A 108,269-nucleotide genomic window follows, 5' to 3' on the forward strand; every position below is an offset into this window, starting at 1 on the left:
TGAGGCCTTCGCTGACCTCACCAAATCGATTGCCGGTACCGACCGGTTGCTGGCAATCACTCTGGATGATCAGCTGATCAGTGCCGCCAGCGTTGGCCCCCAGTTCAAAAGTGCTGGAATCTCTGGTGGTGCAGCCACTATCAGTGGCAATTTCAGTGCGGAAACGGCCCGTGAGCTCGAGGTGAAGCTCCGCGGCGGCTCCCTGCCCCTCCCCGTTGAAGTGATCGAGGTCCGCACCATCGGGCCCACGCTCGGAGCAGAGAACATCCGCCGCAGCCTTGTGGCCGCCCTCTCGGGCCTGGCTCTGGTGGCGGTGTTCATGGTGGTGGCCTATCGGCTGCCAGGGGCGGTGGCTGTAATGGCCCTCAGCCTCTATGCCCTGTTCAACCTGGCGGTTTACGCCTTGATTCCGGTCACCCTCACCCTGCCGGGAATCGCTGGTTTCATCCTCTCGATCGGCATGGCCGTGGATGCGAATGTGCTGATCTTTGAACGGATCAAGGACGAATTGCGGCGGGGCAACACCTTGATCCGCTCGATCGATACAGGCTTCTCCGAGGCCTTTTCATCGATCGTCGATGGTCACCTGACCACGCTGATCAGTTGTGCAGCTCTCTTCTTCCTTGGCACCGGCCTGGTCAAGGGCTTTGCCGCGACCCTGGGCATTGGTGTTCTGCTGAGTTTGTTCACGGCCCTGACCTGCACCCGCACCCTGCTTCGTTTCCTGATGGGCTACGCCGGTCTGCGTCGTGCCAGCAACTTTCTGCCCACCGGGCAACTTCCTTCCACCACCGGGCAACTTCCTTCCCCCACCGCCTGAACCATGACTGAAGCATCGTCATCGGCACAAGCGGCCACGGTCCTCAGATTGCGCTGGTCCCTCAGCAGCATGCGCCGCAAGGTGTGGCTCGTTTCTGGTCTGGTGGTTCTGATCAGCCTGTTGGGCCTGGTGCTCAGCTGGTTGGATCCTGCGATTCGTGCTCCTCTCCGTCCCGGCCTGGATTTCACCGGTGGCACGCAGATTCAACTGGAGCGTCGCTGTGATGACGCCTGCGCCGAGCTCAAGGCGATTCAGGTCTCGGATGTGATCCGCAGCCTGGAGCTGCCCCAGGAGGAGGGTCAACCTCTCCCCAACTTGGGCGCTCCCCGGGTTCAGCTTCTGGATGGCGGTCAGTCGTTGTTGCTGCGCCTGCCAACGTTGTCGGCTGCCCAGGGCCAAGCGGTGATTGAGGCGGTTGAACCCGTTGCAGGGCCATTCCTCTCCGGTGGTCAATCGGTCGACACGATCGGGCCGAGCCTGGGCAAACAATTGCTGCGCAGCAGTCTGATTTCTCTGTTGGTGGCCTTCAGTGGTATTGCGGCCTACATCAGCTTCCGCTACGACCGCCGCTACGCGTTTCTCGCTCTGGTGGCGCTGGCCCATGACGTGGCGATCGTCTGTGGAGTTTTTGCCTGGCTCGGGGTTGTGCTTCAGCTGGAGGTGGACAGCCTCTTTGCGGTTTCATTGCTGACCATTGCTGGTTATTCGGTCAACGACACGGTGGTGGTCTTTGATCGCATCCGTGAACGCAGCAAGGATGCTGCCGACCTGCCGCTTTCAGTGCAGGTGGATCAAGCGGTGTCCGCCACCCTGACCCGCACGCTCAACACCAGCGGAACCACCCTGCTGCCTCTCTTGGCGCTCGTTTTTTTCGGTGGAGCAACCCTGTATTGGTTTGCCATCGCCCTCGCCCTCGGGGTTGTTGTTGGCTCCTGGTCGAGCATCGCCCTGGCGCCCTCATTGCTCACGCTGTGGGACCGCTCCCTTGAGTAAATCTAGCGGTAATTCAGAGCGGAGACGCCGTGCTGTTTCGGCCCGTTGGTTTCCAATTCTGTTGATCCTGCTGGCTCTGGCTGATCTGCGCACCGAAGTTCTGCTGCTCAGTGATCAGTTCACGATCACAGGGCTTGGTTATGCCATTCGGCATCATCAGCTTGCTGTGGTGGTCTTGCTGGGTTCCGGCTCTCTCTGGCGTCGTTTCGGTTAGCGCTTGGGGCCGTTGCCGAATTCCCGCCAGATCGAATCCCAGGTGCGTTGTTTCACCTCGGCGTTCCACTGCCCCTGGCTGTGGGTTGAGGCCCACCACGATTCGAACAGATCGTGGGCTTCCTCTTGCAGCAAATCGGGGTCAAGATTCTCGCGAACCAGCTGCATCACGGCCTGCCTCAGTTCCTCGTAACGGGAGAAATTGAAGATGACGTCCAAGCCCGTTCGTCTCAAGACCTCTTGGACACACTATTGGATTGAAGGGCGTGGAGGTGGCTGTTTCGGTATCGCTATGAACGTCAGTTCTTGGGAAGCCTGAGCTACGACACATTTGGTTGCTCAGGTTCCATGGAGTTGAATCCTGGTCTCAGCGAGGTGGTCTTCGGCTTGCGTGCTGAGGTTGAGGCTCTGAAGACGCGCTTGAACAAGATTGAGCGTGGTCAAGAGGTGGCGGTCTCTGCGGCCTATTGGCAGGCGGTTGAGCGTGAGCGTGATTCGAGCGAAAAAAAGAAACGTCACCTGCTCTGATGTGGCCGAAAAAAATGGGACCCTCTCCCAAGAGTCCCAAGGCTCGACGCGTCGTTCTCACGACTACGTAAAAATACGCATGCAGGTCGTGTCTCAGGTGTGACCCTTGCTACCGGATGTACGTGCGGATACAGGCCTCATGGCTGGGTTTATGCCCAGCGGTCCACGAGCTGCCTAGTGTTAATAATGACTCTTGGCGAAAGTGTGGCCAATAGTGTGGCCACAGCCTAGGTTTTCGGCCTTAGCCGCACTCGCGTCTGAGTCTTCTCGCATTCTTCCTGTGACCGTTCGCGACGCCTTTCATGCGCATGGCGTTCGTTACCTCTCCGTTTTCCTCCTGCAAGACCGCAATGGCGTCGTATTGCGCAGCAGCCATTTCCAAGCCCGCGTTAATCGTCTCGGCTTTGGCGCATACATCCCCAGAAGCAGCTGCGTTTATCAACAACGCTTCCGCTTCGCATACTAGTTCCAAGGCTTGCTGAGCGAGCACGTCGCCCACCTGCTGTGGTGTTGGCTCTGCTGGCTCAGCTGGCTTACAGGCAGCCAGCAACAGCAGCGGTAGCAGTAGGAGTTGTCTCATTGCCCTTTCCTAAACGTCATAAACCTTCCGTCCTTTGCTGTTGATCCGATAGCGACCTACCCTGGGGACAGTGAAGACCTGGTCTGGGTTGTAGCCCTGTTTTGGCTTTGCTCTCGGATACCAAGACCATCCGTTTTTCCTTCGGTTGTAGCTCTGAACGTTGAGCTTTCCGGCTTTCCAAAGCTCAGCACGCTTTTCTGGCGTGAGCCTTGAGATATCTTCCCACTCCTGCTCAGCCTCCTTTATGCGCTGACTCTGCTCTTCCGCAGATTTCCAAAATTCCGCTCTTATCTCGCTGGCTCTTCCACGCGCTTTTTTTCCGAGCTGCTTGAGGCCCAGCAACCGCAAGACGAAGCTGGCTATCGCGTACAGCTCAGCCAGAAAGAGCAAGGTTCCTGATCAGAGGAGTCTGTTTTAACCCGCCTCAAGAGCCCGGCCCATTTCATAACACTATCTAGCAGTAAATAAGGGCCACCTATGTGACCCCTACTCGCTGCGCTGAGCAACCAGCCCACCGTAAGAACAGGTTGTTTTTAGTTTACTCAAAAGAGCTATGCTATCTACAACAAAAAAGAAAGCTTTTCGTGCCTAAACGTCAGCTAACTATTCAGGCTGACCTGATCATCAACTGCCTTCGATGGGAAGCGTTGGTTGATCGTCAGCTTGATGCCTTTGATGTTGATAACGATGCACCTCATGTGCCGTCTACAGAACCCCTGAGCAACCCCCAAAGCCGGCGGAAGCCAGTCCATGTCAGCTGATTACAATCGATTGATGAGGCCATAAATCCACCAATTCGGCAATATTTCGCTAGACAAATACAAGGTTATAAGCTTAAGCCCCTCGCAGTTAATATTGCGTTGTTCCAGTAATTGTCTGGCCACAATTAATCTCTTTCGAAGAAAAAACCCCAAAGTAGAAAGTCAATAGGATATTTGAGATAAAAGTCCATTACAAGAGCAGGCTCCACATGGTCACATTCACTTCTAGAACCCTTATTTACTATTTTGTTTTGGCCTGCAATTAAACTTCGTTTGGAAATAATATCTGAGGATGCTAAAGACTCAAGATATGTTCCGAATCGTTCCTGGACTCCTACAACTGCAAATTCAGGGGCGCTGATGTAATTAAAAAACTGTTGACGCAAGTCGTCTCCGTGTAGAACTGTGCTTCTTACTATTTCCTGAAGCTTTTTATTTAAGCTGCATACCTCTTGAAATTTTCCGAAGGACAGGCGGTAAGTCTGACCAATTGAAAACTCTTCATTGACAACAGTGTTATCTGTTGTACATCTTACGATAAAATCAATAATAGAAGATACACTCGGATTTGCATACCGAAATGGTATGTCTTTATTTGCACTTTCAATCAAATCATCATATGCAAAATTAGTGTACGGACCTCTTATATGACGAACGTAGTGATGAAATCCATAATTAGGCCCCATTTTGCGAGCGTATCTAACACTAGAAATAATTCTAGATACTGGATGTCTCAGGCAAGTGAAGTTTTTAACCTCATCAAATAATGAGATCTCTTGATTCAATCGTTTATAGAAATCGCTGTGGTACGAATAGGGATCAAGCTCAAGGCATACAAGATCTGATGAAAAATCAACCTTATCAAAACCTGCAGTATCGTTAACTAAAGAAAATTTATCTTTGTATTCATTTTTTAATAGATGGCTAATAAATGATCCTGCATTTTTGGGTAGATGATGGTGAATTAAAAGAGTTCTCAATGATTGAGTAAAATAGTTCTAAAATGATTATACATTTCTGCTGCTTTGCCTGCTAGTACCCGCATAGACGCCCCCTGGGAGTTGGCGGGAAACGTTATATTTTGACCATCTGATCAACAAAAAGATTTATCATGTCTGTGCTCATGCTTTTCAAGTTTAACAAACTAAGTTGAGTTGCTTCAGTACTATGGATACATGACACAGTTACTCATTTGCAGGTTAGGTGGTATTTGTTTCTGCCAAAATTAACTCCATATTTTACCAAGTTTTAGATTAATTGATGATCTATATACGGTCGATTTCTTAGGTCTGTCTTCCTTCCGGATTCATATTTTACGACCTATTAATTAAAAGATTATTTGCCATTTTAAATTGCTGGATTACATGTAAGATTTTGCCACTTATTGTGTCAGTATATCACTAATCAATTGTATTTCAATGATCGAGTGTTAAGCCGGATAGAGATTTGATCTAGCCTTTCTTGCTGATCTAGAAGATTGCTAGACCCTGTATTGCTAGTCAACTCTAAATAATATAGCGATAATACACTGAAAGCCAACCCCAGGCAGTCACTTGCTTGTAATGGAGATCGTAGGCTACTAATATGTCTCTGCCTAGACAAATAATACCCAGGCTTCAAGTCAATCTCAACCAATAAAGAATATAAAATGCCATTGACAGTAACGTTAATGGCCGTCACTTGAGATGCTTGAAAAGGCTCAAGAGTGCTACCCTCTAAATTTTGACTTGATTCATTCGTAATGGAATATTCAACAAAAAATTGCGCTTCATAAGCTTATTGTGCTATCGTAAAAAAATCATTTTGCTTTAAAAATCAATTTTATTCTTTGATTCGATTTTGACTCGAGGTAATCTCAGTCATAAGCAAAATTATCTTGATTCATGATTTTGCTTTTATTTTTATTTCAGAGGGTGAGTAGTGATGAAATCATTTCACAATGTCTTGATTGACAATGCTGGCAGAATTTTTGATCAGGACTTGTTTGAACTTGATTTTCAAAATAGCAGGTCTAAGAATCTAAAAGCTGTAAATATGTCGAATGAAATTAAAATATCGCGGTCTAACAAGTCAGGTGCGTCCTTTATTTCGCATGTTGAATCATACTATGGTGGCATACTGTATCCTCATTATGGTCATTTCTTGCTTGAATCACTTTCAAGATTGTCAACTTATAATGGGGTCAATGAAATTATATGGTCCTCGGTAATGCAGGACAAGTTTACAAAGTATCAGTGGGACATCTTATCTTTTCTTCTGCCGAAAGGAACTTCCGTAAGGCTGATAACAAATCTTGCTTTTTTTGGTAAGATTAATATTGCTGATAGAGGTTTTATTATTACTAATAGATGTACGAAGACCCATCTTGAGTTTCTTCATAGGGTTGGGGAGAAAGTAGGCCTTAATAACGACTTCATGAATCAAAAGATTTGGATTACGCGGAGGGGTATTCGTAGCATCGAAAATGAACAACTTTTAGAAAGTGCACTTGTTAAACTTGGTTGGATAGTGGTAGATACCTCTCGGTTGCCTGTGGCCAAGCAGGTAGGAATTTTCACTAGCGCAAAGGTAATTGCCGGTGTAAGAGGAAGCGGTCTGCATACTGTTATATTTTCAAAACGAACTGATCTTAAGATGATCATTGTTGGAAGGCAAGAAGACCCAGCTTACGAAGCGAATCGAGATAACTACGATTTAATTAACTCTGCCATGAGGCTTTGCGTGACACGGATTAATGGTAATACAAATATTAGAGATGTTTCTCGAGCCAAATTTATTGCAGACCTGATAAATGCTTGTGTCGAGCGGGAGACAAGTCATGCCATGGACATCTAGTTGTATAGAGTAAATAGCTTTGGTAGTCCAATTTTATCTCTTGCTGCCAAATGAAAGTAAGGTGACGTGCACTTCGTTTGATATTCAGCCAATCTTCAATCCCTATGCGCTTGCAACCATATGAAATAGATTGATTCATTGTTTTGCTCTCCACCCCACCTCAATTATTGATATTGATTACTAGCTGTTATCAAGAATGATTGTGCTCTGACAATGGGTGGCTACAAGCTCGGATGCTGGGTTTCGTAGATTCTGGACACCCGTTGGAGAGATCTTGCGTCTATATGTCACAGCCTTTTTGTGTGCCTGGGTGTGATTGCCCGCTGCATCGCGTTCACTAAACTTCCCTTGTGGTGTTCTCCACCCTTCTGGAACATCAATTCCGTAACGGCTAACCCAGTCGTCCTCAAGCATCTCCGAGGCGACTGTTCTTAGGAACGCAACCAAATCAGCACCCTTGCCGACGGTGTACGGCTGGTTTGCAGCATTCTCAATTTCCTGAGCCATCACTGCCCGGATGAACTTGGTTGCCTCGGTGATTCCTTTGGCCATCTCAAGCCACTGCTTGCTTCATCTGCTGGAGCATTTCCGCCTCATCAGAGAATTTAGCAGCTGACTATTTGTTTAGACTTAATTAATGCTCAAAACATATATTGTCGCCAAAAAAACTTACATTGCACTCTGCCAGGTTCATTAGCTCTCCTCTATTAATTACTGCAAAGTCAAAAATTTCATTAGTTTCTTCCGTTCTGAACTTGTAAACACTATCCATGAAAGCGTTAACATCTTTGTCCTCCTTAAATCTTCGAAGAAGTCTTACGAAATTCATAAAAGATTGCTGCTCTCCCTCTTTTAAGTCTAAATCTTCTATGACGTAGCAAATAGACCAGGAGTGCATTATTGACAATGCAAGGAATGTGCCTATTTGGTGAGAAAGTAAATGAGATGCGTCATCAATAATCATGTCAAATGGAGCATCGCTAGTGACCTTAAGCAAATCCTTCATGTTAATTGCCGACCCTATCGTAAATTTTGACTTACATCTTTCTAAGTTAAAACGATCCTGGTGAGGATGATTTATGTCCATAGAGTATAACTTACACTTAGGCAGTCTCAGGCGCCATGCATGTGTAGAACCACCTAAAAATACACCTATTTCCAATATGCTCGATATTGCATTTCTTTTAAGTATATTTTCATACATGCAGCAGTGAATTTCGTATTTTAGGACGTATGTTTCTCTGGCAAGCATTGGGTTCAGCATATTTGTTATTTGGCTGTAATCCAATTGGGTTTCGTTGAATCTGTTAAGGTGCTCGGGCTTCAAGCTAAAAAGTTTCGCCATTTCGGAAAAAAGACGAGTGGAATTACTTTCTTGGTAGCAAGGCGGCAAGGACTCAATTGGAAATTTTATCTTGGAAACCTCTTTGTATAATTCAACAAGGTCTCGAGTTTTAACATATTCATCAATTATTCTATAAAGACTTGCATCGGATTTTTTAATTTCTGCTCTAAATTTGGGGTCACCGTAAAAATTAATGATACGGATGGGAAGCCCTTCTACTAATGAATTGAATATATAAGAGTAGACCAAGCTCATTTAGCTTTTGCGTTGCTACACGTAATTATAGCATTAAGATATTTAGCGCGGCAATTGCTAAATCTCAGCAACTTTTTTGTGCTTTATCATTAAATTGCTTTAAATGGTCGAGGACCTCTGCTTCCCAATTCTCATGTGGCCGCCAGCCGAAGACATAACAAAATCTGGAGATCCCAACGCCACTCGGGCTTGATTTTGCCGATGTCTATAAGGATCTAAGCATTGCTAAAGATATCGCCAGGGTTGTGCGACTTTTTGCAGTATTCACGGCGAAGTGCCTTGATTTCTTCGACCACATTGAAATGTTCACGCATTTACATCATCAACTGAACGCAGGCGGGAGATAGCCGCTTTCTGGGACTGCTGTTCTTGGGCAAGCCCTCGATGGTCTCGCGCATATGCCCAACCGAGTAAGGAAGGGACTGATCCAACTTGCGGAAAGGCGTCGCTCGGTCGGTCTGCCAGTAGCGATCTTTTTGCTGCCTTGGCTCGTCCTTGTTCTCTTCGAAGAACTGCGTTTTCAGCCGTTCGATGACGGAAGCGAAGGACTCCAGCTCATCGCTGCGTTGCCTTTTTTTGGGCTTATTCCATTTGCCCCAGTCGAAGTTTCTCCCCTGTCTCCATTGCTCAATGTCGGTGTTTAGGTCGATCGCCAGTGCCTCGGCTTCTCCAATGCCTTGCGCGGTGTATGCCACCTCGAGCTTTATGTATCTCTTCCTCGGTGGACCCTGAACCTCTTCCGGCATCGCAGGGACTGTGGCTCGAAGGTGCAGCGTCCGGTGTCGAGCACTTGTAACGACTACCCGAACACGGCGCTTTGCTTCCTTCAGCCTGTCATTCACTGTTGCGAGCTGCTGCTCAAGAGCTAGTTCGTGTCGGGTGAGGCTCGCCAAAAAGTGTGGCCATTTCTGTGGCCATTTCTGTGGCCATTATGGACACAATCGAGCGTTCCGCAACGCTACCTAGTTCAGTAGCCATTGCTAGAAACGTTTTGAGGGACTGGCTTTGACCGAATTTCTAGTCAGGGGCTGAATTCTCGATTTACGCCCAGCGGTCCATGATTTGCTGCACCACCACCCGCTGCATCAGCACCTGAAGCACTACCACCAAAGGAAGGGCCAGCAGCACGCCCGGAAGTCCGAGAAGAGCACCAAGGCTGAGCTGAGCCGTTAGGGCCACCGTTGGTAGCAGATTCACGGTTTTGCGCAGCAGTAGTGGTGTGAGCAGAAATGCCTCCAGGTTCTGCAGCACCAGCCGGAACACCAGAACCGACAGCATCAATTGCGGCGAATGCAGCAGGGCCAATCCCGTGGGCAGCAGCGTTGCCGCCGTAGGCCCGATGGTCGGCACGAACGTGAGCAGGCCACAAATCAGAGCACTCAACAGGGCCAGGGGGGCCTTCAGCAGTAACAAGCCCCCCCAGGTGAGCAGGAACACGGTGGTGGCGGAGAGGGTCATGCCACTAAGCCACCCCCCCAGCGCTTGCCTGCATTCATCGAGCAGGTGTTCCATCCGCTCCCGGGCTGGTCGGGGCGTCATGGCCACCACCATGCGCCGGTGGGCGCTTGGATCCAAGGCCAGCAGGATCGCGAGCAGCACCATCAAGAACGGTTGAATCAGCGAGTTCGCTGCACCTCCTGCGAACCCAAGCAATGGCTGAAGTCCTTTCAAATTGAGGCCCTCCCCAAAAGCGTCATTCAGCTGCGCAAGGCGTGGCTCACTGCTCAGCAGGTCGGACACCTTGCTGACCAACTGCGGCAGATCCCGTCCCAGTTGCTGAAACTGGCTGATCAGTTCCGGCACCAGCAGTTGCCCTAGCAGCCCCCCGGCCAAGAGCGAAATCCCCAGTACGGCCGCCAAAGCCTGGGGACGCTCCAGTGGGGTTCGCTTCTGAACCTGAACAATCAGCACATCCAGGGCTACGGCTACCACCACGGCGCCAAAGAGCACCAGCAGCACCCAACGCAGGTGCCAGAGCAACAGCACCAGCACCACCAAGGTGAGTGCAATGAGAAACGTGCCGGCGGTCATCGAACCGGCTCCAGGCGTTTCCAGCGATCCAACACATCGTGGATCACGACTTCACGGATGATCACCTGCAGCACCACCGCCAAAGGCAGCGCCATCAGCAGGCCGAGGGGGCCAAACAGGAGTGTGAACAGGAACTGAGCCGCCAGAGTCAATCCGGGCAGCAGCTTCACCTGGTGGTGCATCACCGATGGTGTGATCACGTAACTCTCGATGTTCTGGATCACCACGTAGGCACCCAGCACCGCAGCGGCCTTCCAGGGGGCATCCAACAGAGCCACCGCCATCGGGAAGATCGTGCTCATGGTTGGCCCCACATTGGGGATCACGTTCAATAGCCCTGCAAGAAGTGCATTGGCCAGAACGAGCTTCACGCCCAACAGCGTTAACGCAATGCTGCAAAGCACAAACACGGCCAGGGAGCTGATCAGCACACCCACCATCCAGCTGCTCAAGGCAGCACCGCACTGATCCAGGATGCGACGCCCCCGGCGTCGGTAGAAGGAGGGAATCAACTGCAGGCCAACATTCCGATAGGCCTGGGGCTGAATGCTGATCATCAGAGCCACCGCCACCACGAACAACAGCCGCAGGACGCCGTTGCCGAGGTTGCCTGCCAAACCGAGCAGACCCAGCACGCCACTGCCCACACCAGCGGCGAGGGATGAACTGTCGGGCACAAGTTGGCGTGGACCGTTCAGGCCCAGTTGATCCAGGTCGGGGAATGCATCGGCCCCATAGATGGCCTCACTGATGCTGTCGATCCAACCGAGTCCCAGCCGCACCAGGGTCTGACCCGCTTCGGGCAGCTTCTGCAACAGCAGTGCGAATTCCTCGAGAAATGGGGGGACAACAACACCTGCCGCACCGGCGACCAACAACAACAATCCAACGATGCAGAGCAGCAGGGCCAGGGGCCTTTGCATCGGCCGCCGCTCGCGAAGAATGCCCACCAAGGTGCACAAAGCCATGGCCAGAACCACTGCCGCAAAGATCAGCAGCAGCAGCTCACGCAGCGACCACAGCAGGACGATGGCTGCGATGAAGGCTGTCAGTAACAGCCACTGGGGCAGTCTCAAGCTTGTTGGTCGTCGGCCCCTTCAGTCTGATTGGAATCCTGGCTTTGTGAATAACCCAAGCCATTGGCATCGGCGTAGCGCTGGGCGAAGCGCATGAACCGCTCGAAGTCCTGTTCGGACTTCCACGAGTAAACGGCTTCAAGGGCACTGGCGGTGCCATTCACGAATTTGCCATTCACTTCGCGGGTGACCATTTCGCCTTCTTCATCCACCATCCACATTCCGGTGATGTCACCCATGGTTTCGGGAGCAATCGCAGCAGGCTGCTCGAAACGGAAGGTGGCTTGACCGGTGCGGCCGTCGCGGCTGCGGGTCAGACGGATGTCGGGCACCACCGGCTCGTTGACTCCCCGAAAGAACTGAATCGCCGCTTTGCTCATGCCGTTCTCGAACCGTCGATGGGGAGGGATCCTAATCGGGGATTTCAACAAACCCGCCGACGATCAAGGTCTCGGCGGCTTGATCAGCGCTGAGCCCTGAGAGATCGATCGTGTCGCGTTTGGGCGATCGCGCCAGTTCATGGTCGTAACAGCGGTCGTAGTAATCGAGCGTGGCGCGGCAGGCGGTGGCCCAGTCTTCCCTGGCAATCGCTTCCAGGGCTTCCTTGGTGCGCTGGGGCCCCAGGCGACGGCTGATCCGTTCGGTCGCCTCAGCCAGAGCGGCTCCCCCCTGGTGGCCGTACACCTGCACCAATTGGTTCACCCGTTCCCCGAGGTCGCGCTGAATCTCCAGCACAGGGGCCTCTTGCATCTGATCGAAAAGGGCCTTGGGAATTCGGCAGCGGCCCACCTGGATGCTTTCCGCTTCCAACCAGATGGCTGAGGCCCCACGGCGTTGGTGTTGATCCAGGGCCTCAGCCAATTGGTTTTCGTAGTGCTCGGTGCTGGGTTGATCCGGCAGACCCAGACCGCCGAAACTGCTGCCGCGGTGGTTGGCCAGCCCTTCCAGATCAACCACGGCTGCACCGCGCGCGGCCATGGCCAACAGCAGATCGGTTTTCCCTGTTCCCGTTCGGCCTCCCATCACGCGAAGGGGCCAGATCTGCTCAAAGCGGCTTTGGGCCCAGCGCCGATAGCTCTTGTAGCCCCCCTGAAGGAGCCTTGGCTTGAGATCGATCTGCTGGGCAAGCCAGGCCACGCTGGCCGATCGCATTCCGCCCCGCCAGCAGTAGATCCGTGGTTCCCCCTGCTGCCGCAGGTTGTCCAATTGGTGGGCCAGGCTGCTGAGCTTGGGGCCGGTGAGTTCAAGCCCCAGGTGAATCGCTGGTGTGCGTCCCTGCTGCTTGTAAGCGGTGCCCACTGCGGCACGTTCCTCATCGTTGAACAGCGGCACGTTGATGGCGCCAGGCCAGTGCCCCTTTTCAAATTCGCTGGGGCTGCGAACGTCCACCAGTGGACCTTTCAGCTCGCGAAGCTGCTGGATCTCGATTGAACCTGTTTCGCCCATGCCTGACATAGTGGCCAACACCGAGCCAGTTGGGGCCGGTTGCCACTCATGCTCTCCGGTTCCACACCCGCCACCAAACTCAGCGTTGATCAGCTGCTGGATCGTTTCGCGAAGGGAACACCTCGCCAGCGACGTCCGCTGATCAAGCAGATCGAAACCCGCGCCGACGAGTTGGCTGCGGTGGGTCCAGACCTTCTGTCTGGCTTTGACCCCGCCGGTGATGACTGGGCTGCAGGTTGGATCTTGCAGGTGTTGCAGCGCCACCATCCCGATGCAGTCACCGCTCTCATCGCGTCGTCCGATCGAGGCTGGTTGACCACTGATTCCGGGGTTGGCCTGGATTATGGACCGCTGCAGCAGGAGCTGCTCGATCAGAACTTTGAAGAGGCGGATCGCGTCACCAGCCAGTGCCTGCGTGAATTGGCCGGTGATGCCGCCGTGAAACGGGGCTACGTCTATTTCACAGAAGTTGCGCCGATGTCAGGCGTTGATCTGGTCAGTCTTGATCGCCTCTGGACGGTCTATTCCCAAGGTCGCTTCGGCTTCACAGCCCAGTCCCAGTTGCTGTCAGCCCTCGATGGGCGTTACGAACGCCTTTGGCCCCGGATTGGCTGGAAATGTGATGGCGTCTGGACGCGTTATCCCGGTGCCTTCACCTGGTCGATCGATGCTCCAGAAGGGCACATGCCGTTGATCAATCAGCTCCGTGGCGTTCGCCTGATGGATTCCCTCTTGAATCATCCGGCACTTGTGGCCCGCAGATCCTGACGGGGCTTCCCATCAACGGTAAGTTCGAAACACCGACGTCAACGGGCCAAACTGTGCCGTCCAAGAGGTTTCGCTGGGCTGAGTTCACCTTGCAGTCGACCTTGCAGCTGGCTCCTCTGCTGGAGCTGCTGACCGAGCCCGTCGGTTGTGTTCTCACCAGTCAGCGGATTGAGCTGGGGTTGCATGAAGCCCTGGTCAATGCCGTTCGCCATGGCAATGCCGAGAACCCCGCCAAGAAGCTCCGTGTTCGCCGCATCCTCACGCCCAACTGGATGGTCTGGCAGGTTCAGGATGAGGGTTGCGGTCTCCCACAACAGTCCCGCACAGCCACCCTGCCGCCGGCTCTCGATGCTCCCAGCGGACGTGGGTTGTTCCTGATCCATCAATGTTTTGATGATGTGCGCTGGAGCCGCCGGGGGAATCGCCTGCAGCTGGCCTGCCGTCGGCCCGTCAGTGACGCGGACAGCCCGGATCCTTCAGCTCTCCTTTGAACCACCCCAGTGCCTGCTGGGTCAGGTTCTCCACGTCGGCGCTGTCCCCTTGGCGGAGCAGTTGCACCATCGCTGCTGCTAGTAACTCAGCTCCACGCCGCTGTCGGTTGCTCTTCAGCTGATGCCAGTCGCGATCGCCGATGCGGAGCAACTGGTGCAGTTCTTCCGCCTTGGCTGTAGCGGAGTCGGGCCATGGGGCGTCAGGTGAAGTCATACCTGAATCATCAGATCGATCTAGTTTCGGTTGATGTGGGTGCAATGGCGTGGAACAGCGCAAAGGTCAACTACGCGTTCGTGAACTGCGTTGGTTGCACCATGCCTCACTGCTGGTGTTGCAAGGGCAATGTCAGGCCCATGCCCGGTCGGGTGTTGCGGCGCGGCGATGGCTGCAGCGCCGCAAACTTGCTGCGAATCTGATCACGCAACGGCCTGTGGGCTGGGACTTCTCCCCCGTGTCTGGTGAGCGCTCTTGAGATCCTTACGCTTCGGTGGAGCCGGCTTTGCCTTGGCCTGGCTGCTGGCGCAGCTTTGAACGCATCAGAAGATCAGGCCACCCGTTGGCGATGGGCCTGGTCAACCACTACCAGCGAATTCGAGGCCGGTGCCGATTCCTTCGTGGGTGTAACCCCCGCGGGCAGTGCCATGTCCTGACCGCGAAGCCAGGCATTGTGCAGGGCTCGCCTGCGGCGATCTTCAGACAACACCAAACGATCGGCTGCAGCCTGAGGACTTTCCCCAGGCATCACGGCCGTGCGCAGGCAGATACCGAACCCATCGGCTTCGACCTGCACATGGCCTTCCATAAGCACCACCTGGAATGTCCAGCCCTGAAGCCAACGCAGCCGGAAGGGATTGGTCATGACGTTCCCTTCGGGAATCAGCACACCCTATGGCTCGCAGCCGTTCGTGCAAGGGACGCTGTCAGGGAATCCAAGGGAATCCCCTCAGCTGGCCTCTGGGATGGGTTTGCGTGCCGACCAGACCCGCGTCATGAAGTGGGTTTCCGCGGTGATGCCTTCGAACCCTGCAGCTGAGAGGCGGGCGTCGATGTCGTCGCCGATGTAGTCGCGGTAGTAAGGCTCATGGAAGACGCGCCTGAAGTTCTCCATCACGGAGGCGAACTTGGCTGAATCAGCCATCTGCACAGAGTCGGCAAGCACGAACACACCACCGGGTTCAAGCACCCGCCAGGCCTCGTTGAGAACGTTCTGGCGGGCATCCGCCGGAAGTTCGTGCAGCAGGAACACACTGGTGACGGCCTGAACCGATTCATCAGCCAAGGGCAGTGATTCCCCGTTGGCACGGATCAGCTGAACCAGCGATGCATCGCCGTCATTTAGCCAGCGGTTGGCTTGACGCAGGTACGACTCGGAGAGATCGGTTCCGATCAGTTGCGCGTGGGGAACGGCGGCGCGGATCTGCTGCAGGGTCCGGCCGGTGCCGGTAGCCACATCGAGAATCTTGAGGGAACCCGGAGCACGGTCTGCGAAGTGCTTCAAGCCGCGTTTCAGGGGGGCCAAAACCCTGCGTCGCATGGCATCGGCGGTGCCATTGAAGAGGATCTCCACCTGCAGGTCGTAAAGACCAGCCGAATGGTCACTCAGGTAGCCATCGGTTTGATGGTGAAAATTCTGGAGGTAGTACTCGGGGTAGAGCGCTTTTTCGGTTTCCTTGGGCAGATCCCGCACATTGCGTTCGCGGCGTCGATCCCAGGTGGAGGGAAGATCCATCCAAACCTGCGGGTAGCGGCTGACCCAGTCGAGCCAGGGTGCATCAAACAACAACTGCTCGGGGTAGATCCCCTGTTCGGCGTCCTGCCAGTCCTGTTCCTGGAGTTTCCTCATATCCAGCTGCAGCTCTCCAAGAACTTCGGCGGACACGGGCTCGGTTTTCGGCACCGCATCCGGCGCCAACAGCTCCATCAGCTTGGTGCTCAGCTCCTTGTGGGCCAGGCCCGCGATGCTTTTGCCTTGCTGAAGCGTTTGGTACGCAAGCTTGCTCAGGGGCGTTGACGCCATCGCGGATTCAGACAACGACCCCATTCCAACGAATGAGGCGCACAATCGCGTGGCCAGCAGTCCACAAAAAAACCCGCCTCCTTGGAGGCGGGTCGTGGGATGCACGGGCGCTGATCAAGCGTCGTAGTACATGGTGAATTCGTGGGGGTGAGGCCGCTGGCGCAGCTGCTGCACCTCCTCGTACTTCAGGTCGATCCAGTTGTCGATGAAGTCGTCGCTGAACACACCGCCAGCGGTGAGGAAGCCGCGATCGGCATTCAACGCTTCCAGTGCACCGTTGAGGGATGCGGGGACCGTAGCGATCTTGGACAGCTCCTCAGCTGCCAGTTCGAACAGGTCGCGATCTTCACCATCGCCGGGATCGATCTGGTTCTTGATGCCGTCCAGACCAGCCATCATCATGGCGCTGAAGGCCAGATAGGGGTTGGCGAGGGCATCGCCGGAACGGAACTCGAGGCGCTTGGCCTTAGGGCTCGGGCCGGTGAGCGGGATCCGCACGGCGGCAGAGCGGTTGCCCTCGGAGTAGACGAGGTTCACCGGGGCTTCGAAACCGGGCACCAGACGCTTGTAGCTGTTGGTGGTGGGGTTGGTGAAGGCCAGGAAGGCGGGGGCGTGCTTGAGGATGCCGCCGATGTACCAGCGGGCCGTCTGCGAGAGGTTGGCGTAGGTGCCTTCGCCGAAGAACAGGGGCTGACCGCCTTTCCAGAGGCTTTGGTGCACGTGCATGCCGGAGCCGTTGTCGTTGAAGACCGGCTTGGGCATGAAGGTGGCCGTTTTGCCGTACTTCTTGGCAACGTTGCGCACGACGTACTTGTAAGTCATCACGTTGTCGGCGGCCTGGATCAGCTCAGCAAATTTCATGCCGAGTTCGTGCTGACCCGCGCCTGCCACCTCGTGGTGGTGCTTCTCGGTGGGAATGCCCAGCTGACCCATCAGCAGGAGCATTTCAGAGCGAATGTCCTGGGCGGTGTCGTTGGGAGCGACAGGGAAGTAGCCCTCCTTCTCCTGAATCTTGTAGGCGAGGTTGCCGCCTTCTTCGATCCGTCCGGTGTTCCAGCCCGCTTCGATCGTGTCGACGCTGTAGAAGGAGCCCCCTTCAGCCGAGTTGTAGCGGACGTCGTCGAAGAGGAAGAACTCCGGCTCAGGACCGAAGAAGGCCATGTCGGCCAGGCCGGTGCTGGCCAGATGATTCAGTGCCCGCTGGGCCAGGGCACGGGGGCAGCGCTCGTAGGGCTGGCCGGTGCGTGGCTCCTGAATCGAGCAGATCATGCTCAGGGTTTTGTGCCGGTAGAAGGGGTCCACCCAGGCCGTGTTGGCGTCCGGCACCATGGCCATGTCAGAGGCCTGGATGCCTTTCCAGCCGCGGATGGATGAACCGTCAAAAGCCAGGCCCTCCGTGAAGGATGCTTCCTCCAGCAGATCGGTGCACACCGTCAGGTGCTGCCACTTGCCGTGCAGATCGGTGAATTTGAGGTCGATCAGTTCGATGCCTTCGTCCTTGATCTGGCGCAGGACGTCCTGGGGGGATTTCGACATAAGAAGGGACTGCTCGACTGAATTGTGCAGTGATGTGACCGTATACAGCCACAAGTCACCATTTTGTATCAAGAGGTACGTTTCAGCTGCTGGAAGGCGACTGCGTAACCGTTTCTGTCAACTTGGCTGAAATGCAGGCATGCCAAAGGATCTGCCCGCCTCAACGGTGTTAGCTTCTGCTGGGGATCCTCTGGAGATTCAGGGACATGCGCGATGCAATCAGCGGTCTGATCGGTCGTTACGACCAGCTGGGTCGCTATTTCGACCGCCCGGCGATCGACAGCATCAATGTGTATCTGGATGAATCCGCGCTGCGGATTCAGGCCGTAGAGCTGATCAATGGATCCTCGGCCGATATTGTGCGTGAGGCCAGCCAGCGCCTGTTCCGGGATGAACCCGACCTGTTGCTGCCTGGCGGCAACGCCTACACCACCCGTCGGCTCGCCGCCTGCCTGCGGGATATGGACTATTTCCTGCGTTACGCCAGCTACGCCCTGGTGGCAGGTGACTCCACGATCCTCAATGAGCGTGTGCTGAACGGACTCGACGACACCTACAAGAGTCTCGGCGTTCCCACCGGCCCAACGGTCCGCAGCATCGTTCTGCTGGGAGAGGTTGTTTCCGAGATGCTTCTGGCCAACGGTGCTGCATCCGATCAGCTCGCCACCGTTCTTCAGCCGTTTGATCACCTGGCCAAGGGCCTGGGTGAAACCAATGTGCGCCAGCGCTGATCCAGCACGCTCAACGCAAGATCTGAACAGATTGCAATCAAGCCTCCCTCACCCCTTCCAAGGGGCGTGACTGCGTAGGCTCAACGCTTGAACAAATGAACAGGGCTTTGGCGACGACGAACTCACTCCTATCTGTTGACGATCGTCACCGCAAAGCCTTTGCACCGATCGGCACACCCGACCGCCTCCTGCTTGGACCAGGCCCCTCCAACGCCCATCCAACAGTTCTGAAGGCTCTGTCGCGAACCCCGATTGGTCACCTTGATCCTCTCTATGTGGATCTGATGGGCGAAGTGCAGGAACTGCTGCGTTACGCCTGGCAAACGGATAACCGCCTCACGCTTCCGATGAGCGGCACCGGCAGTGCTGCCATGGAGGCAACCATTGCCAACACCGTCGAGCCTGGAGACACCGTTCTGGTGGCGGTGAAGGGATATTTCGGCCTGCGACTGGCTGACATGGCCGGCCGCTATCGCGCTGAGGTGAAGACCATTGAAAAGCCCTGGGGTGAGTGGTTTTCCCTCGATGAGCTGGAAGCTGCCCTGATTGAGCACAAGCCTGTCATCCTGGCGATGGTCCATGCAGAAACCTCAACGGGTGTCTGCCAACCCATGGAGGGCATCGGCGACCTCTGCCGGAAGCATGATTGCCTTCTGCTGCTCGACACCGTCACCTCTCTGGGGGGCGTTCCGCTCTACATCGATGAGTGGAAAGTCGATCTCGCCTACAGCTGCAGCCAGAAGGGCCTGAGCTGCCCTCCCGGGCTCGGACCCTTCACCATGGGCCCCCGTGCCGAGGCCAAGATGACAGCCCGTCAGGGCAAGGTGCCCAACTGGTATCTGGACGTTTCCTTGTTGAACCAGTACTGGGGCAGCGACCGCGTCTACCACCACACCGCGCCGGTCAACATGAACTTCGGCATGCGTGAGGCCCTGCGTCTCCTGGCTGAAGAAGGTCTTGACCAAGCCTGGGCACGCCATCGCAGCAATGCGGAGATGCTCTGGAACGGGCTGGAAAGTCTCGGCCTTTCGATGCATGTGCCGGCCGAGCGGCGACTGCCCACCCTCACCACAGTTCGCATCCCTGAAGGTGTGGATGGCAAGGCCTTCAGTCAGCACCTGCTCAACAACCACGGCATTGAAGTTGGTGGTGGACTCGGCAGCCTGGCCGGCAAAATCTGGCGCATCGGCCTGATGGGGTACAACTCCACCCCTGAAAACGTGAACCGTCTGCTCAACCTGTTTGAGACAGAGCTGCCTCGCTTCAGCGGTTCCGTCGCCGCCGCCGCCTGAACCAGCGTTCCAGCTGCTCCCTCGCGTCGGGTTCGCGCACGCCCTGAATCACCTTCATGTGGTGATGGGCACTGGCATGAGTGGAGAGGTCAAGGCTTCCCCCCAGGCCACCGCGCTTGGGATCTGATGCCGCAAAAATCACGGTTCCCATGCGGGCCTGCACCAAGGCTCCCGCACACATGGGGCAGGGTTCGAGGGTCACGATCAGGGTGCAGTTGTTGAATCTCCAGTCGTCCTGAACGATCGCTGCCTGTTGCAAGGCCACCAGTTCGGCATGCCCGAGGGGATCCCTGTCGTTCTGTCGCCTGTTCCGTCCATGGCCGATGGCCCGGCCCTGTCCATCCAGGATCACTGCGGCCACCGGAACTTCTCCTTCTGCTCCAGCTTCCTCCGCGCGCTGGAGCAGAACATCCATCCAGCGAGTGAACTCATCCCGCTGATCCACTGCTGTTCCACGTTGTCCTTTGAGCACCATCCCACGAGACGCGAAGATCGGTGCAGTTCACGGGTCTCCGTTGCAAGCCTGTTCCGAGTCTCAGCACCCACCGGATCGGCTTGCTCCGTTCGCCATCCCCTCGGCCGAAGACCCGGTGCTGAAGAACTTCCTGCATCGCAGTTCGGATCTGCTCTGCCGTTGGATCGGCTCCGCTGATCGATCAAGCCCGGTCCCCGTCATGCGGCCCTTGCCTGACGTGGCACCAGGGCTTGATGGGGCCAGCATTGAATCGCTGCTCAGTGATCTTCAGCAGGTGATGGATGGGGCGTATCAGCCGTCCCATCCCGGTGCTCTGGCCCATCTCGATCCGCCCCCGCTGACCGCGTCCATTGCGGCGGAAATGGTCTGTGCAGGTCTCAACAACAACCTCCTGGCCGAGGAGCTTTCGCCTGGTCTGACCGGCCTGGAACATGACCTCTGCCGCTGGTTCTGCCACAGGATTGGCCTGCCCGCCGGTTCCGGGGGGGTACTGGCCAGCGGCGGGACCCTGAGCAATCTCATGGCCCTGGTGGCCGCACGGGCGGCGTTGAAGACCAGCCATCGGGATCCTGTGCTGCTGTGCAGCCAAGACGCTCACGTCTCGATCAACAAGGCGGCAAAGGTGATGGGGCTGGCGGATGATGCCCTTCAGACGCTGCCCGTGGCCGCGGATGGTGGCCTTTGTCTCGAGGCTTTGGCTAAGCGTTTGAGAGCTCTGCAAGCGGCGGGGCGGCCTTGTCTGGCGGTGGTGGCCACGGCCGGCACCACGGTGCGTGGAGCCATTGATCCTCTCTCGGATCTGGCAACCCTCTGCCGTGATGCTGGGGTCTGGTTGCACGTTGATGCGGCCATCGGCGGTGTGTTCGCCCTCACGGCCCGCCATGCCTCTCTGATGGATGGCATGGAATCTGCCGATTCGATCACGCTGAATCCCCAGAAATTGCTGGGCATCACCAAGGCGTCATCCCTGCTGTTGCTTCGGGATCGAACCCATCTGCGTCAGGCCTTTTCAACAGGATTGCCCTACATGGAGGCGCCCAGGGGGATGGATCACGGAGGTGAGATCGGCTTGCAGGGCACCCGACCTGCAGAGATCCTCAAGCTTTGGCTGGGCCTGCGCCAGTTGGGCGAGGCGGGCATCGAAGCAACGCTCAGCGGAGCTTTGCAACGGCGAACCGCCTTCGCAGCCCAATTGGACCCGGAGAAGTTCACGTTGCTGGCGGGTGAACTGCACCTGCTGGCCTTTCATTACAAACATGGAGACGCTGCTGCAGCAGGCCGTTGGAGTGAAGACACCCGGCAAATGCTGCTGTCTCACGGCTACATGCTGTCGCGACCGTTCTACGGCGACCGTTTCTGCCTCAAGGCGGTTTTTGGAAACCCCCACACCACGGCTCAGCACCTCAGCGACCTGTCGGGACGACTGAATAAATCGCTGGCTCCAGCCTGATCGTTCACAATCGCCATCGTTCGAGATGCTCCGATGCCGGAACAGCAGCAGGGTTCACGCTGGGTTGCCATCGTCACCGGGGCGATCTCCGTGGCGATTGGTGTGCTCTATCTGCTTCTGATCACCGTTCTGGATGCCCGGGGGCCGATGCTTCCCCCTCCTGCTGAGGCCCTGGCCGGGGGGGAAGACGTCCCGCCGCAGACTGCTGAAGCGGTTCAACCACTTGCCGCATGGCACTGGCCAGAAAGCGCTGCAGTGAGAGTTCCCGTCGGTTGAGCTCAAAGGCCTGTTGAACCACGGTCTGCATGCCACCGTCACCCCAGTCCTGGTCCTGTTCGAAGTAGCGCATGAAACTGCTTCCGGCGATTCGGGTGAGCCATGCGGTCACCACCCCCTGGAGCACCTGCCCCAGCACCAGAGTGGGCAAGCTCAGGCTCAGGCTGGTTCCCAGCAAGCTCATGGCACCTTTGACGATGCCCAACTTGCCCAGGGTCTGTCCAAGGGACAGGGCCAGATCCTTGGCGCGATCACGGGACATCTCGACCCCGTAGATCTTGGCCATCTCCAGGATCATCTGGGCATTCACCGCTGCGGTGCTCAACAGATCCACCCCTGGCACCGGATTGGCAGCGACAATCCCCGCTCCCATCCAGCTGTAGCGGTCAATGCAGCGTTTGGCTTCCCGAGACCGCTGGTCGTTCAGCAGGTCACGCCCGCGGCTGTCGAGGGATCGGCACTGCAGAAGGATGTTGTCGGCAATCAATTCCTCCCCCTCGGCGTGCAGCACAACGGCGAGGCGCTGCAGCAGATCGCTGACGTCAGGCAGCGGCTGCAGCGGGCGACGGCCGGGTTGAGGAATCGATTGAGGAGAGGCGCTGCAGGCCACCACATCAGCAGCGTTGAGCTGTCCCTGGCAACGGGAGCGAAGCACCTGCAGGAGCCTTTTCTCCTCGTCAACTCCGCGTAAATCCCGCTTGTTCAGCACCAGGAGCAGCCGCTTGCCGAGCCCGGCGAGCGAGGTCACGACGGCGTATTCCGAGGCTCTGAGGTCCCCATCCACCACCACGATCAAAAGATCGGCACGAACCGCCCGACGACGGGCTGTTTCCTCCCGGCTGAGTCCTTCGTCTCCGGCTTCCAGGATTCCTGGGGTGTCCACGAGCTGAAGACCACGCTCCAGGCCTTTCAAACGCAGCCGGTAGGCGCGGCTGGTTTTGGTCACGCCCATGGGCGCTCCCACTTCGCCGACCATTTCATTGAGCAGTGCACGGATCAGCGATGTCTTGCCACTGGATCCAGTGCCGAACACCACAACCACCAGATCGCCTCGCTTCAGTTCCTCGGCGACCCGGTCGCGTTCGTTCTGAAGGCTGCGGCGACTGATGTCGTCCTGAATGCGTTCGATCAGACGATCCACATGGCCGAGGCTGGTGGTCGCGGCATCCCGCCGGTTCTGTGGAGCCGGGGTGGCTTGGCGTGGTTGTTGGCTTGGGCGTGATTTCAGGCGTTTCCACATCGGCCAACCCACCTGCACCGCCAGGGCGGCCATCAGCGCGAACCCCAGCAGCAGCACCGGCGTGAGCAACCAGGGAGGCAGGAAGTAACTCAGATCCCACAGCAGGCTGCGGATGGTCTGAACGGCAGCGCCGATCAGCACGAGTGCCACAAAGGCAACGGCGAGACCGATCAGCAACCGGGTTTGGCGTTTCATGCCTGCGTCACACCAGCCTCAGGGCAAGTTTGGGTCAGCCACGGCTGTTGTCACGGAGGCTGTTGTCACGGAGGCTGCTGTCCCCCCGGCGGGTCCAGAGGTCGATGGCAAAGCAGAGAACGGCGAGATTGATGGCGACATCCGCCCCGTTGAAGATCGGGAAATCGATCGGTTCGAGGGCCAGAAAATCCACCACGTGGCCCAGACGCCAACGGTCGATCCCATTGCCCACGGTTCCACCTAGAAGCGCCGCTGCGGCGAGGGCCTGCCAGAACGGCAGCACCCGTTCATGCCAGATCCAGAGGATCAGCCCGATGCCCACCCCCAAGCTGAGCAGCCCAAGCAGGGCAGTGGAGCCCTGCAGAACACTGAAGGCCGCGCCGGTGTTGTGCACCAATTGCAGCGAGAGCAGATGTGGCAGCAGGGGTAGGGATTGACCCTCTCGCAAAACGCTCGAGGCCGCCGCCTTGCTCAGCTGATCCACCACCACGATCACTAGGGCAATCACCAGGGTTGAGCGACGTGGAAGTGGTCTCGTCATGGCTCGATGATCAGCAACCGACGCAGCACAATTGAAAGGAATCCTGCACCGATGCAGAGCAGCATCTGAGCCGGTAGCGGACCGATTGAAAACTGCATCAGCAGCTCGGGAAAATCAAGGCTCCATCGCCCAAGCAGTGCCCCGAGGGCGAGATTCAGCATCCCGCAGATCTGGAGAACGAGCAGCCCTGCCAGGGCACAGAGCGACTGTCTGGGCAGGTCATCCATGCCGTCCTGCTGCGCCAGTCGACCGGTGAGCCAGGCTGCGGGCACGAAGCCCGCGAGGTAGCCGAAACCCGGTTCAAGCACGTAGTTCAGCCCTCCACCGCCATGGAACACCGGCAGACTGAACAATCCCAGGCTCAGATAGCCAACAGCGGCCATCACGCCGGCACGCGGGCCACTGACCATGGCGCAGAGAAGCAGCGCTGGCACCTGCCACGTGACCGGCAGGGGGAGAAGGATCGGCTCGGGAGCAGGCAGGAACAACGCGGCCGGCACAAGACCACCGATGAGGATGGCCAGCAGACCCGCCAGGGCACCACACCAGGAGGCGAGAGCCCTCACATCACTCACTCAACTCGGCCCATCCTGCTCGACAATGCAGATCCTGCCCAGTCCAGATGTCGGTATCGATTGGTGATCAGCTGCGCCTGTCGCAGCAGCTTCCGTACCTCAAGTCGGCGGATCCGATGCCGATGCTGCGGCCGCCGGATCTGGTGGCCGCCGGTGAAGTAGGCGAAGTGGTTGCACTTCATCCGATGGACACGGTTGCTGTGCGTTTTCGCCGGGGCACGTTTCTGATCCCCCTCGATCGGCTGGATCCGGTGGATGCAGCTGAGGTGGACTAAGCAGCGTCCCGCCGATCCCAGCGTCGTTCGAGCTGCTTCAGTGCAGCGGAGGTTCCGCACAGGCTGAGTCGTGGTTCCCTCAGCCAACGTTGGGCGGCATGGAGCACATCCGTCGGTGTCAGTTCCGCAAGAGCCCGCACACAGCGCTGGTCATGATCGTCGGGGAGCCCTTGGGCCTTCAGCTGAACCCGTCGCTCTGCCCGTTGGGAGCAGGTCTGCAGGCCCTGGGCGAGCTGACCGATGTACTTGGCCCGTGCGAGCTCGAGTGCGGCTTCACTGAGGGGTTGCTCACTCAGCTCGTCCCAGATGTTCAGCAGCAAGTCCAGCGCGAGCTCTGAGCGCTCCTCCACGCTCGAGGCCATCAGCACAAAGGGCGCCGGTCCTGCCAGGGCAGGGAAGTGGGCGGCCACGTCGTAGGCCACGCCATGGTCTTCCCGCAGGCGCTGGAACAGCAGGCTAGACATCCCCACGCCCAGATGGCACTGCAACAGTCGCAACGCCAGTTCATCCGGGTGTCCATGCCCCAGCGTCGCCTGCCCAAGCATCAGAACCACCTGTTCGGTGTCCATCGCTTCGAGCTGGATCGTTTCGGTTCCTACCGCTTCGGCGTAGGGACGGCGGCCTGAGCGATCGTTGCCGCTCCCTTCTGGCCAGTCGCGAAAGTCATCAAGGGAGCCAATCGTGTCGATGATTTGCGGTGGGACGCTGCCCGCCAGGGCGAGAACGCTCGATGCCCTCGGTAGCCGCTCGGCCAGGGGGAGAAGTGCTTCCCGATCCAGATCATCCAGCTCTTCAGCGATGCCCATCGGGTCGTGGCCGTAGCCCCCGTTGCCATAGGTCAGCTGCCGCCATCCGGTCGTGGCGCAATGGAAGGGATCCTCCCGCTGCCGTTGCAAGGCCTGAATTGTGAGCGAAAGTTCAAGGGCCACCTGGCCAGGCTCAAGCCGGGGGGAACGAACCATCTGGGCCAGCAGGGGCAGGAGCTGTTCCGCGTCTTCCACCGTGCAGCGCAGGCTCAGCACGAGCGCATCTTCCTGGGCATCGCAGCGCAGATCTGCTCCGCATCCCTCAACAAGGTCCGCCAGGTCAACGTGGTTGTGTCGTCCACAGCCGCGGCTGAGCAGAGATGCCAGCAGGTCATGGGCACCCCGTGTTTCTGCAGGGTCGTCGGCGCTGCCGAAAGGAAGCAGCAGTTTCGCGGCCAGAATCCCCGGGCTTGAGACCGGTTCGATCAGCAGTTCGGGGTTGCTCATCCGTCTTTCGTCTTTGCCTGGGCGGTCAGCACAAACGCCTGTTCGGGTTGAAGCCTTGGGAACAGGTCTGAGCGAAGCCGCTCGGCCGTCCATGGCGGCAGGAAAGCAAGAGGATGGAGCAGATCCTGCTGCCGGTCCCAGAGGGTCTGGCTGGCGCTGAGCCCAGACACCTGGCCCGTCGATTCCAAGGCATAGCGCAGTCCGTTGCTCACCAGCTGCTGGCCCCGTTTCAGCTCCTGATCGCTGACGAGCTCTTCCGCCATGGCGCGCAGCTGCAGGTTCACCTCGTCTTCCACAGCCTCCAGATGCTCGTCTGGACAGATCACCTCCAGCGTGATCAGGCTTCCCTGCTCCAGAACCGAGAGGTCCATCGACACGCTTTCAACGATCTGCAGTTCCTCCCTCAAGCGGTTCACGAGACGACTGCGTCGTCCTTCCCCCAGCAGGGTTGTGGCGAGATCAGCGGCCATCACGCCTGTTTGATCCTGGGCCCGTGGAGCTTCCCAGAGCATCAGCAGTCGGGCGGATTCGAGCCGGTCCACAACAACGCTTTCGCGTCCAGGACGCACGCTCAGTGGCGATGACGGTGATGAGGGCTCAGGCGCATCCAGGAGGTCCGCCAGAGCCGAGGAACCCAGGGCACTGCGCAGCTCCGCTGACGAAGGCCCGGCCATCGCCAGACAGCAGTTGGAACCGCGGTACTGCCGCTGATGAAACGCCCGCATGGCCTCGGGCGTCATGGCCTCCAGGCTGCGGGGGGTACCCAGGATGGGTCGGCCGTAGGGGTGCTGGTCACAGCCCTTGCTCAACAGCAGTTGCAGCACCTGCTCATTGGGTTGATCGGCGTATTGAGCGATCTCTTCAAGCACCACCCCCCGTTCCGTGTTGAACCCGTCAGGCTCGAGGCTTGGCTGCAACACCAGTTCCAACAACAGATCCAACGCTTCGCGGGCTCGATCCGGGGGTGTCAGCACGTGGAAGTGAACGTCATCAAAGCCTGTGGCGGCATTGCTGCTGCCCCCCAGAGCTTCGATGGCTTCATCGAATTCCCCTGCGGCCAGCCGCTCATTTCCCTTGAACACCATGTGCTCCAGGAAATGGGCCATGCCCTCTTCCCCTGGCTGCTCACTGGCACTGCCGGCACGGCACCAGAGATCGAGACAGGTCAGGGGTGCATCCGGCATGTCCGCCGTCACGCAGCGCACTCCGTTGGGAAGGGTCCAATGGTCCAGTGGGGGACCGGAGAACGGAAGGTTCAGAACTGCGTGGCAAAGTTCCATTCTGTGCCTGCCCCTTTGATGCAGCCCAAGCCGCTGGCTCCACCGCCAGGACAGCATCCCCTCGTGCAGGCCTTGGCGGCGTCGATCCGTAGTGCCTGGGCGGGATTGCCCGGATTGCAGATCCTCCCCTGCGATGAGGATTTGCGCTTCATCCAGGGGCAACTCGATGGCGAGGGCCTATCGATCGGCAACGAGCTTTTTCGCTGCATCGGCCTTCGCAAACTTCATCTGGAGGTTGCGCGACTCGGCAACGGCCTGCAGATCCTCCACAGCGTCTGGTTCCCCGATCCCCACTACGACCTGCCGATCTTCGGGGCCGACATCGTGGCCGGCCCTGCAGGCATCTCTGCCGCGATCGTCGATCTGTCCCCCACCTCCGATGCCTTGCCGGAGCAGCTGATCCAGCGGCTTGATGCCAGGCCATGGCCGGCGTTCCGTCAGGTTCGGGAGCTGCCGGCCTGGGGATCAGCCATCTTCTCGAACAAGGTGTGCTTCATCCGCCCCGATGGTGCTGACGAGGAAGCAGCCTTTCAGGAACTGGTGAGCCATTACCTGCAGGTGATGGCCACCAGCGTGATCGAGGCGACTCCCGAACCGTCCACGGCTCTCACTACAGTCCGCCGGTACGAGGGTCAGTTGAACTATTGCCTTCAGCAGAAACGCAACGACAAGACCCGCCGCGTGCTCGAGAAGGCCTTCGATTCAGCCTGGGCCGATCGCTACATCGACATGCTTCTGTTCGACAACCCTCCGGAACTCTGATGACCCCCAAGCGCTGGTCTGTTCTGGCTGGAAGTTTGGTCATCGCGGTCATCGGCGGCTGGTTGCTGCGGCCGACGCCCGAACCCAAGCCGGTTGAACCGACGGCTGCACCCACGGTTCGTCCCGAAGCGGTAGCGGCCCTGGGGCAGCTGGAGCCCGCCGGGGACATCCGCAATCTGGCGGCTCCCAATGCGGGGATGGCGGGGACACCCCGGGTGGCAGCCCTCAATGTGAATGAGGGTGATCTGATCAAGACCGGCCAGGTGTTGGCGTCCTTCGATCACCGGGATGGACTGCTCGCTGATCTGGAGCGCGTCGATGCGCAGCTGCGCAGCCTCGATCAGGAGATACAGCTTCAGGCCCTTGAGGTAGAGCGCTTCAGCAGAGCCGCCGATTGGGGTGCGGCCGAATTGACTCTGGTGGACAACAAGTTTGAAGAGCTGGTTCGTCTTCAGGGACAGCGGGATCAGGCCCTGGCGGAGCGCAAAGGGCTTCAGGCCGACCTTGTGCTCAGTCAGCTGATCTCGCCCCTTGATGGTGTTGTGCTCAAGCTGCATGCCCGTGCAGGCGAGCGCCCTGGTGCAGAGGGGGTGATGGATGTGGGGGCCAATCAGGCGATGCAGGCCAGCATCGAGGTCTACGAATCCGACATCTCCCTGATCCGTCTCGACCAGTCCGTGCGCCTCATCAGCGAGAACGGTGGTTTCCGAGGTGAACTCGTCGGGCGCGTCCTGCGCATCAGCCCGCAGGTGGAACAACGGTCTGTTCTCTCCACCGATCCCACCGGCGATGCCGACGCCCGCGTTGTGATGGTTGATGTGGTGCTGAACCCTGAAGATGCCGCCAAGGTCAGTCGTCTGGCGGGTTTGAAGGTGATCGCCCGCTTCGATCCATGAACCGGTTCTGGCGGGGGCGTCGGATTCCCCTCTCCTGGCTGTTGCTGACGCGCCAGCCCGTTCGCTTGCTGGTGGCGCTTGCTGGCATCAGTTTCGCGGGAATTCTGATGTTCATGCAGCTTGGATTCCGTGATGGCCTCTTTGACGCCAGCGTCACAGCGCACCGGCTGTTCGATGCTGATGTTGTTCTGATCAGTCCCCGCTCTGCCAGCTCCGTGAGCATGGAGGCCTTTCCAAGGCGGCGGCTGGTTCAGACCCTGGCTGATCCAGACGTCGATGGGGTGACCCCGGTGCATTGGGGGCTGATGCTGTGGCGGAACCCGGAAACGCGGCGCAACCGGTCGATCCTGGCCTTGGGTTTCAATCCCGACGACCCCTTTTTTGTCGATCCCTCCCTGGCTGAGAAAACTGACGCTCTCAAGCAGAAGGGGCGGATCCTCTTCGATCAGCTGTCACGTCCTGAATTCGGACCCATTGCCGATTGGTATCGCGATGGCCATGTGGTGGAAACAGAGATCGCTGGCAACCGCGTCCGGGTGGCGGGTCTGGTGAGCCTGGGCACCAGCTTCGGTGCCGACGGCAACCTGCTCACGAGCACGGAGACGTTCCTCGATCTGATGCCTCAGAAGCCGCCTGGGGCGATCGAAGTGGGTCTGGTGCGGTTGAAGCCTGGCGCGGATCCTGAGCAGGTGGTGTCCCGATTGAGACAGCGACTGCCCAAGGATGTTTCGGTGCTGACCAAGCAGGGCTTCATCGATTTCGAGCAGAACTATTGGAAGAGCAGCACCTCCATCGGTTTCATCTTCACGCTCGGCGCCGCCATGGGCTTCGTGGTGGGCTGCGTGATCGTTTATCAGGTGCTGTACACCGATGTGAGTGATCACCTGCCGGAGTACGCCACTTTGATGGCCATGGGCTATCGCCTCAGCCATCTGTTGGGAGTGGTGGTTCGTGAGGGTTTCTATCTGGCGGCGATGGGGTACGTCCCTGCCTACATGGCCGGTCAGGGGCTGTACTGGTTCGTTCGTGACGCCACCAAGCTGCCCGTCGGCATGGATCTGTCCCGGGCGTTGACCGTTCTGGTGATGATCCTGGTGATGTGCATGTTGTCGTCGTTCCTGGCCATGCGTCGTCTCATCGATGCAGACCCTGCGGAGATCTTCTGATGGCAGCTGTTGTTGTCGACAACCTCTCCCACGCTTTCGGCCAAGGGCAGATGCGCCGCGCGGTTCTTCAGAACATCAGCTTCAGTATCGAGCCGGGCGAAGTGGTGTTGCTGACCGGTCCTTCGGGCTGTGGCAAGACGACACTGCTCACCTTGATCGGCGCCTTGCGGACGGTTCAGCAGGGTGAGGTGTCGGTGCTTGGTGAGTCCCTACATGGTGCAGGCCGTCGGCGCCGCCAGGAGGTGCGCCGGCGCATTGGAATGATTTTTCAGGGGCACAACCTTCTGCGCTGCCTCACGGCTGAACAGAACGTGCAGATGGGAGCCGATCTTCTGCCTGATCTCAGTTACAGGGCGCGCCGGGATGAGGCTCGTCAGTGGCTCCGTGCCGTTGGCCTGGAGGACCACATGGCCAAAGTCCCCCATGACTTGTCCGGTGGACAGAAGCAGCGGGTCGCCATTGCCCGTGCCCTTGCCGCAAACCCCCGCCTTCTCCTGGCTGACGAACCCACCGCTGCCCTGGACAGCCGTACGGGCCGGGAGGTGGTGGAGCTGCTTCGCCGACTCGCCCGTGAACAATCCTGCGCGGTGCTGATGGTGACCCATGACCCGCGCATCGTTGATGTGGCCGATCGCCTGCTTCAGATGGAGGACGGGCGATTAAAGAATGCTGTTTAGTACGATGAAAGTTGACATCAGTGCCCGCAGTCCCGCATGGCCAAGCGCAGAAACCTGAAGAAAGAAAAGCAGGAGCGGAACCGCGCCTACGCCCGCAAGTTCAAGAAGCGCAAGATGCGGAACGATGGCCGTGGTGAAGGCGCTGGTAACGGTGTGACCGGAACCGCCAACAACGGTGGTGCCGCCGACTGATCAACGGATCAGACCATGCATCAAAAAGGGGGCCTGCGGGCCCCTTTTTTGTTGTTCGTAGGGTGGGTGGGCATTTGCATCGGCCGTCGCGATGTTCGTCAGCGTCGTTATTCCGACCTACAACCGACGCCCGATCCTCGAGAAATGCCTCTCGGCACTGGAAGATCAGCAGCTTGCTGGAGCTCTTCAGGACTACGAGGTTGTTGTGGTTGACGACGGTTCCACCGATGGAACGCCGTCATGGCTGAGCGAGCAGTCCCAGCGTTTTCCCCATGTGCGCCTGATCGAGCAGGAGCACGGTGGTCCTGCCGAGGGCCGAAACCGCGGTGTGGATCACGCCCGTGGCGATGTGATCGTCTTCATCGACAGCGATCTGGTGGTCACAGAAACCTTTCTGGCCACCCATGCACGGGCGTTGCAGCAGTGCTGGCAACGGCGCGGTGATCGGCTCTGCTTCACCTACGGCGCTGTCATTAACACCGCCAACTTCGAAGCACCCTGCTCGGAGCGCCACAAATTACGAGACTTGTCCTGGGCTTATTTCGCCACTGGAAATGTGGCCATCGATCGGCAGGTGCTGGAGCGCTCAGGCTTGTTTGACACCGGTTTCCGCCTCTACGGCTGGGAGGACCTGGAACTGGGTGAGCGTCTGCGGCGGATGGGGGTTGAGTTGGTGAAGTGCCCGGACGCTGTCGGCTATCACTGGCACCCCGCCCTGAGTCTCGACCAGATCCCCCGACTTGTGGAAGTGGAGGGTGAACGGGCCCGTATGGGGCTTGTTTTTTACCGCAAACATCCCACCAGGCGGGTGCGGTTGATCATCCAGTTCACCTGGTTCCATCGCATCCTTTGGGAAGTTCTCACCCTCGCTGGGCTGATCAACCCCTCAAGCCTTCGCCCGCTGCTCCGTTGGCTGATCCGGCATGGCTATCCCGGAATGGCGATGGAGTTGCTTCGTTTGCCCCTCAATCGCATCGGTGTGCGTGCCCTGTTCCGTGAAGCCAGAGCGGCAGGGCTTCGCTGATCAACGTTTTGATACCTTCTTTAGGTCCTTTCACTCCGCACACCTGCCCGTTTCGGGTGCACCGTGAGACCAGCTCCTGCTGGTTGTTCAGGTCCCTGGCAGGTGGAGGCGAACCCGAAACCCTCAAACCATGGCTGTTGTCACCCTCGCCGAGATGATGGAGGCAGGTGCCCACTTTGGGCACCAGACTCGTCGTTGGAACCCCAAGATGTCGCGCTACATCTATTGCGCGCGCAACGGCGTTCACATCATCGACCTCGTGCAGACCGCCGTCTGCATGAACAACGCCTACAAGTGGACCCGTTCTGCGGCACGCAGCGGCAAGCGTTTCCTCTTCGTTGGCACCAAGAAGCAAGCCTCTGAAGTTGTGGCGCTGGAAGCCGCCCGCTGCGGAGCCTCTTACGTGAACCAGCGCTGGTTGGGCGGCATGCTCACCAACTGGACCACCATGAAGGCCCGGATCGACCGTCTCAAGGATCTGGAGCGGATGGAGTCCAGCGGCGCCATCGCCATGCGCCCCAAGAAGGAAGGTGCGGTGCTGCGTCGCGAACTCGAGCGTCTTCAGAAGTATCTGGGTGGCCTCAAGAACATGCGTCGCCTTCCCGATGTTGTGGTCCTGGTGGACCAGCGTCGTGAGTCGAATGCGGTGCTCGAAGCCCGCAAGCTCGACATCCCCCTGGTTTCCATGCTGGACACCAACTGTGATCCGGACCTCTGTGAGGTGCCGATTCCCTGCAACGACGACGCCGTTCGTTCTGTGCAACTGATCCTGGGCCGTCTGGCCGATGCGATCAATGAGGGCCGCCACGGTTCCAACGATCAGCGTGGTGGCGACAGCGAAGGCTGATCTCCTCTCACCGCTAAGTTCACGCCGCTGATTCCAATCAGGGAATCGGCGGCGATTCAATTTCCCTTCTCACTGCTCCGACCGATGGCTGCTGCCGTATCCGCCAAGCTTGTCAAAGAACTGCGCGATAAGACCGGCGCGGGGATGATGGATTGCAAAAAGGCCCTGGCCGCCACGGAAGGCGATGCCAACAAGGCTGTTGAGTGGCTTCGCCAGAAAGGCATCGCCAGCGCTGAAAAGAAATCCGGCCGCACCGCCGCAGAGGGTGCCATCGGCAGCTACATCCACACCGGTGCCCGCGTGGGTGTGCTGGTTGAGGTGAACTGCGAAACCGACTTCGTGGCCCGGGGCGACATGTTCCAGTCGCTGCTGCGTGATGTCTCCATGCAGGTGGCGGCATGCCCCAACGTTGAGTACGTCACCACCGACGAGATTCCCGACGAGATCCGTGAGCGGGAAAAGGCGATCGAGATGGGCCGTGACGATCTCGAGGGCAAGCCTGAGCAGATGAAGGAAAAAATCGTTGAGGGCCGCATCGGCAAGCGCCTCAAGGAACTCGCCCTCATGGAGCAGCCCTTCATCAAGGACAGCTCCATCACCGTTGCTGACCTCGTCAAGCAAACCGCTGGCAAGATCGGCGAGAACGTGAAAGTTCGTCGCTTCACCCGTTACACCCTGGGCGAGGGCATCGAGGTGGAAGAGAACGATTTCGCTGCTGAAGTGGCGTCCATGCAGAACGCCGGCTGATTCCCTTGTCCGACCCGGACGTCAGGCCTGCTTACGACCCGTCAGAACAGCTGGCACGCCTTCAACGGTTGTGCCGGCTGCGGGCCGTCGCCCTGTACAGGGAGCAGGCTCTATATCTTCAGGTGCTGAGGGAACTGCTGGAAGGAGCCACACGTCAGGCCCTATTCAATCTTCTCGGTGAGGTTGATCCCTCCCGTTTTGGTCGGCTGCCGGAGTCGACCCGTCAGAATTTCCATGCAGCGGTCACAGACCTGATCGACCGCTGCAGCGTTCTGCTCACAGTTGAGCAGCTGATGCAGCTGGTGCGGCAGATGCAGCAGGAGCAACGGCGCCAACAGGCCCATGCCAGCAGATACATGCTGCAGAAGCTCAGTCGCCAGTCCCAGGAGAGTGCGCCTGAACCCGAGCCACCCACGTCTGAGCTCCCACGGGACGAACCGAGCGGATCCATTCAGTTGAGCTTGGCTTCACCGCTTGAATCCCCCCCGAGGACGGCTTCCCCGGATCCCGTTAAAGAACCCGTCCCTGAAGCCGCAGACAACAAATCCTCGGGTGATTTGGATGTGCTCCGCTCACTGTTCGAGCTGGCCGGTGATGCGATGCAGCAGGCCCAACAGCCCCGTGATCCCGGTGCTGTTCTTGATCCTTCGCTGGACGGCAACGAACACTTTCTCCCGGATGAACCGGATGCGCTGTTGCACTGGATCCAGGCCATGGATCAGGCGCTTGAGCGACGCCTTCGCAACCTGTCCCATGCGGTGAATGTGCAGATGCTGCGGTCAGGACTGGCCCAGACCCTCCTTCCCATCAGCCTTCTGGATGCTGTCCTGAAGGGGCAGGTCGAAACGCAGCCAACCGCCACGAACGTGCTTCGCCTGCGCCTCCCTCTGGCCGTCGGTGAGCTCGACCAGGGCATGGATGTGCTCTGTGTGCTCTTACGCAGCAACGATCTGGAGTTCGACAGCCCACGTCTGCGTCAGTGCCGCAAACGATTGCGCGCTCACCACCATGCTCTGCTCACAATGGTGCGGCAGCAGCGTCATTGGCAGCGTCGCTCCCTGGATCGTGAGGCCCGGACCCATTGGCAGACCCCATCGGATTCAACGCAGCAGCTGAGCGGGGACTGACCAGCGAGCAGCTGTCGCTGCTCCTCACCTGGATGCTTCCCCTTCAGCGCTCGCTGGGCTTGGAGGCCGACCGTGGTTTTCAGAATCTGCAGGGTCGCCAGCAGCGCTTTCATACCTTTCTGCAGCAGCAACTCGCAGCGCCTCCGGCCGTTCCCTTCCCCCAGGGGGTCAGTGAACGCATGTCCAAGCTCAGCTCTGGCTTTGCCGACTATCCGGAGCTCTCTGATCCTGCCCGCCGTCGCTTGGTCACCGATGCCCGTCAGTGGCTGCATGAGCTGCGCCATCGCCTGGAACCCTCGGCTCCGATGGCACCGCCACGCCTCAAGGTTCAGGCGTCGCCCAAGCAGCGTGCTAGCTCACCACTGCAGCTCGATAGTCCCATCACTCAGATCCGTGGTGTGGGTCCAAAATTCGCGGCACGGCTGGCTTCGATCGGCCTGCTTCTGGTGCGTGACCTGCTCCGCTATTACCCCCGTGATCATGTCGATTACTCCGCGATGCGCCGCATTGAGGCGCTGGTGTCAGGGGAAACAGCCACGATCGTCGCCACGATTCGCCGTTGCAACGGATTCGTCAGCCCACGGAACACCAACCTCGCCATCATTGAGCTCCAGCTGCAGGACCCGACCGGTCGCCTGAAGGTGAGCCGTTTCCTGGCGGGCAAACGCTTCAGTTCTCCGGCTTACCTCAAAGGCCAGCAGCGTCTCTACCCCGTTGGTGCCACCGTGGCCGTCAGTGGTCTAGTGAAAGACGGCCCCTACGGCATCACCTTTCAGGATCCGTTGATCGAGGTGCTGGACAGCCCCTCGTCTCCGGTCAAATCCCCCAGCATCGGCCGGCTTCTCCCGGTGTATCCCCTCACCGAAGGGGTTGGCGCGGATCGGTTCCGCAGCCTGATCGATCAGGTTCTGCCCCTCGCGGCATCGTGGCCTGATCCTCTCCCTGCCGCGATGCTGCGGCAATTCCAGCTGCCGGTACTGTCGGAGGCGCTGCAGGCCCTGCATGCGCCCAAGGACCGCGAGAGCCTCGATCGGGGACGGCGCCGGCTGGTGTTCGATGAGTTTCTGCTCCTGCAGCTCGGTCTGTTGCGCCGACGCCAGACGCTGCGCTCCCGGACGGGCCCTGACCTGGATCTCCAATCCAGTACCAATGGGCTTGTGGGGGAGTTCATGGATCTTTTGCCCTTCCGCTTCACTGCAGCCCAACAACGGGTGTTTCAGGAGATCGAAGCCGATCTGGCGCGCAGCGAACCCATGGCCCGTCTGGTGCAGGGTGACGTGGGCTCGGGCAAAACGGTGGTTGCCATTGCAGCGTTGCTCAGCACCATTGCCTCGGGCTGGCAGGGGGCCCTGATGGCCCCAACGGAGGTGTTGGCCGAGCAGCATTACCGCAACCTCTGTCAGTGGCTGCCGCAGCTCCATGTGAGCGTCGCCTTGCTGACGGGATCCACGCCGCGGCCCCGCCGTCGGGAGCTGCTGGATGACCTGGCCAACGGTTCGCTGAAGGTGCTGGTGGGCACCCATGCCTTGCTCGAGGATCCTGTCGTTTTCAACCGCCTGGGGCTAGTGGTGGTGGATGAACAGCACCGTTTCGGTGTGCATCAACGGGATCGCCTGCTCAACAAGGGCTTGCAGCCCCATCTGCTCACCATGACGGCAACACCGATCCCTCGGACCCTGGCGCTCTCGATGCATGGGGATCTCGATGTCAGCCAGATCGATGAATTGCCGCCAGGGCGAACACCGATTCGCACCCGCATGCTCACGGCCGCAAAGCGCGAGAAGGCCTATGAGTTGATTCGTGAGGAGGTGCAGCTGGGCCAGCGGGCCTATGTCGTTCTGCCTCTGGTGGACGAGTCTGAAAAGCTCGAGCTTCGCTCAGCCGTTGAAGTTCACGCTGAATTGGCCTCGGAGGTGTTCCCAGATCTAGCCGTTGGTTTGCTGCATGGGCGTCTCTCCAGTGCTGAAAAGCAGGCAGTGCTGACCGATTTCGCTGCTGGCACGACTCAGGTGCTGGTCTCGACCACGGTGGTGGAAGTGGGCGTGGACGTGCCCGAAGCCAGCGTGATGTTGATCGACCATGCCGAACGTTTCGGCCTGGCGCAGCTGCATCAGTTGCGGGGGCGCGTTGGCCGTGGCGCCGCTGCCTCCCATTGCCTGTTGATCAATGGCAGCTCCAATCCCCTGGCCCGCCAGCGTCTGGATGTGCTGGTGCGCTCCACCGATGGCTTCGAGATCGCCGAGATGGATCTGCGCTTGCGGGGGCCGGGCCAGGTGCTGGGAACCCGACAGTCGGGCCTGCCTGATCTGGCCCTGGCCAGCCTTGCCGATGATGGTGCTGTGCTGGAGGACGCACGAACAGCCGCCCAGGAGCTGTTGAACAACGATCCTGAGCTCAAGCAGCACCCGTTGCTGCGCGAGACCCTGGAGGCCCAGCAGCGTCGCCTCAGCGGTGGCACCCCCTTGAACTGATCCATCCCGTAGCCGCGATTCGATGCGCCCCTGGAGTTCAATTCCGATCGAAGATTGCGGCGAGCCTTTGCAAGCGCTGCCTCCCGCTTTGTTGCGGATGGAACCTCACCCGTACGTGGCGCTGGGGGCGCCCTATGGGACGTCGGGGAATCCCTTTCAATTGCGCCTGGGGGTCGTTCAGCGCCTGCTTCATGCTCAGCAGCAGCTGGTCGAGCACGATCCCCGCCTGCGCTTGAGCATTTTTGATGCCTGGCGGCCGATCGCCGTGCAGGCCTTCATGGTGCACCACAGCATTGCGGAACTCTGCCGTGAACGCGGCGTGGAAGCACGCTCAGGGCATGCCTTCGATCAGGTGGTGGCCGATGTGGGGCGCTTCTGGGCTGCTCCCAGTCGGGATCTTGCGACCCCGCCTCCCCACAGCACCGGTGCGGCTGTTGATCTCACCCTCAGCAGCAGCGATGGAACGCCGCTGGCCATGGGGGGAGAGATTGATGCCATTGGTGCGGTGTCTGAACCGCAGCACTACGCCGGTCGGCAGGATTCCGAAGCTCGACGCTGGCATCAACGCCGGCAGTTGCTGGCTGAAGTGATGGGAGCAGCCGGTTTTGCCCAGCATCCGAACGAGTGGTGGCACTACTCGTTCGGTGATCAGCTCTGGGCCTGGCGAAAAGGTGCAGCTGTGGCGGTCTACGCCGAGGCCGTCAACAGCGCGCTCACTTCCTGATCACCAAGCTTCTCGATGTGGTCCCCGAAGCTGCGACGTCCACCGGCGGCTTTCCAGCTGAGGAGGAGCGGTTCAAGGGTTGTCTCCAGATCATCCAAGGGCAGTTTTTCCAGGTAAGGGCGCGCCAGACGCTGGAGATTTGGGGTGCCGCCGAGCCACAGCTGGTACTGGTTAACACCGTTGCCCACCAAGCCCAGCTCCGCCATGTAGGGGCGGGCACAGCCGTTGGGGCAGCCGGTCATCCTCACCAGCAGGGACTTTTCAATCTCGAGCCGTCGCAGCTGGGCATCGAGGCGATCCAGAACATCCGGAAGGATGCGCTCAGATTCGGTGATGGCGAGCCCGCAGGTGGGTAGAGCTGGGCAGGCGATGGCATGCCTGGCCAGAGGTGCTGGAGCTTCAGGCACCTCAAACCCGAGGGCTTCCAGCTGGGTTCGAATGCTGGCTCGCTGGGAGGTGCCGATGTTGCACAGCAGCAGGTCTTGGTTGGCGGTGAGGCGAATCTCCAGCTGGTAGGTCTCCACCAGCTCCCTCAGCCCTGCCTTGAGATCTCCGTTCAGGCGGCCACAGAGCAGGGGAAGTCCCACGAACCACATCCCTGCCTTCTGGCGATGCCAGCCGAGATAGTCCAAAAGTTTGGCCTTGGGCTCATTGCGCAGCCCCTTGAGGCTTCCCTTGAAGTACGTCGCGCACAGGGTGTCGCGGAACCACTGGATTCCCTTGTCGTGCAGCAGATACTTCATGCGGGCGTGCTTGCGCACCTCCCGATCACCGTGATCCCGTTGCAGCGCCAGGATCGCCTGAACCACATCCAGAACGTCGGCAGCATCGACGTAACCCAAAGGATCCGCCGTGCGGGCGAAGGTCTCCTCCTTGTTGTGGGTGCGGCCCATGCCACCGCCCACGTAGACGTTGCAGCCCCGCAGATCGCCGGAGGGGTCGGTGAAGGCCACCAGGCCGATGTCCTGGGTGAGCAGGTCAACAGAGTTGTCCCCCGGCACGGTGACGGCCACCTTGAATTTCCGGGGTAGGTAGGTGTCCCCGTAGAGAGGTTCCTCAGTGCTGCCGGAAAAAACGCCGCCCTCGCTCTGGCGCTTTCTGGCCTTCTGAACGGCTCGGCTGGGCTTGAAGCGATAACTCAGGTCACCATCCACCCAGAGGTCCAGATAGGCCCCCTCGGCCGCTTCGGGGCTGAGCAGATCAGCAATTTCATCGGCCAGGCGCCGTGCCACGGGATAGCCGCCTTTCTCAAAAGGAGCTGGTGGTGCCATCACATTGCGGTTGATGTCCCCGCAGGCCGCCAGGGTCGAGCCCATGTTGCGAACGATGGTGCCGATCACCTCTTTCAGGTCGGCTTTGGCGATGCCGTGCATCTGGAAGGCCTGACGGGTGGTGGCCCGCAGAGTTCCGTCCCCAAGGCGGTTGGAGAGGTCATCGAGTGCGAGGAACAGTCGGGCAGGGATGCGTCCGCCCGGACTGCGCAGCCGCAGCATCATCTGCCAGCTGCGAACCTTGTCCGTCTTGCGCAATTCGCGGTGGTGCTGTTGGTAGCTGCCGTGAAACTTCAGCAGTTGAACGGCATCTTCCGTGAAGCGAACATCGCCGTTGCTGAGCTCGCTCAACAACGGGTCGCGTAGATGGTCGCTGTCCAGCTTGCGCTGCTCCGCCTTGGACAGCGATTGAGTTCCTGTTTCCGCCACTGCCAAGGAGCCTTCCCCCACCCTGAAAAGGATTTCTTGATTTGAACGTAGCGAAACGGCTTCCAATACAGTCGTTTCCGGCTCTGACCTTGGCGTGACGGCAACCTTTCTTCTGGAAATCGGCACCGAGGAGCTTCCTGCCGATTTCGTCAGGCAAGCGCTTGACCAGCTGCAGCAACGGGTGAGCCGTGATCTGCGCGAGGCAAGGCTTGGCCATGGAGCGGTGTCGGTGTTCGGCACCCCCCGGCGTCTGGTGGTCTCCGTTGCTGATCTGGAGGACCGCCAACCCGATCTTGAGGAAGACCGCAAAGGCCCTCCCGTGGCTCAGGCTTTTAAGGACGGCATCCCAGGGCCAGCGGCGATCGGTTTCGCCAAGCGCTGCGGGGTTGATCCCTCAGCACTTGAGCAGCGTGACACTCCCAAGGGGCCTTGTGTCTTCGCAACCGTGCTCACCCCCGGTCAAGCCTGCGTTGAACTGCTCCAGGGGCTGATCCCCCAATGGATTGATGCGTTGCAGGGCCGGCGGTTCATGCGCTGGGGCACCGGAGCCCAGCGCTTTAGCCGCCCCATCCGCTGGCTGCTGGCGCTGAAGGGTTCAGAGGTGATCCCGGTGGTGCTGGGCGGCGCTGACCCTGAGGTCCGCAGCGATCGTTTCAGCCGTGCCCACCGTCTCCATGGTGACGAGCCACTCTCCATCGCATCAGCGGAGCAGTTTGGAGAGACCCTTGCTGCCGCTGGCGTTGTTGTCGATCGTGCGGAGCGGGCCAAACGAATTCGCACCAGCCTGGACCAGTCGGCACAGGCCGCCAACGGAACTCCCGACTGTCCGGAGTCGCTGTTTGAGGAACTGGTGGACCTGGTCGAAGACCCCAGGATTCTCGAGGGAACCATTGCTGAGCGGTTCCTGCAGCTTCCTCCGGAGGTGATCAGCACGGTGATGCAGGCCCACCAGCGTTATGTGCCGCTGCAGGTGCCTGGTCTGGAAGCAGACCCGCTCCGACTCACCGCTGAGGCTGTGCTTCGGCCCCAGTTCCTTTTGGTGGGCAATGGCCTGGCCCCGGCGTCGTCCTTGATTGTTCGCGGCAATGAACGCGTGCTTGGAGCTCGCCTGGCGGATGCCGAATTTTTCCTCGATGTTGACCGGCGTCAGTCCAGCGAATCCCGGCGTGAAGCCCTCGATCGTGTCACCTTCGCCGAAGGCCTGGGAAGTCTTCTGGACCGCTCCGAGCGAATCGAGCGGCTCACGGGCCTTCTGTTGAAGCAACTCGGTCTGGATCAGGGCGTGGTGTATCCGGCCCAGCGTGCCGCTCATTTCTGCAAGAACGATCTGGTCAGCCAGATGGTGGGTGAGTTCCCTGAACTTCAGGGCCTGATGGGGGGCAAATACCTCCTGGAGGAGGGAGAACCCCGCGATGTTGCTCTCGCTGTGGTGGAGCACTATCTGCCCCGGGGAGCCGGTGATGCTCTGCCCGCAACCCCCGCGGGAGCCGTTGTGGCCTTGGCGGAACGGCTCGAGCTGCTGCTCAGCATCTTTGCCAAGGGAGAGCGACCAACCGGATCCTCCGACCCCTATGCCCTGCGGCGGGCCGGCAATGGTGTTGTGCAGATTCTCTGGGGCATGGCCTGGCGCCTAGACCTCATGGCCTTCCTCAGCAACGCCGTGGAGGAGTGGGCTGCTCTGTTCCCGGCCTTTTCGGTGGATGCCAGCCAACTGCATAACGACCTCTGTCAGCTGATGAGGCAGCGGATCGTGTCTCAACTGGAAGACGACGGCTTTGTACCTGATCTGGTGCAGGCTGTGGCTGGTGATGCCGTCTCCAGCCAGCGTCTGCTCAGTGATCCCCTGGATGTCAAGCAGCGGATTCAACTGTTGCGTGACCTTCGGGACAGCGGTCAGCTGGATGCCGTCCAGGCGGTGGTGCAGCGGGCAGCGAATCTTGCCGAAAAAGGTGATCTGGCACGCGATCAGCTTGTGGCCGGCGATGTAGTCGAGCCCGAACGGTTCGAGTCCGCCAGTGAGAAGGATCTGTTCGCAGCTCTGGAGCAGCTGCAGCCATTGGCTCAGCGGCGGTCTTATCAGGCCCTTGCCGATGCGCTCGTCGCGGCAACCCCGGCGCTCCAGGCCTTCTTTGATGGTGACACCAGCGTGATGGTGATGGTCGACGATGCCGCGCTGAGGCTCAATCGCCTCAACCTGTTGGCGGTCCTGCGCAATCAGGCTTCGGTCTTGGCCGAATTTGAATCGATTCAATCCAAATGAAGGCAGCCCTGGTCTCTGCGGCTAAGCAGGGGCCAGCCGCTTGAGCCGCAATGTCTGATCAACAGACGACCACCACCCAGCCGCCTGTGGTGATCCGCCAGGGAGGAAATGGTCTGGGCAGCGTGATTGCGGCGCTGATCTTGGCTGCTGCCGCCGTTTACGCCATCAACGTCTGGTCGACGACCAAGAAAGAAACATCCCCCGCCAAGAGCATTGAGCAGGGGATAGAGCGGATCAAGGATGCCGCTGGCAAGGCGATCGAGTCACGCAACTGACCAGCAGCAATATCATTGATGTTGAAGTGATGTTGAGGGCCGGCCTCCCTCAGGAGACGCCGGCCTTTTCCTTCGACTCTGAACCTTTGGAGTTCCCCTCCTTGGATTCGCCAGCCTGAGCCTTGATCTGCTGGGCCGCTTCCTCCGCCAGGAAATCACCGTCGGAACGGCCAACGGCCGAAGGAACAGGGGTGTAGACGGATGGAGCCAGAGCCTCGCCACGTATCAGGCTGCCCAGGGTGCGGAGGGTGAGCTTGATCTGCTGCCAGGGGTTCATCATCACCACCCGTTTGTACAGGTAGCTGTCAAACGTCAGCTTCTGCACGTCCTTGTCATCGCACATCTCGACGAAGGCTTCCCGGGCAGCGTCGTTGCGATAGAAGATCCGCTGCAGGATGTCGAGCACCGCATAGGTGGCACCGTATTTGCGGTCCCAGCGCTTGAGGTAGGTCGACTTGATCTGCTTTTCGGTGGGGATGGAGGCGCCGTTGTTGGAAATTTCCACAATCGCTTCGGCACACATCCGGCCGCTCTTGGCAGCGAAATAAATGCCTTCCCCGGAGCTCTTGGTGACGTAGCCCGCTGCATCGCCCACCAAGGCCATGCGGCCCACAACCCGGCGCGGACGGGGGTGCTCAGGAATTGGGTGGGCTTCCACCTTGATCACTTCGCCCTGGAACAGGCGCTTGTTGGCCCGCTCACGAATGCCCCTTTGCAGACCCTTGATCAGGCTCTGGTTCTGCTGCATGGTTCCTGTTCCCACGGCCACGTGGTCGTATTTGGGAAACACCCAGGCATAGAAGTCGGGAGAGACGTCTGTTCCGACGTACATCTCAGCCAGATCTTCGTAGTAGGTCATCTCCTCAGCAGGAAGCTTGATCCGTTCCTGGAAGGCGATGGCCACGTTGTAATCCCCGGCGTCCATGGCTTTCGCCACCCGGGAGTTGGCGCCATCGGCACCGATGATCAGATCCACAGCTAGAGACTTCTGCTCACCGGTGGGGCCACCACCGCTGTAGTCGGCGTAATAAATGGTGTATGGGCCCTGACGGTCTGCACCGGTGTCGATCTTCTGCACCAGACCGTTGATCAGAGTTGTGCCCAGATCGGCGGCGCGGTTGCGCAGGAAGGCATCGAACACCTCACGACGGCACATGCCGATGTAGGCGTTTGCGTCGTACCCGAGTGGATCGAGCTTGATGTCCACCTCCCGGTTGGAAGGGGAGATCATCTTCATGTTGCGGACCTTGCGGTCGATGATTTCGTCGGGCAGGTCGAACTCTTCGACCATGCAAAGCGGAATGGCTCCACCACAGGGTTTGGCGTTGTCGAGTTTGCGCTCGAACAGCCAGGTTTCAATTCCCGCCTTGGCCAGAATTTCGGCAGCACAGGAGCCACTTGGGCCACCGCCGATAACCGCAACTCGCAACATCTCAGCCCGTCTCCGCTGGATTGTTTTGTGAAGCTATCACTGTCACAACAACCATTGTGGGTTGAGCTGGCTGCTGCCTTTACGATCGAAACAACACGCATCAGCGCCTTGGTTCGGGCCTCCTCTGCGCGACGCATCGAGCGGGAGGACATTCCGGTCGCTCGACGAACACGGCAGCCGCGTCAACGCAAGGGAATTGGCGCAGCTGGATTGCTGTTTGGGCTTGTTCTCGTCTGTGCCGGAAGCCTGGCTGTGGTGATGCTGGTTCCCACGCTGCTGTCACGGCGCCAGCCCACGCAGAGCCTTGAGATTTCAGGCTTTCGTGAACGTCCTGACGCCGATGGCCGACTCCTGGGCCACTTCCCTTACGGAGAGGCTGACGCTGATCAACTCATCGTCTTTGAACCGGGGATCGAGCTGAATGTGAAAGCCGCCGAGGCCCTCGACACGATGATGCGTGCCGCCTTGGCTGACGGGATCGATCTGCGTTTGCTCAGTGGATTCCGCTCCCTTGCCCTCCAGGAATCGATCTTCTTTGATGTGGCCTCCGAACGGAACCAGACCGCCGAAGAGCGAGCCCAGGTGTCAGCTCCACCGGGCTACTCCGAGCACAGCACGGGTTACGCCGTCGATCTAGGCGATGGCCGTTTCCCTGAGACCAACCTCTCCCAGAGCTTTCAAGACACCGCCGCCTTTCGCTGGTTGCAGGACCATGCGGCGAGATATCACTTCGTGTTGTCCTTCCCTGAGGGCAACAAACAGGGTGTGATGTACGAGCCCTGGCATTGGCGCTACGAGGGCAATGCGGATGCGCTGCGTTTGTTCGAGCCGGCCAGTCGGTTCTCCAGGCGCGACCCTTGACCGTTCCCGAACTGCTGTCACCTGCCGGCGACTGGGCTGCGATGAAGGCGGCCGCTGCCTCCGGTGCCGATGCGGTGTATTTCGGCGTTGATGCCTTCAACGCCCGCCAGCGGGCTGAGAATTTCCGACTGCAAGACCTTCCTGAAGTGATGCAGTGGCTGCATCAGCGGGGGGTGAAGGGATTCCTCACCTTCAACGTGTTGGTGTTCAGCGATGAACTGGAGGCAGCGGCTCAGTTGCTGATCGCTGCAGATCGAGCCGGTGTGGATGCGGTGATTGTCCAGGACGTGGGGCTCTGTCGCCTGGCCCAGCGGCTGGTGCCGAATCTCTGTGTGCATGGCTCAACCCAGATGTCGATCACCAGTGCCGCGGGGATTGCCCAGGCTGCGGCGCTTGGTTGCCAGCGGGTGGTGCTGGCCCGTGAGCTGTCCCTGCGTGATCTAGAGCGACTGCAGACACAACTGGTTCAGCGGAACCTTGCGATGCCGTTAGAGGTGTTTGTGCATGGCGCCCTTTGCGTCGCCTATTCCGGTCAATGTCTGACCAGTGAATCCCTCGGGCAGCGCAGTGCCAATCGAGGTGAGTGTGCCCAGGCCTGTCGCCTGCCCTACGAAATGGTGGTGGATGGGCAACCCCACCCCCTTGAAGACCAGCGCTATCTCCTCTCGCCCCAGGATCTGGCGGCTTGGGAGCTGCTGCCAGAGTTGCAGCGCATCGGCGTGGCCAGCCTCAAGATCGAGGGGCGTCTGAAGGACGCTGCCTACGTGGCTGCCGTCACCGACGCCTATCGCCAGCGCCTGGATCAAACCCCCGCTTCGGCGCCGCAGGTGCAACGCCAGCTTGAGCTGGCATTTTCCCGAGGTCTTTCCACCGGCTGGCTGGAAGGGGTGAACCATCGCCGTTTGGTGCATGGCCGCTGGAGCAAGAAGCGGGGCCCGCTGCTGGGGCAGTTGCTACGGGTGGAGCGGGGTGGTTGGTTGCATCTGCGCAGCCGGGAACAGCTGCATCCCGGGCAGGGCCTTGTGCTGGAACAACTGTCGTCCGATCCTCTGCAGCCGCCTCGGGAGATCGGTGGCCGGATCATGGCGTGTGAGCGGATGGGCGACGAACGCTGGAAGCTGCGCCTGGGGCCCGATCGTGTGGATGGCTCTGGCTTGAGACCTGGCGCCTCGGTTTGGCTCACCAGTGATCCCGATTGGCAGTCACGTTGGCAGCGTGCCGCCCGTCGCACGGTTGAGGTTCGGTCCAGGGATCTGGCGCTGCGGGTGTCCGGTCGGCTGGATGCACCGCTGGAGTTGCAGGTGCTGGAGCCCCAGGGATTTGAGCTGAAGCTCTGCAGCACCATGCCGCTCCAGAGTGCTTCGCAGCGCCCCTTGGACCGGGAACGGCTTGAGCAGCAATTGGGACGCCTGGGGGGAACCGGTTGGTTGCTTCAGCATTTGGAGATCGAACTGGAGGGCGATTTTTTTCTGCCCGTGGCGGAACTGAACCGAATGCGCAGGGCTCTGCTGGAGCAGTTGGAGGCCACAGGGGACTGCAGCACCGACTCAGGGCCTGTCCCTGCAGCCACCAAAACGGCAGACCAAACGAAGCTGCTGGCTCAGATGTGCCCACCAGCTTTCGCTCACCTCAGCGAGACCAAGCCAGGCTTGGTGGTGCTGGTGCGAAGCCTGGAGCAGCTGCAGGCCTTGGTGGATCTCTCCGGCACGGACCTGCCGATTCGCTCGGTGGTGGCGGATCTCGAGCAGCCTCGGGAGCTGCGGGAAGCGGTGGCGATCGGTCGAGGCTGCTGGCCGGAGGGTGTATGGCTGGCCGGTGCACGGATCACACGGCCGGATGAACGCTGGTCGCTTGAGCCACTGATTCGGGCCCGTCCTGACGGTTTCCTGGTGCGAAATGCCGATCAGCTGGAGGTGCTGACGCCGCTGGCCCCCTGCATTGGTGACTTTTCCCTCAACACCGCCAACCCCCTGAGTTTCCACTGGTATCGCGACCATTGGGCGCTGCAGCGGCTCACGGCCAGTTACGACCTCAACCTTCAGCAACTGCTGGATCTGGCCGCCGCCGTTGATCCAGTGCTGCTGGAGGTCACCCTGCACCAGCACATGCCGTTGTTCCACATGGAGCATTGCCTGTTCTGTGCATTCCTCTCGGATGGCAAGGACCACACCGATTGCGGTCGTCCCTGTGAGAAGCACCACGTCACCCTGCGGGATCGCAGTGGCGTTGAACATCCCCTGCGGGCTGATCTGGGTTGTCGGAACACTCTTTTCAATGGCACGGCGCAATCGGGCGTTGAAGCGCTTCCGTCGCTGCTGAGGGCAGGCGTGCGCAGGATCCGGCTCGAACTTCTCGATGAGGATGCCGCTGCGACGCACCGGCGCGTCAGCCTTTACGCCGAGGCTCTGGCGGGTCGGATGGCCACCCAGGAGGTCTGGTCCCGGGAGCAGATCCACCACCAGCTGGGCGTCACCCGCGGCAGCCTGCGCAGCAAGGGTCCGGAGCGCACCAGTCGATTCTCACGTTGAGATAACCTGTCGCACTGCGCCTTTGGCGTTCTTCACAAATACTTACGGTCAGCCCGCATGAGCGCCAACAACAAGGCGATCCGCAACATCGCGATCATCGCCCACGTTGACCACGGCAAGACGACTCTGGTCGATTCGCTGTTGGCGCAGTCAGGAATTTTCCGCGACAACGAGGCCGTCCCCACCTGTGTGATGGACTCCAACGACCTGGAGCGTGAGCGGGGCATCACGATCCTGTCGAAAAACACGGCTGTTACCTACAACGACACCCGGATCAACATCGTTGACACCCCTGGTCACGCCGATTTCGGTGGAGAAGTGGAGCGGGTGCTGGGCATGGTTGACGGTTGCCTGCTGATCGTGGATGCCAACGAGGGGCCGATGCCCCAGACCCGTTTTGTGCTGAAGAAGGCCCTCGAGCAGGGCCTGCGTCCGATCGTGTTCGTCAACAAGATCGACCGGGCCCGGGTGGATCCCGAGACCGCCGTAGACAAGGTGCTCGACCTCTTCATCGAACTCGGCGCTGACGATGATCAGTGCGATTTCCCCTACCTGTTCGGCAGCGGTCTCGGAGGCTTCGCCAAGCCCGACATGAAGACCGACAGCGACAACATGCGTCCGCTGTTCGATGCCATCCTGCGCCACGTTCCGCCCCCGGTTGGTGATCCGGAGAAGCCCCTCCAGCTGCAAATCACCACCCTTGACTATTCCGACTTCCTCGGCCGGATCATCATTGGTCGCGTTCACAACGGAAAAATCAAGCAGGGTCAGAACGCTGCGCTGATCAAGGACGACGGCAGCATCAAGAAGGGCCGCATCAGCAAGCTGCTGGGCTTCGAGGGTCTGCAGCGCGTCGAGATCGAAGAGGCGTCTGCCGGTGATCTGGTGGCCGTGGCTGGCTTTGACGACGTCAACATCGGCGAAACCATCGCCTGCCCCGATGAGCCCACCGCTCTGCCGCTGATCAAGGTGGATGAGCCCACCCTGCAGATGACCTTCGTCGTCAACGATTCACCCTTTGCGGGCAAGGAAGGCAAGTTCGTCACCAGCCGTCAGGTGCGTGACCGCCTGCAGCGTGAGTTGCTCACCAACGTTGCCCTACGTGTGGAAGACACCGATTCACCGGACCGTTTTGCGGTGAGTGGTCGTGGTGAGCTGCACCTCGGCATCCTGATCGAGACCATGCGCCGTGAGGGCTATGAGTTCCAGGTGTCCCAGCCGCAGGTGATTTACCGCACCATCGATGGCACCCCCTGCGAGCCGGTGGAAACCCTGGTGATGGATGTGCCTGAACCAGCGGTGGGCAGCTGCATCGAAAAACTGGGCACCCGCAAGGGCGAGATGCAGAACATGGAAACCAGCGCTGATGGCCGCACCCAGCTGGAGTTCATCGTTCCCTCCCGTGGTCTGATCGGTTTCCGCGGTGAATTCATCCGGGCCACCCGCGGCGAAGGAATCATGAGCCATTCCTTCTATGAATACCGGCCGATGATGGGTGAATTCGACACCCGCCGGAACGGTGTGCTGATCGCCTTCGAAGAGGGAACAGCAACGTTCTATGCCCTCAAGAATGCCGAGGATCGCGGCCAGTTCTTCATCAGCCCGGGCACCAAGGTCTACAAGGGAATGATCATCGGGGAATACAACCGGCCTCAGGACCTCGAGATCAACGTCTGCAAGACCAAGCAGCTCACCAACATGCGTTCCGCGGGCGCTGAGGAACTTGACACACTGCAAGCACCTGTGCAAATGACTCTAGAGCGCGCGCTGGAATACATCGGTCCCGATGAGATGCTCGAAGTCACGCCCGAGTCGATCCGACTGCGCAAACTTCCCGGCAAGAAGCCGGCCAAGTCCAAGCGCTAATGCCTCAGGCGGACCCTCGCTTTCAGCAGGGTGTGGAGCTCTTCAATGCAGGTGAGTGGTACGCCGCTCATGACCTGTTTGAGGAGCTCTGGCATGAAACAGCTGATCCGGAACGGCGCAGCCTTCAGGGGATCCTGCAGGTGGCAGTAGCGCAGTTGCACCTGCAACGGGGCAACCGGCGGGGGGCCACGATTCTTTTCGGTGAAGCTCTGGGTCGTCTCAAGCGTCCGGGAACCCCAGATCTTGGTCTTGACCTCCCGTTGTTATGCCGTGCTGCGCAACAGCGGCTCGAGGCGCTTCAGCAGGATGGGGATCCCGAGTCATGCACTGTCCCTGTTCTGGAGTTCATGCGCTGAAGCGCCGGTAATCTCGATGAACTTGGGCAGGTGGTGTGGCAGTGAAAGCAATGCTCCGTTTTCGGAGGCTTCTTTTAGCTCTGCCCCTTCTGGCCACTCTGTTGCCCCTGTTGTCGGCCCAGGCTCAGCAAACGGCTGACGCAGGCGTCATCACGATTGAGTCTGATCTTCAATCGGCCGACAACGGCACCGGTGTGATCACCGCCAGCGGCAATGTTCGCTTGGTGCACGCCGGTCGTGGTTTGGTGGCCACCAGCCGACAGGCCCAGTACTTCACGGAGGAAGACCGGATTGTGCTGAGTGGTGATGTGGATGTGATCCAGGCTGATGGCAACCAGCTCCGTGCTGATCGCTTCACCTATTTGCTGGACGAAGGTCGTGCGATTGCCAGCCCTGTTCCCGGCCAGCAAGTGTTCAGTCAGTGGTCGCTCACACCCAGTGAACCCGTGCTTGACGTTCAGGCCGAGACCAACCCGGTGACTCCATGACACTGGAACTCTCGAATGTCTCGATCACCCTTGGGGGCCGTCAATTGGTGAAGGGCTTGGATCTGAAGCTTGCCCCCGGCGAGGTGGTCGGCCTGCTCGGTCCCAATGGAGCTGGAAAAACCACCACCTTCAACTTGGTGATTGGTTTGCTCTCCCCTGATCAGGGCGAGGTGATTGTGAACGGTGAGCGGGTCACCCATCTGCCCATGCCGGAGCGAGCACGGCTTGGTGTGGGTTACCTGCCCCAGGAAGCCAGTGTGTTTCGCAATCTCACGGTGCGTGAAAATCTTGATATCGCCCTTGAACAGACCGATCTCAGTTCCGAGCAGCGTCGCGATCGGCGCCAGCAGTTGATCGAGGACTTTCACCTCAGCGCGTTCATCAACCGTCTTGGCTTCCAACTCTCCGGGGGGGAACGTCGCCGTTGCGAAGTGGCCAGGGCACTGGCCTCGGGTGCCAACGGACCGACGTATCTGCTTTTGGATGAACCCTTTGCCGGCGTCGACCCCCTTGCGGTGGCGGATCTGCAGCAGCTGATCGAGGTGTTGCGCTCCCGGAGCATGGGGATTCTGATCACCGATCACAACGTGCGCGAAACCCTGGCCACCACCGATCGGGCTTACATCCTCAACGATGGTGCGGTGTTGGCCGCAGGACGTTCCGAGGAGGTGGCAGCTGATCCAAAGGTGCGTCGTTATTACCTCGGGGAGGGATTCCAACTGTGATTCTGGATCGTCTCAAACGGGCCACCTGGATGCGGCTGGACCTTCTGGATCGTTGGTTGCTCAAGGAGCTTCTTGGTCCGCTTCTGTTCTTTATCGCCCTGTTCACCCTGTTGCTGCTCACGGGTGGCGTGATGTTTGAACTGGTGCGGCAAATGGTCGATAAGAACCTGCCGATCACAGTTGCAGCTCAGGTGCTCTTGTTCAGCATTCCGCGTTGGTTGGCCTTCTCTGTGCCGATTGGAACGCTGATGGCTTCGCTGTTTGTGTTCACCCGTCTTTCCGCAAACAACGAACTCACCGCCCTGCGCAGCCTCGGCATCACCACGAAGCGGATGATCAGTGCCGCTCTCGCCCTCTCGATGGCGATGACTCTGTTCAGCTTCGTCTTGAACGATGTGGTCGTGCCCCGCAGTGAGCGTTATGCAGAAGTCAGCTTAAAGCGGGGTTTGGGCCAAGCTATAGCTAATAAAAATGGAGAAGACATTATTTACCCTCGATTTGGTAGGCGTACTGGAGTAGCTGGAAAGTCGGCAGATAGAGGCTTATTACAACTGTTTTATTCACGGAAATTTCAGGATGGTGAAATGAAAGATGTAACGGTTCTTGACTTCTCTCGAGCTGGAATTACTCAGATGTTGAGAGCTGATAGGGCTATTTGGAATGAACATCAGGCTGGTTGGTATTTCCTGGATGGACAAATACTCACTTTGATGGCTAATGGAAGCTCTACCAAGGCCGATTTCAAACGTTATCTGTACCCTCTTGACTCAGCTCCTCAGCGCCTGGCAGGAATTGAAGAAGATGCGGTCAACATGACTGTTGCTGAAGCATTGCAGGCCCAGAGGCTCTACGAAGAGGCCGGCAGCATCAAGGAAGCCCGCAAAATCCGTGTGCGAATCCAGGAGAAGTTCACGGTACCGATGGCCTGTCTGGTATTTGGCTTGTTTGGAGCCACCCTCGGTGCTCAGCCCAGTTACCGAAGCAGCCGAAGCTTCTCATTTGTGCTCACCCTCGGCATCATCGCTGTCTATTACGTGATTGGTTTCAGCTTCAGTTCTCTTGGGGTGAAGGGAACCCTTCCACCGGTTCTGGCGGCCTGGCTGCCTGTGATGTTGTTCCTCGGGGCGGGTGGTCTGTTGCTGAAACAGGCCAGTCGCTGATTGGCCGAGGCAGAATCGCCGTGTCTTCTGGAAATGGTGTGCTGAACACGCCCTTTGAGCTGGTCACCAGCCTTGGTTTCGCCGGCTTCGTGTTGCTGCTGCTGGCCATGCCCCTGGCTTTCTGGGCGGTGTCCAGCCAGTCCCGGGCTGTCTTGGTGCGGCTGCTGGTGGCCGTCGCCAACCTTCTGTTCACGGCTCAGCTGATTTTGCGTTGGTGGCAATCCGGCCACTTCCCGATCAGCAACCTCTACGAATCCCTGTGCTTTCTTGCCTGGGCTTGCACGCTCACCCAGCTGCTTGTTGAACGGGCCTGGCCGTCGCCCGTCGTGGCGGCTGCGGCCACCCCCATGGGCCTTGGTTGCATTGCCTTTGCCAGCTTTGCCCTGCCCGATCAATTGCAGTCAGCGGCTCCTCTGGTTCCTGCCCTGCGCTCCAGTTGGTTGGTGATGCATGTGAGCGTGATCATGGTGAGTTACGCCGCTCTGCTGGTGGGATCCCTACTCTCCCTGGCCGTGTTGGTCACCGATCGCGACCAATCCCTTGAACTCAGGAGCAGTTCCATCGGCAGTGGTGGATTTCGTCAGGCGGCCTCAATCGCGAATGGTGGTTCTGTTCAGCTGCAATCGGTTCAGCTGAGCACCAATGAGCAACTCGACAGCCTCAGTTACCGCACGATCACGGTTGGGTTCCTGATGCTCACAGTGGGCATCGTGAGTGGTGCAGTTTGGGCCAATGAAGCCTGGGGCAGCTACTGGAGCTGGGATCCCAAGGAAACCTGGGCCTTGATTTGCTGGCTGGTGTATGCCGCTTATCTGCACACCCGCCTCAGCCGCGGTTGGCAGGGCCGACGCCCAGCTCTTGTTGCCGTTGTTGGTCTTGTGGTGATCGCTGTTTGCTACATCGGCGTCAATCTGTTGGGCATTGGTTTGCACAGCTACGGCTGGTTTTTCTGAACTCCAGTGAACAACGAGGCATGCTCTCAAGCCACAACTTTCACCCTCAGATGAGGGATTTATCTCCCTGTCCAGATACCCCATCTTAGGGATCTTTCACTATGGACAGCATCCTGTCGATGTATGACTGATAGTGAAAGTTTTCGCCACGAAAAAATTAAGGCCCAGTAGGAAGGAATAAATCAAAGCCCTCGGGGGCTTCCTCTTACTGAGACGAGCGATGCCGGGTCGTTTGATGGGAGGTTTCGCTCTCCTCTGCTTCAGAGCGCAGATAACGCTTCCGCTGCGCCGATTCCAGGCCAGACAGCAAGACAGCGCGTCTTGAAGGTGCAACCCGCTGAGGCCGATCAAGACCCCGAAGCAGTGGATGGATGCCTCGTCTGCTCATGCTGTTCCCCCGGATATGCGTGAATCTCGCGCCGTGACCTGTGGTCCATCGCGTGACTGAATAATTCCATGATCTTCAGTCTTGTTTTGTGATCCACGTCACTGATTGGCGTGATGCCCTTCCAAGTTGTTGTTGGCTTCTCAGGACATGCATCAAGCCAACGGGCAAAAAGGAAGGCCACCCCTGCGAAGGGATGGCCTAAACCTTGTTGGCGTTCTTTGAAGCTGAACGAAGCATCTGGCTGTATGGCTTGTCACACCAGTCAGGCAGCTTCTAGATCTTGCTCAGTTGGACCGTCGTCACGCATTGGACATCTCCGACTTCGACTCTCCCTGTCTCCTCCAGAGGAGATGTTTTGATCATCCGTATTTCAACTCAGCGGCAGGGAAGAGAGCCTGGGCCTGCGCGATGCGCAAAGTCAACGGAACTATTGAGCCAAGTGTTGAAGGACCGCACCGATATTCATGCTCCCTTTGAGATATCCGGCAAAAGCTAATGCGATCACACCAGCATTCAGCGCCAGGAAGGCGGCAACCAATTTGACTTCATCATTCATCCGTTGATTATCGGAGGCCTGTTCGCATCACTGTGGCCATCAAATCTTTGGAGATGTTGAAACTGTTCGAGCGCTGGGTTCTTTCTTGAAGTGCTCATAAAAAAAGCCCGGCATCGGTTGCCGGGCTTGTGGCGTTCAGTTGACGGTCTGCTGATCAGGCAAGGACGGCTTCCTTGCTGCTGCTGTTGCGGATGCCCTTGATCGCTTCGGCGTAATCGGGCTGGTTGAACACACCGGAGCCGGACACAATCGCGTTAGCACCTGCTTCGATCACCTTCCAGGCATTGCCGGCTTTGATGCCGCCATCCACTTCGATCCAGGGATCGAGACCCTTCTCGTCGCACATGCGGCGCAGGTCGCGAATTTTCTGAACCTGGTTCTCGATGAAGCTCTGGCCCCCGAAACCGGGGTTCACGCTCATGATCAGCACCAGATCGCAGAGCTCAAGGCAGTACTCGAGGGTGTCGATCGGTGTTGATGGGTTAAGGACTGCACCTGCTTTTTTGCCCAGGTCCTTGATCTGAGCCAGGTTGCGGTGCAGATGAGGGCAGGCTTCAACCTGCACGGAAATGATGTCGGCACCGGCTTTGGCGAAGTCGGGGACGTACTTCTCCGGCTCAACGATCATCAGGTGAACGTCCAGGGGCTTCTGGGTTACCGGCCGTAGCGCCTCAACAATCAGCGGTCCAATGGTGATGTTCGGAACAAAGCGGCCGTCCATCACATCCACATGGATCCAATCCGCACCGGCTTCGTCCACGGCTTTCACTTCTTCGCCGAGGCGTGCGAAGTCAGCCGACAGGATTGACGGCGAGATCACCAGGGGCTTGGTGCTCATGGATGAGGAGCGCGAAGTGCCGGGAGATTTTAGGGACTCCTGCAACCACTGATACAGTGAGCCGCGCTCAGACGTCGAGATCCACTGCGGCGACGGCCAACTGCCCGTCCAGGAGATCTCGCCAACCCGTCCCACCTCATCCGGAGTCCCGTGGATCAGACCCTCATTCAGGAAATTCTCGAGATCGTCGAGCAGGCCGCCATCGCTTCCGCCTCGCTCTCCGGCAAAGGCCTGAAGGATGAAGCCGATGCATTGGCCGTTGATGCCATGCGCAAGCGCATGAATCAGATCCAGATGCAGGGCCGCATCGTGATCGGCGAGGGTGAACGTGATGAAGCCCCGATGCTTTACATCGGAGAAGAAGTCGGCACCGGCACCGGCCCCGGCGTTGACTTTGCTGTCGACCCTTGCGAAGGCACCAACCTCTGCGCCTTCAACCAGCGCGGCTCCATGGCTGTTCTTGCCGCTTCCGACCGTGGCGGTCTGTTCAACGCCCCCGACTTCTACATGAAGAAGCTGGCTGCTCCTCCGGCAGCCAAGGGCAAGGTGGACATCCGCAAATCAGCCACTGAAAACATCAAGATCCTCAGCGAGTGCCTGGGTCTCCCCGTCGACGAGCTGAACATCGTGGTGATGGACCGCGCCCGTCACAAGGACCTGATCGCTGAGATCCGTGCCACCGGCGCCCGCATCCAGCCCATCTCCGATGGAGACGTTCAGGCCGCCATCGCCTGCGGTTTCGCTGGTACCGGAACCCACTGCCTGATGGGCATCGGTGCTGCCCCTGAAGGTGTGATCTCCGCCGCTGCCATGCGCGCTCTTGGTGGTCACTTCCAGGGCCAACTGGTGTACGACCCTGCGATTGCTCAGACCTCCGAGTGGGCTGACATGACCAAAGAGGGCAACCTGGCGCGTCTCGCTGAGATGGGCATCGCCGATCCCGACAAGGTCTATGAAGCTGAGGAACTGGCCTGCGGCGAGCATGTTTGTTTCGCTGGCAGCGGCATCACGGATGGTCTGCTCTTTGATGGCGTTAAGTTCGAAAAGGACTGCACCCGCACAAGCAGCCTGGTGATCAGCAACCTGGACAACACCTGCCGCTTCACCAACACCGTGCACATCAAAGACGGCGCCCAGAGCATTGCTCTGAGCTGATCGTCATCACCTGGTTGAGAGGAACGTCTTCATGCATATCTCCGTCGTCGGCCTCAGTCATCGAACGGCACCGGTGGAGATCCGGGAACGGCTCAGCATCCCTGAGCAGACCATGGAGACGTCTCTTCAATACCTGCGCGGCAATGAGCAGGTGCTCGAGGCATCGATCCTCAGCACCTGCAACCGCCTTGAGATCTACACCCTGGTCCGCAATCCGGACCTCGGCGTGTCTGCTGTCAGCGACTTCCTCAGCAGCCACTCCGGTCTTGAGACAGGGGAGCTGACGCCCCACCTGTTCAGTTACCACCACGAAGACGCTGTCGACCACCTGATGCGGGTGGCAGCAGGTCTCGACAGCCTTGTGCTGGGGGAAGGTCAAATCCTCTCCCAGGTGAAAAAAATGATGCGGCTCGGCCAGGAGCACAAATCCCTGGGTCCGATCCTGAATCGCTTGCTCACCCAGGCCGTTTCCACCGGCAAACGGGTGCGCAGTGAAACCAACCTCGGAACGGGGGCTGTTTCGATCAGCTCAGCTGCCGTTGAGCTCGCCCAGCTCAAGCTCGGTCAATCCCGAGGTCTGGATCAACTGGTCACCCTTGAAAGCGAGCAGATCGCCGTTGTTGGTGCAGGGCGCATGAGCCGTCTGTTGCTCCAGCACCTTCAGGCCAAAGGTGCCTCGGGTGTTGTTCTGCTCAACCGCACCGTTGAACGGGCCGAGCAGCTGTCGGCTGATTTCCCTGATCTTCCTGTTCAGTGCAGGCCGCTTACGGATCTGGATCAGTACCTGAGCACCTGCTCGCTGATGTTCACCAGCACCGCCGCCGATGATCCGATCATTGATGCCGCACGTCTGGCTCCTCTGAACCGGCGCAGCAAGCTGCGCTTGATTGATATCGGTGTGCCGCGCAACATCGCTGCGGATGCTGCCGATGTGGACGGCGTTGAATCCCACGATGTGGACGACCTACAAGAGGTCGTTGCCCGTAACCAGGAAGCCCGTCAGGCCATGGCCCGCGAGGCTGAGCAGTTGCTTCAGCAAGAAGCGCAGCAGTTCCTCGAGTGGTGGGACAGCCTTGAGGCTGTGCCGACCATCAACCAGCTGCGCTCTTCGATGGAGTCGATCCGTTCGGAGGAACTCCAGAAAGCCCTCAGCCGAATGGGCCCTGATTTCTCAGCCCGGGAACGCAAGGTTGTCGAAGCCTTGAGCAAAGGAATTATCAACAAAATCCTCCACACGCCGGTGACCCAGCTGCGGGCTCCCCAGACCCGTCAGGATCGCCAACAGGCCCTCCGCATTGTCGAACGACTGTTCGATTTGGAAGCTTCTTGAGCTCTTGAGCGATTCAGTCGCGATCTGAATCCCAGTAATCTCGACTGATTCTTCCGAAAGACGGTTTCGAAGCCAAAAACTCCGGTAAGTTCTTGCGGCAACGCCGATTTGGGACAGCGGCATGAAGCGGGTCTTGGCCATCATTCTGGGCGGCGGTGCAGGCACGCGCCTGTATCCGCTTACAAAAATGCGCGCCAAGCCGGCCGTCCCTCTGGCAGGCAAATATCGACTGATTGATATCCCGATTAGCAACTGCATCAACTCCGACATCAACAAGATGTACGTGATGACGCAGTTCAACAGTGCGTCACTGAACCGTCACCTCAGTCAGACATACAACCTCAGCAATTCCTTCGGTGGCGGTTTTGTTGAGGTGCTTGCAGCTCAGCAAACCCCTGACAGTCCCACTTGGTTTGAAGGCACTGCAGACGCAGTGCGCAAATACCAGTGGTTGTTCCAGGAATGGGACGTTGATGAATACCTGATCCTTTCCGGCGACGAGCTCTACCGGATGGATTACAGCCTCTTCATCGAGCACCACCGCCGCTCAGGTGCTGATCTCACCGTTGCTGCCCTTCCCGTTGATCCCAAGCAGGCAGAGGCTTTCGGTCTGATGCGGACCGATGAAAACGGCTCGATCAAGGAGTTCCGCGAGAAGCCCAAGGGTGATTCGCTGCTGGAGATGGCTGTCGACACCTCTCGCTTCGGCCTCAGTGCCGATTCAGCCAAGGAAAGGCCCTATCTGGCCTCGATGGGCATTTACGTCTTCAGCCGTCAGACCCTCTTTGATCTGCTCGACAAACATCCCGGGCACAAGGATTTCGGCAAGGAGATCATTCCCGAGGCTCTCGCGCGGGGCGACAAGCTTCAGAGTTATGTGTTCGACGACTACTGGGAAGACATCGGCACCATCGGTGCATTCTATGAAGCCAACCTCGCGCTGACCCAACAACCCACGCCCCCCTTCAGCTTCTACGACGAGAAATTCCCCATCTACACCCGTCCTCGCTATCTGCCCCCCAGCAAGCTGGTTGATGCCCAGATCACCAACTCGATTGTTGGCGAAGGCTCGATCCTGAAGTCCTGCAGCATCCACCACTGTGTTCTCGGGGTGCGCAGTCGCATTGAAAGTGACTGCGTGCTTCAGGACACGCTGGTGATGGGGGCCGACTTCTTCGAATCTCCAGACGAACGCGCTGTCTTGAAAGAGCGCGGAGGCATTCCTCTTGGCGTCGGCAAGGGCACCACGGTGAAACGCGCCATCCTCGACAAGAACACCCGCATTGGTTCGGGTGTTTCGATCATCAACAAGGACAACGTGGAAGAAGCCGACCGTTCCGATCAGGGCTTCTACATCCGCAACGGCATTGTGGTGGTTCAGAAAAACGCCACCATCGCTGATGGAACGGTGATCTGAGGGCAGCAACCGTTTTCAGGACTGAGCCGACGTCTTTCTGCCGATGGCTCATTCCTGACATTTATTGGTTGATTTGCGGTCGAGTCCAGCCGAGATCAACACACTGAGATCAGTCCTCAGTGGTCCTTCAGGCCATGTCCAAGTCTCACTTCGGCCTCATCGGTCTTGGCGTGATGGGCGAGAACCTCGTCCTGAATGCGGAACGCAACGGTTTCTCCAGCGTTGTCTACAACCGCACCTACGCCAAAACCGAAGACTTCCTCCAGGGGCGTGGCAAGGACAAGAACATTCAGGGCGCCACTGACCTCGAAGATTTCGTTGGCAAGTTGGAGCGCCCCCGCCGGATTTTGATGATGGTGAAGGCGGGGCCTGCCGTCGATGCTGTTGTTGATCAGCTCTCCCCCTATCTCGAAGAAGGCGATCTGCTGATTGATGGAGGCAACTCCGACTACCACGACACCGAACGTCGGGTGAAGCAACTCGAGAGCAAGAGCTTCGGTTTCATCGGTATGGGTGTGTCCGGTGGCGCCAAAGGTGCCCTGGAGGGGCCGAGCATGATGCCCGGAGGAACCAAGACCTCCTATGAAGCCATCGAGGGCCTTGTGAACAAGATGGCGGCTCAGGTCGAAGACGGACCTTGCGTGACCTACATCGGTCCCGGCGGGTCAGGACACCTGGTTAAGACCGTCCACAACGGGATCGAATACGGCATTGAGCAGATCCTTGCCGAGGGCTACGACCTGATGAAGCGGGTCAAAGGAATGACCGGTGTGCAGATGGCCGACGTTCTCGGTCAATGGAATGCCACAGAAGAGTTGTCGTCGTATCTGGTGGAAATCACCGAGGTGTGTCTCCGCACCAAGGATCCCGTCGATGGCACTGATCTGGTGGAAAAAATCACCGATCAGGCTGGCCAGAAGGGCACGGGCCTCTGGACCGTGGTGACGGCGTTGCAGATGGGTGCTTCTGTTCCCACCATCTATGCCTCTCTCAATGCAAGGGTGATGAGCTCGATGAAGCCCCAACGCGTGGCGGCCGAATCGATCCTCAAAGGACCAACCATCAAGGACTTTGACCTGGGAACGCCTGACGATGCCATGGCTCCGCTGATGGATGCCACGGTGCTGAGCTGCATCGCCAGTTATGCCCAGGGCATGGAGCTTCTGCGAATCGCCTCCCAGGACCTCGACTATGAACTCCACATGCCGTCGATCGCTCAGATCTGGAAGGGTGGCTGCATCATTCGGGCCCGTCTGCTGAAGCGCATTCAGGATGCTTTCCACGCGGATCCCCAGCTGCCCAACCTGATGGTTGATCCCTGGTTCGCTGAACAGATCAACCGACGGCTTCCCGGACTGGCTCAAGTGGTGGCCGGTGCCGCCGAGGCCGGTATTCCCGTTCCCTGCTTCAGCAGCACCCTCGACTACATCAACAGCTACCGCTCCGGTCGCCTTCCTCAGAACCTTGTTCAGGCGATGCGCGATTGCTTCGGCTCCCACACCTACCAAAGGGTCGATAAGGAGGGCACGTTCCACACCGAATGGCTCAGCTGAGTGGTTGAGCGATGACCAACTACCGCATCGAGCGGGCGAAGGATCCTCAGGACCTCGCCCGTCAGGCCTGTGAAACTGTTGCCGCCCAAATTGATCTGGCCTTGGATCAACGGGACCGCTGCCAGATCGCTCTCTCCGGTGGGAGCACCCCCGCCAGTGCCTACTCCCTGCTCGGTCAGGAACGGTTGCCCTGGGACCGGGTGGACGTCGTTCTGGGTGACGAGCGCTGGGTGGCTGCCGACGATACGTCCAGCAACGCCGGTATGCTGCGCCGCACCCTTCTCGCACCCGGGCCTGGAGCTTCAGCCGCTTTTCATCCCGTGCCCACCGTGGAACTGGAGAGCCCTGAGGCCAGTGCCCGGGCTTTTGCTGACCAGCTTTCTCAGCTGTGCTCAGGAGCACCACCGGTGTTCGATGTGATGCTGCTGGGCCTGGGGGATGACGGCCACACCGCATCCCTGTTCCCCGGCACCGAGGCTCCAGCGGTGCTGGATCGCTGGACGACCATCGGGCGCGGCAAGGGGTTAGATCGCATCACCATGACGGCTCCTGTGCTTAGTGCCGCCCGTCAGGTGATCTTCCTCGTCAGTGGTGCCGGTAAACAGGAGGCCCTCCGGCGACTGGTCGATCCCTCCGAATCCTCCGATCGCACTCCCGCTCGGCTGGTTCAACCTGCTAGTGATGTGCTGATCCTTGCTGATCAGGATGCAGCCGCCGGCCTCTGAACAGATCCTTTTCCAGGGCAGCGACTTTGCTGACTGGGCCAGCCTGAACGACACGATCATGGGCGGCCGATCCCGTGCCGGTTGCCGCGTGACCCCCGACGGACTCGTGCTGGACGGGGAGCTGGTGGAGACCGGCGGTGGTTTCGTGAGCTGCCGCTCCCCTCGCCTGCAGCCCCCGCTCGATCTGTCCCCTTATTCAGCACTTCAGCTGGATGTTGAGGGTGAGGGACGCACCCTGAAGATTGCCCTTGGTTGCCGGGATGGAGCCATGGGACTCACGGAACTGATTCCCGGTGGTCTCCGCTGGGTGGTGGATGTTGCGACCAAACCGTCCGGTTTGACCCCTGTTGTGGTGCCATTCGCCGACCTCAGACCCACGGTGCGTGCCAAGCCCGTTGGCTTACCGCTGCGCTTCGATCCCAGTGGCATCACCCGCATTCAGGTGTTGCACTCGAAATTCGGTGATGCTGGGGATCTCAATCCGGGGTTTCGCGCTGGCTCCATCCGGGTGCTCATCCGTTCAATCCGCGCCTTGCCCTGAGTCCATGGACCTTCTGGTGTTGATTGCCAAGGCTGCTGACGTTTGCCTCAAGCCCTGGAGCCATGCTGTTGTTCTGATTGATCCTTCGGCTCCAGAACAAATCGACGATCTGCACGTGCGGATTGAATGCCGTGATGGCGACGGCCAGCGTTGCTCTGATCAGGATCTTGAACTGGAGATCTATCGGAGTGGCGATGAGATCAATCTGATGCTGAGCTGGTGGGACCAACCGGAACGTCCGATGCTCTGGCACGGGCGCCATCCGGTCTGGATGGATGGCGCATCGGGGCAGCGCTGTGCGGCACCGCAGGATGCCGCCCCGCTTGAAGCATTGGGTCGGCGCCTACGGGCTCTGGTGCAACCGGCTCTTTGATCGCGCCGAATTCAATCGGCGTGGTCGGTGGTCGCACCCCGGCTTGAGCTGGAGACGAGCCGCGCGTACTTGCCGAGAATTCCGTTGCGGTAACGGGGTTCCGGCTTGCTCCATCCCGCCCGGCGGCGATCCAGTTCCGTGTCATCCACGTTGAGTTGGAGCAGCAGCTGATCAGCATCAACCGTGATGCTGTCGCCTTCTTGAACCAGCCCGATCGTTCCGCCAACGGCGGCTTCAGGAGCCACGTGTCCCACCACCAGGCCATAGGTGCCGCCGCTGAAGCGGCCATCGGTGATCAGGGCGACCTTGTCCCCAAGGCCCTGACCAACGATCGCTGAGGTGGGAGCCAGCATCTCCCGCATGCCCGGTCCACCGACGGGACCCTCGTTGCGGACCACCACCACATCCCCGGCCTGGATCTTTTTGTCGAGGATGGCGGCAAGGCAGTCTTCCTCGCTTTCAAACACCCGCGCCGGGCCGGTGAGAACAGGTGTCTTCACACCGCTGATCTTGGCCACGCTTCCCTCGCTGGCGAGGTTGCCCTTGAGGATGGCGAGGTGTCCTTTGGCGTAAAGCGGATTGCTCAGGGAGCGGATCACGTCCTGCCCGGAGGGCGGCTCCGAGGGCACATCGGCCAGCAACTCCTTCAGGCTATTGCCCTCCACCGTTCGGCAGTCGCCGTGCAGCAAGCCTGCATCCAGCAGCAGCTTCATCACCTGGGGAATGCCGCCGGCGTTGTGCAGATCAACGGTTACGTAGCGGCCACTGGGCTTGAGATCACAGATCACCGGCACCCGCTGACGAATCCGTTCGAAGTCATCGATGCTCAGGTCAACGCCGGCGGTGCGGGCAATGGCCAGCAGGTGCAGCACCGCATTGGTGGAGCCACCCACCGCCATGATCACGCTGATGGCGTTCTCAAAGGCTTCCTTGGTGAGCAGATCCAGGGGGCGGATGTTGGCTTTCACGGCCTCCACCAGCACCTGGGCGGAGCGAGCGGCACTGTCGGCCTTTTCCTCGTCCTCGGCAGCCATCGTGGAGCTGTAGGGGAGGCTGAGACCCATCGTTTCGATGGCGGCACTCATGGTGTTGGCGGTGAACATGCCGCCGCAACTGCCAGCCCCAGGGCAGGCATTTTTCTCAACTGCGGTGAGCTGCTCTTCGTCGATCTTGCCGCTGGTCAGTTGGCCGACCGCTTCAAAAGCGCTCACCACCGTGAGATCACAGCCGCCCAGCTTGCCCGGCTTGATCGTGCCGCCGTAGACGAACACCGAAGGGATGTTCATCCGCGCCATCGCGAGCATGGCGCCGGGCATGTTCTTGTCGCAGCCACCAACGGCTAGCACCCCATCCATGCTCTGGCCATTGCAGGCTGTTTCGATGGCGTCAGCGATCACTTCGCGGCTCACCAGGGAGTACTTCATCCCTTCGGTGCCCATGGAGATTCCATCACTCACGGTGATGGTTCCGAACATCTGTGGCATGCCTCCGGCCTGCCGGGCCGCTTCCTCAGCTCGTTTGGCCAGGTCGTTCAGCCCCACATTGCAGGGGGTGATGGTGCTGTAGCCATTGGCGATGCCCAGGATGGGCTTGCCGAAATCGCTGTCTCCAAAGCCCACGGCCCGCAACATGGCGCGGTTGGGAGACCGCTGAATCCCCTTGGTGACGGCGTCGGAGCGAAGCATGGAACGGAGCGGACCAGTGGCAATCAAGCCAACCTACCGAGCGCTCATCCTTCGCTACCGAGTCCCTCGAGTTGGGCGCGAACGCGGGCGATCTCCGCGTTGAGTTTTTCCACCCGCTCCTCGAGGTGTCCGTTGCCTGCGCTGTCCAGCACTTCGGAACCGTCCTGCATCCGGGGTGCGCGCAACATCGACTTCTGCGCCCTGTAACGCCTGCGCCTGTCGGCTTCGTTGAGGAGCCACCAGGCCAGGCCTGCAGCACCGAGCACTGCTCCGGTGACCAGAGTTGCCAGGGTGCCTGAGCCCGTGTCGTGCTGCTGGGCCATGGGTGCAATCAACCTGCCTGAAGGTTAGTCATGCCCTCAAGATCTGAGGTTCAGCCGTCGCACAGGGTCACCGATTCCCGGACGAATCTCACCCTGCGCCCCCACGCCTTCGTCAATGCAGGCGGTGTGCAGCATTAGGTCTGGAATCGCTTCACCCAACAGCTTCAGTCCAGGACTGGCGCACAGGGCAGTGATCAGCCGCAGCCGCCGTCCATCCACACCCTTGCTCTGGAGCCCTTGCAGAAGTTTGAGGGTGGCCTCACCATCACTGATCTGATCAACAAACAGAATCACCCCGGCGTTGGCTTCGATCTCCTGTGGGCACGACCCCAGGCAGAGGCAGGAATCGGGAAGGACGGATCGTCCTCCCTGCCAAAGCTCGAGGCCTGCTGGCAGCACCGGAATGGCGATCAGCGGTACCGATGCTTCAACGAGGGTGCCTTCGGTGTCCCCATGGAGTCCGGGCACCATCTCCCGGCGATGGGGCAGCCAGTCCCGCAGGGCTTCGTAGGTGAGCCATCGGCCCAGTTCCTGCAGGGCTGTGGCGTAGAGGGCCGCAGGGGTTTCCCGATGCCGAAGCATGGTCAGCCAATGGCCGATCAGGGGATGGGGTGGAACCACCACCCGCAAGCTCATGGCCATATCGACTCGCTCCGCGGACAGTTGCCATAACGTGATTGCTCAAATTACCGGTCTCATGGGCGCCCTTCGACGTATGGCCTCGCTGCTGGCGGTGATCACGCTGGCGTTCAGCACTGTTGTTTGGGCTGAATCAGTGCAGGCCATCACCGCTCCCGAGCTGCGTGGTCAGTTCGCAGTTCAGGAGATCAGCGCCGATATGCACGGTCTTGACCTCAAGGAAAAAGAGTTCCTCAAGGCCGATTTGCGCGAGGTGAATCTCAGCGGCACAGACCTGCGCGGCGCTGTGATCAACACCTCGCAACTGCAGGGGGCCGATCTCCGCGATGCCGATCTCTCCGATGTTGTGAGCTTTGCCAGCCACTTCGAGGGCGCCGATCTCCGGGGGGCCAACTTCACCAACGCGATGATGATGCAGAGCCGTTTCACGGACGCGCAGATCGACGGTGCTGATTTCACCAACGCCGTGATCGACCTCCCCCAACAGCGGGCCCTCTGTGCTCGGGCGGATGGATCCAATCCGATCAGTGGTGTCTCCACCCGTGAGAGCCTGGGCTGCCGCCCTTAATCGTCATGGCTAAGCGTCTGCCGGTGACCGTGATCACCGGATTTCTCGGGGCAGGCAAGACCACGGTTCTCCGCCACCTGCTCACCCGTGGCGGTCAGAGATTGGCTGTGATGGTTAACGAATTCGGCAGCGTTGGGCTTGATGGTGATCTGATTCGCAGCTGCGGCTTTTGTCCTGAGGAGGAGGTGGATGGCCGTTTGGTAGAGCTGAACAACGGCTGCCTCTGCTGCACGGTGCAGGACGACTTCCTGCCAACCATGGAGACATTGCTGGAACGGGCGGATCAATTGGATGGGATCGTTGTTGAAACCAGCGGTCTCGCTTTGCCAAGGCCTCTGCTTCAGGCCCTGGATTGGCCGGCCATTCGCAGCCGTGTGCATGTGAATGGTGTGGTCACGCTGGTGGATGGCGAAGCTTTGGCTGCAGGCAGCCCAGTGGCTGATGCTGAAGCGCTGGAGCGGCAACGGGCCGAGGATCCCAGCCTCGATCACCTCACAGCGATCGACGACTTGTTTGAGGATCAACTCCAGGCCGCTGACCTGGTCTTGATCAGCCGGGCTGATTGCCTGGATGCAACAGCGATGGCTGAGGTGCAGGGGCGGATCAACGACAAAGTGCGCCCAGGTACCGCTCTGCTTCCTGTGTCTCAGGGACAGGTGGAGACATCCGTTGTGTTGGGACTTGAGCACCAGCCCACCCCCCAGGAAGCCCACACCCACCACGACAACGACCACCACCACGACCATCACGACCATCACGACCATCACGACCACAGCCATGTCGACATGGTCGGCAGCAATGTGCGCGTTGAAGGGGCCTTGGACCGTCAGGCCCTCGAGCAGCTGTTGCCCAGCCTCGTGAGCAATCACCAGGTGGTTCGACTCAAGGGGCGTGTCTGGCTGCCCAGCAAAGCACTTCCGCTTCAGATCCAGATGGTGGGTCCGCGATTGAACAGCTGGTTTGAAGCAGCTCCCAGCCATGCCTGGCGTCCCGATCAGGGCTGGGGTGCTGATCTGGTGGTGCTGGCTTTGAACGAGGCTGCAGCTTCGGCCCTGGAATCCGGCCTTCAGAGGCTGGTGCAGGCCACACCGGCCAAGGCCAGCCCCGCGGCAGCCACGCCGGAGAGCTGAATCGGGTCTCCTTCCATTCGGCCTACAAAAAGAGCCATCACTGGTGCCGTAGCCATCAGGGTCACCCCTTCTCCAACGGGCATCGTTTGCAGCACCACCTGTTGCAACAGGATTCCCCCGTTGGTTCCGACCACGGTGGCGATCACAAGCTTCCATTGCTCCCATTGCTTCAGCTTGGTCTGTCTCCAGATCCCTTTGAGGAAGGGAAGAAGACCAAGCCATCCGCCCAGCAGCCGGATCGATGCCGTCTGCAATGGGGTGAGGTCGCCGCTGATCAGCACGTGACGGGCCAGAAAGGCTCCGCTCAGGCCACAGACCACGGCGGTGAGTGCCAACAGCAGCCCGATGCCGAAGTCAGCAGCGCTGCCCCCCCGCTCCCCTTGGCTTGTCTCTTTCGCCTGCATGGCAATGAGAACCACCGCGCTTGAAACCAAAAGCGCGCCGAGACCGTTCTTCACGGCCAGGCTGTCCCCCATCACCAGAACCCCAGCGATGCTGGCCAGCACCGGACCGCTGGCTTCCACGGTGAGGGTTCGTCGGGTGCCAAGTCGCCGCAACGCCCCGAGATAGAAGCTGTCGCCAGCCGCAATGCCGATCAAGCCGCTGATCAACAGCAGCAGAACAGCATGCACTTCGGTGTTGTGCGGAAGTGTGAGCAGAACCGGCAGAAACAGCAGGCTGGCCAAGCCGTTCTTCATGGCGTTGAGCCGGATCGCCGTGACTCGCCCTGATAGCGATCGCCAGAGTGCACTGGCTCCCGTCCAGGCCATGGCTGCTCCAAGGGCCGCCAGTACACCCGTCATGGTCTGGTGTTGATCGTTGTGCAGTCTGCTGCGCAGTCGAGAACTCTGTGCACAATTCAGGAATGTGAGGCCTGGAGACGTGCACCGTGCTGGGGCAATTGCTGGAAACCCTGTCGGGGCATTGAGCGGTTCATCTTGAAAGTCGTGTTCCTCGCACGGAGCTTTATGAAGCGCGGATCGCTTCATCCAAGCCATCGCTTGGTTTTTTCATTCTTTTGATCAGCTCTGGGGTGATCGCCAGCATCGGGCTGATCTCCAACAGCACGGCGGTTGTGATCGGGGCCATGATCGTCGCTCCGCTGATGGACCCCATCCTCAGCCTGGCTGTTGGCTTGGCCGTGAGCGATGGGAAATTGATCCGACGTTCCGCCGTCACCATTGGCTTCGGCGTTCTGGCGGTGATTGGAACCGCGGCGTTGATCAGTTTGGGACTGGGCATCAGCCATGTGCAGTCGGAGATCACCGGCCGCACGTCTCCCAACCTGATCGATCTGGGCATCGCCATCGCGGCGGCCGTTGCCGGGTCGTTCTCGATGACCCGCAAGCAATTGTCGAATTCGATTGCGGGGGTGGCGATTGCTGTCGCCCTTGTGCCACCGCTCTGTGTCAGCGGCATTGGCCTCACGCTCGGCTCGGAAATGGTGGCTGTGTTTGGCCGTGGAACTGTGGCGGGTCTCACCAACCAGATCGCGGAGGGATCGTTTCTGCTTTTTCTGGCGAACCTGATCGGCATCACCGTCACCGGCCTTGTGGTGTTTTTGCTGCAGCGTTACGGCTCATTCCGCAGCTGTTGGCGCAATTTTCTGGTCTGGTTGGGGTTGCTCGGGCTGTTGAGCCTGCCCTTGTCATCGGCATTTCATGACTTCAGTGTGCGGCAGCAGATGGATGCGGAATTTGGTCGCTTCAAAGCAGGACAACTCAAACGTGTAGCCCTCGCGCGAGGCAACCAGAGGTTTTGGTCAAAAGTTCGTCTGATGTACAGCAGCGTGAGTGTTGTTAATAACGAGGCAAGGCTGAATATTGTGCTGAAGGCACCCGAAGACATCTTGGATCAATCCTTTATGAAGGATGTCAATCAGCAGATGTTGAAACGAGCCAAGGACTTCGGCTTGGATGACCTGGACGTCAACATCAGTGTGATTGCCAACCGTGTGTACAAGTTTGATAATCAGTCAATGAACTAACGCAATGGATGCTGGTTTGTGAACGGTTTGGCGATCAGCGGGATTGCGTCAAAAAAGAGTTGATCAGATTGCTCGACAACATCCAGAGCATCGTCGCGGTGTCGCTGTTCTTCGCTTCCTCGGAGGGTTCCGTTGGTTTGAATTGATGCCGGCCAGGGCCCAACAGGGCATTGCTCCAGTAGCTGAATCCCGGTTGATCAAGTTGTTCGTCGATTAGCTGAACCAGCAGTGCCCCTGCCCGCTCAACGCTTTCCGTCAATCGCAAGAGATCCCGAGCGACCAACCCAAACAAGGCCTGCCCAAGTGGATTGGCCTGGCGACTGTTTCTGAAAAACCCCTCTGACGTGCGGGGAATCACCAGCCCCGGACTCCAGGCCACGACAGGCAAATCCTGACGTTGCTGGTGGATCTGCAGGGCCATAAGCAGATTACAAAGCTTGCTGTCTTTGTAGGCCTTGTCTGCATTGAACGGACTATCTCCATCCACCATCGGCTCCCCGGGGCCCTGGCGCAGTCCCTGTAGCGAGCCCAGCCCTGCAGGCTGGCCAACCCGTCCTCCGCCGGTGGCTGGATTGTGCACCTCAGAGGCGGTGATCACGATGGCTTGGGTTTGCTCCTTCAATCCTTCAGCCAGGAGTTGATGGGCCAGGTGGTTCACCGCAAAGGTGAGTTCAATGCCCTGTGCACTCCAACGGGGGGAATCATGGCCGGCGTATTGCAACCCGGCATTGAGTACCAGTGCATCGAATGGCATCTCGTGATGGCGGAGCTGTTCGATCGCCTTGGCCACAGACGCAAGGTCTGCCAGATCGGCAATGCAGGTGTCAACGGAATCCGACAGAGCCGTGCGGATTCGCTCGGCCCGTTCTGCATTGCGGCAAACAACGGTGAGTGCATCACCACGGGCCAGCAGGATTTTTGCCGCTTCAAGGCCAATGCCGCTGCTGGCACCGGTGATCAGAAGGCGGCGCTGTTCAGCAGTCGTCATGGAGTTTGAACACGTAGAGATCAGCGTCCCGATCGCTCACCACGTACATCCTTTCCCGCCCGTGATCGAAGGCAACACCCTCAGGTTTGCGGATTTGCTTTGGCTTGTCTCCCGTGCTGATGGTGAGATCGAGGCGCTGGAGAACAGTGTCGCCTGCCCAGTCGTACTGGAACAGGCGCCGCCCCTTGTCGCTGACGATCCAGAGGGTGTCGCTGCTCCTGTCGTAGCTCAGGCCCGAGAAATCAAGCTTCTCGGCCTTCAGTTCGGGATGCATGAACCCTTGGCTGGCTTGCAGCACTTGTGTGGAGAGGATTGTGGTGAGTGTGGAATCCAGTTCGATCAGCAAACCGGGCTTGCGCTCTTTCACCACAACCACATGCTTGTTTCTGGTGTTCACAGTGATGCCCTCCAATCCGTTGTTGTCCGGAGGGTCTGGGAAGTGGTGCGCGATCGTGTCGTAGTTGGTCATGGCTGACAGCGGTCGCCGATACCGTTCGCGCCGGCTGCTCAGATCCACCACCACCACAGAATTGCTCCGCTCCTGCACCACGAGCAGCTCGCTGTCATTTCCACGGAGTGCAATGCCTTCCAAGTCGTCGAGGCCGATGAAGAACGAGTCGCTCACCGACACCCTCCCTTTGAGATCCAAACGAAAAATCGCCTTGGTGTCATCACTGACGGTGTAAGCGCTGAGCCATCCGCGTTCAGCGTCAGTCCGGATGGTTCATTCAGGCCGAGGCCTGGGTCTCGAATCCTGTGACGGCTCAGCAGCTCAAGGCGCATCGAGGTCATCCTCATCGGGACTCGTTCCTGGTGATTCTCGAGGCTTGGCTCGTTTTTGCCAGCCATCGCAGGTGAGGATGAATGGATCACGGCCAGGCGCCATGAATCGAATCGCTGTGTATTGCGGCTCCTCGAGCGGCGACTCGAGCCTGTTCAAGCTTGCTGCCACTGAGCTGGGTGCACTGATCGCCACCCAGGACATGGCCCTGGTTTACGGCGGCGCTCGCATTGGTTTGATGGGCGCTGTTGCTGATGCCGCTTTGGCGGCTGGAGGGGAGGTGATCGGGGTGATCCCTGAGGCGTTAACGCAGGATGAAGTGGTGCACTCCGGTTTGACCCATCTCGAGGTTGTGGGATCGATGCACGAGCGCAAAGCGCGAATGCTCGATCTGGCCGATGCAGCCGTTGCCATGCCCGGAGGCCTGGGAACCCTCGACGAGTTGTTTGAGGTCTTGACCTGGGCTCAGCTTCGTTTTCATGCCAAGCCGATCGGCATGCTCAATATCGATGGCTACTTCGATGCGTTGCTGAGCTTTTTGGATCAAAGCGTTTCGACGGGCTTTCTCTCGCAGCGAAATCGCCAGCTCCTCCTGGATGCAACAACGCCAGAATTGCTGATCGATCGACTCCTCAACGCGTCCTGATGCAACGCACGGTTTTGCTTACCGGAGCCAGTCGTGGCATCGGACGTTCCATTGCCAGACGGTTGCTCAAGGATGGTCACCGCCTGAGCCTTGGTCTGCGGGATCCGCAGGCTCTAAGGGGAACAGCCCTGGACGTCGGTACGGTGCTGCATCACGCCTACGACGCCAACGATCCAGCCAGTGTTGAAGCCTGGGTTGACAGCACCGTTCGTCACTGGGGTGCCATCGACACCGTGATCCACTGCGCGGGGATTTTGCATCGAACCCCGTTGTTGTTTGCGGATGGCGAAGAGCAGCAGCTTGATGAACTGTGGGCAATCAACGTGAAGGGGCCCTGGTGGCTGACCCGTGCGGCCTGGCCGTATCTGGCGACCAGTGGCCATGGACGAATCCAGGTGCTGGTGTCGATGAGTGGCAAACGCGTTAAAGGTCGAATGGCGGGTTATCCCGTGAGCAAATTCGCCTTGATGGGGCTCTGTCAGAGCATGCGCAATGAAGGTTGGGACAAGGGGATTCGGGTGACCGCCATCTGTCCCAGTTGGGTCAACACCGAGATGGCTCATGCGGTGACGGCCGTTGAACCTGCCGCGATGACCCAACCCGAGGATCTTGCGTCTCTCTCGAGCAGCCTGTTGTCGATCCCCAACGCCGCCGTTCCGTTCGAGTTGGCGATGAATTGCTCGCTCGAAACCTGAATCTTCCGGTGAGGACGATGTCGCCGTCAGATGATGTCCCTATGGATGACCCAGCGTCCCTGCCTTGCGATGTGTCTTCTGGCGGCGATTGGCCTGCTGGCTCCACGACTGGTTTTGGTGTTGATGTGGTTGATCAACAGCAGTTTCGTGCTGCAGCCCTTCAGTGGCACCAGTGTTCACAACCCATTGCTTCCCATCCTGGGTCTGTTGTTTCTCCCCACCACAACCCTCGGCTATTGCTGGGCTGCGGCCTCGTTCGGGGGCGTGTCGTCGTTTAGTGGCCTGTTGGTGGTGTTGATCGGTTTGATCATCGACTTCGGCCTGATTGGTTATGGCCGTGGTGCTGTTCGTCGTTGAAGATCATCCCCGTGGAAAACTGCGCCATCTGCCAGCTACATCTCGATCCCACCGCGCAAGAGCGGTAAGAGATTCAGCGCTCTGAACTATGGGTTTTGCGGCATCACACGGACCCAGCACCCCTACCAGGTTGGCTTCTCTTGGATTCACGAAGGCACTGTTCCGGCCCCGTGGATTTCACGTCGGCCGAGGCTTCTGATTGGGGGTGCGCTGTTCGCGATGCCAGTGATCTTGTGAAACAGATCAGCGGATGCGAGCGCGTGTATGCCATTGCCTTTGGTGAGGGAGCCCAGCACCTTCATCTCCATCTCATCCCACGCCATCTGAATGAACCGGCCTCCAAAGCGTGGGCGGTTGCCGACTTGTACCGGGACATGGATCGCGGAGATCGAGCCGCCGCTGATCCTGCCGTTGTGGCGGCGATGGTGCAACGCTGTCTATCGTTGATCAGCGCCCCGGGTTGAAGCGTTTGCGCGTCTTGGTGCTGTTGGCGTTTTGCTTGAGATTGCCCAAGGGCCAGCCCAGGTGCCTGAGATGGCTCACCGTGTTCGGCGATGCGCTGAAGCAGTTTTCGCTGTAGCTGCTGGCGATACCGATCTCTTTGAGGGTGAGTAACAGCAACCTCTGCTCTCGGCGTGTACCCCGACGGCTCGCGAGAAGCACGAAGTCGCGTTCGCGAAGCTGTTCACCGATCGCATCGATGTTCTCGGAGTACCCCAAGGAGAGGGTTTGATCAATAGCGCGATAGGCGGTGTAGATCCGCCCCTCAGGATTGTTCTCGAGGGTTTGCACCCTTTCGCTCAGGGCAATCACGGCGTCCATCACCGGAGCCTGAAGCGCTTGTTCGATCTCATCAAGCTGCACGATCACAACCCTCCCACAGCCAAACGTTCATCACAGGCAGCCTCATAGGCGCGGATGGCTGCGCTGGGAATGGAGCCATTGCTCTTAAGTTGGCGAACCGACAGCTCCACGCACTGAAGTACAACGCTGGTTAGCTCACGTCCTTCGCACAGGGCCCAGCCGCGAAGAAGCACATGAAGGCTCGGTGGAACGGAGACCGTGAGCTTCACCTGGGTCTCTCGGGTGGAGGTTTTGATCATGACCCGTTTGCTGCCGGAGCATCCCAAGGGTAGCTCAACAGATGCTGCTGAGCAACTTGTAAGTATCTGACGGGTGTCTTTGGGGTTGCTTCGGGGTTGCTCCTCGGCATTGCTCGGCCCTGTGGCGTGACCGCCAGGGTGCTGCTTGCATAGCTGATTCATGGGCCAGCCCTTTGAGGCACCAGGACTGAGCTGTCTGGCTGCAATTGTTGTGCCTCTATGCCGTCAATTCAGCCCTGTCTGGGCTGCCATCTTTCCTTGTCCCGGTGATTTCAGGTGTCGATTGTTGAGCACCCAGGCGAAGTTTTTTATGCAAAATCTGCATATCCATGGATATGATGTTGGAGTTGATTTTTGGGAGCAGATGGGCGCAACTTCGGTTCAGGCTGACAAGATCGTCAACGTCAGAATGTCTGAATCGGAGCACACTCTGTTGAAGGCCTATTGCGCTTCGTTGAACCGGAGCATGCAAGACGTGCTTCGTGATTTCGCGTTAATACAAATCCAGAAGCAACGCTTTTGTTGCCGCCTTGTGCGCTCTTTGATGGATGAGCATGGGATCGAACAAGACCCCAGAGCTCGTAAGCCTTGTTTTGGCTACGCCTGTTATTACTGCCGCCATGCAGAGTCCTGCATGGCTGGTGAAACTGATTTACTTTATATCCCCCGCCAGGAGATCCGTGAATTGGTTGCTGAGGAATCGGCTTATATCTTCGACTTTGACGGCAGCAGTATTGAGGCTCCCACCCAGATGGGCTGACTGGATTTCAATTTTTCAGTCACTTCACCCATGGATGCACGAGCCTTAACGTCAAGAGATTGATCGAGGCCGTCTAGGCAGGAATCAGATTGAGTCTTGGGCGCAATTTGTGGATGTCCAGAAATCCCAGCGCAACCCCTTCAAAAATGCGGACTATTCGGCTCAAAGTGACACCGCCAAGCCGCTAATCGGGCTTGGAAGCCGGACAGAGCGATGTCCGACGCCTTGGTGTTTGACTCCTGCTTCGGCAGGGTCAAATCCATTTGTTTCTTAAAAACCTGGTGATGAATCGATCTGCAGTGATTGGCCCGTCAAGGTATCGACGTGGTCGAATCGCTCCAGTGGTGCATCACCGTCGGCCACACAATATTTCCTGATTCATTTCAAGACCAATGATCGTCTAGATCAATGATTCAGGTAGTTCAAAACGGAGAGGGTGGGATTCGAACCCACGGTGCCCGTGAAGACACGCTGGTTTTCAAGACCAGAGCCATAAACCACTCGACCACCTCTCCAGAGGGTGTCAGGTGTCCCGCAGGACACCTGACAACTGTATCGGGACGTGCTCCCAGTTCAGTTTTCCGGCTTGGCCAGAGGCAGCAGACACTTATCGGAATCACATCCGGCCGGGCCCGCTTCGGTCAGCTCGCCCTGGTCGTAACGCTGCAGTGCTTCGAAGAAATCACTGCTGACGCGACGCTTCACCACAGCCGATTGCAGCTCCTCGTAGGTGGCTGCATCGATCGGCTCAAAGGGCAGTCGGGGGAATGTGGCATTGGCATCGAAGCGGGCTAGAAGTGCTGCTGAGATGTAGCCCTCGCCCTTCTCCATGGCTTGATGCAGAGCATCAGCCAAGGGTTCGATTTCGTGCTCGCGGAATTCGATGGTGGCGGAGGTGTTGTGGGCGGTGTAATGCCGCTGCACCTGCATGTAGAAATCGAATTGCGCCATCGCACTGAAGCCGTTGATGTCAACGGCATCAGCACCGGGCAGGTTGGCCCAGCTCACCTCGGTGGGAATCTCCACCAGCCATTCGGTGCAGCGGGGATCGAAGGGGTCATTCAGCAGACGGCCTTCCTCATCCTTGTCGGACTGGGAGGGAACGATGGTGTAGCCGTAGTCCATGCAGGCCATGGCCACGGGGTCGTTCTTGCGGAAGGTGATCCGACGGATGAAGCGCTGAGCTTTGGGCGGATGCCAGCCGGGGGCAGCACCGGTGAGCAGGCTCTTGGTGCCAGCAGGCTGCACGGTTGTGCAGCGGTTGGGACGACGCAGGCCATGACGGTCGCAGTAGTCCCAGACCGTTTGATTGACGATCTCCTTCCAACGGCTCAGGTAAGCGGCTTCCTGATCCTTGAAGCGAAGACCCTCCTCGGTATCAGGCCGGCCAGCCTCCCACCAGCTCAGCCATTCCGTGCCGAAGGCATGGACGAAGAAATCAAACAGACCGGTGAAGCTGACGCCAACGATCGGGTCCCATTCACGGCTCTGGCGGTAGCGCTCCACCTCAAAGCGATGGTTGAGCAGACAGGCAACCGAGAGGGCACCTGCACGGAAGGCGTCGGCCTGTCCTTCCTCGTCGCTGGGGTCGATCTGGTTGAGGTGCACCTCGGCCAGATTGCAGTGGAAATCGGCGCCCAGGATCTCGCCGCAGGGATTCAAGCCGTAACGGCTGAGGCGGTGCTCCAGCTCGTCGGCGCCGATGGGGCCATGGTTATCGGACAGCCAACGCCCCGCTTCCTCTCGACCCTGGTCGCAGTAGATCTCAATGAATTCCGTTCGCAGCTCAGGGGTGGTGAGCAGATCGGCATTGGAGCGAGCGATCGCTTCGGGAGCGAACTGGATCGCGCCTTCGCCGGAGTGGAACTGCTTGGTCACTGCTGCATGCACCACGTCCTTGCTGGGACGGGTGTGATAAACGCGGGTGTGGTTGGCCATCCGCAACGCATCACGCTCGGGGTCGATCCTCCAGTTGCCCTCCTCGTCTTGCTGCCAGAGGTTGTCCTTGGAGGACGCAGCCGCCTGGTCGTCCGAAGCGAACTGGCGCATGCCGGCGCTGCGGCGGATGTTTCCAGCCACGATCGTGACGGCTGCTTCGTCGATCAGAAGGCAGCACTCGACTGAGGTGAGTCGACGGCCCTGGGCCTTGTTCAGCAGCCGAGCAACGCGCCCGTAGAGATCCTTCAGCTTGACGGGGTTGGCCATGCCGCCGAAACCCTTCAGCGTTTCCCCAACAGGCCGCACATCGCTGAGGTCCACCTCGATCTGAATCGGACCTCCGTTGAACCGTTCATCGCTGCTGAGCTCGAGCATCAGCTGGTAGCTGTCCACCCAGCCGCGACGGGTGTCACCCACCTTGATGGTTACCTTGTTGCCATCAATGCTGTGGGTGCAGTCGTCCTGGCGCTCAGCGGCAGGAGTGATGCCGATTTCGCTGACGCTGAGAACTTCAAAGCTGTTGCGCACCACCGGAAGCCGGTCGATCAGGTGCGGCTCGATGATGGCGCCGGTGCCACAGCCCATCATCGCCAGGTCCATCATCAGACCAAAGGCTTGCCAATCCACCAGGTTGGTGGATGTGCAGTTGTAGGAACCCGAGAAGTTTTCGGGCTGCTCGATCCAGCGGGTGCCACCGATCCAAAGCCAGCGGCCGGAGGGAAGAGCTTTTTTCTCGGCCTGCATGCGAGCCAGCAGGGCAACTTCCGCATCGTTGAGGTTGCCCAATTGACGTAGGCCTTCCAGGTTTCGCGCGCCCACCTGACTCCAGCTCTCACGGCCGCTGGGGGTTTTGCGGCTGTAGGTGCGATAGAAGACCGGGTTGGCAGCAGGAGCGGTTGCGGGGAAGTCGCCGAACCCGGCGACAGCTCCCGCAGAGGTCTCCACACGATTTGGAGTGAGGGTCACGTGCGGTGCTGGGGCGAAGGACAAGTATCGAAACCCTAACGCCACAGATGGGGGTAGCAAGGTCTCTTTACCACCATCAACAGTGTCCCGTTCAAACTGAGCTCCGAATCGGCAGCAAATGATGCAGCGGCGGCTGGAGCCTGAGTTGATGAACGGCGACACGCAGGTGCAGGCCTATGCCGCTGCCGACTTCAGTTCCGGCGATCAAGCCACCATCGAAGCGATTCAGCGTCTCCTCTCACGCACATCGCCTTTACCGCCTAATCCACTGGTGGTGGACCTGGGTTGTGGCCCTGGAAACATCACGCTTCGGCTGGCCGGACTCTTCCCCAAGGCTCGGATCATCGGCATTGACGGTGCCGAATCGATGCTGGCTGTCGCCCGGGAGCGGGCCCAGCAGCAGCAGCTGGAGATCTCCTTCCTTTGTCAGACCCTTCAGGAGGTGCTTCGAGGTGCTCTGCTTGAGCAGGCTGATCTGATCGTCAGCAACAGCCTTTTGCATCACCTGCACCAGCCTGATCTGCTCTGGATGGTCACCAGAGACTTGGCAGCACCGGGTTGTCGCACCTTGCACCGTGATCTGCGGCGTCCTGCTTCCGACGCTGAGATTCAACAGCTGCTGCTCAAACACCTGCCATCGGCTCCAGAGGTGTTACAGCACGATTTCGCTGCCTCGCTGGCGGCGGCCTTCGAACCTCAGGAGGTGACTGCAGAGCTCCACCGGCTTGATCTCGACGAGTTGACGGTGTCGGCGGAGGACGACCGTTATCTGGTGGTGTCAGGCTTGGTGAAGTCCTGAAATCCGATGAGCGGCAGTCAAGCGACCACTGATGGTGATCTGGCCCAGGTTTTGGCCTCGGCGGTGGATCGCCGTCGCAACTTTGCGATCATTTCCCACCCGGACGCGGGAAAAACAACCCTCACCGAGAAGTTGCTGCTCTACGGCGGTGCCATTCAGCAGGCCGGTGCGGTGAAAGCCCGGGGTGAGCAGCGCAAGGTGACCTCCGACTGGATGGAGCTTGAAAAGCAGCGGGGCATTTCAATCACCTCCACGGTGCTGCAGTTCGATTACGACGCCACCACGATCAACCTCCTTGACACGCCAGGTCACCAGGATTTTTCCGAAGACACCTACCGAACTCTTGCAGCGGCGGACAACGCCGTGATGCTGGAGGATGCCGCCAAGGGCCTGGAGCCTCAGACCCGGAAGTTGTTCGAGGTCTGCCGTATGCGGCAGATCCCGATCTTCACCTTCATCAACAAGATGGACCGCCCGGGGCGGGAACCGCTCACACTGCTCGATGAAATCGAGTCGGAACTCGGCCTCACCCCCTGGGCGGTGAACTGGCCGATCGGCAGTGGCGAGCAATTCCGAGGTGTGATCGATCGACGCAGCAAGGAGGTGGTTCTGTTCAGCCGTGCTGAACGCGGCAAGCAGGCCAGTGAGCAACGCCTCTCGCTGGAGGACCCTGCCCTGCGCGAGTTGGTGGAAGAGGACCTGCTGGATCTGGCCATTGAAGAAATGGAGTTCCTGGAGGCGGCTGGCGCAGAGCTGGACATCGAGATGGTCCATGCCGGTGAGCTCACCCCGGTGTTCTTCGGCTCGGCCATGACCAACTTCGGGGTCCGTCCGTTCCTCGACGCCTTTCTTGAGATGGCGCAACGGCCGATCGCCCGATCCAGCAGCGAAGGTCTGGTGGACCCGTTGCGTGAAGGGTTCAGCGGCTTCGTGTTCAAGCTTCAGGCCAACATGGACCCCAGGCACCGCGACCGGGTGGCGTTCGTCCGTGTCTGCAGCGGCCGCTTCGAAAAAGACATGACGGTGAAGCACGCCCGCACGGGCAAAGCGATCCGTCTCTCACGTCCTCAAAAGCTGTTCGGTCAGGACCGAGCCGTGGTGGAAGACGCCTATCCGGGTGATGTGATCGGTCTCAACAACCCCGGCATGTTTTCCATTGGCGACACCCTTTATGTGGGTTCGAAAGTGGAATATGAAGGCATTCCCTGTTTCAGCCCGGAAATTTTCAGTTGGCTGCGCAACCCCAACCCTTCAGCCTTCAAGAACTTCCGCAAAGGGGTGAACGAGCTGCGGGAAGAGGGGGCTGTGCAGATCCTTTATGACACCGACGAGAGCAAGCGGGATCCAATTCTGGCGGCCGTTGGACAACTCCAGCTTGAGGTGGTGCAGCACCGGCTTGAAAACGAATATGGCGTGGAAACCCGCCTTGAGCCAATGGGTTTCCAGGTTGCCCGTTGGATCAACGGCGGTTGGGCTGAACTCGAAAAGGTGGGCCGGATTTTCAATTGCAAGACCGTGCGTGATGCCTGGAATCGGCCTGTGCTGTTGTTCAAGAACGAGTGGAATCTCAACCAGCTTCGGGAAGACCACCCCGACCTTGAACTCAGCAGTGTTGCCCCGGTGGTGAGTGGAGTGGAGCCGATCAGTCTCTGAACCGCGCCGATCACCCCATCCACACCTCCACGGCTCTCTCGCCAGAATCGTGCCGCGCCTTCAACTTCCGTGAGTACGTTCTGGCTGCTGAGGAACAGCGCTGACGGCGGCACCGAATACGTGTGTTTCCGTGGTGATGACGAATCGGTGGAAATGCTGGAGGGCTACCACCTTCCTCCGCAGATGCCGTTGATCAAGCGCCGCTCCTGGATGAACCGGGTGGATGCCCTCAGCTGCCGGAGCAGGCTGGAACGCAGCGAGGGTTTTCGTCACGGTGCGCCCCTCTTCTGAACAGGCCCCGATACGCTCATCAAAGGAACCCGATCGACGCAATGGCAGCCCTGGGTGAATCTGGTCCCGATGCAAACGCAGATGATCCATTTGCTCGTCTCGGCCTGAGCCGTGATGCGGGCTTTGATCAGGTTCAGGCGGCCAAAGCACGCTGTCTCGCTGAGGTTTCCGGTGATGATCAGGCCCGAGCAAAGATCGAGGCGGCCTACGACGCTGTCCTGATGGCTCGCCTGCGGGACCGGCAACAGGGTCAGGTGAGTGCGGCTGCAGCGACGGCATCGGAGCGGGAGGCCATGGCGGGATCCATGCCTTCTCCGCCAGCTCAGGCACCGATGGGCAACGTGTTGGCGAATCTCCGCAACAGGCTGCCCGATCCCTCCCCGACCCTCTCCGGCCTCAAGCCCGACTGGGCCCTGGTGGAAGGGCAGGGGCGTTCCGTTCGCCTGATTGCAGGGATCGTCGGCGTTGCTCTGTTGCTGATCTCGGCCGGGAGCATTCAGTTGGTGCTGGCCCTGGCAACCATCGGTGTTTTTCTCAGTCAGGTTCGCCGTGGTCGCCGCCCACTTGCATCCCTGGGCTGGACGTTGCTGGTGCTCATCCTGGGCTTGGCGGCAGGCTCTTTGCTGAACCTGGCGCTCTCCCCCACTGCTGTTGAACAGCTGGCTCTCAGCCCTCTGCAGATCCAGGCTCTGCCTGCAACTCTGCTGCTGTGGGCTGCAGCCCTGTTCCTGGCCTGAGCATCAGGCCGCCGTCGGTAGGCCGTCAATCAGCTGCTGCAGCTCCGCAGCGCTCACGTCATAACGGTCGTTGCAGAAGTGGCAGGTCAGTTCCGCGCCACCGTCCTTGTCACGCATGTCGGTGAGTTCGTCCCTTCCCAGCAGGAGCAGTGCCGCTTTGCTGCGTTCACGGCTGCAAGGACAGAAAAAACGTAGTTCCTGACTGGCCTCGGCATCGTCGAGGGGTTTGGGATCAAGGTCGGGGAAGACGTCACGAAGCAGATCCTCCAGCTGGTCTCCACTTGCCGCCAGCCGCTGACTGAATCCAGTGATCTCGCGGCAACGCTGTTCAATCAGCTCCACCAGGGCCGGCTCTTCCGCTGCTTTGGGAAGGATTTGAACCAGGAGGCCACCGCTGGCATGGATGCCGGCGCTGTTCACTTGCTCACCCACAAACACGGCTGAAGGAGTCTGTTCGGAGTGGAGCAGATAGGAGGCCACATCCTCACCAATGCCTCCACTGACGAGTTCAACGGTGCTGTTGAAGGGCTCACCCTTGCCGTCATCACGCATCACGTGGAGGTAGCCGGTGCCAGCGGCCTCCTTGAAGTTGAAGCTGAAATGGCCTGCTTCATCCTGAATTGGGTCGAGTTCCAGGCCCGGCTCGCCCACGTACCCACGAACGGTTCCGTTACGGCCGGCATCCACCATCAAGTTCTTGATTGGTCCGTCGGAACCGAGGCGCAGGTTCACCCGGCCGTGCCGCACCTTCATCGAACTGGCCAGCATCAATCCAGCGGCCATGGCCCGTCCGAGCATCACGCTGGTGAGGAACGACAGACCATGGCGCTCCCTCGCCTCACGCACGATGTTGGTTGTTGATACCGCCACCAATCGGATGCCGCCCTCAGCGGCTGTTGCACGCACCAGCCGGTCGGCCATATCCCCTCGGAAGCTCAGGGCAATGTAGTCATCGGTTCGAGCCGCCCGCCCTGCAAGCGCAGTCTTTGGCAGTCCCAGTCCTGAAACAGCTCGGGTTCATGGGTGACCACGATCAACACCTGCTCACGGGCGAGGCCGGCGAGCAGATCAAGCACGTCCCGTCGCACCGACCAATCCAAACCTGCGGTGGGTTCATCCAGGAGGAGCACTTCAGCGCCGCGGAGCATTTGCACGGCGAGGGCAAGCCGCCGTTGCTGCCCGCCGCTCAGCCGTTCTGGCGCCGTTGTGGAGGCGATGCTGTCGAGGCCAACCCGTTCGAGCACGCTCTGTTCGCGTTCATGACCGAGCCGCCGATGCCCCAGCCGCAGTTCCTGAGCCACGCTCAGCCCGAGGAAATGGCGCTCGGGAAACTGGAAAACGATGCCGCAAAGCCAGCGAAGCTGCCGTCGTTTCACTGCGCTGCCGTTCCAGCGGATGCTGCCGGATGTGGCTGATGCCAGGCCACTGATGATTTCCAGCAGCGATGTCTTTCCGGATCCACTGGCGCCAGCAATCAGCAGCGGCCGTCCCTTCTGCGTCTGAAAACCGACGCCGTCGAGGATGGGGGCACCGGCAGTCGCAGGTGCATAGGTGATTCCTGAGAGCTCGAGCATGCGTTCAGCTTGAACGATGATGACGGTGTCGCGATGGCCCCATGGACATTCGTTTTCGTGAAGTCGATCCCTTCAATTGCTGGTTGTGGATCCGTTTTTCGGAACCCCCCAGTCAGGGGGAACGGAATTACGTCGATGGTGTCTTCGACAGCTGGTATGTGATCGGCCGTTTGGGCGGCTTCAACGCAGAAAACCTGCAGGTGCATGACGCGGGCTCCGATCTCAGTTGGATGACCTACGACAACGATGGGGCTGAGTCGGCGATGCCAGCTCTGATGCACAACATGGGGCAGCTCGAATACCAGAACGACTGGGGACGTTGCTGGGTTGATCTCGGTACGTCGGATGGAGTTGCCATCGATGTTCTGATCAATGCCCTGCGTCAACTGGACTCCGACGTGGTTCAGATCGAAGAGCTGGTCGTTGGTGGGGTCAATGAGAATTGGCCGGTTGAAGACCATCCCGACAGTGTTTTCCCTGCCGGTGGCTGAACGCCGGCGCTTGCTTCTGTCGTCGGATCGCCTGGAGCAGGGTGGATCGGTTCTGCTCAACTCCGAAGAGCAGCACTACCTGCGGAGAGTGTTGCGTCTGCGCTGTGGCGAGCAGGTGGATCTGATCGATGGTTGCGGCCGGCTCACGAGCGCAACCCTGATGGAAGCCAAGCTGCTCGAGCTCGATCGGCCAGCGCAACTGATTGAGCCCCAGGCCCAACCTCAGCTGGGTCTGGCCGTGGCCTTGATGCGGCGGGGGATGGATGAGGTCGTCCGGATGGCCTGTGAGCTCGGGATTGATCGGATTCAGCCCCTGCGCTGCGATCGCTGTGTTCCCCAGGCCGACCACCGACCCGAGCGCTGGGCCACGATCATTCGTGAAGCGGTGGAGCAGTGCGAACGGTTGTGGACGCCACAGCTGCTCGATCTCAAAGACCTATCTCAATGGATGGGAGATGAGAGGGGACAGCGTCTGGTGGGGGTGACCCGCGAGACGGCACCACCGGCCTTGGAACAATGGTTGCGTAATCAGGCCGATCCTGTTCAGCTCACATGGCTCATGGTCGGCCCGGAAGGGGGCTGGACCGAAGAGGAACTGAAGCAGTTCACCCAAGCCCAGATTCAGCCTGTCCAGATGGGATCAACCATCTTGCGCAGTTCGACGGCCGCGGTGGCTGGTGCCGTGGAACTGGTTCGTTGGCGTGATCGGCTGATCAGCTCTTGAACAGATCCTGAGCGATCCCCCGGAAGGATTTCAGAGCTGCTCCAGGCCGGCGGCTGCGCTGGCGCAGTCCGCCACCAGGCATGAGGTTGCTGGGGGCAAAGGTGGAGTAGGTCACCGCTGGGCGGGATGCCTCTGCTGCAGCCAGTTCAGCGGCGATCGCTTCTGCTGTGGTGAGTGAGGCTGCGGGCTGAGCGCTGGATGCAGCACTGGATTCTGCAACGGTCTCTTCAACAGCTTCGGGGGCTGAAGGCTGGGCAACCTCTGAGGGCTCGGAGGCTGCGACCACAGCTGCCTCGAACGGTGCCTCTTCGGTGGCTGGAGCCTCTTGTTGAGGCAGCTCGAGGGTGGCCGGAGCGGCGGCGTCATCCAGGGTGAGGAAAAAGCCCTTGTTGCTGTTGAACACCATCCGGTCGACCAGAGAACGAACGATCCCGATTCTCCCTCTGCAATGGCCGCAGGCAGGAGATGCTTAGGGCACTGCAACACGGTGTGATGTCAGCACTCTGGATTCAGGCCCTGCTGGTGAACACGGTTTTGATTGCCCTGGCGCAGCGGACATCTGTGCTCACCCGCAGTGGTTGGGTGCATGCAGCTGCCTTGGGCACGATCCTTTGGGGGTGTTTGGGGTGGTCGGGCTGGTTGGCCGTGGTCGCCTATCTCTGTATGGGAAGTCTGGTCACCAAGATCGGCTTTCAGAACAAGCAAAACCGGGGCCTTGCCGAAGCCCGCGGTGGGCAGCGCGGCCCTGAAAACGTCTGGGGTTCTGCGGCCGTTGGAGCCTTCCTGGCACTGCTCATCGGTGCTGGTGTCGAGCCCCGTGAGCTGATGTTGGTTGGTTTTGCGGCGAGTTTTGCCGCCAAGTTGGCCGACACCTTCGGCAGTGAGCTCGGCAAACGATTCGGGCGCACCACGGTGTTGATCACCAGCCTGCGGGTTGTTCCACCAGGAACCGAAGGAGCCATCAGCCTTGAGGGAACCCTGGCAAGTGCCGCCGGCAGCATCGCCATGACCCTAGTGATGCTGGCCCTGCAGCTGGTTCCTTCATGGCCTGTGGCAGTGCTGGTGATGCTGGTTGGCCTGGTGGCGACCCTCGGCGAAAGCCTGCTCGGTGCTCTGGTGCAGGATCGCATGGCCTGGTTGAGCAATGAGCTGGTCAATGCTCTCCAGACCCTCTTGGCCGCAGTTCTGGCGATGCTGCTGATGGTGCTCTGAACAACTGGTTTGGATGGGCATCACACCATCGCGCTAGGCCCATTGCTGCAGCAGTTGAACTCCCTCATGGAGATGAAGGCGCAGGGATGAACGGCTGCAATTCATGGCCTGAGCCAGATCTTTGAGGGTCTGGCCTTCGATCAAGTGGGCTTGCAGCACCGTGCCGGTGAGGCCATCCACCTGGTGCAGCACGCTCTTCAGCCAGTCCAGGTGTTCATCCTCCGCCCTCGAGCTTGCAGGCTCTATAGGGCTAGCAGACAGGTCGACGACCTGGCTGGCTCCATGGCTCTCAACGGCGGCAGCCCAGCGCTCTGGTCGAACCGATAGTTCGGTTGCAAGGTCCTGATCGCTGAGAAGCGGTTGCCGGTTCTATTCGCGTTCCCGCTGGATCTTCATTCCGGCTGCGTAAAGATCACGCAGTCGCCAGGGAATCCGAATGGTGCGTGATCGATCCCGGCGGTAGTGGAGGATTTGGCCGGTGGCCCGCGAGAGCAGATAGCTGCTGGGGCGGAGGCCTCGTTGTTGATCAAACCGTTCAAGGCCACGGATCAATCCAACCCGGGACTCCTGCAGCAGGTCGTCGAACTCTTCGGGGCCGCATTGCTGTTGGCGACGGGCCGCGCAGTGGGCCAGGCCCAGGTGATTGAGAGCCTGCTGATGCGTCGTGCAATGCAGGGCGGCAGTCCACGCCGGGACTCCTGGTGCAGGTGACGTTGAGAAATCAAGGGATCAGTGCAACTGATCCAACGGTTCAACCCTCAGCCCCGAAGCGGTTGGCCCTTTGGTGCCGCAGATCGGCACTTTCGTGCCGGATCATGGGTGCAACGGTTTTGGATGGATGGACTGGCAACCAGAAGCACTGGCAGCACTCAAGAAAGATGTTCCGTTCTTCGTACGGCCTGCTGTTCGTAAACGGGTTGAGGCGATGGCGGATTCAGACGGACGTTCCGACATCGACCTGGATTTCTACAAATCCGCCAAGCAGGCCATGGCCCCGAGCTGATCCTCAGGAGGGGTCGAGATCGCAGCGCTGCAGTTCCGGCTGGGTCAAGCGGTCAACGATGCGTGCCATATCCAGGGCTGTGAGTTCACCGTTTTCATCCCACTTGAGCGTGGTTTTGCGCTGGGCAGGGGGGTGGCCGGCAGCGCGTTGTGCAGAGCGGTCAGGTCCCAAGTCCGATCACCAATGTCAGGAGAGCCACACATTAGTCGCCGCCGCGGGTCTCGTTTACATGTTGATAGGTGTTGATGTGTTAAGCGCAGCGAGTCCGGCCCACTTCTGCAGAGGCGCCCATTGGCCTAAGCGCTGGTCGAGCCAGCGGTGGCCATCGGCATTGAGGTGGATCCCATCGGGTTCCATCCAGGTCAACCAGTCGGGCTCCTCCTGCATCTCCTGATGCATGGACAGGAAGGGCACATCAGCCTCACGGCACTGTTCGGCCATCACGGCCTCCGTGGCCGCGATCTGGCTGTTGCTGTACCAGAGGCAGCCGGCAAAGGGCATCACGTGTTCATCCACCGCAGTGAGGCCCAGCACAAACACCTGCACCTCCTGGGTCATCTCATTGAGAAGTTGTCCCAGGCCAAATGAAAAGGCCTCCAAATCCAGTTGGGGTCTGCCGTCGGTCCGACCAACGCGGGCGGTGTCATTCAGCCCGACACTGAGCAAAAGTCCGCCCGGCTTTTGGCGACGAAGTTCGCCGCGGCAGCTCCATTCGCTGCGCCAGCGGGCGGCTACGCGTTCCAGGCCATCCCCGCGGATGCCCAGGGGGTACACCACTGGTGCGCTGGGTATGTTCATCCAGCGCAGGCGCAGTCGTTGGCACCAACCACCCTCTTCACGGTCACCCCAACCATGCACGCCACTGTCCCCGAGCACGATCAGCTGACGGGGGGCGTCGTTCGCACCGCTCATAAGGCCATGGCCCTGCTGTTCCAGCTCCCCTGAAGTCGTTCTCCCAGGCTCTCACCCAGCAGTGTGAGCACTGCGGAGATCACCACGATCCAGAGCACCAACCACCAATGAAACGAGCTGAGGGCCTCCATCAGCTGCCAGCCCAGACCAGCTCCCCCCACCATGCCGATGATCGCGGTGTCGCGAAGGATCACATCCAATCGGTAGGTCGCATAAGTGAGGTAAGCGCGACTCACATCCGCCACGGGGCCGTAAAGCCAGCTCACCCGGTTGGTGGCGCCGCAGGTCTTCAGGGTCTGGGCGGAACGCAATCCCCTGCTGCGGAGGTCGTCGATCAGCACCCGACCCATCACACCCCCGTGGTGCAACCCCAGGGCCAGCCCCGCCAGGCTCAAGCTTGGTTTGGCCAGCATCAGCAGCAGGAGTGCGGTGAGAGGGGCCGGGATGAGTCGCAACGCGCCCCACATCACTCCCTGCAAACGCAGGCTGGCCTGGCTAGGCCAAACCAGCAGCAACAGCGGTGGAAGGCCGGTGGCAACACAACCGGCGATCAGTGTGATCCACACCGTGGCACCAATTACCCCGGGCCAGGAGATCTCAAGGGCAGCATTGAATCCCTGGGATCCGTCGATGAGGTTGCCGACAACCATCGACCACTCAGCCACTGGCCAGGCCAGCTGCAGATCCAGCTGTGTTCCCCAGCCAAGGGCAACCCAGGGGCTCGCCATGGCCACGGGAAGAATCAGCATGCGTGAGCAGCTGCGCAGCGTTCGCAGCAGTCGGTCGAGCACCACCATGGCGATGGCCAGCATCCAAAGCCCACTCCACAGCTCCTGAAATTGGAGCGAGCGCAGGCTGAGGCTGAGGTCTGTCCCCAGTCCTCCTAGGCCGAAAACGCCCAGAATCAAGGCTGAACGAAGTGCGCAATCGAGGCGGTGGCCGATGTGGTCGCTGATCGGCTCTGCCAGCGGTGGTACCAGCCCGGTGAGCATCACGGCCCATGGCGTGGCACCAGCTCCCTTGAGTACGGGAATGGCCGGTGAAACGTGGCAATCCACCTGATCGGCGATCACCCGCGCCATCAGAACCGTGTAAGGAATCGCAATGGCGCAGATCGCAACCCAGCCATTCAGCCCGAACACCTGCAGCAGCAACAGCCCCCAGACCAGTTCATGCACAGCGCGCAGGGGCGCCAGCCAACGGCGCAAGATCACGGCAGGCCAACGCACGTCCGCCAGGATTTCCCAGAAGGTGCTTGAGCTCAGGAGTCCGAGACCCACGCCGAGAACACTGCTGATGCCCCAGGACATCACGGCGATCACCAGGGTGATCTGGAGCCCGTTGAGCAAGCTGCCCAGAACGATGGGATCGATGGAGGGCTGTACGGCCCCAGTCGCGAACTGTTGAAGAACTGAAAGTCCGCCGCCGTGACCATCGCGCAACAGCACCACAAGAATGCCGAGCAGGCTGAGGCCCGGCAGCAATGGGATCAGCGGCAGGGCTGGCTTCAGGCCGATGCGTAGAGCCATTCCAACTGATCCCGATGAATGGTGTCTGGAGCCGCATCGATCACCAGCGCACCACTACGGAGCCCCAGAACCCGATCGAAACGGTGTATCAGATCCGGCCGATGCAGGCTGATCAGACAGCCCGGCAAGAGAAGCAGGGTGTTGAGAACGTCTTCGGCGAGGCTGGGATCAAGGGCGGAGAGGGGTTCGTCCGCCAGCACGAGTTCAGGCCGCTGATGCAACAGACGGCCCAGAGCCACCCGTTGGCGCTGCCCTCCGGAGAGCTCACGCACGGGCTGTTCAAGCAGATCAGCCTCCAGTTTCACCTGGTGCATCAGCTCCAGGCAGGTGTTTGGGTCCAGCGGACCCAGCAGGTTTCGAATCGCCCAGAGCAGCCCATGGCGTCCCAGGGCACCGCTGTTGATGTTCTGAATCACACTCAGTTCCTCCACGAGGCGCAGGTCCTGCCAGAGCGTGCCGATTTGGCGCCGTTGCCGGCGGGACAACTGCTGATGGGGGCGACCACACCAGTGCACGGATCCTGCATCGGGGCTTAAGGCCCCGTTGCAGAGCTTCAGCAACGTGGTTTTGCCGGCGCCACTGGCACCGAGCAAAACCACACGCTGGTCCGCACGAAGGGTGATGGTGATCGGTTGGAGCCGTTGCCCCAGGCAGGCCTGGTGCAGCTCCAGCAGCGCCGTCAACGGATCTTTCCGAGTTGGCGACCCACCGTTTCGATCATCACGTAGTCCTCGTCCTTGGCGGGGATGAAGCGTTCGGCACCGAACAACTCAAGAATCGTGGCGCCGTTCTCTGTGTCTGCCGACTGGTCCAGCAACGCGCTCTGGAGCTTGTCGGTGAAACCTTCGCCAAAGCGCTCATCCAGACCGGGTCGTACAACCCAGTGGTAATCCACGTAGGGCGGTGTCCTCCAGATCACCGACACCTTGCCGGGATCCACGCGGCCGTCCGCCAAATTGCTGCGCCAGACCTGCTCGTTCAAGGCGCCCACCTCATAGGCACCGCTCTGCACCACAGCAACGGTGGCGTCGTGGCTTCCGCTGAAGCCAGGACCGCCCCCTGCCAGATCCTCAGGTTTCACACCGTTTTCCCCCATGAAGAACTGAGGCATCAAGCGGCCGGAGGTGGAGCTCTCCGAACCGAAGGTTAGTCGGCGTCCCTTCAGCTCAACCAGTTGGTCGGCACTGGTGAAGGGGCGCAAACCACTGGCGCCATTGGCGATGAACACACTGGTGAATTCTGCATCGATGTCCCGTTGCGCCAGCACCCGGGCTCCAGGCGTCTGCAGCCTGGCCTGCACACCGGTGAGTCCACCGAACCAAACCAGATCAAGGCTGCCGGTGCGGAAGGCACTTACTGCCGCCGCGTAATTGCTCACCGGCGCATACCGCACGGGAACATCCAGCTTTTCGCTGAGTTCCGCAGAGAGCGTGCCGTAGAGGCGATTGAGTTTCTCGGGGTTCTGGTCAGGGATGGCACCGATCTGGAGAACGGCCTGTTTGGCGTCGTTCTGGGTTGCGCCGCAACTGGAAACACTGGCCGTGAGAGCGAGCCCGGCAATCAAACCGGTGGCCACCACGGCCCTGCGTTCTCGTACAGACATTCAGAAAAAGAGAGTGATGAGATCGGATCAGAAGGAACGAAGCAGCCGCTTCAGTCGCATCAGTCCATCGTTGATCGTCTCATCCGCCACGGCACAGGAGAGTCGAATGCAGCGGTCATCGCCGAAGGCCAGGCCCGGAACCACGGCCAGGCCTTCCTGTTCCAAGGCTTGCCGGCAGAACTCCATCGAATCGGGCACGCCGTCCGGCAGGCGGGGGAAGGCGTAGAAGGCCCCTTGAGGGGGCGTCAGGGTGATGCCCTCCAGAGCCTGCAGCCCTTCAGTGAGCAGAGTTCGGCGGCGGTTGTAGCTGATGGCCATCTCGCGCACGCAATCTCGAGGCGCTTCGATCGCCGCCAGTGCGCCCCGTTGAGCAAAGCTGCACACATTGCTGGTGCTCTGGCTCTGAAGGGCTGAAGCAGCCTTGATCACGGCAGCATCTCCAGCCAGATAACCGAGGCGCCAGCCGGTCATCGCCCAGCCTTTGGCAAAACCGTTCACGGTGAAGCAGCGCGAGCGGATCTCTTCGGCAATGGCCGCAAAGCTGCAGTGCTGCTGACCATCGGCCAGGAGATATTCATAGATCTCATCGCTCATCACCATCAGCTGGGGGTGACGGGCCACCAGCGCGGCCAGGGCCTCCAGTTCGGCCCGTGTCATCACCTGGCCGCTGGGGTTGCCAGGGGAATTGATCACCAGCAGTCGGCTGCGTGGGGTGATCTTCTGCTCCAGTAGAGCGAGGTCGAGACGGAAGCCTTCCTCCGCTTTGGTGGGGATGATCCTCGTGCTCGCCCCGGCCAAAGCAGCCATCTCGGGATAGCTCAGCCAGTAGGGCGCCGGCACCAGAACTTCGTCGCCGGGATTGAGCAGCACCTGGAACAGGTTGTAGATGGCTTGCTTGCCACCGTTGGTGACCAGAACCTGCTCGGGCTGGGTTGGAATAGCGTTTTCGACGCTCAGTTTGTGGGCCAGAGCCGCACGGAGATCGGGGTCCCCCGCGGCGGGGCCGTAACGGGTGAAGCCGGATCCCAGAGCATGCTGAGCCGCTTCAACGATGAATGCAGGCGTCGCAAAGTCCGGCTCACCGGCACTGAGGCTGCAGATGTCCTTGCCGCTGTCGCGCAGTGCTTTGGCCTTGGCGCTGATCTCCAGCGTCAGCGACGGTTTGAGGGCGACAGCCCGGTCGGAAAGTTCTGGCGGGCGCGGCATCGGTAACGCACCTCCCCGCGGTGCGTTTAAAACGTCATCATCCTGCCGCAGATGGTGTCGCAGACAACCTTGATTTCTCAGCGCCCATGAATGCGATACAGATCAGCTGGGTCTTGGCCGCAGAGGACAGCGCCAGACTGGCGACGTTCTACAGCGAGCTGTTTCAAGCCACGTTGAAGCCTGGGCTGGCGGAGCACCACTGCATCGTTCAATTCAGCGATGGCACCCAGCTGGAGATCTACAGGCCCTCACGCCGGCGTTCTTTTCCAGCCCGAGGGCGAGCGCTGGCGCCCTGCTTGCGGCTCTACCCATCGCAGCAACCCCTGCCTGAACTGCAACGGCTGCTCAGCAACGCCCTGCAGCGTGGCGGATCGCTCCTCGAGGAGGCGCGGCTTGAGCCCTTTGGTGCTGAGGCCTGGATCCACGATCCGGAGGGCAATCCCCTGTTGCTCCTGGCTCCCCTGGAATCTGTTGCTCCGACGTCATGACCCTCTCCAGCCTGGAGGCCTGCAGTTCTTGCACTGCCTGTGACCTGGCCAGCACGCGCCACACCGTCGTGATCAGCCGCGGCAACCCCAAGGCGGATCTGATGCTGATCGGTGAAGCACCCGGAGCTCAGGAAGATGCTCAGGGAGTTCCGTTTGTCGGGCGTTCAGGACGTGCCCTCGATCAACTGCTGCGGGATGTGGATCTGGATCCCGAGCATGACCTCTACATCTGCAACGCGATCAAATGCCGCCCGCCCAACAACCGACGGCCGAAAAAAGCTGAGTTGGCCGCCTGTCGGGCCTGGCTTGACCTTCAACTGGAGGCCGTTGACCCCAAGGTGATCGTGCTGACGGGAGCCACCGCTGTGGAGACCATCCTTGGCATCAAGGGGGGCATGACCCAGCTTCGTGGGCAGTGGCAGAGCTGGAATGGACGGGCGGTGATGCCGATTTTTCACCCCTCTTATCTGCTGCGCAATCCCTCCAAAGCAGCCGGCGCGCCCCTGGATCTGACACAACAGGACCTGGCCGCAGTCCAACAGCGCCTGTGCGAGCCTTGGGTTGCTTCTAACTGAGCTTCATGACTGCCCTGGATCGGCGTTACGACACCAAGATCCATCGACGTGTGACCCGCACCGTGATGGTTGGTGATGTGCCGATCGGCAGTGAGCATCCTGTGGTTGTTCAGTCGATGATCAACGAGGACACCCTCGATATAGATGGGTCCGTCGCAGGAATCCTTCGGCTTGTGGAAGCTGGCTGTGAAATCGTTCGGGTGACGACGCCTTCGATTGGCCATGCGAAGGCCATGGCCAAAATTCGTGCTGCACTTCGAGAGCAGGGCTGCATGGTTCCCCTGGTGGCGGATGTCCACCACAACGGCATCAAAATCGCCCTTGAAGTCGCCAAGCATGTCGACAAAGTTCGGATCAATCCCGGGCTATTTGTTTTCGACAAGCCCGATCCCGATCGGCAGGAGTTCAGCAAAGAAGAATTTGCCGCCATCGGCCAGCGCATCCGTGAAACGTTCGAGCCCTTGGTCACCCTGCTGCGGGATCAGAACAAGGCGCTGCGAATTGGTGTGAACCATGGCTCCCTGGCGGAGCGGATGCTGTTCACCTACGGCGACACCCCTGAGGGGATGGTCGAATCAGCGATGGAATTTGTGCGGATCTGTCACGAACTTGATTTCCACAACATCGTGATTTCGATGAAGGCCTCGCGGGCGCCGGTGATGCTTGCGGCCTATCGCCTGATGGCGGACACCATGGACAAGGAAGGCTTCAATTACCCTCTGCACCTGGGCGTGACCGAAGCCGGTGACGGTGATTACGGCCGGATCAAGAGCACCGCAGGCATTGCCACCCTGTTGGCCGATGGATTGGGAGACACCCTCCGGGTCTCATTGACGGAGGCTCCTGAAAAGGAAATCCCCGTCTGCTACTCGATTCTTCAATCCCTGGGTCTGCGCAAGACCATGGTCGAGTACGTCGCCTGCCCCAGCTGCGGTCGCACCCTGTTCAATCTCGAAGAGGTGCTGCATAAGGTCCGGGATGCCACCAAGCATCTCCAGGGTCTTGACGTTGCTGTGATGGGATGCATCGTCAATGGTCCCGGCGAGATGGCCGACGCTGATTACGGCTACGTGGGCAAAGGGCCTGGAACCATTGCTCTGTATCGCGGTCGTGATGAAATCCGCAAGGTGCCTGAAGCTGAGGGCGTTGAAGCTCTGATCCAGTTGATCAAAGAGGACGGTCGCTGGGTGGAGCCCGCCTGATCTCGTTAGTCTGCAGAATCAGTCCTGAACGGCCATGGTTCGGAGTCAGCGCCTGCGTTCTTTGGTTCGGTCGACCCCGTTGCTGTTGATGCTCGGGGTCGGTGGTGTGGTCACAGCCCTGGGCATCAGCTCGCCAGGTCTTTCTTTGCCATCGGCCTCCGGCGGATCGATTCACGACAGCCCTAAGGAGGTGATTGATCAGGTCTGGCAGATCGTTTATCGCGATTACCTGGATTCCACGGGTTCCTACGACGCAAGAACGTGGCGCCAGTTGCGGAGCAATCTGCTGCGCAAGTCCTACGGGGGCAGCGCCGAGTCCTATGAGGCGATCCGGGGCATGCTGGCCAGTCTTGATGACCCCTACACGCGTTTCCTTGATCCGAAGGAGTTCAAGGAGATGCAGATCGACACCTCCGGGGAGTTGATGGGCGTGGGGATCCAGCTCAGTCTCGACAAAGACACGAAAGAGCTGATTGTTGTCTCTCCGATTGAGGGCACCCCTGCATCCCGTGCGGGCGTTCAGCCCAAGGATGTGATCGTGTCCATCGATGGTGCCTCCACCAAAGGCATGACCACCGAGGACGCCGTTAAGTTGATCCGTGGTCCGGAAGGCACCGATGTGGTGCTGGGACTCAGGCGCCAGGGTCAGGTGCTGGATGTGCCCTTGAAACGAGCGCGCATTGAGATTCATGCCGTGAAGGCGATGCTCAACACGGCGCCCAATGGCCGCAAGGTGGGCTACATCCGTCTCAAGCAATTCAATGCCAACGCCACGCGTGAGATGCGTGCGGCCATCAAGGATCTGGAATCACAGGCTGCTGAGGGCTATGTGCTGGATCTACGCAGCAATCCCGGCGGCTTGCTTGAGGCCAGTGTGGACATCGCCCGCCAATGGCTCAACGAGGGCACCATCGTTAGCACCCGAACCCGCGCAGGAATCCGCGATGTGAGGCGCGCCACGGGTAGTGCAATCACCGATAAACCTCTGGTCGTGCTGATTGATCAGGGATCCGCCAGTGCCAGCGAAATCCTTTCAGGGGCACTTCAGGACAATTCCCGTGCCCAACTCGTTGGACAGAAGACCTTCGGCAAAGGGCTTGTCCAGTCCGTTCGCGGATTGGCCGATGGATCCGGTCTGACGGTCACCATCGCGAAGTATCTGACACCCAAGGGAACCGATATTCACAAGAACGGAATCCAACCGGACATCGAAGCGGCGATGTCGAAGCAGGAGATCAAGAACTTCTCGGTTGAAGACCTGGGTACCCAGAAGGACAGTCAGTACCGGACAGCTGAGGGGACCCTCATGAACCAATTAAAGAAAATTCAGGCTGGCACGACCTATCAACCCGGCCGAGCCAACCTCAGCTACGCGCTGCAGTAGCTCAGGAGATCGGCTGCATCAGACCGCCGCCGCCACCACCGTTGGAGTCGTCATCGTCTGAAGCGCCGGGCTGGAACAGGGCATACACACCAAGGGCGGTGGCACAGAAAACGCCGCTGATCAGTTCTAGAGAGACGCCACCAGCACCGATCTCGACGAATTCACCCATGTCCAACGGATTTCGCTGGAACCAATGTAACGAAGAATTGCGTGGTTGGTAACGTTTTTCTCAGAATTGGTTTCAGGCTTCAGACCTGAACCACCTCTGCATTCTTGGCACGCAGCTCCTCCTGCCGCTGTGCCTCCGTTTTGCCATCGGCATCGGGAATCTGGGCTGCCATCAGACGCAGCCATTCCATCAGCTGTTCCAGTTGCTTCTCCATGGGGAGAACACCAAGACCGCGGGCCATCACCTTGTGCTGGATGCCGCTGCCGGCCTGATACACCAAGCGGCCATGCAGATGCTGGGGCAATCCCTGGCGCAGCAAACGGAACGCCGGTTCCTCCATGGGAGTTTCGAGCACGATGTTGGGCTTTTCCGGTTTGATCCTGGAGAAGCCGCACCGCTTCGCCAGCAGTTTGAGCTCCATCAGCTGGAGTAGCGACACCACGGCAGCGGGCAGCGCTCCGTAGCGATCGGCCCAACCCGCAGCCAGCTCCACCAGGGCCTCGGCGGTGAGGCAGTCGGCGGCAGCCCGGTAGGCCGCGATCTTCTCATCCGGATCAGTGATCCAGTCCGCAGGCACGAAGGCCGTGACGGGGAGATCCACCTGGGTGTCTTCAACGCTGGGGATGTCTTGACCCTGAATTTCCGCCAGGGATTCCTGCAGCATTTCCATGTAGAGGTCAAAGCCGATGGTTTCCATCTGGCCGCTCTGCTGCACGCCGAGGAGATTTCCGACCCCACGGATCTCCATATCCCGCATGGCGAGCTGATACCCACTGCCCAGTTGGGCGAACTCCTGAATCGCGCGCAGCCGCTGACGGGCGGTGTCGCTCAGCGATGCGTTGCCCGGATAGAACAACCAGGCATGAGCCTGAATCCCACTGCGACCGACCCGTCCCCGCAATTGGTACAGCTGAGCCAGGCCAAAGCGGTGGGCGTCCTCAATCAGGATCGTGTTTACGCGAGGAATGTCCAGGCCGCTTTCCACAATCGTGGTGCAGAGCATCACGTCGGCTTCACCGGCGTTGAACGCCACCATGGCGTTCTCCAGTTCGCCCTCGGCCATCTGACCGTGAGCCACCAAAAGCTTCAGGCCTGGCAGCATTTCCCGTAGGCCTGCAGCCACCTCCTCGATTCCTTCCACCCGAGGAACCACATAAAACACCTGGCCCCCACGATCCAGTTCCTGGCGAATGGCGCTGCGCACCGCCTCCGGATCCAGAGAAGCCAGGTGCGTCTTGATCGGACGGCGCAGTGGCGGTGGTGTAGTGATCAGGCTCATCTCCCGCACCCCCGAAAGGCTCATGTAGAGCGTTCTGGGAATCGGCGTTGCCGACAGGGTCAATACGTCGACGTCCTTCCGCAGCACTTTGATCTTTTCCTTCTGGTTCACACCGAAGCGCTGTTCTTCATCCACCACCAACAGACCAAGCTCTTGGAACGACGCTCCTTTGCTGAGCAGCTGGTGGGTTCCCACCACGGCGTCGATGGTTCCCTGCTGCAGGCCATCGAGAATGGATTTGCGTTCCGACGCCGTCCGGAAACGGTTCAGCAGAGCCACCTTGATCGGATATGGCGCGAAGCGTTCCGAGAGCGTGCGCCAGTGCTGCTGAGCCAACACCGTGGTTGGGGCCAGCATCGCCACCTGTTTTCCAGCGGTGATGGCTTTGAAGATGGCGCGGATCGCAACTTCGGTCTTGCCGAAGCCAACGTCCCCGCACACCAGTCGGTCCATCGGCTCCTGCCGTTCCATGTCCCGTTTCACGTCGGCCGTGGCCTTCAGTTGATCCGGCGTCGGGTCATAGGGGAACGACTCCTCCATTTCCACCTGCCAGGGGCCGTCGGAGGGGAAGGCAAAGCCTGCGGCCTGTTGCCGTTCTGCGTACAGCTTCACCAGATCAAGGGCAACCTTGCGAACCGCCTTCTTGGCCCGTTCCTTGGCCTTGTTCCAGGCCGTGCCGCCCATACGGTTGAGCTGCGGGGGTGTTTCACTCGTGGCCCGATAACGCCCAAGGCTGCCGAGTTGATCGGCGGCAACCCGAAGGATTCCATCGGCGTACTGCACCACGAGGTAGTCGCGGATGTCGCCTGACATCGCGAGTTTTTCCATGGCTTTGAAGCGGCCGATGCCATGGTTCCGATGCACCACGAAATCGCCTGGGCGCATCTTGTTGGGATCCACCGTGCGACTGGCGGCCTTGCGGCGACGGCGCACGTAGCCACTGGAACTGAGGCTCTGCTGGCCAAAGAATTCACGGTCGGTGACCAGGGCAATCCGCCAAGCCGGCAGCTGCAAACCCTCAAGTTCGGCCGTGCCCCTCACCTTCAGGGCGACGGGGGTGTTCTGCTCAATTAGACGGGAAATGGCATTGCTGTCTCCCGTGTTCGGCACAAAACGACTGATGCAGTCGTGCTCCTCAAGCAGAGCAACCGCTCGGCTGGGTTGTGCAGACACCAACCAAACCGCCGTGCGCTCGGTTTGAAATCCCTTGATCAGTTCCCCGAGTTTTCCGAATTGGTTGGGGTAGGCCGCAACAGGGCGGCTGGCGAGGTCAAAGCTGTTGGGGTGCTGGTCGACTTCGAGCAGTTCTGCCATGTCAAAGCCATGGAAGACCTCCGTCAGGGCATAGGCGGCATCAATCTCACGGTGCAGAACCGCTGGCCAGAGCCGATCACGATCGCCCTCGTCCAGACCCGCCTCTGCAGCCATGTCGTGGTGATGTTCCTCCACATGGCTGAGCCACTGTTGTCCGTGGGCCAAGCCCTGGCGTCGCTCATCGATCACCACTGTTGTGGTGTGTGGCAGGTAGTCGAGAAGCGAGGCGGGTTGCTCCCAGGCGAGCCCCATCAGCCGGCGCATGCCTTCCGGGGTCCCGCCGTTTAAAAGCTGTTCTGTGCCCTCAGAACCGAGCAGTTGCTCCAGCCCATCGGGCATCGTCTCCCTGAGCTGGTCCGCAATCAGAGGCCCAAACCCTGTTGGTGTGAGTCGAAGCGCATCGACGGGATCCAGTGAGCGTTGGCTGGCGGGATCGAATTCCCGCAGCTTGTCGAGCTCCTCTCCGAAGAATTCGAGTCGAACAGGCAGCTCACTGCTCACCGGGAAAATGTCGACGATGTCGCCGCGACGGCTCCAGCTCCCCTCCTGCTCAATGGTGGTGACCCGTTCGTAGCCAAGTTGGGCCAGCGTCTCGCCCAGTGCATCCAGATCAACCTCATCCCCTTTGCGCAAGGTGCGCGTTTTCGTTTTCAGAACATCCGGCGGGGGGAGATGGGGCTGCAAACAACGTTCCGTGGCCACGATGGCCCAGGACGCCGCGTTGGCTTCCCCCAGCAGGTCACTCAGAACCTGAAGTTGCCCCCAGGTGATTTCACTTGTGGGATCGAAGGGTTCATAGGGAGAGCCTTCGCTGGTGGGGTAAAGGCTGGCCTGGCCCCATCCCATTAATTCCAAAAGCGCTGTCCAGCGTCCCGCTTCCTCAAGGGTTGGCACCACCACGAGCAGAGGTGCGCCCCGCCGCTGTGACAGCGCGCTGGCCACCAGAGCTCGGCTGCAACGACCCGCCCCGCGCATCAACAAACGTTCGGGGCGGCTTGAGCGCTCATCAAGCTCTCCGGTGAGTGCAGTTTCCTGCAACTTGGTCACCAGGGAACGGAGCGGCATGGAGCAGGCCTCGGCAATCCATGATCTTCGCAATAAGGTGCCAGCAGCTGCGTTAAACCGGTCGATGCCGCGCTACCGCTGCCCCTCCTGCTGTTGCGGCCCGGCCTTGGTGTTGCATCCACCCAAGGGGGTTGTTCCGCTCTGCTCCAGCTGCGCGACACCGTTGCAGCGTCAGCCCCTGGTCCGGCCCATTCCGCTGCTGGTGTTGCTGACTGTGGGCGGTGTGCTGGTTGCTTCCTCGGTCCCCATCCTGTTCACCCCCGAACCAGCTCCCAGCTCAAGGCGCGAAAAACTGGCCTAAGGCGGGGTTTTCGGTTCAATACGTCGGTATTGGTGCCTTCATGACCCTCGGCCGTTTTCTGATTTTCTTCGTGATCGGGCTTGTGCTCGCCCTCACCATTCCTCAGTTGACCTGGTTGCTTTGGCCCCTGGCAGCTTCAGCGCTTTTTGTTGTTGTTCAACTGATCCGCTCCTGAATTCCGGTGCGTTTAAAGCCGAACCGGCACTCAAGACAACCAGCAGGCATCCACAGAAAAGGTGAGCACGTCGTGGGCATCACGATGGTTTCCCGACGTAATGGCAACACAGGCCAGCTGACCATCGTCAAAACAAGTTTTCGACTTGAGCACAAATTTGGCGGCGTCACTGTGGGACCAGACCGCTAGACCCTGCTGTTGGGCTTCGTCGTTGTAGATGTCCCAGAGCTCTGAGAAACGTTCTGCCTCCGGACCCTGCAGAAATTCATTGAGGGCTTCATCAGCACCGACTTCACGGAAGCGATCCAGAAAAGACCGCATCAAGGGATCATCGATCACGTTGCTGGTGGCGATGGCACCAGTGATGCCTCGCACTGAGGTTCGAACAACCCGGTTGGGTTTGCTTCGGGCATCAATGATGACAACGGGGCATTGGAGATCCCAAGTGCTGCGATTTCTGAGTTCACGGCCCGCTTCGGACATGTCATCCCGAAGCTCATTGATCAGCTGCCGTACAACCAGGGTGGAGTCATCCATGCCTGAGCCTATCGCAAGTGCAGCTGATGAATTTGGCAGGTTAAAGATTCAAAACGTTGATATATCAGGTGACATTCAGGCCAAAAACGCTCGCTAGGTGCATCCGCCTCAGCTGGTTATCGATTCCTCGCGGTTTGGTCAATCGCCTTGGTCTAAAACGCGTTCACTGGATTGCAGGCTTCAAGTAATTTATCTGCACTGAAAAGCATGCTGTACAATTAACGCAGCGGAAGCGAAGTCCATCACAACGGCAATATCTTCAAAGTCATCAAGCCAGAAATCTGATTACTTGGCAAAAGCTGCGGAGTACTACTCACGAGCCAAGCAATTGATTGAAGTTGATCAAGATTGGCAGGCTTCGGGCTCCATGATCCTCAAAGCGCTTGCCGAGGAGAGGAAGTCTGAAAATACTGGCCTTCAGGTGATGAATGTGATCAAGTACCAAAAGCCCAAAACAAAGCTGGAGTTCAACTTCCGCAGTTGAGTTATCAGCTGAGCACCCCCTCACGAGAGAGCTCTGATCTCATTACTGCCAGATAGGGGCCATTCCCCCCTTCAGGAAAGAACCGGAGGGAACGACCGGGCTGCGCAGAGTGTGTAGACGATTCACCCTGCTGCAATCGGCATGGACGCCGTATCAGTCCTTGCCGCAAACCCGTTGTAGGCCACTAGCCCTGACCATTCCTGAGTGTTAGTGCTTATTTGGCCTGGCTGAGCGTCTGCTCCTCCAGCAGCAGCAGATTGAGTGACTGACTGGGTTTTGAACGAACCTCGACAATCTGCACGCAAAAAAGCACGCTTATTTAGTTAGGGATGCTTATGGCTGCCCTAGGTGCCCTAACTGATGCACGAAGGGGAAAGCGGCCCCTGCAGCTCTATGGAGGGGCCACTTCCACGGTTTAGCTCTCGATAAGCGAAGCCGCATCGCTTCAGGCGATGGGAGAGCGACTCCGCTGCCAGTGCTCGTTCATGAAAGTCACCGGCTCCACGGTGTTATCCGTGGTCAAGACTGAAAAAACGAGTCACTTACTACCGATCGGGCCTTCTGATCGGTAATTGAAGACATGATCCCGAAGCTGGCTTGTAGTTAGAGAGCGTTTACTCGCTGTCTCATCAAGCTGCGGGTCCTCTGTACATGAGCGATGTACTGCGTTGAACGGGACAACGGTCCCGACCAGTGGGCCAGAGAAATGTGCTTTCGCACTGAATTCAAGGCGTTCGTCCATGCCCGCACCAAATCGCTGGCAACCGGCAACACCTATCGAATTCTGTTCAGCAGCTCCTCCAAAACTGGAGAGGTGCTGAGAGTTTCAAAAGGCCATGCCCTCTTGGATGACGATGAACTCGTTGGATAGGGGTTCAGCTGCCATCGTTGCCGCATGAGAAAGCTCCTGCTCCTCGTGCCGCTGCTTTTAGTTGCTGGATGCTCCGGTGATCCAAAGCTCGCGTGCACGGTCGAGATCGACACCCGTCGTTGGTATGACGGGAAAATGGTTGAACTCGAAGTGAGTTCAGAGGCCAAGCCAGGGCAGCCTGGCTACGGGAAGCTTTACCTCAATGGGACGAACTCCATCCCCAGGGACGTTGAACTCCCTTATGTGATGGGCGGCAAAAGAGTGGCAGAACTCGCCGATGGAAGAGTTCTCTACCTGTCGTCTTGCTGGGAACGAGCACCAGAGCCTTGGACGGGGGAACCAATGCCCCTGGATTAAACGTCGATCACGTTTGATTCCGCTGCCATGCTTGGCGCATGAGAAAGCTCCTGCTCCTCCTGCCGCTTCTTCTGGGCTCCGCGTTCTCGCCAGCTGTTGCAAGCGTCTACGCAGACTTGGAGGCCAGAACCGTCACGGGCACAAAGGATGGGATGCCTTTGGTTGTGATTTCTGATGGCAATACATCGGTTATGACCAATAGCCCAAAGGCCAAGATTCCAGTTGGCACCGGTGGTCTCAGCGAAGGCGAATCAACCACTGTTCCGATGAATTCAGCGGGATTTGAGTACTACTCAAATTTATTTAATGAGCTGAATGTCTTTCATGGCGAAGAAGAAGACTTTGCTGAGCTTGGCGTTGATGAAGGTTGGAAATGCTCGAGCCGTTTTCCCAGCCAAGCGGCACAGTGTGTCACTTCTGTATCAACTAGACAGTGCAGCCAGATTCAGACTCAGTACATAAGGACTAAGGATTATCCAGTAGATGGCGAAAGAAGAGTTTCGCAATGGTTGCGATATCTCAGGCCAGGCCTTTCAAGCCCAGATCGCCTCTACTGCGAGGAATCAAACTTAGTCATTGGATGTAGAGCAGGACGTTGTTATGGATCCCCCTCATCAGGTGAATACGGCTTTTACCCAGGCAAGTGGAACACCATTTCTATTGATGGAAGGAAGTGGGGGTTCGAAGGTGGCCCTTCTCGCCAACAACAGCTTGAGATCTGGAAGGCAATCAAAGATGGAAGCCGCTTCGCTTACCAACTAGTGCACTGGCCATAAGAAAGTCTTGTAACCGGCTCGGAGACTCTTTCTCTTCCAAAAGGCCTTAAGGACAAGATTTACCGTATGTCTCTGGAAAAGCCTTAGACGTCGATCACCTGTGATCCGCCGTCCTCAAGCCTGTTCAGATGCGCTCGGATCGCCTGCAACTGCTTGCGTTGCTCGGCCTCCAGCACATTGGTGTTCACGATCTTGAACGCCTCTGCGATCGCTGCAATGCGGCTGTAGGGCTTGCGCGCACGCAAAACGGTTGGCCCTGCACGCAAATACGCACGCAAAACGCTCTGAAAAAGCTGCGAAAGGCCATAACTGCACGCAAACAACCTATTCCTAAAACCTGAGAAGCCTCTTCAGCACTGGCTTTTCGGCTAAGGAGGTCAGCTCGTCGATTTCATAGCTTGCTCTTCCAGCAGCATGTTGAACTGCAGCAGCTGTTCATCACTGAGTTGTTGACGACTGGTCGCCCCCAGTTGTTGTTGGAGAAAGGTCCTGGCTTGATCGGAGCTCCAGCCCAGCTGCTTCAACATTGCATCTCCTTGTTGAAGCAGATCACCACGACGGATGGGTGCTGGTGCGGTGGACGCGTCGTCGTTGGCTTGGATCAACTTCAACTGACGCAGATAGGCCACCAGATCGGCATAGCGGGTGAGCTTGTGGCGGCTGCCGAGCCCGAAGGCCCGGGTCAAATACTCCTGCTCCTGCTCTCGAGACCAACCAATGCGTCTGATTTCCATATCGATGGCGGTCAGCTCATCACTCCAGTCGTCGGGATCCGTTGGTGTTTCAGAGGTGGTGTTGTCAGCAGGGGTGACGGGGACCTGAAGGGTGGCAGGGGGGTGTGGAGCAGACGAGGGCTGGGTCTGATCAATTTTTCTCGGCCGCTCCACGGGCAACTGCTTCGGATTTGGCTCATCCACCTGGGGGGCTTCAGGGCGAGCTGAATTCAGGGGCTGTTGTGGCCCCTCAGTGGACCCCAGCCTGGAGTTCAGGCGTCGCAACGCTCTCTCCTCAGCCTCTTCAGCAGTGGCGGCTTCACCGAGGGCGCTGCCCTGCAGAGAACCGTCGAGCCAGGCCTCGACCCGCACGATGCATCTCAGGGTGTCGACGTGACACAGCTCGGCCCGGATCTGCATCGCAATGGAACAGCGCTTGCACTTTCTAGGCTGCCGCCATGGACATCACTTCGCTTCCCTCACTGTCGGATTTCTTCGAAGGTGCCGATCAATGGGGTGAGGTTTTGGCCCTGCTGCCTGTTCTGGTACTGCTCGAGCTGATCCTGTCGGCTGACAATGCCGTGGCCCTCGCGGCCATCGCCCGCAGCAGCCGCCAACCGGAGCGGGAAGGCCTTGCCCTCAACCTGGGCATTGGCATTGCACTGGTCTTGCGGATCGCCTTGATCGTTGTGGCCCAGTGGGTGTTGGAAAACGCCTGGGTGCAACTCCTCGCTGCGGCCTATCTGGTTTGGCTCGTGGTTGATCACTTCAACAACCGATCAGGCGATGATGCCGAGTCCAGCGAAGGACATGAATCCAACGGTCTATCTCGCCCGTTTCTGAACACGGTTTTGCTGCTGGCTTTCACAGATCTGGCCTTCTCCATCGATAGCGTCGCCGCAGCCGTGGCCATCAGTGATCAGATTGTGTTGATCAGCACAGGTGCCTTCATCGGCATCGTGGCACTGCGATTTACATCCGCCCTGTTTATCCGCTGGCTTGATCTGTATCCACGGCTTGAAACGGCTGGGTTTCTCGCCGTTGCTTTCGTGGCGCTGCGCTTGATTGTTCATGTTGTCGTGCCCAGCCTCAATCAACCTGATTGGCTCACCTTGTTGGTGGTGCTGTTGCTGTTTGCCTGGGGAATGTCGATCCGCAGCAAGGAACTTGATCAGGACGAAGGCCATGCTTGTTGAACTTCGCCATATCAGTGGAGACCGTTTGCTCCATCGCGTTGATCTTGAGGATCCGCCACAACCGGGGCGATGGCTTGTTGTGGAACAGCAATCCTTCCTAGTGATGCAACGTCGTCACCGTTACGCCCTTCGCAACGGTCGCTATGTGATGGCCTCAGTGGCCCTGTTGGTGAAACCCCAGACGCGTCCCGCCGATGCAACACCTTGGAGACATGGCTGGGTGATCGGTGATCCCAATTGCCGTTTCAATGCCCGTAGTCCTTTGCTCCGCTGTGCTGTGTGGCCGGAAGGCCCCTGCGAGAACTGCAGCCACCGTGAACTTCGCTGATTGATGAAACCGGGTTGGCTCACTGGGCGACTCTGTGCTGGCCATGGCGTCGCCTCCGGAACAAGCAACGATTCACCGTATCCGGATGGCACGATTCGAATGCAATTCCCCGTGTTCCAGTCCTTGGGGCTGGACCTTTCCGGCTGTTACTTCGGCACGCTGAATCTCGACTTTGCCCCCCTCGAGGTTTCACTTTCAAATCCAGATCACCTGTTTGAAAAGGTGCGATGGACCGACCTCCACCCCCCCGAAACGTTCTCGTTCTGGAGTGTTCAGATCAAGACGCCCCAAAGTGAGGTTGTGAACGGCTGGATTTATTACCCCCACCCCGAGACAAAGTTGCGCCATTGGCAACCGCCGACAACGTTGGAATTGCTTGCACCGCGATTATGCGGAGTGGAAACAGGCGGCACAATTCATCTCTGTGATCAAGGCCAACGGATCAAACTCATCGATACGGTTCGCTTGCGCGCAAGGTTGCTGGAATTTCTCAAATTCAGAGTTCTGGCCTCGCAGCAAACATTTTTTGAAGCTGACACCCTGTTGAAGCGCCAACAATGGCTCTCGGCGATGTTCCCGGAAGCTCTTCAGCTTTCCGAGCAGGATCTCGATCGGGTTTGGTCTCAAGCGCGGATGTTGTACACGGAATCCTGAATCAACCTTCGCCCAATCGATCTCCGGGAGTGGCGTTGAGTTGCTGCAACAGAACGGGGGCTGTGCTGCGTGCTTTCCCTTCCAGCTGTGCCTCCCGGATCAGAAGGGGGCAGCCTGAACTGCTCACCACAAGCCCCAGATCTTCAATCACTGCAAGGATCGTCCCTGGGGGATGCCCGCCGGTGGGCCATTGACCCACGAGGTTGCGTCCCTCAGGACTGAGTTGATCCTGCAGGCGCTCGATCAACGGCTCCGTGCGCAACACCTTCAGGCGTTTGCCCTGCCACTGGGTGAACGCTCCGGGATGAAGCCCCATCACCTTGCGATGAATGCTGAGAGCAGGGGCAGACCAATCCAATTGGAAATCCTGCTTCTCCAGCATGCGGGCATAGGTCGACCCCTCGGCCTGAACCCGCACGTTGAGCCTTGCCAATCTCTCGTCTTCTGGACCCGGTCCCGCTGCTTCAATCAGTGGCATCGCCTGAACCATCAGCTCTGCAGTGAGAGCACTGAGCCGTTCGGCCAAGGCGATGGAAGGTTCCAGCAGCTGGATCGGGGTGCGTTGCTCGAGCAGAACCGGACCAGTATCGAGCCCTTCTTCCATGGCCATGATCCCCACACCCGTTTCCTGATCCCCTTCGAGCAGGGCCCACTGGATGGGACCAGCACCGCGCCAACGCGGTAGAAGTGATCCGTGGCCGTTCCAGCAGCCCAGAGGAGGCTGCTCCAACACATCCTTGGGAAGGATCTGTCCGAAGGCAACAACCACAGAGGCATCAGCATCGAGTGCAGCGAGCTTGGCTTTGCAATCGTCATCCCGTCGGATCCGTTCAGGGGTGAACACAGGAAGACCGAGTTCTTCCGCCCTCGCCTTCACCGGTGATGGAACCAGCTGTTTGCCTCGACCCCGCCGACGATCCGGCTGCGTGACGACCCCAACGATGGTGTGGCCCGCATCATGCAGTGCATTAAGGGTTGGCACCGCATAGACCGGTGTCCCCCAGAACAGAATCTTCAACGTCAGGCTTCGCCGGTGATGGAGAGTCCATCCACCCAAACATGAGGGGAAACGCCGCGGTGGGTGATTTTAGAATCAGCTTCCAGATGAGCAATGCCGTTGAGAACAGAGCGGATGTCACCGGCAACCGTTGCTGCTTCCACGGAAACCCGTTCGCCGTTGTTCACCAACCATCCATCGAAGGGCAAGGAGAATGATCCCTGGGTGGCTTTCACACCGGCGTGAAGCGCTGACAGATCCTCAATCAGCACGAAGGGGCCTGACTCGGTGCGGTGGTTGAGGCTGTTACCGCTGCTCACCTGCGGGTTGGAACCAACCACGAACCAGTCTGGACCCACCGAAACCTTGGCTCCAAGTCCAGCGTGACCGGTGGGTTGAACACCGAAGGCTCGGGCCGTTGCTTCCGAGTGAAGGAAATTCCGCAGGGTTCCGCCTTCAATCAAGGAGAGACGTCGGGTTGGTGTTCCCTCGCCATCGAAGGCTGCCGCACTGATGTGTCCGGGGTGGAGGCCGTCATCGTGGAGGTTGAAGAAGGGAACCGCCACATCGGATCCAATCGAATCCCGCTGGCTCAAGCTCACCCCATCGAGCACCGAACGCGCATTGAACATGCTGCTGAAGGCACCAAGCAGTGAAAGAAAGGCCTCGGGGGTGAAGCAAACCCGGTAGCTCCCGGTTTCGATCGGTCGATAATCCAGATGGCTGACGGTGCGATCAACGGCCTCGCTGATGCAGCCTTGAACATCCAGTTCGCTGCTGCCAAGACCCAGACGAACAGCACCTCCACTGCGGGGCTTACGACCTGTTTCCTCAGCCCTTGCGTAGAGATACAGGCTGGCTTGGGTGCGCTCCATCTGGCGCAGTGCTCCCTCACTGTTGAGATAGAGGCTCTGGGACAGGGATTCCGCCAGTCCGTTGTAGGGGACGGTCTGGATCGCGGGGTGACGACCCAACAGATCGGCTTCCGCATCCCGAAGGGTGTCCAGCAGGGGGAGGATTCCTTGGCGTGGTTGAAGTGGTCGATCGAGCTCGGGGAGTGGAGCTGTGGCCAGGGGGGAGAACTCAGGGATGTCCTCGGGATTGCCAAAACGGCTGGCTGTATGGGCTCCCACAAGGGCTTGTTCCAAGCCGCTATCGGAGAGGTCGGTGGTGCTGGTGATGCCTACCAGGCCATCGCTGTTCCAAACCCGGACGGTGATGGAGCTCCGCTGCGATGCCTTGAGTTGTTTGGCTTCACCACGATCCACCTGAACGGAGCAATCGTCACTGCATGCGGCACCAAGATCCCAACGACGAATGCCTTCTCGCGAGGCGAGGGTCTGAAGGCGATCCCTGAGATCCGCGGCGTTAAGGCTGTTGTTGCTGCTCATCATCAACGGCCCCCCACCGTGATCGAATCAACTTTGATGTGGGGTTGGCCCACGGTGACGAACACACTTCCACTCACGGATCCGCAGAACCCGGCAGCCAGTTCCAGATCGTTGGCGCACATCGAAATGCGTGGCATCACCTCCTTGGCATCACCGATCAACGTCGCCCCTTTCACAGGTTTGGTGAGTTTCCCGTTCTCAATCAGATACCCCTCTTCAACGGAGAAATTGAACTGACCTGTCGGGCCGACGCTTCCCCCACCCATGGCCTTGCAGTACAAGCCTTGATCGACGGATTCAATCAACTGTTCAGGGGTGTGCGGACCGGCGTCGATGAAGGTGTTTCGCATCCGGCTCGCAGCTGCAAAGGCATGGCTCTGACGCCGGCCGCTTCCGGTGCGTTTGTGGCCCGTGCGCAGTTCACCGGCCCGGTCACTGATGAAGCGTTGGAGCACCCCGTTTTTGATCAGCACGGTGCGCTCAGGTTCCATTCCTTCGTCATCCATCGAGATGGAACCGAAGGATCCACCACTCAGCCCTTCATCGATGGCGGTGACTGCAGGGTGAGCGATCAGTTCACCAACCCGGTCTGCGAAGGGCGTGGTGCCCCGTTCAATCTGGGTTGTTTCGAGCAGGTGGCCGCAGGCCTCGTGGAAAATCACGCCACCGAACCGGTTGGCGAGAACAGCCGGCATCTGTCCGGCATCCACGTAGTCGGCCCGCAACATCGTCCCAGCGCTGTTGCACACTTCAGCTGCGCTGGCTTCGGCATCCCAGTCCCGAAGATCGTCTGGACGATCGGAACTGCCATAGCGGCGGCCAATGCTGGATCGGTGATCGCCGTCGGCGGCAAGAACGGAGAGACCGGTTGACTGATGCAGGCGGATGTCGCGGGCAAAAGTGCCATCGGAAGCAGCCACCAGCACTTCCTGCCAGTCGCGGGCGTAACTGCCACGGCGCACCTGCAGGTGCTGACCAAGACGATTGAGATGGTCTGTGCCTTTGAGCAGGCACTGGCTGGCCTGATCCAGGGATGGGCAGCGTTCCAGCCAGTCGGCTTTGTTCAAGCCGTGGTCGGTCAGCTTCTTCAACCCTTCAAAAGCTGAAGGGGACGTGAGCTGTTGCGCCTCGAGACCGAGCATGGCGAGGGCCTGATCGAGGGCGCGCTGGAGGCCAGCTTCGCTGAGATCATTGGTGCTGACGAAGCCATCACGGCCATCACGGAACACCCTGAGGCCAGCTCCACGGGCGAACGACGGATTCACACTGGTGATCCGATCCTGTTCGGCAAGCAAGCCGATGTGGTCGGTGCGCTCAAGAAACACCTCGACCAGGTCGGCTCCTGCTGAGCTACCACGGTGCAGCAAGGACTCCAAGAGTCCTTGCCACTGATTCGAAAAGGCGTTGGTCAAGAAATCTCCTCGATTGGGCCGGGGGAATCCCCTCAGCGCACAGCTGGCTGGAAACGATCGCTGTCGATCGCTGGCATCAGGAACAGCTTGGCCATTTCGGCACCATTTCCGATCCAGAAGGGCAGCTTGCGGAGCACTTTCAGAGGAGCGATGGCATCGCTGGCATCAGCCTTTTCCAATGCGGCGTTGTTGGCCACCAGCCGTTCGAGGCGTGTCCAGAACTTGTCGTTGTTCACATCAAGAACAACTGGGAAAACGCGAGCAGACGTTTCGTTGGTCTTCTCGATCACCATCTTGTCGTAGGTGCGAGCGTCCAATCCGAGAGCCTCGTAGAACTCCTTGCGGGCCACGTCGCGCACGTACATGGTGGCAAACACCGCCAGCAGGAAGAAGCGGCACCAGAGTTTGGCGATGGGGCCACGAACCGTGTCCGGTTGGGCCTTCATCAGGGCATCAAAGAAATCACCATGACGGTTTTCGTCCTGACACCAGTTCTCAAAGAAGTTGAAGATCGGGAAGATCTTGCTGTCGGGGTTCTTTTCGAGGTGGCGGTAAATGGCGATGTAACGCCAGTAGCCGATCTTTTCAGACAGGTAGGTGGCGTAGAAGATGAATTTCGGCTTGAAGAACGTGTAGTCCTTGTTCGCGGTCAGGAAGCCGAGATCCAGCTGCATGCCGAAATCACTCATCGACTTGTTGAGGAAGCCGGCGTGGCGAGCTTCATCCCGAGCCATGTGAGCAAAGCACTCGGCCAACAGAGGGTTCTTCGCCTTGATGCGGCGGCTCAGTTCCTTGTAGAGCAGGAATCCTGAAAATTCCGATGTGCAGCTCTGCTCAAGGAATTCGATAAACACCTTGCGGGTCTCAGGATCCAGCTTGTCCGCAGCACCCTCGAACTCCTCGTTACGA

The 108,269-nt window shown here is 59.2% G+C and carries 122 protein-coding genes and 1 tRNA gene (2 of these 123 cut by a window edge); 67 read left to right on the forward strand and 56 right to left on the reverse strand.

What is annotated here, in order from left to right; genetic code table 11:
• The 3 genes in view from secD to DXY33_RS08555 are tightly spaced (at most 3 nt apart) and all read left to right on the forward strand, a layout consistent with a single transcriptional unit that may run on beyond the window.
• Positions 1-820, forward strand: the 3' portion of a protein-coding gene (secD, locus tag DXY33_RS08545) for a protein translocase subunit SecD (protein WP_115132808.1). The gene continues 683 nt to the left of window position 1, outside the view; only the last 820 of its 1,503 coding nucleotides appear in the window; the start codon falls outside the window, past its left edge; its stop codon occupies positions 818-820.
• A gap of 3 nt (positions 821-823) precedes the next feature.
• The gene (gene secF, locus DXY33_RS08550; protein ID WP_115132525.1) at positions 824-1,813 is read left to right on the forward strand and encodes a protein translocase subunit SecF; all 990 of its coding nucleotides are present in this window, start codon (positions 824-826) and stop codon (positions 1,811-1,813) included.
• On the forward strand, positions 1,806-2,027 hold the full coding sequence (locus tag DXY33_RS08555) for a hypothetical protein (protein ID WP_115132526.1): 222 nt from the start codon (positions 1,806-1,808) through the stop codon (positions 2,025-2,027). Before secF ends, DXY33_RS08555 begins: the two co-directional genes overlap by 8 nt.
• Here DXY33_RS08555 and DXY33_RS08560 read toward each other — a convergent pair.
• The gene (locus DXY33_RS08560; RefSeq protein ID WP_006850715.1) at positions 2,024-2,245 is read right to left on the reverse strand and encodes a hypothetical protein; all 222 of its coding nucleotides are present in this window, start codon (positions 2,243-2,245) and stop codon (positions 2,024-2,026) included. The genes DXY33_RS08555 and DXY33_RS08560 overlap by 4 nt on opposite strands.
• A 129-nt stretch (positions 2,246-2,374) precedes the next feature.
• Between DXY33_RS08560 and DXY33_RS08565 the strand changes: the two genes are divergently transcribed.
• Positions 2,375-2,554 (forward strand): hypothetical protein, encoded by a 180-nt coding sequence (locus DXY33_RS08565; protein WP_115132528.1) that lies wholly within the window; start codon positions 2,375-2,377, stop codon positions 2,552-2,554.
• A gap of 241 nt (positions 2,555-2,795) precedes the next feature.
• Here DXY33_RS08565 and DXY33_RS08570 read toward each other — a convergent pair whose 3' ends face one another.
• From DXY33_RS08570 to DXY33_RS12030, 3 genes are all read right to left on the reverse strand, one after another.
• Positions 2,796-3,053, reverse strand: coding sequence for a hypothetical protein (locus tag DXY33_RS08570; protein ID WP_115132529.1), 258 nt, complete (start codon positions 3,051-3,053; stop codon positions 2,796-2,798).
• A 90-nt stretch (positions 3,054-3,143) separates the two neighbouring features.
• Positions 3,144-3,524 carry a hypothetical protein gene (locus tag DXY33_RS08575; protein ID WP_115132530.1) on the reverse strand — a complete coding sequence of 127 codons (381 nt, stop codon included), beginning with the start codon at positions 3,522-3,524 and terminating at the stop codon, positions 3,144-3,146.
• 496 nt (positions 3,525-4,020) lie between these two features.
• Positions 4,021-4,875, reverse strand: a complete 855-nt coding sequence (locus tag DXY33_RS12030) for a hypothetical protein (RefSeq protein ID WP_136975445.1) — start codon at positions 4,873-4,875, stop codon at positions 4,021-4,023.
• Between the two features lie 943 nt (positions 4,876-5,818).
• Between DXY33_RS12030 and DXY33_RS08580 the strand changes: the two genes are divergently transcribed.
• The gene (locus DXY33_RS08580; protein ID WP_115132531.1) at positions 5,819-6,730 is read left to right on the forward strand and encodes a glycosyltransferase 61 family protein; all 912 of its coding nucleotides are present in this window, start codon (positions 5,819-5,821) and stop codon (positions 6,728-6,730) included.
• 180 nt (positions 6,731-6,910) lie between these two features.
• Here DXY33_RS08580 and DXY33_RS08585 read toward each other — a convergent pair whose 3' ends face one another.
• The 7 genes from DXY33_RS08585 to mnmH form a co-directional block, all read right to left on the reverse strand.
• Positions 6,911-7,282, reverse strand: a complete 372-nt coding sequence (locus tag DXY33_RS08585) for a hypothetical protein (RefSeq protein ID WP_115132532.1) — start codon at positions 7,280-7,282, stop codon at positions 6,911-6,913.
• An 82-nt stretch (positions 7,283-7,364) separates the two neighbouring features.
• A complete protein-coding gene (locus tag DXY33_RS12035; protein WP_136975446.1) occupies positions 7,365-8,330 on the reverse strand; it encodes a class I SAM-dependent methyltransferase in 966 nt (321 codons plus the stop codon).
• Positions 8,331-8,644: 314 nt separating this feature from the next.
• On the reverse strand, positions 8,645-9,076 hold the full coding sequence (locus DXY33_RS08595) for a hypothetical protein (protein WP_115132534.1): 432 nt from the start codon (positions 9,074-9,076) through the stop codon (positions 8,645-8,647).
• A gap of 295 nt (positions 9,077-9,371) precedes the next feature.
• A complete protein-coding gene (locus tag DXY33_RS08600) occupies positions 9,372-10,361 on the reverse strand; it encodes an AI-2E family transporter (protein ID WP_115132535.1) in 990 nt (329 codons plus the stop codon).
• Positions 10,358-11,437: an AI-2E family transporter gene (locus DXY33_RS08605; RefSeq protein WP_115132536.1), complete on the reverse strand. Its 1,080-nt coding sequence runs from the start codon at positions 11,435-11,437 to the stop codon at positions 10,358-10,360. Before DXY33_RS08605 ends, DXY33_RS08600 begins: the two co-directional genes overlap by 4 nt.
• A complete protein-coding gene (gene psb28, locus DXY33_RS08610) occupies positions 11,434-11,817 on the reverse strand; it encodes a photosystem II reaction center protein Psb28 (RefSeq protein ID WP_025362320.1) in 384 nt (127 codons plus the stop codon). Before psb28 ends, DXY33_RS08605 begins: the two co-directional genes overlap by 4 nt.
• Positions 11,818-11,848: 31 nt before the next feature.
• Entirely contained in the window at positions 11,849-12,892 is a 1,044-nt protein-coding gene (gene mnmH / locus DXY33_RS08615) for a tRNA 2-selenouridine(34) synthase MnmH (RefSeq protein ID WP_115132537.1), read from the reverse strand.
• A gap of 39 nt (positions 12,893-12,931) precedes the next feature.
• Here mnmH and DXY33_RS08620 point away from each other — a divergent pair, with 39 nt between their 5' ends.
• Both DXY33_RS08620 and DXY33_RS08625 read left to right on the forward strand, forming a co-directional pair.
• A complete protein-coding gene (locus DXY33_RS08620) occupies positions 12,932-13,651 on the forward strand; it encodes a GUN4 domain-containing protein (RefSeq protein WP_115132538.1) in 720 nt (239 codons plus the stop codon).
• 53 nt (positions 13,652-13,704) lie between these two features.
• Complete coding sequence (locus DXY33_RS08625; RefSeq protein ID WP_115132539.1) at positions 13,705-14,142, forward strand: ATP-binding protein; 438 nt, start codon at positions 13,705-13,707, stop codon at positions 14,140-14,142.
• Here the strand turns inward: DXY33_RS08625 and DXY33_RS08630 are convergent.
• Positions 14,102-14,356 carry a DUF6439 family protein gene (locus DXY33_RS08630; protein ID WP_114989049.1) on the reverse strand — a complete coding sequence of 85 codons (255 nt, stop codon included), beginning with the start codon at positions 14,354-14,356 and terminating at the stop codon, positions 14,102-14,104. The two genes, DXY33_RS08625 and DXY33_RS08630, sit on opposite strands and share 41 nt — an antisense overlap.
• 49 nt (positions 14,357-14,405) lie before the next feature.
• On the opposite strand from DXY33_RS08630, the gene DXY33_RS08635 reads away from it, so the two are divergent.
• A complete protein-coding gene (locus DXY33_RS08635; RefSeq protein WP_244275966.1) occupies positions 14,406-14,615 on the forward strand; it encodes a hypothetical protein in 210 nt (69 codons plus the stop codon).
• Positions 14,616-14,687: 72 nt separating this feature from the next.
• On the opposite strand, the gene DXY33_RS08640 is transcribed toward DXY33_RS08635, so the two are convergent.
• The 3 genes from DXY33_RS08640 to glnA form a co-directional block, all read right to left on the reverse strand.
• Positions 14,688-15,002, reverse strand: coding sequence for a copper-binding protein (locus tag DXY33_RS08640; RefSeq protein ID WP_115132540.1), 315 nt, complete (start codon positions 15,000-15,002; stop codon positions 14,688-14,690).
• Between the two features lie 84 nt (positions 15,003-15,086).
• Positions 15,087-16,160 (reverse strand): class I SAM-dependent methyltransferase, encoded by a 1,074-nt coding sequence (locus DXY33_RS08645; protein WP_115132541.1) that lies wholly within the window; start codon positions 16,158-16,160, stop codon positions 15,087-15,089.
• Between the two features lie 114 nt (positions 16,161-16,274).
• Positions 16,275-17,696, reverse strand: a complete 1,422-nt coding sequence (gene glnA / locus DXY33_RS08650; protein ID WP_115132542.1) for a type I glutamate--ammonia ligase — start codon at positions 17,694-17,696, stop codon at positions 16,275-16,277.
• A 206-nt stretch (positions 17,697-17,902) separates the two neighbouring features.
• Here glnA and DXY33_RS08655 point away from each other — a divergent pair, with 206 nt between their 5' ends.
• Together DXY33_RS08655 and DXY33_RS08660 are read left to right on the forward strand one after the other, a co-directional pair.
• Positions 17,903-18,427: an allophycocyanin subunit beta gene (locus DXY33_RS08655; RefSeq protein WP_115132543.1), complete on the forward strand. Its 525-nt coding sequence runs from the start codon at positions 17,903-17,905 to the stop codon at positions 18,425-18,427.
• 95 nt (positions 18,428-18,522) lie between these two features.
• On the forward strand, positions 18,523-19,719 hold the full coding sequence (locus DXY33_RS08660; RefSeq protein ID WP_115132544.1) for an alanine--glyoxylate aminotransferase family protein: 1,197 nt from the start codon (positions 18,523-18,525) through the stop codon (positions 19,717-19,719).
• On the opposite strand, the gene DXY33_RS08665 is transcribed toward DXY33_RS08660, so the two are convergent.
• Positions 19,691-20,194, reverse strand: coding sequence for a nucleoside deaminase (locus DXY33_RS08665; RefSeq protein ID WP_115132545.1), 504 nt, complete (start codon positions 20,192-20,194; stop codon positions 19,691-19,693). The two genes, DXY33_RS08660 and DXY33_RS08665, sit on opposite strands and share 29 nt — an antisense overlap.
• A 40-nt stretch (positions 20,195-20,234) precedes the next feature.
• Here DXY33_RS08665 and DXY33_RS08670 point away from each other — a divergent pair, with 40 nt between their 5' ends.
• A complete protein-coding gene (locus DXY33_RS08670) occupies positions 20,235-21,644 on the forward strand; it encodes an aminotransferase class V-fold PLP-dependent enzyme (protein ID WP_115132546.1) in 1,410 nt (469 codons plus the stop codon).
• 121 nt (positions 21,645-21,765) lie between these two features.
• On the opposite strand, the gene DXY33_RS08675 is transcribed toward DXY33_RS08670, so the two are convergent.
• From DXY33_RS08675 to DXY33_RS08685, 3 genes are read right to left on the reverse strand one after another with little or no spacing between them, the layout of a single operon-like run.
• Positions 21,766-23,355, reverse strand: coding sequence for a YcjF family protein (locus tag DXY33_RS08675; RefSeq protein WP_115132547.1), 1,590 nt, complete (start codon positions 23,353-23,355; stop codon positions 21,766-21,768).
• Positions 23,356-23,389: 34 nt separating this feature from the next.
• A complete protein-coding gene (gene lspA / locus DXY33_RS08680; RefSeq protein ID WP_115132548.1) occupies positions 23,390-23,896 on the reverse strand; it encodes a signal peptidase II in 507 nt (168 codons plus the stop codon).
• Positions 23,893-24,462, reverse strand: coding sequence for a biotin transporter BioY (locus tag DXY33_RS08685; RefSeq protein ID WP_115132809.1), 570 nt, complete (start codon positions 24,460-24,462; stop codon positions 23,893-23,895). Before DXY33_RS08685 ends, lspA begins: the two co-directional genes overlap by 4 nt.
• Positions 24,463-24,518: 56 nt before the next feature.
• Here DXY33_RS08685 and DXY33_RS08690 point away from each other — a divergent pair, with 56 nt between their 5' ends.
• Positions 24,519-24,746, forward strand: coding sequence for a DUF3148 domain-containing protein (locus DXY33_RS08690; protein ID WP_006849608.1), 228 nt, complete (start codon positions 24,519-24,521; stop codon positions 24,744-24,746).
• Here DXY33_RS08690 and DXY33_RS08695 read toward each other — a convergent pair.
• Complete coding sequence (locus DXY33_RS08695; protein WP_115132549.1) at positions 24,743-25,999, reverse strand: pitrilysin family protein; 1,257 nt, start codon at positions 25,997-25,999, stop codon at positions 24,743-24,745. The two genes, DXY33_RS08690 and DXY33_RS08695, sit on opposite strands and share 4 nt — an antisense overlap.
• Complete coding sequence (locus DXY33_RS08700; protein ID WP_115132550.1) at positions 25,996-27,279, reverse strand: pitrilysin family protein; 1,284 nt, start codon at positions 27,277-27,279, stop codon at positions 25,996-25,998. Before DXY33_RS08700 ends, DXY33_RS08695 begins: the two co-directional genes overlap by 4 nt.
• A gap of 18 nt (positions 27,280-27,297) precedes the next feature.
• Here DXY33_RS08700 and DXY33_RS08705 point away from each other — a divergent pair, with 18 nt between their 5' ends.
• The 11 genes from DXY33_RS08705 to DXY33_RS08755 all read left to right on the forward strand — a co-directional run bounded on the left by DXY33_RS08705 (position 27,298) and on the right by DXY33_RS08755 (position 37,912).
• A complete protein-coding gene (locus DXY33_RS08705) occupies positions 27,298-28,041 on the forward strand; it encodes a phycocyanobilin:ferredoxin oxidoreductase (protein WP_115132810.1) in 744 nt (247 codons plus the stop codon).
• A complete protein-coding gene (locus DXY33_RS08710) occupies positions 28,041-28,937 on the forward strand; it encodes an HlyD family efflux transporter periplasmic adaptor subunit (protein WP_115132551.1) in 897 nt (298 codons plus the stop codon). Before DXY33_RS08705 ends, DXY33_RS08710 begins: the two co-directional genes overlap by 1 nt.
• Positions 28,934-30,103: an ABC transporter permease DevC gene (gene devC / locus DXY33_RS08715; RefSeq protein WP_115132552.1), complete on the forward strand. Its 1,170-nt coding sequence runs from the start codon at positions 28,934-28,936 to the stop codon at positions 30,101-30,103. Before DXY33_RS08710 ends, devC begins: the two co-directional genes overlap by 4 nt.
• Positions 30,103-30,780 carry a DevA family ABC transporter ATP-binding protein gene (locus tag DXY33_RS08720; RefSeq protein WP_115132553.1) on the forward strand — a complete coding sequence of 226 codons (678 nt, stop codon included), beginning with the start codon at positions 30,103-30,105 and terminating at the stop codon, positions 30,778-30,780. Before devC ends, DXY33_RS08720 begins: the two co-directional genes overlap by 1 nt.
• A gap of 36 nt (positions 30,781-30,816) precedes the next feature.
• A complete protein-coding gene (locus tag DXY33_RS08725; protein ID WP_006850288.1) occupies positions 30,817-30,972 on the forward strand; it encodes a hypothetical protein in 156 nt (51 codons plus the stop codon).
• A gap of 91 nt (positions 30,973-31,063) precedes the next feature.
• On the forward strand, positions 31,064-31,996 hold the full coding sequence (locus tag DXY33_RS08730) for a glycosyltransferase family 2 protein (RefSeq protein WP_115132554.1): 933 nt from the start codon (positions 31,064-31,066) through the stop codon (positions 31,994-31,996).
• A gap of 130 nt (positions 31,997-32,126) precedes the next feature.
• A complete protein-coding gene (rpsB, locus tag DXY33_RS08735; RefSeq protein WP_006850376.1) occupies positions 32,127-32,843 on the forward strand; it encodes a 30S ribosomal protein S2 in 717 nt (238 codons plus the stop codon).
• 84 nt (positions 32,844-32,927) lie between these two features.
• Positions 32,928-33,590, forward strand: a complete 663-nt coding sequence (gene tsf / locus DXY33_RS08740) for a translation elongation factor Ts (protein ID WP_038555235.1) — start codon at positions 32,928-32,930, stop codon at positions 33,588-33,590.
• A 5-nt stretch (positions 33,591-33,595) separates the two neighbouring features.
• Positions 33,596-34,717: a hypothetical protein gene (locus DXY33_RS08745; protein ID WP_115132811.1), complete on the forward strand. Its 1,122-nt coding sequence runs from the start codon at positions 33,596-33,598 to the stop codon at positions 34,715-34,717.
• Positions 34,672-37,188, forward strand: coding sequence for an ATP-dependent DNA helicase RecG (recG, locus tag DXY33_RS08750; protein WP_115132555.1), 2,517 nt, complete (start codon positions 34,672-34,674; stop codon positions 37,186-37,188). The genes DXY33_RS08745 and recG overlap by 46 nt, the downstream gene beginning before the upstream one ends.
• Before the next feature lie 22 nt (positions 37,189-37,210).
• The gene (locus DXY33_RS08755) at positions 37,211-37,912 is read left to right on the forward strand and encodes a M15 family metallopeptidase (RefSeq protein WP_115132556.1); all 702 of its coding nucleotides are present in this window, start codon (positions 37,211-37,213) and stop codon (positions 37,910-37,912) included.
• On the opposite strand, the gene DXY33_RS08760 is transcribed toward DXY33_RS08755, so the two are convergent.
• Positions 37,876-39,618, reverse strand: a complete 1,743-nt coding sequence (locus tag DXY33_RS08760; RefSeq protein ID WP_115132812.1) for an NADPH-dependent assimilatory sulfite reductase hemoprotein subunit — start codon at positions 39,616-39,618, stop codon at positions 37,876-37,878. The genes DXY33_RS08755 and DXY33_RS08760 overlap by 37 nt on opposite strands.
• Positions 39,619-39,706: 88 nt before the next feature.
• Here DXY33_RS08760 and glyS point away from each other — a divergent pair, with 88 nt between their 5' ends.
• Positions 39,707-41,872 carry a glycine--tRNA ligase subunit beta gene (gene glyS / locus DXY33_RS08765; RefSeq protein ID WP_115132557.1) on the forward strand — a complete coding sequence of 722 codons (2,166 nt, stop codon included), beginning with the start codon at positions 39,707-39,709 and terminating at the stop codon, positions 41,870-41,872.
• A 50-nt stretch (positions 41,873-41,922) separates the two neighbouring features.
• The gene (locus DXY33_RS08770; RefSeq protein WP_244275970.1) at positions 41,923-42,147 is read left to right on the forward strand and encodes a hypothetical protein; all 225 of its coding nucleotides are present in this window, start codon (positions 41,923-41,925) and stop codon (positions 42,145-42,147) included.
• 49 nt (positions 42,148-42,196) lie between these two features.
• Here DXY33_RS08770 and chlP read toward each other — a convergent pair whose 3' ends face one another.
• Entirely contained in the window at positions 42,197-43,579 is a 1,383-nt protein-coding gene (gene chlP, locus DXY33_RS08775; protein ID WP_115132558.1) for a geranylgeranyl reductase, read from the reverse strand.
• 108 nt (positions 43,580-43,687) lie between these two features.
• On the opposite strand from chlP, the gene DXY33_RS08780 reads away from it, so the two are divergent.
• From DXY33_RS08780 to ccsB, 8 genes are read left to right on the forward strand one after another with little or no spacing between them, the layout of a single operon-like run.
• A complete protein-coding gene (locus DXY33_RS08780) occupies positions 43,688-44,440 on the forward strand; it encodes a M15 family metallopeptidase (RefSeq protein WP_115132814.1) in 753 nt (250 codons plus the stop codon).
• Positions 44,437-46,968 (forward strand): U32 family peptidase, encoded by a 2,532-nt coding sequence (locus tag DXY33_RS08785; protein ID WP_115132559.1) that lies wholly within the window; start codon positions 44,437-44,439, stop codon positions 46,966-46,968. The genes DXY33_RS08780 and DXY33_RS08785 overlap by 4 nt, the downstream gene beginning before the upstream one ends.
• A gap of 57 nt (positions 46,969-47,025) precedes the next feature.
• A complete protein-coding gene (gene typA / locus DXY33_RS08790) occupies positions 47,026-48,834 on the forward strand; it encodes a translational GTPase TypA (protein WP_114989070.1) in 1,809 nt (602 codons plus the stop codon).
• On the forward strand, positions 48,834-49,190 hold the full coding sequence (locus DXY33_RS08795) for a DUF309 domain-containing protein (RefSeq protein WP_114989071.1): 357 nt from the start codon (positions 48,834-48,836) through the stop codon (positions 49,188-49,190). The genes typA and DXY33_RS08795 overlap by 1 nt, the downstream gene beginning before the upstream one ends.
• A 50-nt stretch (positions 49,191-49,240) precedes the next feature.
• Positions 49,241-49,678: an LptA/OstA family protein gene (locus DXY33_RS08800; RefSeq protein ID WP_115132560.1), complete on the forward strand. Its 438-nt coding sequence runs from the start codon at positions 49,241-49,243 to the stop codon at positions 49,676-49,678.
• The gene (gene lptB / locus DXY33_RS08805) at positions 49,675-50,403 is read left to right on the forward strand and encodes an LPS export ABC transporter ATP-binding protein (protein ID WP_115132561.1); all 729 of its coding nucleotides are present in this window, start codon (positions 49,675-49,677) and stop codon (positions 50,401-50,403) included. Before DXY33_RS08800 ends, lptB begins: the two co-directional genes overlap by 4 nt.
• A gap of 29 nt (positions 50,404-50,432) precedes the next feature.
• Entirely contained in the window at positions 50,433-51,563 is a 1,131-nt protein-coding gene (locus DXY33_RS08810) for an LptF/LptG family permease (protein ID WP_170951004.1), read from the forward strand.
• Positions 51,564-51,601: 38 nt separating this feature from the next.
• A complete protein-coding gene (ccsB, locus tag DXY33_RS08815; protein ID WP_115132563.1) occupies positions 51,602-52,516 on the forward strand; it encodes a c-type cytochrome biogenesis protein CcsB in 915 nt (304 codons plus the stop codon).
• An 815-nt stretch (positions 52,517-53,331) separates the two neighbouring features.
• Here ccsB and DXY33_RS12840 read toward each other — a convergent pair.
• Together DXY33_RS12840 and rpe are read right to left on the reverse strand one after the other, a co-directional pair.
• Positions 53,332-53,460, reverse strand: a complete 129-nt coding sequence (locus DXY33_RS12840) for a hypothetical protein (protein WP_256377195.1) — start codon at positions 53,458-53,460, stop codon at positions 53,332-53,334.
• Positions 53,461-53,614: 154 nt separating this feature from the next.
• Positions 53,615-54,298, reverse strand: a complete 684-nt coding sequence (gene rpe, locus DXY33_RS08825; protein WP_115008971.1) for a ribulose-phosphate 3-epimerase — start codon at positions 54,296-54,298, stop codon at positions 53,615-53,617.
• 150 nt (positions 54,299-54,448) lie between these two features.
• On the opposite strand from rpe, the gene glpX reads away from it, so the two are divergent.
• The 7 genes from glpX to DXY33_RS08860 all read left to right on the forward strand — a co-directional run bounded on the left by glpX (position 54,449) and on the right by DXY33_RS08860 (position 61,392).
• On the forward strand, positions 54,449-55,453 hold the full coding sequence (gene glpX, locus DXY33_RS08830; RefSeq protein ID WP_006851350.1) for a class II fructose-bisphosphatase: 1,005 nt from the start codon (positions 54,449-54,451) through the stop codon (positions 55,451-55,453).
• 31 nt (positions 55,454-55,484) lie between these two features.
• Entirely contained in the window at positions 55,485-56,783 is a 1,299-nt protein-coding gene (locus DXY33_RS08835; protein WP_115132565.1) for a glutamyl-tRNA reductase, read from the forward strand.
• Between the two features lie 121 nt (positions 56,784-56,904).
• Positions 56,905-58,200, forward strand: coding sequence for a glucose-1-phosphate adenylyltransferase (locus tag DXY33_RS08840; protein ID WP_115132566.1), 1,296 nt, complete (start codon positions 56,905-56,907; stop codon positions 58,198-58,200).
• A gap of 134 nt (positions 58,201-58,334) precedes the next feature.
• The gene (gene gndA, locus DXY33_RS08845) at positions 58,335-59,753 is read left to right on the forward strand and encodes an NADP-dependent phosphogluconate dehydrogenase (RefSeq protein ID WP_115008972.1); all 1,419 of its coding nucleotides are present in this window, start codon (positions 58,335-58,337) and stop codon (positions 59,751-59,753) included.
• Positions 59,754-59,764: 11 nt separating this feature from the next.
• Positions 59,765-60,478, forward strand: a complete 714-nt coding sequence (gene pgl / locus DXY33_RS08850) for a 6-phosphogluconolactonase (protein ID WP_115132567.1) — start codon at positions 59,765-59,767, stop codon at positions 60,476-60,478.
• Complete coding sequence (locus DXY33_RS08855; RefSeq protein WP_115008973.1) at positions 60,459-61,019, forward strand: CIA30 family protein; 561 nt, start codon at positions 60,459-60,461, stop codon at positions 61,017-61,019. Before pgl ends, DXY33_RS08855 begins: the two co-directional genes overlap by 20 nt.
• Before the next feature lie 4 nt (positions 61,020-61,023).
• Positions 61,024-61,392 (forward strand): hypothetical protein, encoded by a 369-nt coding sequence (locus tag DXY33_RS08860; protein ID WP_115132568.1) that lies wholly within the window; start codon positions 61,024-61,026, stop codon positions 61,390-61,392.
• 11 nt (positions 61,393-61,403) lie between these two features.
• Here the strand turns inward: DXY33_RS08860 and ilvD are convergent, their stop codons facing one another.
• From ilvD to DXY33_RS08875, 3 genes are read right to left on the reverse strand one after another with little or no spacing between them, the layout of a single operon-like run.
• The gene (gene ilvD / locus DXY33_RS08865; RefSeq protein WP_115132569.1) at positions 61,404-63,077 is read right to left on the reverse strand and encodes a dihydroxy-acid dehydratase; all 1,674 of its coding nucleotides are present in this window, start codon (positions 63,075-63,077) and stop codon (positions 61,404-61,406) included.
• Between the two features lie 44 nt (positions 63,078-63,121).
• A complete protein-coding gene (locus DXY33_RS08870) occupies positions 63,122-63,400 on the reverse strand; it encodes a hypothetical protein (protein WP_115132570.1) in 279 nt (92 codons plus the stop codon).
• A 36-nt stretch (positions 63,401-63,436) separates the two neighbouring features.
• Complete coding sequence (locus DXY33_RS08875; RefSeq protein ID WP_115132571.1) at positions 63,437-64,042, reverse strand: uracil phosphoribosyltransferase; 606 nt, start codon at positions 64,040-64,042, stop codon at positions 63,437-63,439.
• 73 nt (positions 64,043-64,115) lie between these two features.
• Between DXY33_RS08875 and DXY33_RS08880 the strand changes: the two genes are divergently transcribed.
• Together DXY33_RS08880 and cobW are read left to right on the forward strand one after the other, a co-directional pair.
• A complete protein-coding gene (locus DXY33_RS08880) occupies positions 64,116-64,607 on the forward strand; it encodes a pentapeptide repeat-containing protein (RefSeq protein ID WP_371634792.1) in 492 nt (163 codons plus the stop codon).
• Positions 64,608-64,612: 5 nt separating this feature from the next.
• Entirely contained in the window at positions 64,613-65,737 is a 1,125-nt protein-coding gene (cobW, locus tag DXY33_RS08885) for a cobalamin biosynthesis protein CobW (protein ID WP_115132573.1), read from the forward strand.
• Here the strand turns inward: cobW and DXY33_RS08890 are convergent.
• Both DXY33_RS08890 and DXY33_RS12845 read right to left on the reverse strand, forming a co-directional pair.
• A complete protein-coding gene (locus DXY33_RS08890; RefSeq protein ID WP_115132574.1) occupies positions 65,674-66,540 on the reverse strand; it encodes an EamA family transporter in 867 nt (288 codons plus the stop codon). The two genes, cobW and DXY33_RS08890, sit on opposite strands and share 64 nt — an antisense overlap.
• A 163-nt stretch (positions 66,541-66,703) precedes the next feature.
• Positions 66,704-66,826 carry a hypothetical protein gene (locus DXY33_RS12845; protein ID WP_256377196.1) on the reverse strand — a complete coding sequence of 41 codons (123 nt, stop codon included), beginning with the start codon at positions 66,824-66,826 and terminating at the stop codon, positions 66,704-66,706.
• On the opposite strand from DXY33_RS12845, the gene DXY33_RS08895 reads away from it, so the two are divergent.
• Positions 66,825-67,724: a DUF389 domain-containing protein gene (locus DXY33_RS08895; protein ID WP_244275972.1), complete on the forward strand. Its 900-nt coding sequence runs from the start codon at positions 66,825-66,827 to the stop codon at positions 67,722-67,724. The two genes, DXY33_RS12845 and DXY33_RS08895, sit on opposite strands and share 2 nt — an antisense overlap.
• A gap of 34 nt (positions 67,725-67,758) precedes the next feature.
• On the opposite strand, the gene DXY33_RS08900 is transcribed toward DXY33_RS08895, so the two are convergent.
• Positions 67,759-68,712: an SDR family NAD(P)-dependent oxidoreductase gene (locus tag DXY33_RS08900; protein ID WP_115132576.1), complete on the reverse strand. Its 954-nt coding sequence runs from the start codon at positions 68,710-68,712 to the stop codon at positions 67,759-67,761.
• Positions 68,699-69,337, reverse strand: coding sequence for an SdiA-regulated domain-containing protein (locus DXY33_RS08905; RefSeq protein WP_244275974.1), 639 nt, complete (start codon positions 69,335-69,337; stop codon positions 68,699-68,701). The genes DXY33_RS08900 and DXY33_RS08905 overlap by 14 nt, the downstream gene beginning before the upstream one ends.
• Positions 69,338-69,596: 259 nt before the next feature.
• On the opposite strand from DXY33_RS08905, the gene DXY33_RS08910 reads away from it, so the two are divergent.
• The 4 genes from DXY33_RS08910 (at position 69,597) to DXY33_RS12725 (ending at position 71,655) form a co-directional block, all read left to right on the forward strand.
• Positions 69,597-70,139, forward strand: coding sequence for a TIGR00730 family Rossman fold protein (locus DXY33_RS08910; RefSeq protein ID WP_244275976.1), 543 nt, complete (start codon positions 69,597-69,599; stop codon positions 70,137-70,139).
• Positions 70,139-70,834: an SDR family NAD(P)-dependent oxidoreductase gene (locus tag DXY33_RS08915; RefSeq protein ID WP_115132578.1), complete on the forward strand. Its 696-nt coding sequence runs from the start codon at positions 70,139-70,141 to the stop codon at positions 70,832-70,834. Before DXY33_RS08910 ends, DXY33_RS08915 begins: the two co-directional genes overlap by 1 nt.
• Positions 70,835-70,903: 69 nt before the next feature.
• Entirely contained in the window at positions 70,904-71,191 is a 288-nt protein-coding gene (locus DXY33_RS08920) for a hypothetical protein (RefSeq protein WP_115132815.1), read from the forward strand.
• Between the two features lie 170 nt (positions 71,192-71,361).
• Positions 71,362-71,655 carry a hypothetical protein gene (locus DXY33_RS12725; RefSeq protein WP_244275978.1) on the forward strand — a complete coding sequence of 98 codons (294 nt, stop codon included), beginning with the start codon at positions 71,362-71,364 and terminating at the stop codon, positions 71,653-71,655.
• Here the strand turns inward: DXY33_RS12725 and DXY33_RS08930 are convergent.
• Positions 71,639-72,055, reverse strand: a complete 417-nt coding sequence (locus tag DXY33_RS08930; RefSeq protein ID WP_371634743.1) for a hypothetical protein — start codon at positions 72,053-72,055, stop codon at positions 71,639-71,641. The genes DXY33_RS12725 and DXY33_RS08930 overlap by 17 nt on opposite strands.
• Positions 72,056-72,057: 2 nt before the next feature.
• Positions 72,058-72,294 carry a hypothetical protein gene (locus DXY33_RS08935; protein WP_006850194.1) on the reverse strand — a complete coding sequence of 79 codons (237 nt, stop codon included), beginning with the start codon at positions 72,292-72,294 and terminating at the stop codon, positions 72,058-72,060.
• A 286-nt stretch (positions 72,295-72,580) separates the two neighbouring features.
• On the opposite strand from DXY33_RS08935, the gene DXY33_RS08940 reads away from it, so the two are divergent.
• On the forward strand, positions 72,581-73,054 hold the full coding sequence (locus DXY33_RS08940; RefSeq protein ID WP_136975447.1) for a hypothetical protein: 474 nt from the start codon (positions 72,581-72,583) through the stop codon (positions 73,052-73,054).
• Positions 73,055-73,482: 428 nt separating this feature from the next.
• Here DXY33_RS08940 and DXY33_RS08945 read toward each other — a convergent pair.
• Together DXY33_RS08945 and nrdJ are read right to left on the reverse strand one after the other, a co-directional pair.
• Positions 73,483-73,569, reverse strand: a tRNA-Ser gene (locus DXY33_RS08945).
• A gap of 58 nt (positions 73,570-73,627) precedes the next feature.
• Positions 73,628-75,958, reverse strand: a complete 2,331-nt coding sequence (nrdJ, locus tag DXY33_RS08950) for a ribonucleoside-triphosphate reductase, adenosylcobalamin-dependent (protein ID WP_115132581.1) — start codon at positions 75,956-75,958, stop codon at positions 73,628-73,630.
• Between the two features lie 148 nt (positions 75,959-76,106).
• Here nrdJ and DXY33_RS08955 point away from each other — a divergent pair, with 148 nt between their 5' ends.
• The 4 genes from DXY33_RS08955 (at position 76,107) to DXY33_RS08970 (ending at position 79,438) form a co-directional block, all read left to right on the forward strand.
• Entirely contained in the window at positions 76,107-76,757 is a 651-nt protein-coding gene (locus DXY33_RS08955) for a trans-aconitate 2-methyltransferase (protein WP_371634746.1), read from the forward strand.
• A 6-nt stretch (positions 76,758-76,763) separates the two neighbouring features.
• Positions 76,764-78,410: a peptide chain release factor 3 gene (locus DXY33_RS08960; protein ID WP_115132583.1), complete on the forward strand. Its 1,647-nt coding sequence runs from the start codon at positions 76,764-76,766 to the stop codon at positions 78,408-78,410.
• Positions 78,411-78,479: 69 nt separating this feature from the next.
• On the forward strand, positions 78,480-78,701 hold the full coding sequence (locus DXY33_RS08965; protein ID WP_025362298.1) for a hypothetical protein: 222 nt from the start codon (positions 78,480-78,482) through the stop codon (positions 78,699-78,701).
• Between the two features lie 41 nt (positions 78,702-78,742).
• Complete coding sequence (locus tag DXY33_RS08970) at positions 78,743-79,438, forward strand: CPP1-like family protein (RefSeq protein ID WP_115132584.1); 696 nt, start codon at positions 78,743-78,745, stop codon at positions 79,436-79,438.
• Positions 79,439-79,441: 3 nt separating this feature from the next.
• Here DXY33_RS08970 and hslO read toward each other — a convergent pair whose 3' ends face one another.
• On the reverse strand, positions 79,442-80,359 hold the full coding sequence (gene hslO / locus DXY33_RS08975; RefSeq protein WP_115132585.1) for an Hsp33 family molecular chaperone HslO: 918 nt from the start codon (positions 80,357-80,359) through the stop codon (positions 79,442-79,444).
• Between the two features lie 14 nt (positions 80,360-80,373).
• Positions 80,374-81,012: an ABC transporter ATP-binding protein gene (locus DXY33_RS08980; RefSeq protein ID WP_114989103.1), complete on the reverse strand. Its 639-nt coding sequence runs from the start codon at positions 81,010-81,012 to the stop codon at positions 80,374-80,376.
• Between the two features lie 41 nt (positions 81,013-81,053).
• On the opposite strand from DXY33_RS08980, the gene DXY33_RS08985 reads away from it, so the two are divergent.
• Together DXY33_RS08985 and DXY33_RS08990 are read left to right on the forward strand one after the other, a co-directional pair.
• Positions 81,054-81,503, forward strand: coding sequence for a DUF3531 family protein (locus DXY33_RS08985; RefSeq protein ID WP_115082235.1), 450 nt, complete (start codon positions 81,054-81,056; stop codon positions 81,501-81,503).
• A complete protein-coding gene (locus DXY33_RS08990) occupies positions 81,463-82,227 on the forward strand; it encodes a 16S rRNA (uracil(1498)-N(3))-methyltransferase (protein ID WP_244275980.1) in 765 nt (254 codons plus the stop codon). The genes DXY33_RS08985 and DXY33_RS08990 overlap by 41 nt, the downstream gene beginning before the upstream one ends.
• Here DXY33_RS08990 and DXY33_RS08995 read toward each other — a convergent pair.
• A complete protein-coding gene (locus tag DXY33_RS08995; RefSeq protein WP_115132586.1) occupies positions 82,217-82,633 on the reverse strand; it encodes a hypothetical protein in 417 nt (138 codons plus the stop codon). The genes DXY33_RS08990 and DXY33_RS08995 overlap by 11 nt on opposite strands.
• Positions 82,634-82,719: 86 nt before the next feature.
• Here DXY33_RS08995 and DXY33_RS09000 point away from each other — a divergent pair, with 86 nt between their 5' ends.
• Entirely contained in the window at positions 82,720-83,439 is a 720-nt protein-coding gene (locus DXY33_RS09000; protein ID WP_244275982.1) for a TIGR00297 family protein, read from the forward strand.
• Between the two features lie 33 nt (positions 83,440-83,472).
• Here the strand turns inward: DXY33_RS09000 and DXY33_RS09005 are convergent, their stop codons facing one another.
• Positions 83,473-83,631: a sigma-70 family RNA polymerase sigma factor gene (locus tag DXY33_RS09005; protein ID WP_115132588.1), complete on the reverse strand. Its 159-nt coding sequence runs from the start codon at positions 83,629-83,631 to the stop codon at positions 83,473-83,475.
• A 177-nt stretch (positions 83,632-83,808) separates the two neighbouring features.
• On the reverse strand, positions 83,809-84,114 hold the full coding sequence (locus tag DXY33_RS12940; protein WP_115132589.1) for a sigma factor: 306 nt from the start codon (positions 84,112-84,114) through the stop codon (positions 83,809-83,811).
• A gap of 163 nt (positions 84,115-84,277) precedes the next feature.
• On the opposite strand from DXY33_RS12940, the gene DXY33_RS09015 reads away from it, so the two are divergent.
• The gene (locus DXY33_RS09015; protein WP_115082491.1) at positions 84,278-84,442 is read left to right on the forward strand and encodes a PCP reductase family protein; all 165 of its coding nucleotides are present in this window, start codon (positions 84,278-84,280) and stop codon (positions 84,440-84,442) included.
• Between the two features lie 3 nt (positions 84,443-84,445).
• On the opposite strand, the gene DXY33_RS12400 is transcribed toward DXY33_RS09015, so the two are convergent.
• From DXY33_RS12400 to DXY33_RS09040, 6 genes are read right to left on the reverse strand one after another with little or no spacing between them, the layout of a single operon-like run.
• Positions 84,446-84,613, reverse strand: a complete 168-nt coding sequence (locus DXY33_RS12400) for a hypothetical protein (protein ID WP_011364263.1) — start codon at positions 84,611-84,613, stop codon at positions 84,446-84,448.
• 54 nt (positions 84,614-84,667) lie between these two features.
• Positions 84,668-85,354, reverse strand: a complete 687-nt coding sequence (locus DXY33_RS09020; RefSeq protein ID WP_115132590.1) for a GDSL-type esterase/lipase family protein — start codon at positions 85,352-85,354, stop codon at positions 84,668-84,670.
• Complete coding sequence (locus DXY33_RS09025; RefSeq protein WP_115132591.1) at positions 85,351-86,883, reverse strand: phosphonate ABC transporter; 1,533 nt, start codon at positions 86,881-86,883, stop codon at positions 85,351-85,353. The genes DXY33_RS09020 and DXY33_RS09025 overlap by 4 nt, the downstream gene beginning before the upstream one ends.
• Entirely contained in the window at positions 86,862-87,566 is a 705-nt protein-coding gene (locus DXY33_RS09030; protein WP_115132592.1) for an ATP-binding cassette domain-containing protein, read from the reverse strand. Before DXY33_RS09030 ends, DXY33_RS09025 begins: the two co-directional genes overlap by 22 nt.
• The gene (locus DXY33_RS09035) at positions 87,563-88,486 is read right to left on the reverse strand and encodes a putative selenate ABC transporter substrate-binding protein (protein WP_115132593.1); all 924 of its coding nucleotides are present in this window, start codon (positions 88,484-88,486) and stop codon (positions 87,563-87,565) included. The genes DXY33_RS09030 and DXY33_RS09035 overlap by 4 nt, the downstream gene beginning before the upstream one ends.
• 27 nt (positions 88,487-88,513) lie before the next feature.
• Positions 88,514-89,692 carry a pyridoxal phosphate-dependent aminotransferase gene (locus DXY33_RS09040; protein WP_115132594.1) on the reverse strand — a complete coding sequence of 393 codons (1,179 nt, stop codon included), beginning with the start codon at positions 89,690-89,692 and terminating at the stop codon, positions 88,514-88,516.
• 113 nt (positions 89,693-89,805) lie between these two features.
• Between DXY33_RS09040 and DXY33_RS09045 the strand changes: the two genes are divergently transcribed.
• The 4 genes from DXY33_RS09045 to DXY33_RS09060 are packed head-to-tail and all read left to right on the forward strand — an operon-like array spanning position 89,806 to position 93,341.
• Entirely contained in the window at positions 89,806-90,180 is a 375-nt protein-coding gene (locus tag DXY33_RS09045; RefSeq protein WP_371634750.1) for a VOC family protein, read from the forward strand.
• On the forward strand, positions 90,177-90,755 hold the full coding sequence (locus DXY33_RS09050) for a uracil-DNA glycosylase (protein WP_115132596.1): 579 nt from the start codon (positions 90,177-90,179) through the stop codon (positions 90,753-90,755). Before DXY33_RS09045 ends, DXY33_RS09050 begins: the two co-directional genes overlap by 4 nt.
• Positions 90,756-90,760: 5 nt before the next feature.
• The gene (gene ispG / locus DXY33_RS09055; RefSeq protein ID WP_115009012.1) at positions 90,761-91,957 is read left to right on the forward strand and encodes a (E)-4-hydroxy-3-methylbut-2-enyl-diphosphate synthase; all 1,197 of its coding nucleotides are present in this window, start codon (positions 90,761-90,763) and stop codon (positions 91,955-91,957) included.
• 34 nt (positions 91,958-91,991) lie between these two features.
• Positions 91,992-93,341 carry a S41 family peptidase gene (locus DXY33_RS09060; RefSeq protein ID WP_115132597.1) on the forward strand — a complete coding sequence of 450 codons (1,350 nt, stop codon included), beginning with the start codon at positions 91,992-91,994 and terminating at the stop codon, positions 93,339-93,341.
• Between the two features lies 1 nt (position 93,342).
• Here the strand turns inward: DXY33_RS09060 and DXY33_RS12405 are convergent, their stop codons facing one another.
• Entirely contained in the window at positions 93,343-93,510 is a 168-nt protein-coding gene (locus DXY33_RS12405; protein ID WP_006849887.1) for a hypothetical protein, read from the reverse strand.
• A 79-nt stretch (positions 93,511-93,589) separates the two neighbouring features.
• Positions 93,590-97,168, reverse strand: coding sequence for a transcription-repair coupling factor (mfd, locus tag DXY33_RS09065; protein WP_115132598.1), 3,579 nt, complete (start codon positions 97,166-97,168; stop codon positions 93,590-93,592).
• Positions 97,169-97,232: 64 nt separating this feature from the next.
• On the opposite strand from mfd, the gene DXY33_RS09070 reads away from it, so the two are divergent.
• Positions 97,233-97,469: a hypothetical protein gene (locus tag DXY33_RS09070; RefSeq protein WP_115132817.1), complete on the forward strand. Its 237-nt coding sequence runs from the start codon at positions 97,233-97,235 to the stop codon at positions 97,467-97,469.
• 40 nt (positions 97,470-97,509) lie between these two features.
• Positions 97,510-97,644, forward strand: a complete 135-nt coding sequence (locus tag DXY33_RS12850) for a hypothetical protein (protein ID WP_006851938.1) — start codon at positions 97,510-97,512, stop codon at positions 97,642-97,644.
• 30 nt (positions 97,645-97,674) lie between these two features.
• Here the strand turns inward: DXY33_RS12850 and DXY33_RS09075 are convergent, their stop codons facing one another.
• Positions 97,675-98,181, reverse strand: coding sequence for a hypothetical protein (locus tag DXY33_RS09075; protein WP_115132599.1), 507 nt, complete (start codon positions 98,179-98,181; stop codon positions 97,675-97,677).
• A 289-nt stretch (positions 98,182-98,470) separates the two neighbouring features.
• On the opposite strand from DXY33_RS09075, the gene DXY33_RS09080 reads away from it, so the two are divergent.
• Together DXY33_RS09080 and DXY33_RS12040 are read left to right on the forward strand one after the other, a co-directional pair.
• The gene (locus tag DXY33_RS09080; protein ID WP_114989119.1) at positions 98,471-98,665 is read left to right on the forward strand and encodes a hypothetical protein; all 195 of its coding nucleotides are present in this window, start codon (positions 98,471-98,473) and stop codon (positions 98,663-98,665) included.
• 1,266 nt (positions 98,666-99,931) lie between these two features.
• A complete protein-coding gene (locus DXY33_RS12040; RefSeq protein WP_170951005.1) occupies positions 99,932-100,669 on the forward strand; it encodes a hypothetical protein in 738 nt (245 codons plus the stop codon).
• An 83-nt stretch (positions 100,670-100,752) separates the two neighbouring features.
• On the opposite strand, the gene DXY33_RS12410 is transcribed toward DXY33_RS12040, so the two are convergent.
• Both DXY33_RS12410 and DXY33_RS09095 read right to left on the reverse strand, forming a co-directional pair.
• The gene (locus DXY33_RS12410) at positions 100,753-100,914 is read right to left on the reverse strand and encodes a hypothetical protein (RefSeq protein ID WP_170951006.1); all 162 of its coding nucleotides are present in this window, start codon (positions 100,912-100,914) and stop codon (positions 100,753-100,755) included.
• Positions 100,915-101,046: 132 nt separating this feature from the next.
• Positions 101,047-101,802 carry a hypothetical protein gene (locus tag DXY33_RS09095; RefSeq protein ID WP_115132602.1) on the reverse strand — a complete coding sequence of 252 codons (756 nt, stop codon included), beginning with the start codon at positions 101,800-101,802 and terminating at the stop codon, positions 101,047-101,049.
• A gap of 38 nt (positions 101,803-101,840) precedes the next feature.
• On the opposite strand from DXY33_RS09095, the gene DXY33_RS09100 reads away from it, so the two are divergent.
• The 3 genes from DXY33_RS09100 to DXY33_RS09110 are packed head-to-tail and all read left to right on the forward strand — an operon-like array spanning position 101,841 to position 103,560.
• Complete coding sequence (locus DXY33_RS09100; RefSeq protein WP_115132603.1) at positions 101,841-102,578, forward strand: DUF475 domain-containing protein; 738 nt, start codon at positions 101,841-101,843, stop codon at positions 102,576-102,578.
• The gene (locus tag DXY33_RS09105; RefSeq protein ID WP_115082253.1) at positions 102,568-102,906 is read left to right on the forward strand and encodes a DUF6464 family protein; all 339 of its coding nucleotides are present in this window, start codon (positions 102,568-102,570) and stop codon (positions 102,904-102,906) included. Before DXY33_RS09100 ends, DXY33_RS09105 begins: the two co-directional genes overlap by 11 nt.
• A 3-nt stretch (positions 102,907-102,909) precedes the next feature.
• Complete coding sequence (locus DXY33_RS09110) at positions 102,910-103,560, forward strand: hypothetical protein (RefSeq protein WP_115132818.1); 651 nt, start codon at positions 102,910-102,912, stop codon at positions 103,558-103,560.
• Position 103,561: 1 nt separating this feature from the next.
• Here the strand turns inward: DXY33_RS09110 and fmt are convergent, their stop codons facing one another.
• The 4 genes in view from fmt to acsF are tightly spaced (at most 32 nt apart) and all read right to left on the reverse strand, a layout consistent with a single transcriptional unit that may run on beyond the window.
• Complete coding sequence (gene fmt / locus DXY33_RS09115) at positions 103,562-104,578, reverse strand: methionyl-tRNA formyltransferase (protein ID WP_115132604.1); 1,017 nt, start codon at positions 104,576-104,578, stop codon at positions 103,562-103,564.
• A 2-nt stretch (positions 104,579-104,580) separates the two neighbouring features.
• Positions 104,581-105,951, reverse strand: a complete 1,371-nt coding sequence (locus DXY33_RS09120; protein ID WP_115132605.1) for a TldD/PmbA family protein — start codon at positions 105,949-105,951, stop codon at positions 104,581-104,583.
• Positions 105,951-107,360: a TldD/PmbA family protein gene (locus DXY33_RS09125; RefSeq protein ID WP_115132606.1), complete on the reverse strand. Its 1,410-nt coding sequence runs from the start codon at positions 107,358-107,360 to the stop codon at positions 105,951-105,953. The genes DXY33_RS09120 and DXY33_RS09125 overlap by 1 nt, the downstream gene beginning before the upstream one ends.
• Before the next feature lie 32 nt (positions 107,361-107,392).
• Positions 107,393-108,269: the 3' portion of a magnesium-protoporphyrin IX monomethyl ester (oxidative) cyclase gene (acsF, locus tag DXY33_RS09130; protein ID WP_114989126.1), read on the reverse strand. The gene runs 194 nt beyond the window's last position; the window shows 877 of its 1,071 coding nt (coding positions 195-1,071); its start codon lies off the right edge, out of view; its stop codon occupies positions 107,393-107,395.

Source organism: Synechococcus sp. N26 (assembly GCF_900473975.1).
Classification (GTDB): Bacteria; Cyanobacteriota; Cyanobacteriia; order PCC-6307; family Cyanobiaceae; genus Parasynechococcus.

What these genes read in the sequence shown, in the direction of transcription:
- DXY33_RS08665 (WP_115132545.1), bottom strand. Translation starts at nt 20,194, where the DNA reads ATGGTGCTCAAAGGACAACGTGGAACAGCAGTGGATCAGCGGGATGAG.
- DXY33_RS08895 (WP_244275972.1), top strand. Translation starts at nt 66,825, where the DNA reads ATGATCGTCGCTCCGCTGATGGACCCCATCCTCAGCCTGGCTGTTGGC.
- DXY33_RS08890 (WP_115132574.1), bottom strand. Translation starts at nt 66,540, where the DNA reads ATGACGGGTGTACTGGCGGCCCTTGGAGCAGCCATGGCCTGGACGGGA.
- devC (WP_115132552.1), top strand. Translation starts at nt 28,934, where the DNA reads ATGAACCGGTTCTGGCGGGGGCGTCGGATTCCCCTCTCCTGGCTGTTG.
- DXY33_RS08810 (WP_170951004.1), top strand. Translation starts at nt 50,433, where the DNA reads ATGCGGCTGGACCTTCTGGATCGTTGGTTGCTCAAGGAGCTTCTTGGT.
- DXY33_RS12040 (WP_170951005.1), top strand. Translation starts at nt 99,932, where the DNA reads ATGAGAAAGCTCCTGCTCCTCCTGCCGCTTCTTCTGGGCTCCGCGTTC.
- DXY33_RS12845 (WP_256377196.1), bottom strand. Translation starts at nt 66,826, where the DNA reads ATGGCCCCGATCACAACCGCCGTGCTGTTGGAGATCAGCCCGATGCTG.
- DXY33_RS08645 (WP_115132541.1), bottom strand. Translation starts at nt 16,160, where the DNA reads ATGGCGTCAACGCCCCTGAGCAAGCTTGCGTACCAAACGCTTCAGCAA.
- mnmH (WP_115132537.1), bottom strand. Translation starts at nt 12,892, where the DNA reads ATGTCAGGCATGGGCGAAACAGGTTCAATCGAGATCCAGCAGCTTCGC.
- tsf (WP_038555235.1), top strand. Translation starts at nt 32,928, where the DNA reads ATGGCTGCTGCCGTATCCGCCAAGCTTGTCAAAGAACTGCGCGATAAG.
- DXY33_RS08755 (WP_115132556.1), top strand. Translation starts at nt 37,211, where the DNA reads ATGCGCCCCTGGAGTTCAATTCCGATCGAAGATTGCGGCGAGCCTTTG.
- psb28 (WP_025362320.1), bottom strand. Translation starts at nt 11,817, where the DNA reads ATGAGCAAAGCGGCGATTCAGTTCTTTCGGGGAGTCAACGAGCCGGTG.
- DXY33_RS08770 (WP_244275970.1), top strand. Translation starts at nt 41,923, where the DNA reads ATGTCTGATCAACAGACGACCACCACCCAGCCGCCTGTGGTGATCCGC.
- DXY33_RS08955 (WP_371634746.1), top strand. Translation starts at nt 76,107, where the DNA reads ATGAACGGCGACACGCAGGTGCAGGCCTATGCCGCTGCCGACTTCAGT.
- DXY33_RS08800 (WP_115132560.1), top strand. Translation starts at nt 49,241, where the DNA reads ATGCTCCGTTTTCGGAGGCTTCTTTTAGCTCTGCCCCTTCTGGCCACT.
- DXY33_RS08970 (WP_115132584.1), top strand. Translation starts at nt 78,743, where the DNA reads ATGGCAGCCCTGGGTGAATCTGGTCCCGATGCAAACGCAGATGATCCA.
- DXY33_RS12405 (WP_006849887.1), bottom strand. Translation starts at nt 93,510, where the DNA reads ATGGGTGAATTCGTCGAGATCGGTGCTGGTGGCGTCTCTCTAGAACTG.
- DXY33_RS08860 (WP_115132568.1), top strand. Translation starts at nt 61,024, where the DNA reads ATGGACCTTCTGGTGTTGATTGCCAAGGCTGCTGACGTTTGCCTCAAG.
- DXY33_RS08995 (WP_115132586.1), bottom strand. Translation starts at nt 82,633, where the DNA reads ATGGTGTTCAACAGCAACAAGGGCTTTTTCCTCACCCTGGATGACGCC.
- DXY33_RS08620 (WP_115132538.1), top strand. Translation starts at nt 12,932, where the DNA reads ATGCTCTCCGGTTCCACACCCGCCACCAAACTCAGCGTTGATCAGCTG.
- DXY33_RS08900 (WP_115132576.1), bottom strand. Translation starts at nt 68,712, where the DNA reads ATGACGACTGCTGAACAGCGCCGCCTTCTGATCACCGGTGCCAGCAGC.
- DXY33_RS09070 (WP_115132817.1), top strand. Translation starts at nt 97,233, where the DNA reads ATGCCGCGCTACCGCTGCCCCTCCTGCTGTTGCGGCCCGGCCTTGGTG.
- DXY33_RS08595 (WP_115132534.1), bottom strand. Translation starts at nt 9,076, where the DNA reads ATGCCGGAAGAGGTTCAGGGTCCACCGAGGAAGAGATACATAAAGCTC.
- DXY33_RS08985 (WP_115082235.1), top strand. Translation starts at nt 81,054, where the DNA reads ATGGACATTCGTTTTCGTGAAGTCGATCCCTTCAATTGCTGGTTGTGG.
- DXY33_RS09050 (WP_115132596.1), top strand. Translation starts at nt 90,177, where the DNA reads ATGACCCTCTCCAGCCTGGAGGCCTGCAGTTCTTGCACTGCCTGTGAC.
- DXY33_RS08910 (WP_244275976.1), top strand. Translation starts at nt 69,597, where the DNA reads ATGAATCGAATCGCTGTGTATTGCGGCTCCTCGAGCGGCGACTCGAGC.
- glnA (WP_115132542.1), bottom strand. Translation starts at nt 17,696, where the DNA reads ATGTCGAAATCCCCCCAGGACGTCCTGCGCCAGATCAAGGACGAAGGC.
- secF (WP_115132525.1), top strand. Translation starts at nt 824, where the DNA reads ATGACTGAAGCATCGTCATCGGCACAAGCGGCCACGGTCCTCAGATTG.
- DXY33_RS08880 (WP_371634792.1), top strand. Translation starts at nt 64,116, where the DNA reads ATGGCCTCGCTGCTGGCGGTGATCACGCTGGCGTTCAGCACTGTTGTT.
- typA (WP_114989070.1), top strand. Translation starts at nt 47,026, where the DNA reads ATGAGCGCCAACAACAAGGCGATCCGCAACATCGCGATCATCGCCCAC.
- DXY33_RS09095 (WP_115132602.1), bottom strand. Translation starts at nt 101,802, where the DNA reads ATGCAGATCCGGGCCGAGCTGTGTCACGTCGACACCCTGAGATGCATC.
- chlP (WP_115132558.1), bottom strand. Translation starts at nt 43,579, where the DNA reads ATGTTGCGAGTTGCGGTTATCGGCGGTGGCCCAAGTGGCTCCTGTGCT.
- rpsB (WP_006850376.1), top strand. Translation starts at nt 32,127, where the DNA reads ATGGCTGTTGTCACCCTCGCCGAGATGATGGAGGCAGGTGCCCACTTT.
- hslO (WP_115132585.1), bottom strand. Translation starts at nt 80,359, where the DNA reads ATGGCCGACCGGCTGGTGCGTGCAACAGCCGCTGAGGGCGGCATCCGA.
- DXY33_RS08565 (WP_115132528.1), top strand. Translation starts at nt 2,375, where the DNA reads ATGGAGTTGAATCCTGGTCTCAGCGAGGTGGTCTTCGGCTTGCGTGCT.
- DXY33_RS09105 (WP_115082253.1), top strand. Translation starts at nt 102,568, where the DNA reads ATGCTTGTTGAACTTCGCCATATCAGTGGAGACCGTTTGCTCCATCGC.
- DXY33_RS08580 (WP_115132531.1), top strand. Translation starts at nt 5,819, where the DNA reads ATGAAATCATTTCACAATGTCTTGATTGACAATGCTGGCAGAATTTTT.
- DXY33_RS09120 (WP_115132605.1), bottom strand. Translation starts at nt 105,951, where the DNA reads ATGATGAGCAGCAACAACAGCCTTAACGCCGCGGATCTCAGGGATCGC.
- ilvD (WP_115132569.1), bottom strand. Translation starts at nt 63,077, where the DNA reads ATGCTTCGCTCCGACGCCGTCACCAAGGGGATTCAGCGGTCTCCCAAC.
- DXY33_RS08875 (WP_115132571.1), bottom strand. Translation starts at nt 64,042, where the DNA reads ATGGCCATGAGCTTGCGGGTGGTGGTTCCACCCCATCCCCTGATCGGC.
- DXY33_RS08960 (WP_115132583.1), top strand. Translation starts at nt 76,764, where the DNA reads ATGAGCGGCAGTCAAGCGACCACTGATGGTGATCTGGCCCAGGTTTTG.
- mfd (WP_115132598.1), bottom strand. Translation starts at nt 97,168, where the DNA reads ATGCCGCTCCGTTCCCTGGTGACCAAGTTGCAGGAAACTGCACTCACC.
- DXY33_RS09060 (WP_115132597.1), top strand. Translation starts at nt 91,992, where the DNA reads ATGGTTCGGAGTCAGCGCCTGCGTTCTTTGGTTCGGTCGACCCCGTTG.
- gndA (WP_115008972.1), top strand. Translation starts at nt 58,335, where the DNA reads ATGTCCAAGTCTCACTTCGGCCTCATCGGTCTTGGCGTGATGGGCGAG.
- DXY33_RS08835 (WP_115132565.1), top strand. Translation starts at nt 55,485, where the DNA reads ATGCATATCTCCGTCGTCGGCCTCAGTCATCGAACGGCACCGGTGGAG.
- DXY33_RS08920 (WP_115132815.1), top strand. Translation starts at nt 70,904, where the DNA reads ATGTGTCTTCTGGCGGCGATTGGCCTGCTGGCTCCACGACTGGTTTTG.
- DXY33_RS08870 (WP_115132570.1), bottom strand. Translation starts at nt 63,400, where the DNA reads ATGGCCCAGCAGCACGACACGGGCTCAGGCACCCTGGCAACTCTGGTC.
- DXY33_RS08720 (WP_115132553.1), top strand. Translation starts at nt 30,103, where the DNA reads ATGGCAGCTGTTGTTGTCGACAACCTCTCCCACGCTTTCGGCCAAGGG.
- DXY33_RS09000 (WP_244275982.1), top strand. Translation starts at nt 82,720, where the DNA reads ATGTCAGCACTCTGGATTCAGGCCCTGCTGGTGAACACGGTTTTGATT.
- DXY33_RS08675 (WP_115132547.1), bottom strand. Translation starts at nt 23,355, where the DNA reads ATGAAACGCCAAACCCGGTTGCTGATCGGTCTCGCCGTTGCCTTTGTG.
- DXY33_RS08730 (WP_115132554.1), top strand. Translation starts at nt 31,064, where the DNA reads ATGTTCGTCAGCGTCGTTATTCCGACCTACAACCGACGCCCGATCCTC.
- DXY33_RS09110 (WP_115132818.1), top strand. Translation starts at nt 102,910, where the DNA reads ATGAAACCGGGTTGGCTCACTGGGCGACTCTGTGCTGGCCATGGCGTC.
- DXY33_RS12840 (WP_256377195.1), bottom strand. Translation starts at nt 53,460, where the DNA reads ATGAATGATGAAGTCAAATTGGTTGCCGCCTTCCTGGCGCTGAATGCT.
- DXY33_RS08700 (WP_115132550.1), bottom strand. Translation starts at nt 27,279, where the DNA reads ATGGAACTTTGCCACGCAGTTCTGAACCTTCCGTTCTCCGGTCCCCCA.
- DXY33_RS08980 (WP_114989103.1), bottom strand. Translation starts at nt 81,012, where the DNA reads ATGCTCGAGCTCTCAGGAATCACCTATGCACCTGCGACTGCCGGTGCC.
- rpe (WP_115008971.1), bottom strand. Translation starts at nt 54,298, where the DNA reads ATGAGCACCAAGCCCCTGGTGATCTCGCCGTCAATCCTGTCGGCTGAC.
- DXY33_RS08660 (WP_115132544.1), top strand. Translation starts at nt 18,523, where the DNA reads ATGAACAGGGCTTTGGCGACGACGAACTCACTCCTATCTGTTGACGAT.
- DXY33_RS12035 (WP_136975446.1), bottom strand. Translation starts at nt 8,330, where the DNA reads ATGAGCTTGGTCTACTCTTATATATTCAATTCATTAGTAGAAGGGCTT.
- DXY33_RS08840 (WP_115132566.1), top strand. Translation starts at nt 56,905, where the DNA reads ATGAAGCGGGTCTTGGCCATCATTCTGGGCGGCGGTGCAGGCACGCGC.
- DXY33_RS08600 (WP_115132535.1), bottom strand. Translation starts at nt 10,361, where the DNA reads ATGACCGCCGGCACGTTTCTCATTGCACTCACCTTGGTGGTGCTGGTG.
- lptB (WP_115132561.1), top strand. Translation starts at nt 49,675, where the DNA reads ATGACACTGGAACTCTCGAATGTCTCGATCACCCTTGGGGGCCGTCAA.
- DXY33_RS12850 (WP_006851938.1), top strand. Translation starts at nt 97,510, where the DNA reads ATGACCCTCGGCCGTTTTCTGATTTTCTTCGTGATCGGGCTTGTGCTC.
- DXY33_RS08725 (WP_006850288.1), top strand. Translation starts at nt 30,817, where the DNA reads ATGGCCAAGCGCAGAAACCTGAAGAAAGAAAAGCAGGAGCGGAACCGC.
- cobW (WP_115132573.1), top strand. Translation starts at nt 64,613, where the DNA reads ATGGCTAAGCGTCTGCCGGTGACCGTGATCACCGGATTTCTCGGGGCA.
- DXY33_RS08640 (WP_115132540.1), bottom strand. Translation starts at nt 15,002, where the DNA reads ATGACCAATCCCTTCCGGCTGCGTTGGCTTCAGGGCTGGACATTCCAG.
- DXY33_RS08585 (WP_115132532.1), bottom strand. Translation starts at nt 7,282, where the DNA reads ATGGCCAAAGGAATCACCGAGGCAACCAAGTTCATCCGGGCAGTGATG.
- DXY33_RS08935 (WP_006850194.1), bottom strand. Translation starts at nt 72,294, where the DNA reads ATGATCAAAACCTCCACCCGAGAGACCCAGGTGAAGCTCACGGTCTCC.
- DXY33_RS09020 (WP_115132590.1), bottom strand. Translation starts at nt 85,354, where the DNA reads ATGAGCGGTGCGAACGACGCCCCCCGTCAGCTGATCGTGCTCGGGGAC.
- DXY33_RS08915 (WP_115132578.1), top strand. Translation starts at nt 70,139, where the DNA reads ATGCAACGCACGGTTTTGCTTACCGGAGCCAGTCGTGGCATCGGACGT.
- DXY33_RS08855 (WP_115008973.1), top strand. Translation starts at nt 60,459, where the DNA reads ATGCAGCCGCCGGCCTCTGAACAGATCCTTTTCCAGGGCAGCGACTTT.
- DXY33_RS09015 (WP_115082491.1), top strand. Translation starts at nt 84,278, where the DNA reads ATGGACTGGCAACCAGAAGCACTGGCAGCACTCAAGAAAGATGTTCCG.
- DXY33_RS08795 (WP_114989071.1), top strand. Translation starts at nt 48,834, where the DNA reads ATGCCTCAGGCGGACCCTCGCTTTCAGCAGGGTGTGGAGCTCTTCAAT.
- DXY33_RS08695 (WP_115132549.1), bottom strand. Translation starts at nt 25,999, where the DNA reads ATGAGCAACCCCGAACTGCTGATCGAACCGGTCTCAAGCCCGGGGATT.
- pgl (WP_115132567.1), top strand. Translation starts at nt 59,765, where the DNA reads ATGACCAACTACCGCATCGAGCGGGCGAAGGATCCTCAGGACCTCGCC.
- DXY33_RS08630 (WP_114989049.1), bottom strand. Translation starts at nt 14,356, where the DNA reads ATGACTTCACCTGACGCCCCATGGCCCGACTCCGCTACAGCCAAGGCG.
- DXY33_RS08690 (WP_006849608.1), top strand. Translation starts at nt 24,519, where the DNA reads ATGTCGGTATCGATTGGTGATCAGCTGCGCCTGTCGCAGCAGCTTCCG.
- lspA (WP_115132548.1), bottom strand. Translation starts at nt 23,896, where the DNA reads ATGACGAGACCACTTCCACGTCGCTCAACCCTGGTGATTGCCCTAGTG.
- DXY33_RS09075 (WP_115132599.1), bottom strand. Translation starts at nt 98,181, where the DNA reads ATGGATGACTCCACCCTGGTTGTACGGCAGCTGATCAATGAGCTTCGG.
- DXY33_RS08705 (WP_115132810.1), top strand. Translation starts at nt 27,298, where the DNA reads ATGCAGCCCAAGCCGCTGGCTCCACCGCCAGGACAGCATCCCCTCGTG.
- DXY33_RS09100 (WP_115132603.1), top strand. Translation starts at nt 101,841, where the DNA reads ATGGACATCACTTCGCTTCCCTCACTGTCGGATTTCTTCGAAGGTGCC.
- DXY33_RS08710 (WP_115132551.1), top strand. Translation starts at nt 28,041, where the DNA reads ATGACCCCCAAGCGCTGGTCTGTTCTGGCTGGAAGTTTGGTCATCGCG.
- DXY33_RS09025 (WP_115132591.1), bottom strand. Translation starts at nt 86,883, where the DNA reads ATGGCTCTACGCATCGGCCTGAAGCCAGCCCTGCCGCTGATCCCATTG.
- DXY33_RS09040 (WP_115132594.1), bottom strand. Translation starts at nt 89,692, where the DNA reads ATGCCGCGCCCGCCAGAACTTTCCGACCGGGCTGTCGCCCTCAAACCG.
- ispG (WP_115009012.1), top strand. Translation starts at nt 90,761, where the DNA reads ATGACTGCCCTGGATCGGCGTTACGACACCAAGATCCATCGACGTGTG.
- DXY33_RS08655 (WP_115132543.1), top strand. Translation starts at nt 17,903, where the DNA reads ATGCGCGATGCAATCAGCGGTCTGATCGGTCGTTACGACCAGCTGGGT.
- DXY33_RS09035 (WP_115132593.1), bottom strand. Translation starts at nt 88,486, where the DNA reads ATGTCTGTACGAGAACGCAGGGCCGTGGTGGCCACCGGTTTGATTGCC.